Origin of the sequence: Nocardioides sp. GCM10023255 (genome assembly GCF_042653125.1) — a bacterium.
Lineage (GTDB): Bacteria > Actinomycetota > Actinomycetes > Propionibacteriales > Nocardioidaceae > Nocardioides.
In genome coordinates, this window is record NZ_JBHSHU010000003.1 from 317737 (window position 1) to 428178 (window position 110442).

Here is a 110442-nt window from a genome sequence, read left to right on the forward strand (position 1 = left end):
GGTGGACCGCCGAGGTGCCTGCCCCGCCGGGGTGACCTGCGCCCGACTGTCGCCGCCGGGTGCCATGGTGTCCCCCGTGGCACGTGTCTCGCTCTCACGACTCCCCGGTGAGCGAGTCCTGGTCGTCGACGGCGAGGTCGAGCGCGAGGTCGCGACGGCCGACCTGCCGACGTTCGTGCGCGCCCGCGAGGCGGACGAGCAGGGCGGAGCGCGCTGGGTGTGGGACGACACCGCCCGCTGGTACCCACCCCTGCTCGCCGCCGGGGTGCGGGTCGAGCGCTGCCACGACCTGCGCCTGGGCCACCAGCTGCTCCTGCGCGCGCCGGCGGTGGACGTCTCGCTGCTCGCCGGGGAGCAGTCGGAGCACTGGGACACGCTGGGGCCCAGCACCCCGTCGGACCCGACGCTGTTCGCCGTCGACGACGTGAGCGAGCACCTGCGCGCCGACCTCGAGGACGCCCGGCAGCTGTCCGCGGTGGCCGCGTCGCAGGAGCCGGCACGGCTCGGGCTGCTGCTCGCGGCCGAGTCCGCCGGCGCCCTCGTCGCCGCCGAGATGACGTACGCCGGCGTGCCCTGGCGGGTCGACGTCCACGAACGGCTGCTGACCGACCAGCTCGGGCCGCGGCCGCCCCGCGGCGTCCGGCCGGTCAAGCTCGAGGCGCTGGCCGACGAGGTACGCGCCGCGCTCGGTGCGCCGGGCCTCAACCCCGACTCCCGGCCCGAGCTGCTGGCAGCGTTGCGTCGGGCGGGGCTCGAGGTGACCGACACCCGCGCCTGGACCCTGCGCACGCTCGACCACCCGGCCATCGCGCCGCTGCTGCGCTACAAGCAGCTCGCCCACCTGTTCTCCACCAACGGCTGGGCCTGGATCGACCAGTGGGTCAGCGACGGCCGGTTCCGGCCGTCGTACCAGCCCGCCGGCTCGGCGACCGGCCGCTGGTCGTCGAACGGCGGCGGCGCCCTGTCGTTCCCTGCCCAGGTCCGCCCGGCGGCCGTGGCCGACGACGGCTGGGCGCTCGTCGTGGCCGACGTCGCGCAGCTGGAGCCCCGGGTGCTGGCCGGCATGAGCGCCGACCCCGCGCTGGCGAGGTCGGCCCGCGGCACCGACCTCTACCAGGGCATGGTCGACGACGGTGCCGTCGCGAGCCGCAGCGAGGCCAAGCTCGGCCTGCTCGGAGCCATGTACGGCGCCACCAGCGGGCAGAGCGGTCGGATGGTGGCCGACCTGACCCGGCGCTACCCGCGCGCGTTCGGCCTCGTCGAGCACGCCGCCCGCGCCGGCGAGCGCGGTCAGGTGGTGCGCACGTTGCTGGGCCGTGGGTCCCCCAGCCTGGCCGAGGCGTGGGACCACGACCCCGAGAGCCCCCAGCCGAGCCCCGACACCCAGGCGCTGCTCGACCGTCGACGGCGCGCGTACGGCCGGTTCACCCGCAACTTCGTGGTGCAGGGCACCGGCGCCGAGTGGGCGCTCTGCTGGATCGCCGACCTGCGCAACCGGCTGTGGCGGATGCGGGACGCCGGCCCGCTCACGTCCGGGCCGCACCTGGTCTTCTTCCTGCACGACGAGGTCGTCGTGCACACCCCCGCCGAGCTCGCCGACGACGTCGCCGAGCAGGCCCGCGAGGCGGCTGCGAGCGCGGGCGCGCTGCTGTTCCGGGACCTGCCCGTCGACTTCCCGCTGAACGTCTCGGTGGTGCGCTCCTACGCGGACGCCGGCAAGCCGGGTGCGTCAGTCGAACCGTCCGGCGGCCTCCTCGGCTGAGTAGATGTCCTCGGCTGCGTACTGGCTGGGGTCGAGCACCGACAGGCTGTCCAGGACCTCGCCCGCCCAGTCGGTCGGGTCCGCGACGAGCTCCCCGACAGCAGCAGGATCCTTCTCGTAGTGCCCGGCGTTGAGGACCCGGCCGTCCTCGGGCAGGGTCGTGGCCAGGTCCGCCATGGCGTCGCCGTCGTCCAGGTAGACGACCACCCGCACCCGCGCCGGGTGGCCGGGAACGTCGAGGCACACGGTGCGGATCCTCACCCTGTCCCCGCTCAGCGCCTTGAAGGACGAGTCCGTGCCCGACGGCCCGGTCGGCTTGCACAGTGTCTGCGGGGTGGCCGACACGTCCTTGTCGGCGGCGGTGAGGGCATCGGCGTCGAACTGCGAGACGATCAGCCACTTCCCGTCGAGGTACCCGGACGACGTGACCCCGCCCTCGGGCGCCGTGGTCGTGAACCCGGGATAGGTCGTCAGGTCCGTCACCCACGGCTCCGGCGTGTACAGGGTGTGGCCCGCGGCGGCGCGGGTGACGTAGTCGATGTCCTCCTGGATCCGGTCGAGCTGCTCCCGGTCGGGGGCCTGCGCAGCGTGGACGTAGAGCACGGCACCGACCCCGGCGGCCACCACCACGGACGCGAGCGACAGCGTCGCGGCCCTCCGCCGTCGGGTGCTGCTGCGCCTGCGGACGGTGGGCTCGCCCCCGTGCCCGGGGGCTTCCCCGGGGAGGGATTCGTGGAGCTGCGACACTGAGGGTCCTTCGCGCGGTGCACGAACGCGCATGGGAGGTGGGTTGGCGGTCTGGGGTGTGTATCGTCCCCGGGCCGCCCGTCCTTGAGGGGTGGCTGCATCGACGGGCCGACCTCAGCCGGCCGTGGCTCGTCGCAGTGCGAGGACGGCGATGTCGTCCTCGGCGTCCTCGGACCGGAGTGTCCTCACGGCGTGGGTGACGAGGTCGGCAACGGGAAGGTGCGTCGACTCGGCGACGGTGTCGGCGAGCCGGCGCATCCCGGTGTCGATGTCTTCGGTGCGGCGTTCGATGAGGCCGTCGGTGAAGCACGTCAACGTCGACCCCGGGGGCATGGTGAAGGTGGTGGATGGGTAGTCAGTGACTCCGGTGCCCAGAGGCGGCCCGGTGGCGACATCGACGTACTGGGTGCTGTCAGCGGTGAGGAGCAGGGGCGGGAAGTGCCCGGCGTTGGCGACGGTCACTTCGCCGGTACGCCAGTTGCCGATGCCGACGATGGCGGTGGCGATGTGGCCGTCTGCGGAGCTGTCGAACTGGCGTGAGCACTCGCCCAGGGCGGTGGCGGCGGTGTCGCCCCTGAGCAGGTAGGCCCGCAGCGTGAAGCGGGCCGCTGCCATCACCGCGACTGCGTCGACACCTCTCCCGGAGACATCTCCGACGATGAACGCGAAGTGGCTCTGGTCGAGGTCGATGAGGCCGTACCAGTCACCGCCGATGTCGACTCCGCGGGTGCCCGCGATGTAGTCGACCGCGACCTCGAGCTGGGGGATGTCGGGGAGCGCCGGCGGCAGGAGGGCGCGTTGGAGACGCTCGGAGAGCTCTCGCTGCTGGCCGTACAGCGCCTCGACCTGGTCGTAGAGACCGGAGACTGTCGCTGCGTCGTTCTCGGCCCTCTGGCGGCGTCGGACGAGCTGTTGGGCGGTGAAGGCGGCAACCACGGTGAGGAGCGTCCCGCCGATCAGGAGCAGGACCGGGAGGCGCTGGCTCAGCGAGGAACCGAGGCCGTGCCGCGGTGAGGTGACCACGGTGAGGACGTTGTCGCCGAAGGGCACGACAGTGGTGGCGGTCCGGCCCTCCAACGGCAGGGTCGATGGGGCGACGTTGGTCGTCGTCATCGCCGCGAGCCTGGTCTGCGGGCCGAGGTAGATCGCGTAGTGCAGGTCAGCGAACGCGGGGTTGCTGTCGACCGGCGAGCGACGGTTGACGGGGATGGCGCGTTCGGCGTGGACGACGTACGCGGAGTCGGGGTCGGCCAGTGCGTAGGCGATGCGTCGTCGGGTGCCGACGTTCACCGCTTTCACGGTGGAGGTCGGCTCGTGAAAGGCGGCGCGCAGGTAGGCCTGCGCGGTCGCATCATCGGGCCCGGCCGCGGCAGGTGAGCCGACGGAGGCGATCTGGACCAGTCGACCAGCCCGTCGCTGCCAGATGGAGGCGGACACGAACACCTTGTCGGGTCCGACCGAGGCAGCCATCGCCTTCTCGAATGCCTTCGGATCCGCGGCCCCGGCAACCGACTGCACCGTCAGTGCCGTCCTCAGCGGGGCCTGGATCCCGTCGATGGTGCCCGAGAGCACCGCACCGACCTGTCTGGTCTGCATCTCCAGGAGCCGCTGCTCGGTGTTGCGGTCCACCCGGAACGCCGCCCAGGCAGACGAACAGGTCAACACCATCCCGACGGCACCGATGAGTGCGGGGACCCGCCACGGACGGCGTTCCCGTGCGTGCTCGTCGTCCGCACCTCCGACGTCCGCCGCACGGCGCTCAGCCATCACGCGCCTGGAGAGCCGAGGAGATGACTGCATCCCGGGCCGCAGTGAGGTCACGGAGCCCGGCCTGATCGGTGTCGACCAGGCGAGGCACCACCAAGGTGCGCACCACGCGGGTGGGCTCCGGCTGCTCGAGCACGTGCCCCTCCTCGGCCTCATCTAGGTCAGGACCTCAGCATCTCCGCGCCGTGGCGCAGCACAGACTAGCGATGCGCAGCCGCGCTCACTCGGTGTTCGTCGAATGACGACAATCGCCTCCGCGCCGGGCATCGCGCCCATCCGCTGCGGTGGCGCGGAGGGTCGGTTCTGTCAGCCGACGAGTCCAGGCGCGAGAGCGACCGCCGTGGGGACCGAGTGGTCATCTGAGTTGGGGACTGAGCGCGCGGTTGCCGGCCGCGGCTTCCCTCGCTCGTCGACGATGTCGGCGACGTCGACGACGGCGTCACCAGAGGGCCGAAGGCGTGGCTGGCGGAGGTGGACGGGTGACGAAGAGCCTCGAGCACGGACGATCACTGCTGGCGGATGCGGGGGTAGGGCGCCTGGTGGCATCCGACGCCGACGTGGGCGTTGCCCGCGAGCGGCGCAGGCAGATCGCGCTCCGCCGACTCGCGCTCGTCCTGACCCTGCTGATGGCGTGGCTGTGGTGGCGCCTGCTCCGTGGCGACCCGATGGACATCCGCTCGTGGCGGCTCCCGACGTTCGACCCGTTCCTGGTCATGGCCTCGTTGCTCCTGCTCACGATGGTGGGCGTCCTGCTGGGCGCGACGATCGGTGCAGGCCGCTCGCCCCACATCATGTTCAGGCCGGAACAGATCGAGGTCACCCTTGACGACGTCAAGGGGGTCGACGCCGTCAAGGAGGACGTCGTCCGCTCCCTCAACCTGTTCCTCGCCTATCGCGCCTTCACCGAGGAGATGGGAGGAACGCCGCGGCGAGGACTGCTCTTCGAAGGGCTGCCAGGAACCGGGAAGACACACATGGCCAAGGCGATGGCCCGCGAGGCCGGCGTCCCGTTCCTCTTCGTGTCCGCGACCTCGTTCCAGTCGATGTACTACGGCGCTACAGCACGCAAGATCCGCTCCTACTTCCGCGCGCTGCGCAAGGCCGCCCGACGCGACGGCGGTGCCATCGGCTTCATCGAGGAGATCGACGCCATCGCGATGACCCGTGGAGGCATGGCCGCCGTGCCCGCTCCGAGTCACGCCAGTCCTCGGCTGCCGTTCGGCTCGTCCCTCCTCGGACACACCTCATGCGGCTGGAACGCGCCGTCCACAGCGCTCACCGTCAACCGGACCGCAGCGACCAACCGTTCGACCATCAGCGAGGGCACCGGCGGCGTGGTCAACGAGCTCCTCGTCCAGATGCAGTCGTTCGACGAGCCGAGCGGTCCCCAGCGGATCCACGCCTGGCTGGCCGAGCAGCTCAACGCGCTGCTGCCGGCCCACCGACAGCTGCCCCGGCCCCTGCCCACGCCGACGAACGTGCTGGTCATCGCGGCGACGAACCGGGCCGACAACCTCGACCCGGCACTGCTCCGTCCGGGCCGCTTCGACCGCCGGCTGACCTTCGACCCACCCGGGCGGGTGGCCCGCCGCGAGCTCGTCGACCACTTCCTGGCCCGCAAGGCACACGTACCCGAGCTGGACGACGACGACGTCCGGGAACACCTGGCCGCCCTGACCCAGGCCTACACCCCCGTCATGATCGAGCACCTGTTCGACGAGGCTCTGGTCAACGCGCTGCGGCGCGGGGCCCGCGCGATGACCATCCGGGACATCGAACGCGCCCGGCTGACCGAGGAGATCGGTCTCGGCCAGCCGGTGCAGTACACCGACCAGGAGCGGACCCTGATCGCCACCCACGAGGCCGGGCACGCCACCACGGCCTGGCTGGTCGCACCCGAGCGACGCCTGGAGGTCCTCACCATCATCAAGCGCCGTGACGCGCTGGGGCTGCTGGCGCACGGCGACCGGGACGAGGTCTTCACCCGGTCACGGACCGAGATGCTCAACCTGATCCGGATCGCACTGGGTGGCATGGTCGCCGAAGAGCTGTTCGTGTCTGACGTCTCGACCGGTCCCGGCGGCGACCTGGTCACCGCCACCACGGTGGCGGCACAGATGGTCGGGGTGTGCGGCATGGAGGACAGCCTGGTCTCCTTCCAGGCGGTCCAGGGCGCGGCCCTGTCGGACACCAACATCGTCGGGCGGGTCCTCGGTGACCCCCAGGGTCGGGCGGCCGTGGAACGTCTGCTGCACGAGCAGAAGCAGCATGTTCACGACCTGCTGACCGAGAACAGGCACCTGGTCGCGGCCCTGCGGGATGCGCTGGTGAGCCGCCACGAGCTGATCGGCGCCGAGATCACCACCGTGCTCGAGGCCGCAGCCGCCCGACCTGAGCACCTGAGTGATCGCCCCTGAGTGCTCGGGGTCCCTGAACCACCAGGCCGGCAACCACGCGAAGCAGGCTCACGGCCGGACCGCCAGGCCGCACCCCGGGTCCCGGCACACCATCGAGACCACCCCACCCACCGGCCGCTGCTCCTGCGGGCCGCCTGAGCTGGGCACCACTCAGCCGGGCCACGCCGCGCCGTCGGGCCAGGCGCAGATGCACACCCGGTTGCCGGCGCGGTCGCTGAGGATCCAGTGCCCCGGGGCACCGGACTCGTCCACGACCCGTCCACCCGCGGCGAGCGCCGCCTGCACGCGCTCGTCGACGTGGTCCCGGGAGACGGACACGTCGACGTGCATCGCGTGCCGCAAGGCCTTGGTCTCGTCCAGGTCCTGCAGCCAGACCGTGGACCCGTGACCGAGCGGGTCGACGGCGTTGTCCTCGGCCAGCGGCGCGTACCCGAGGGCGGCGCGCCAGAAGCCGACGTCCACGTCGTCCGGCCTGGCCGCCACCGCGAGCGAGACCTCCTGGGCACTCGCGCGGTCCGCGACGGCACCATGACCTCGCGCGACCGCAGAGACGTCGCGGGCCAGGTCGACGTGCCGCTGCTCCAGCCGGAAGACGCCGCGGGTCAGCCGCACGGTGAGGCGATCCTGCGCGATCGTCATCAGAGCCCCCGAGCCCTCGAGGCCCGGGACCCGCGCGACCGCCGCCGCGAGCCGTGCCGCGTCGCCGAACGACGGGACGCGGAAGACCACCGTCGCGCCGCCGTGCAGCACGACCCAGTCGTCGAGGCCTTCCGCGGCGAGGAACGCCCGCCATCCCTGCTCGCTCATCTCCGCCTCCCCTGCAGGCCACCAAGGTAGCCCCGACGACCGTCGGGCCCGGGCTCAGCGCTCGGTGGCAGCCCGCGTGCAGGTGAGGAAGCAGGCACCGCCGGGCAGGACGGTGTGGTCGGCGAGGCCCCCTCCGCCGACGAGCCAGATCCCCGACCCCTGCTGGGACCTGAGGTCCCGCACGGCGTCCACCGGGTCGCCGCTGACGAGCTCGACCGAAGGGTCGGGGCTGCTGGTCAGCGTCGTCGGGCAGACCAGGTGACGCAGGTGCGGGTAGGCGTTGGTGATGCCGGCCGCCAGCCCCAGCTCGTAGGAACGGCGCCCCTCGATGACGGTGTCGAAGCGGGTGCCCGCGGCGGTGACGCCGAGCGCGTCGCGCGCCATGAACGGCAGGGTCTCGGGCAGCTCCGCGACCAGGTGGCCGACGTAGTCCTCCGTGATCGGCCAGAACCCTCCCGGCGCGGTCGGGCAGGATCGGCGACCCCGCTTTCGGCAGAGGAGAGGTGGACCCTGGCGACCCTGCTCACGCATCGGCCAGCCGATCGACGACGACACCCGCCGTGTCCCGCGCGGAGCGACCGACCCCGATCAGGGTCGCCGAGGCCGGGCCGGTCCAGTCGCCGTACCCCACGAGGAACAGGCGCGGCTCGTCCACGGCCTGGGTGCCGGCGGGCCCACCGACCGCGACGCGGCCACCGTCGTGGCGGAGCCGGAGCGGGGCGAGGTGGCGCAGCGCCGGCCGGAAGCCCGTGCACCAGATGACCACGTCGGCCGGGCACTCCCTGCCGTCGGGCCAGGCCACACCGGTGCGGGTGAGCCGCGAGAACATCGGCACCGCCTCGAGCACGCCACGCTCCCGGGCGTCGCGCACGGAGGCGACCATGACGATGTCGCCCAGCCCGCCGACGCCCGGGTGCTCGCGGCCCTCGCGCAGCGCCTGGATGCGCGCCGTGGCGGCCGCGAACAGGGCGCGGCCGTCGACGTCGTCGGGCAGGAACCGCGGTGGCCGCTGGGCGACCCAGAGCGTCTCGGCGACGGTCGAGACCTCCGCCAGGACCTGCGCCGCCGAGTTGCCGCCGCCGACGACCACGACCCGCTGCCCGGCGAGGTCCTCCGGCCGGCGGTAGTCCGCCACGTGCAGCTGGCGACCCGCGAAGACGTCCATGCCCGGGTAGACCGGCCAGAACGGCTGCTCCCACGTGCCGGTCGCCGAGACCACCGCCCGGGCGGACACCGCCAGACCGCCGGCGTCGACGAGGAGCCGCCCCTCGGGGTCGTCGTCCGCGCGCACGACCCGCGCCACCCGGTGCGGGCGCAGCACCGACAGCCCGTACCGCTCCTCGTAGCGGGTGAGGTAGTCGACGACGTGGGCGCGCGGCGGGAAGCCGCGCTCGGCGTCGTCCCAGGCCGGCATCATCCAGCCCGGCAGCGAGGAGTACGACGACGGCGAGAAGAGCCGGAGACCCTCCCACATGCGGGACCAGGCGCCCCCGGGCTGCGCGGCGGCGTCGATGACGACGAAGTCCTGCCCGGGGACCAGGCCGGCCCGGCGCAGGTGGAAGGCGGTCGCGAGGCCGGCCTGTCCGCCGCCGACGACGGCGACCTCCACATCGGTCATGGACCCCATCATGTCCGGCCCCCTGGCGTCCTCAGAGTCGGGTAGGCCCTGCCCGGACCTCTGGCATCCGGAGTCCGGGAGTCGTAGATTTCGGGACAACCAGAGCACGGAAGCCGACCACTCAGCAACGACTGCCTCGTCGGCCCGGCGGACCCGAACGGGGAGGGTTCCCGCCCACCGGACCACCCGACAGCCGCGCGCACAGGATGCGACGAGCCGATGACGGGAACGACCGGACGCACGCCACGCCGGCGGCGGCGCGTGAGCGTGCGCGGGGTCGTGCAGGGAGTGGGGTTCCGGCCGCACGTCTACGCGCTCGCCCGCTCCCTCGACCTGGCCGGCGCGGTGTGGAACACCGCGGACGGGGTGGTCGTCGAGGTCGAGGGGGCCGGCCCGGACGTGAGCGCCTTCTGCGAGCGGGTGGCGCGGGAGGCGCCCCCGTTGGCGCTGGTCACCGGGGTCGAGGTCGACGAGCTGCCGCCGCTCGGCGGCACGTCCTTCACGATCAGGGACTCCGAGACCACCGCAGGGCGCACCTTCGTCTCCCCCGACGTCACCATCTGCGACGACTGCCTCGACGACCTGCTCGATGCCGGGAACCGCCGCCACCGGCACCCCTTCGTGACGTGCACCAGCTGCGGGCCACGCTTCACCATCACCACCGGGCTCCCCTACGACCGCCCCACCACGACGATGGCCGGCTTCCCGCTCTGCACGGCCTGCGCGAGGGAGTACGCCGACCCGGCCGACCGTCGCTTCCACGCCCAGACGGTGTGCTGCCCCGACTGCGGACCCCGACTCTTCCTCACCCGTCCCGGGAGGGGCACGACGTACGACGAGGCAGCGCTGGCGGAGGCCCGACGTCTCATCGCCGACGGAGCCGTGGTCGCCGTCAAGGGCGTCGGCGGCTACCACCTGGTGTGCGACGCCACCAGCGAGCAGGCCACCTCCACCCTCCGCAAGCGCAAGCAGCGTGGCGACAAGGCGTTCGCGCTCCTGGTGCGCACCCTCGAGGACGCCGAGCGGCTGGTCCACCTCGACGACGCGGAGCGCGCCCTGCTCGCCAGCCGGGCGCGACCCGTCGTGCTCGCCGGCCGCCGCTCCGGCGCGCCGGTGGCCGATGCCGTCGCCCCCGGCAGCGCCGACCTCGGGGTGATGCTGCCGGCCACGCCCCTGCACCACCTGCTGCTGGGCCTGCCCGGGGACCCGGGCGGGCCGGTGGCGCTGGTGATGACCAGCGGCAACCTGTCCGGCGAGCCCATCGTGACCGGCGACGAGGAGGCCCGGACCCGGCTGGCGGCCGTCGCGGACGCCTGGCTCGGCCACGACCGCCCGATCCACGTGCCGTGCGACGACTCCGTCAGCCGCGTCGTCGACGGCGAGGAGTCACCGGTCCGGCGCTCGCGCGGGCACGCCCCGCTCCCCCTCGACCTGCCCTTCGACGCGCCGGCCACGCTGGCCGTGGGCGGTGACCTGAAGAACACCTTTTGCCTCGCCGAGGGCCGGCTCGCCTGGCTCTCGGGCCACGTCGGCGACATGGACGACATCTCCACCCTCGACTCCTTCGACCGGGCGGTCAGCCACCTCGGCACGATCACCGGGGTGGTTCCGGTCGCGCTGGCGGTCGACCGGCACCCGGCGTACCGGTCGCGGCAGTGGGCGGCGAGGCACGCCGACGGCCGGCCGGTGCTCGAGGTGCAGCACCACCACGCGCACGTCGCCTCGACGATGGCGGAGCACGGTGTCCCCCCGGGTGTGCGGGTGCTCGGCGTCGCCTTCGACGGCACCGGGTACGGCGACGACGGTGCGGCGTGGGGCGGCGAGTTCCTGGTGGCCGACTACACATCGTCCGCACGCGCCGCCCACCTCTCCTACGTGCCCCTCCCCGGCGGCGACGCCGGTGTCCGCAACCCGTGCCGGATGGCCCTGTCCCACCTGCGCAGCGCCGGCCTCGACTGGGACGACCGGCTCCCCTCCGTCCGGGTCTGCGGCGACGACGAGCTCGCGCTCCTGGACCGGCAGCTGACCACGGGCCTGCGGTGCGTGCCGACCTCGAGCATGGGGAGGCTCTTCGACGCCGTCGCCTCGATCGCCGGCATCCGGCACCGGGTCGGGTACGACGCCCAGGCCGCGATGGAGCTCGAGGCGGTCGCGCGGGGGGCGAGCGGTTCCCCCGGCTACCAGTTCGGGCTGGTCGGGACCGGCCCCGACGGGCACCGGATCGACGCCGCCCCCGTCGTCACCGCCGCCGCGGCCGACGTGCTCGCCAGGGTCCCGGCCAGCGTGGTCGCCGCCCGGTTCCAGCAGGGCGTGGTCGACCTGGTGGTCGCCGTGCTCACCCGGCTGCGTGACGAGACCGGGCTGACCCGGGCGACGCTCAGCGGCGGGGTCTTCCTCAACGCCACCCTCACCGGGGGGTGCGCCCGCGCGCTCGCGACGGAGGGCTTCGAGGTGCTGCGGCACCGACGTGTCCCGGCCAGCGACGCGGGCCTCGCGCTGGGGCAGGTCGCGGTGCTCGCGCACCGCGGACGACCGTCCGACCCATCCATGTCGAGCAAGGGGCGGCGAGGAGAGCCGCCGGAGGAGGAGACGCCATGTGCCTAGCGGTGCCGGGCCAGGTCCTGGAGATCACCGAGCGCGACGGCACGAGGATCGCGCAGGTCGACTTCGGCGGGGTCACCAAGGAGGTCTGCCTGGAGTACGTGCCGGACCTCCAGGTGGGCGAGTACACGATCGTGCACGTCGGGTTCGCGCTGCAGCGGCTCGACGAGCAGTCGGCGCTGGAGACGTTGGAGGTCTTCCGGCAGATGGGCGAGCTGGACGCGGAGTTCGGGGACCACTGGGGGCGAGCGGCCGAGCAGGCAGGACTGCCCCGTCCGGACCTCGACAGGGGCGGCGAAGGAGGGCTGTCGTGAAGTACCTCGACGAGTTCCAGGACCCGGCGCTGGCCGGCCGGCTGCTGGACGACATCCGGGCGACCGTCACGCGGCCCTGGGCCATGATGGAGGTCTGCGGAGGCCAGACCCACTCGATCATCCGGCACGGGCTGGACCAGCTGCTGCCCGACGGCATCGAGCTCATCCACGGGCCGGGCTGCCCGGTCTGCGTCACCCCCTTGGAGGTGATCGACAAGGCGCTGGAGATCGCGGCCCGGCCCGACGTCATCTTCTGCTCGTTCGGCGACATGCTGCGGGTCCCCGGCAGCGACCGGGACCTGTTCCGGGTCAAGAGCGCCGGTGGCGACGTCCGCGTCGTCTACTCCCCGCTCGACGCCCTGCACATCGCCCGCGAGAACCCCGACCGACAGGTCGTCTTCTTCGGCATCGGCTTCGAGACGACCGCGCCGCCGAACGCGATGACGGTCTACCAGGCGAAGAAGCTGGGGATCGGGAACTTCAGCCTCCTGGTCAGCCACGTCCGCGTGCCACCGGCGATCGAGGCGATCATGACCTCACCCGTGTGCCGGGTGCAGGCCTTCCTCGCCGCCGGCCACGTGTGCACGGTCATGGGGACCGGCGAGTACCCCCCGCTCGCCGAGCGGTTCGGCGTACCCATCGTCGTGACGGGGTTCGAACCCCTCGACATCCTCGAGGGGATCCGGCGCACCGTGCACCAGCTCGAGGAGGGGCGGCACGAGGTGGAGAACGCCTACCCCCGCGTCGTGGCCTCCGAGGGGAACCCGGTCGCGATCCGGATGCTCGAGGACGTCTTCGAGGTCGTCGACCGTTCCTGGCGCGGCATCGGGATGATCCCGCAGAGCGGCTGGCGGCTGTCGGAGCGCTACCGCGAGTACGACGCCGAGGAGCGCTTCCGGGTGGGCGACATCCACACGCAGGAGTCGTCGGTGTGCCGCAGCGGCGAGGTGCTGCAGGGGTTGATCAAGCCCCACGAGTGCTCGGCGTTCGGCACGCTGTGCACGCCGCGCAACCCGCTGGGAGCCACGATGGTGTCCAGCGAGGGCGCCTGCGCGGCGTACTACCTCTACCGGCGGCTGCAGGTGCCGGGGGGCACCGGAACCGGTGCGGACCCGCGGGAGGTGAGCTCCGTTGGCTGAGCTGACCATCGAGGGCTGGACCTGCCCGCTGCCGCTGCGCGACAGCCCGACCATCGTGATGGGCCACGGAGGCGGGGGGGCGATGTCCGGGGAGCTGGTCGAGCACGTCTTCCTGCCGAGCTTCGCCGACGCCTCGCTCCAGCAGCTCGGCGACTCCGCGGTGCTCGAGGTGCTCGGCGGCCGGATCGCGTTCTCGACCGACTCGTTCGTGGTGCGCCCGCTCTTCTTCCCCGGGGGCTGCATCGGCGACCTGGCCGTCAACGGCACCGTCAACGACCTCGCCATGAGCGGCGCGCAGGCGCTCTTCGTGTCGGCGGCGTTCATCCTCGAGGAGGGCACGGACGTCAGCCGGGTGGGCGCGGTCGCCCAGCGGATGGGCGCGGCCGCCGCCCGTGCAGGTGTCCGCGTGGTCACCGGCGACACCAAGGTGGTCGAGTCCGGCCACGGCGACGGGATCTACATCAACACCGCCGGGATCGGTGTCGTCCCCGAGGGTGTCGACATCCGCCCCGACCGGGCCCGGCCGGGCGACGTCGTGATCGTCAGCGGCGACATCGGTGTCCACGGCATCGCGATCATGAGCGTCCGCGAGGGGATCGAGTTCGGGACCGAGGTGTGCAGCGACAGCCAGCCGCTCGGCGACCTGGTCGCGACGATGCTGGCGGTCACCACGGACCTGCACGTGCTCCGCGACCCGACCCGTGGCGGGGTGGCCACCTCGCTCAACGAGATCGCCCGCTCGTCGGGGGTCGGCATCTCTCTCGACGAGCGCAGCCTGCCCGTGCCCGAGGTGGTCGCCAACGCCTGCGCCTTCCTGGGGCTGGACCCGCTGCAGGTGGCCAACGAGGGGAAGCTGCTCGCCTTCGTGCCGCAGGACCGGGCCGAGGAGGTGCTGGCGGCGATGCGCGCCCACCCGGCGGGCGCCGGTGCCGCGGTCATCGGCGAGTGCGTCGAGAGCCACCCGGGCATGGTCTCGGCACGGACGGGCTTCGGGGCCGAGCGGGTCGTGGACCTGCCGATCGGCGAGCAGCTGCCACGGATCTGCTGAGATGAAGTTCCTGGTCCTGTGGCAGCTCGAGCAGACCCTGCTCTCGGACGCGATGGTGCGCTCCATCGCGCGGATGCCGGAGTACGGCGCGCAGCTCGAGCAGCAGGGGAAGGTCCTGATGCGCTACCACGTCGTCGGCGCGCACGGCGGCGCCTGGATCTACGACGTCGACTCGCACGAGGAGTTCGAGCGGCTGCTGGCGGTGGCGCCGGTGTTCAACTTCGCGAGGTACACCGTGCATCCGCTCGCCGACATGGGCGGTGGTGGCGATGACGACTGAGCTGGGCCGCAGGCTCACCTCCTACGACGAGCTGGGTGCCCACCGGCACCTGGTGGTCAGCGAGCGGCTGCGGCTGCGTCGGCGGGAGCTGGGCCTGACGCAGAAGGAGGTGGTCAGCAGGCTGCGCCGGATCGGGGTCGTCACGACCAACAAGGCGCTGTCCAGCCTCGAGCACGGCGCCGGTCTCGACGTCGGCAAGCTCCCGGAGATCGCGCGCGCCCTCGAGTGCTCGCTGACCTACCTGGTGGGCCTGACCGCCGACCCGACCAGCTGGGAGCCGGACTTCGAGCACTGGCCCGGGCGGCGCCGGGGCGCTCCAGCTCCGACCGCGCCGTCACCCACCCGGGCCGCTCCCGCACAGCCGGCACCGAACGGCCTGCCGCCGATCCTGGGCCCCCTCGCCTGACGTCGTCACCCGTCGGGCTGGCCCTACATCCGCCGGATGTCGAGGTAGCGCTTGATGTCGGGCATCGACACGACGACGGCCGCGGCCGCACCACCCAGGACCAGCAGCCAGAACAGCTTCTTCACGACTTCCTCCTCATCTCCGCCTCGAGCACCCGGCAGACGAGGTCCGCCGCGGGCTCCACGGCGTTCCGCACCTCGTCGGTGAGGCCGATGCCCTCCTCCAGCGACCCCGGCTGGCAGCCCACGACGACGATCCGGTCCACCGATCCGCCCAGGGTGGGCACCAGCGTCATCACCCCGCCCGGCGACAGGTCGTGCGGGTCCAGCATCACCTCGGGCGGCGGGTCCGCCCCGGTCCCGCGGGGCGGGAGGTCGGGCTCGATGACGTAGAGGGTCCCGGACGGGCCGTCCTGGTGCGCCACGGTGTCGACGAGGACCAGCACGTCGTACCCGGTCAGCAGCTCGTAGACCAGGTGCACCGAGCGGATCCCGAAGTCCTCGACGCGGACCTCGTCGAGCGGCTCGCCGCCGGGCAGGACCCGGCTCCTCAGGGCGGCCGCGACCTCAGTCCCGAAGCCGTCGTCACCGAGGAAGATGTTGCCGACACAGGCGACCAGCACGCGCGTCATCGGACCTCCAGCGGCTCGACCTCGTCGGGAGCGAAGTAGAGGAACCTCCCGTGCGCCAGCTTCAGGTCGGCTCCCGGGTCGTCGTCGACGGTGACCGCGAGGTGCTGCTTGCCGTCGACGTCGTGGAGCACCGCGGCGACCGTGGCCGAGCGACCGGCCAGGAACAGGTCGTGCACGTCGGCACCCCGCGCGCCCGGCCGCAGCAGCACGCGGCTGCCGCGGCGTACGTCGACCGAGCCGATCCGGACCGCGCCGGTCCCGGGGTCGACCGAGCGGTCCGCCCCCGGGTCCCACCAGGGCACCAGCTCGTCCGGGGACGGCGTGGCGGACCCGGTCATGGCGTCCACGTAGCGCACCGTCCCGTGCAGCCGCTCCCACAGCTCGGGCGGCATGTCGTCGACCTCGCGCAGCAGCGCCGCGACCCGCGGGTCGGTGCCACGCACCTCGCGCCTCTCGGCCTCCGACAGCGTCATGGTGCGCAGGCTCAGCAGCTCGTCGATCTCGAGGGCGTCGAAGAACGAGCTCTCGCTCTGCGGCGCCAGCTCCGGGTGGTCGTAGAGGATGATGGGCGAGCTCAGCACGACGCGCCCCTGGCCCGGCGGGCCGGCGAGCACCGGGAAGACGCCCTCGTTGACGCAGGCCCCCACGAAGCCCGACGCCCACTCCGGCGGGTCGAGCAGGGAGACGAACGACGCGTCCGCGGTCTCGAGCAGCAGGTGGCAGGCGACCAGCGCGCGACGCAGCCACGCCGGCCGCCGGGACTCGGCGACCCTCGGTGGACCGGTGGCGTTGGTGACCCGGGCGGTCACGAGGGTCACGGGGTACGGCGAGGACGGACGCTCGGCCGTCACCTCGACCCGGACGCGCAGCGGCTCGCGGACCCGCACCAGGCGTCCCACTCCTGCGGGGAGCTCCTCGGTGGTGGTGCCGCCGGGCACGTCGAGCGTCGTGGTGAGGCCGTCGGGCAGGGGCACCTCGAGCGTCGCCTCCGTCTCCCGTGCCTCGTCCCAGGGCACGTACGCCACGTCTCCCGCCTCGAGCCGTTCGACCCGCTCGCCGTCCGGTCCCTCGACGTACCGCCGCTGGACCTGCAGGAACCGGACCGTCAGCCGCAGCGTCGGGTCCCGCCCGTCGAGCACGACACCGGTGCAGCAGGTGGCACGCTCCGAGGGGTCGGCGGCCACGGCGTCCGCGGGCATCAGCACGCCCCACTGCCACCGCACCTGGTTCTTCGACGAGGACGCCCGGTAGGGGTAGAGCACGTACCCCTCGAACAGCACGGCGTCGGCCACCGCCCGTGCGGACTCGAGAGCCGACCCGGGGGCGGTCACGTCCGGTCCTCGTCGAGCAGCCGGCCGAGCACGTCGTCCCAGCCGAGCAGGCCGTGTCGGCCCCGGTACGCCGAGAGCCGGTCGTGCGTGTCCCGCGAGACGCGCAGCCAGGCCTGGTCGGGGAAGTGGGCGTCCATCGCCTCGCGCCAGACCGCGACCGGCAGTCGTGCCGTCGTCTCCTTGTGCCACGGCACCGGTTCGACGGCGATCGACCCGGGCCGCCCGGTGAAGACCTGGCCGCTGAAGAGCAGCAGCAAGGGGGCCGCGCCCTCGTCGAGCCCGGCGAGCAGCTTGTGGGCCGCGACGTCGACGTCGTAGCTGACCGGCAGGGCGAGGTCAAACGCGCACTCACCGGTGAACCCGGGCAGGACGTGGGAGAGGAAGGCCAGCTGCAGCGGCTGCATGGTGGCTCCCCAGCGGGGCCGTTCGCCGAACAGGTCGACGACGCGGGCCGCCTCGCGGTCGTTGTAGTGCCGGCGCAGCGGCTCGATGCGGACCTGGCAGCGCAGCGCGAGCGCGTGCACCCGCACGCCGGACCGCTCCTCGGCACGCATCCGGAGCACCACCGTGGGGCCGGCGGCGAAGCGGTCCGCGACGACGTCCGTGCAGGTGAAGTCGACGTCGGCCACCGGCCTCGGTGCGCTCTCCGGCGCGGTGCCCGGGCCCGGGCCGGTCACGGGGTGCCGTCCCTGTGCACCGGGACGCTGCGCCGGTCGAGCACCGAGAAGTACGCGTCGATCTCCCGCCAGACCTCCGGGCCGCCCCCGAGGCCGGTCCAGGAGCGCCGCACGATGCCGACCAGCTCGTAGCAGAGGTCGATGGGCGCGAGGTGGCAGCTGAACCCGCCGTCGTGCCGGCGCAGCAGGACCGCCTCGACGTCGGGCTGCACCGACCCGAGCACCGGGTTCTCGGCCACCACGTCGGTCCACGCCGCCAGGTCGAGCAGCGACTCGGTGGCGCCGGCCGGCCCCGGGTAGAAGGCGAGGACCTGCTCGGCGTCGGTCTGCTCGAAGAAGAACGCGACGTCCACCGGGATCCGCAGCGCGTCCCACCGACCCTCGTCCAGGGCGAGATCGCTCACCCGGCGCACCTGCTCGCCGACGCCGCGGTAGCGACCGCCGCCGGCACCGTCGGGGGCGAAGAGGAGGTAGCAGGGCCGGCACACGCACAGCAACCGGTGCTGGGCCACGTCGGCGACGTGCCCGTGCCGCTCCCCGATGCCGACGGTGCAGAGCTCGCACACCTCCTCCGGCGCCGGAGGGGCGGGCTTCGGGGCGCTGATCCGCCGCAGGGCACCGAGCCCGCTCACCGCTGGACCATCCCTGCCGGTGCCTGCGCCGGGAGCGACAGCTTCCACGCACCGCGCTCGGGGAGCAACGGCAGCGGCGTGAGGTGCTCGACGCCCGGCGCACCGGCGGCCCGACCGGCGAGCCGGGCGTCGTACGCGTGGCCGGCCGGGCAGGACAGCCGGTCGCCCTCGAGCGAGCCGCCGGACAGCGGAGCCGAGCAAGCCGGGCAGCGGTCGAGGTAGGCGACCAGGGTGCCGTCGAGGTTGGCGACGACCACGTCCTGCCCGGCGACGTCGTGCGCGGCCATGGTGCGCGGGGGGACGTCGAGGTCGAGGTGCTGCCACCCTTCCCCACGATCGGTGGCCTCGGGACCGGCGGGCCGGAACGGCTGGATCTGGAGCAGGGCCGGCCCGTCCTCGACCATGCCCTCCGCCTCCACGGCGACCACGTCGGGCGCGGCCAGCAGGATGGCGTCCTCGATCGCGCTCCTGACGGTCAGGGTGGACGACGGGCACCCGTCGCAGCTGCCCTCGAGCCGCAGGTGCACGACGCCCTGCTCGTCCACACCCGACAGCGACACGCCACCTGCGTGCGATCCCAGGTAGGGCCGGACCCGCTCGAGCGCCGCCTGGACCCGGGTGTCCACGTCGTCGGGGTGCAGGTCGTGCAGGACCAGCAGGTTGCCCACGACCTCGTCGCCGGCCAGGTCGCGCACGGCGGTCTCCGGCATGGACCCCACGATGCGGCGGAGCCCCTCGCCGTAGAGCGCCATCACGCACTGCACCAGCTCCTCCGCGCGCCCGGTCACCGCTGGGGGCGCCCCCTGCCCGAGCTCGTCCAGCAGCTCGTCGATGCGCTCGCTGACCTCACGGACCGACAGTGGCTCCACGGTGGTCTCCTTCTGCACGGCGGTGGGCTTCCCCGGTGGCTGCGGTGAGCGCGTCGAGCCAGCCGTACCAGTCCTCGACGCCCTCCCCCGTCCGGACCGACAGCGGCAGGACGACGACGTCCCTCGTGAGGGCGCGGGCCTGCTCGCGCAGCCGGCGCAGGTCGAAGTCGACGTGCGGCAGGAGGTCGGTCTTGTTGACCACGACGAGGTCGGCGGCCGCGAACATCGTGGGGTACTTCAGCGGCTTGTCGTCGCCCTCGGTGACCGAGATGACGACCACCCGGGCGTGCTCGCCGACGTCGAAGAGCGCCGGGCAGACGAGGTTCCCGACGTTCTCGACGAAGAGCAGCGAGCCGGGGTCCGGGTCGAGCGCGTGCAGGGCGCGGTCGACCATGGCGGCATCGAGGTGGCAGCCCGAGCCGGTGTTGACCTGGATCGCCCGGGCCCCGGCGCGGATGATGCGGTCGGCGTCGAAGGCCGTCTCCTGGTCGCCCTCGACCACGTGGATCCGGCCGCCGCGCTCGGCGATGGTGCGCTCCAGCAGCGAGGTCTTGCCCGAGCCCGGCGAGCTCATCAGGTTGACGGCCGTGATCCCCCGCGCCGCGAGGAAGGCCCGGACGTGCCCTGCGAGGTGGTCGTTCTTCGCCAGCAGCCGCTCCTCGAGGACGAGCTGCTCGTGCTCCGGGTGCTCGTGGTGGTGGTCGTGCCGCTCGGGGAGGGAGAGCCGCGCCTCGTCGGCGCCACAGCCACAGGTCAGGCACATGGCGCCTCCCGGACCAGCTCCACGTGCGAGAGGTCCAGCTCGTCCCCGACCGTCCGCTCCACCACCAGGGTGGCGCCCTCGAGAGGTCCGCCGGCGGCGACGACCTCGAAGCAGAACTCCATCGCCTCGGGCACCACCCCGGACAGCTCCCCCACCCGCAGGTGGACCGCGGCGACCGTGCGGCCGACCGTGCGGTCCACGACCAGGTCGACGAGGCTCTGGGTGAGGGCGAGCTCGTGCACGTGCGGCCTCAGTACGGCTTGACCGGCATCGTGGGCGTGTGCAGCTGCTGGACCACGCGTCCGCCACCGGTGTACATGTGCACGCCGCACGGCAGGCACGGGTCGAAGCTGCGCACCGCGCGCATGATGTCGATGCCCTTGAAGGTGTCGGGCGGGTTCTCCTCGAAGATCGGCGTGTTCTGCACGGCGTCCTCGTAGGGCCCGGGGGTGCCGTAGGTGTCCCGGACGCTGCCGTTCCACGGCGTGGGCGGGTAGGGGTGGTAGTTGGCGATCTTGCCGTCGCGGATCACCATGTGGTGGCTGAGCACGCCGCGGACCGCCTCGGTGAAGCCCACCGACACGGCGGTGTCGGGCACCTCGAACGACGTCCAGGTGTCGGTGCGGCCGGCGCGGATCTCGGCCAGGGCCATGTCGGTGAAGTGCAGCGCGAGCGCGGCGGCGTACGCCTGGAAGTAGGTGCGCGCCCGGTTGCGCTCGATCGCGTTGCTCCACCTCGGCACCTTCCACTCGAAGGTGACCTCGGGCTTGAGCGCGGTGCGCGGCAGGTTGATGACCACGCTGTTCCCGGTGGCCTTCACGTAGCCGCAGTCGACCAGCCCGCTCAGCGCCGTGGACCACAGCCGGGCGAGCGGACCGCCGCCGGTGTCGAGCGCGAGGTGGTCGGTGCCGTCGAACCAGCGCGGCGACATGGTCCACGAGTACTGGTTGTCGAAGTCGCGCTTGGCCGGCTTGGGGATCGTGTGCTGGTTCCACGGGTGCCGCACGTCGACGGGGTTGCCGAGCGGGTCGTTGTCGACGAAGACCTCGCGCCCGCTCTTCACCCAGTCCTCGTAGTAGGAGCTGCCGAGCAGGATGCGGATGCCGAGGTTGATGTCGACGAGGTCGTTGGTGACCAGTCGGCCGTCCACCACCACCCCGGGCGTCACGAACATCTTCTTCCCCCAGTCCGACATGGTCTGGTAGCGGAAGTCGCAGTACGCCGGGTCGTTGAGGCTGCCCCAGCACCCCAGCAGGATCCGCCTCTCCCCCACGTGCTCGTAGCCGGGCAGCGCCTCGTAGAAGAAGTCGAAGAGGTCGTCGTGCAGGGGCACGACCTTCTTCATGAACTCGACGTAACGCATCAGCCGGGTCAGGTAGTCGGTGAAGAGCTGGATGGTCGCCGTCGTGCCCACGCCGCCCGGGTAGAGCGTCGAGGGGTGCACGTGCCGACCCTCCATCAGGCAGAACATCTCGCGGGTGTAGCGGCTGACGTGCAGCGCCTCGCGGTAGAACTCGCCCTCGAGGGGGTTGAGGGCGCGCATGATGTCGCCGATGGTGCGGTAGCCGTGGATGTCGGCGTGCGGGGCCTCGGTCGTGTCAGCCCGCTCCAGCACGCCGGGGTTGGTCTCCTTGACCATCCGCTCGCAGTAGTCCACCCCGACCAGGTTCTCCTGGAAGATGTTGTGGTCGAACATGTACTCCGCGGCCTCGCCGAGGTTGATGATCCACTCCCCCAGGGGCGGCGGCGCGATGCCGTAGGCCATGTTCTGGTTGTAGACCGAGCAGGTCGCGTGGTTGTCGCCGCAGATGCCACAGATCCGGCTGGTGATGAAGTGGGCATCACGCGGGTCCTTGCCCTGCATGAAGAGGCTGTAGCCGCGGAAGATCGACGAGGTGCTGTGGCACTCGCGGACCTCCTTCTGCTTGAAGTCGATCGAGGCGTAGATCCCCAGGCTGCCCACGATGCGGGTCACGGGGTCCCACGACATCTCGACGACGTCGGTGTCCTGCGAGCTGGTCCGGCGGGGCTCGGTCATGGTCATCGCGGTGCACTCCTCACCAGGTCTTCTGGAAGCCGGTCTTGAGCTCGCGGCCCTTGGTGCGCCAGCGCGGCTCCTTGTCGAGGGTCGCCTTGGTCAGGCCACGCAGCCGCTTGACCGCGATCCCGTAGACGGCGCTGCCCTTGGAGGAGAGCTTGGCGCCGGGTGGCTCGTCCATGAACGGCATGAACTTGTCGGGGAAGCCGGGCATGGTGCAGCCGATGCAGATGCCGCCGACGTTGGGGCAGCCGCCGACCCCGTTGATCCAGCCGCGCTTGGGGACGTTGCACTTGACCACCGGTCCCCAGCAGCCGAGCTTGACGATGCACTTCTCCGAGCCGTACTCGGTGGCGAAGTCGCCCTGCTCGTAGTAGCCGGCCCGGTCGCAGCCCTCGTGGACGGTCGCCCCGAAGAGCCACCGCGGCCGCAGGGCCTCGTCCAGCGGGATCATCGGGGCCTGGCCCGCGACCTGGTAGAGCAGGTAGGTGATCGTCTCGGAGAGGTTGTCCGGGTGGATCGGGCAGCCCGGCACGCAGACGATCGGCAGGCCTGCCTTGGACTTCCAGTCCCAGCCGAGGTAGTCGGGCACTCCCATGGCACCGGTCGGGTTGCCGGACATCGCGTGGATGCCGCCGTACGTCGCGCAGGTGCCGACCGCGATCACGGCCGTGGCCTTCGGAGCCAGTCGGTCGAGCCACTCGGACGTGGTCATCGGCTGCCCGGTCATCGGGTTGTTGCCGAACCCGCACCAGTACCCCTCGTCCTTGATCGCCTCGTTCGGGATCGACCCCTCGACGACCAGGACGAAAGGCTCGAGCTCGCCGCGGTCGGCCCGGTGCCACCACTCGATGAAGTTGTCCGCCCCCTGCTCGGGCCCGCACTCGAAGTCGATCAGCGGCCAGTGCACCGCGATCTTCGGCAGGCCCGGCAGCGCGCCGAGCACGATCTCCTCGATGCTCGGCTGGGTGGCCGCGGTGAGGGCGACCGAGTCGCCGTCACAGCTGAGGCCCCCGTTCATCCAGAGGATGTGCACGACACCCTCGTCCGCCTGCGTGTCGGGCTCTGCGACGCTCGTCATCTGCCCACCGCCTTCGCGCGTGTCCCCGGATCTGCGGCCTTGTGGCCCCACCGTTCATCCTGCGCGCACCGGGTCCCGCGGGTCAGCCGCTGTGAGTGCCTCGGTTTCGACGCAATCCGGGAGTCTGCGATCCGGCGACCTCGCGACCCCGTCGGGGGGCGCCGGGCGCGGCTCGTCAGTCCACGTGCCCCAGCTGGGTGCTGAGCGCCCAGACCACGAGCACGTCGAGGGCGATGAGGGTGATGGCCCAGAACGGGTAGTGCGGGATGAACGCGAAGTTCGTCAGCATCGAGAGGCCGGCCACCAGCATCCCGGAGACGAGGGCCCACGACTTGCGCATCAGGATCCCGACGGCGACCAGGATGCCGATGGCGCCGAGGACGAGGTGCACCCACCCCCACGCCGTCATGTCGAACTGGTACAGGTAGTCGCTGCCCTGGGAGTAGAGGTCGTCGTTGGCGACCGCGGACGCGCCCTGGATCATCCCGAAGCCGCCCGCGACCAGCAGCATCACGCCGGCGAACGTGCCGACCACGTCCGCCCAGGCGCCCCTGGTCGAGTACTCGTACGCGTCGTCCGTGCCCATGCCGACCTCCTCGACGCCCGCCCTCGCGGCGGGGCACCAGCAGTCCCACACTCCGCGACGGAGCGCGGCCCCGTCATCACCCGCCGGGGGTGAGCGAGGCCGCGCCGATGAGCGTCTCCGGGGTCAGCCCTCGCCGCGCACGTGCTTCTCGATGACGGCGATGATCTCCGGGCGCAGCCGCGCGGCGGGGATCACCGCGTCGACCGAGCCGACCTCGACCGCGCGGTGGATGTTGTGGATCCCGTCGAACTCCGCGGCCACCTCGCTGATCTTCTCCGCGCGGGTCGCGGCGCGCAGCTCGGCCTGCTCGACGACCAGCGCGCTGCGCTCGGCGCCGGTGGCCTCGCTGATCCGGGCCTGGAGCTCGACCATGGCCGGGCTCGCGGCGGTGCGCTTCTCGACCTCGCCGGTGAAGACGACCGCCGCCGCGGGCGCGCCGCCGATGACCGAGGCGTAGGAGCCCTCGAGCGCCAGCACCGTCATGTTCGGGTTGAGTGCCTTGGAGAACACGACGAACGCGCCGCCGTGGTAGCGCGAGATCACGCAGAACACGATCGGGCCGCGGAAGTTGACGATGGCCCGGCCGATCTCGGCGCCGTACTCCAGCTGCAGGTTGCGCATGGAGTCAGGCGACCCGTCGAAGCCCGAGAGGTTCGCCAGCACGACGAGCGGCCGGTTGCCGCTCGCGGCGTTGATCGCACGCGCCGCCTTCTTCGACGACCGCGGGAACAGGGTGCCGGCGGTGTAGGTGTCGGGTCCGTCGGTGGGCGGGAAGCCGCGCCGACGCACCGGCCGCGACTCGATGCCGAGCAGGCAGACCGGGTAGCCGCCGAGGTGGGCGTCCTGGACCACGGCCGTGTCGGCATCGGCCATGCCGGCCCAGCGCTCGAGCGTCGGGTGGTCCTGGTCGGCGACGGCCCGCATCACCGTGCGGATGTCGAACGCCTTCTTCCGGTCCGGGTTGGTGACCGAGGAGAAGATCTCGCCGACCGTCCGGAAGTCGCTGCCCTCGGCGTCGTGCGGGTACGACGAGATGTCGCGCTCGGTGTCGTCGGTGGTGGGCGCGCGCCGCGGGGACGTCTCGCCGGGCACGACGTACGTGTGCTCGTAGTGCGACATCAGCACGTCGAACGCACCCGCCAGGTTCGGCGCCCAGTACTGCGCCTGGCCGTTGGGGCCCATCACCCGGTCGTAGCCGCCGATGCCGAAGTTGTCCTCGGCGGAGACACCGCCGGAGAAGTCCAGCGACTGCTTGCCGGTGAGCACCATCGCGCTGTCCGGCGTCATCACCAGGATGCCCTTGGTGTGCATGAGCATCGTGGCCTCGGCGTTCCAGTACGGCTGCGCGCCGACGTTGATGCCGGCCACCACGACGTTGATCTCGCCGCCGGCCTGGGTGAACTCCACGATCCGGCGCAGGGCCGCCGCGACCCAGTCCATGTTCTCGGTGCCGGAGTCCATCGAGATGCGGGCGCCGGCCGAGAGCGCGAACCACTCCACCGGGACCTGCATCCGCTCGGCGAGGTCGAGCGCGGCGATCACCCGCAGGCACTCCGGCTCGGAGACCGAGCCGAGCGACTTGGTCGGGTCGCCGCAGAGCACCACGCGGGTGACGCCCTCGGGGTGCAGGGGCGTGGGCGTGGTGACGACCGCGACCAGGATCCCGGCCTTGTTGAGGCCACGGGGACGGTCGACCGGGACCAGCGCGCCGGTGTCGTCGAGGTCGTGCTCGACCGAGCTGCCGCCCGGGCCGCTGAGCACGGCCTCCAGCTCGTAGGGGTAGACCAGGCCGCGTCGGCGGGCCCGCAGCACCTTGGCGGCGTAGTCGTCGAGCGGGCGCAGCAGCTCGGTGGGCGGCTCCTCGATCGAGGAGACGACCCCGGCGCCGGGCTGGGCACCGAAGCGCACGACCACCGGGACCGGCGGGCCGTCCGGGGTGGCGACGCGCCCCTGGGCGAGCACCTCCTCGATGCCGGCGCCGTCGGTGAGCGGGCGGATCTTGTTGCCGAGCGCCTTGAGGCCGCTCTCGTCGATGTCGACGACCGGCCAGACGTGGACCCACACGTGGTTCATGTCGAGCTTGGCGCCGGCCGTGCCGCGAGCCACCCGCGCCCGGCGGATGGCCTCGAGGCAGTTCTCCACCGCGCGCTCGGCGTGCGGGAGGCCGGTGACCACGCCGTTCTCGTCACGGACCACGGCGAGCTGGCGCACCTGGGCCAGCGCCACCAGCCGCCGGTCCGCGGGGTTCTCGCGGGCGACGCACTCGTAGAGCAGCACGTCCTCGGGCGCCTCGATGCGGGTCACGTGGAAGTTGCGGAGCCGCCACAGGTTCAGCCGGCGGCCCACCATCGGGTGCACCCCGCGGATCAGGTCGTCCTCGGCGACGGAGCCGTCCTCGGTGGGCCGGAACGCGTAGTAGCCGACCGGCCGGCTCCCGCCCGCGCACACGGCTACGGAGACGCGGCGTACGTCGCGGGCGAAGGGCAGCGCCTCGACCAGCGGCCGCAGCTGCTCGCTCGCCGCGTCGGCCGACTCCGGCGCGTCGGGCCAGTGCAGGTAGAGGTCGACGACGGCCTCGTCACCGGTACGCCGCTCCGCGAGGTGGGTCGCGACCGCAGTGGCCAGGCCACCGGCGGCGTCGCCCAGCTCGGCGATCGTGCCCACCGTCGAGACGACGCGGGTCGGACGGTCGTCGAGCGTGTAGTCGGCGACCACGAAGGGCCGGCCGTTCTCGATCGTGCGCAGGTCGTGCAGGTCGAAGTCGCGGTAGTGCCGGCGCACCAGCACCTCGAGCATCGGCTCCCGGGCTGGGACGCCGCCCTCGAGCCGCTCGGCCAGGAAGCGGACGATCTGCTCGGGGATGGCCGCGAGCGCCTCGATCCGGTCCGCGCGGTCGGTGAGGCCGCCGTCGGCCACCAGCGCGGCGAGCTCGTCGCGCACGCCGGCGAGCACGTCGGCCCGCTCGGCGTCCACCGACGGCTGGTCGAACCAGCGGAACCGGACGCTGCGAGCGAGGTCGCCGACCACCGGGAAGCGCAGCTGGGTCGCGCGGCCGAGGCGCTCGAGCAGCAGCCGGGCGCGCGGGGCCTCGTCACCGGAGGGCGGCGGCTCCTCGATCCAGCGACCGAGCACCGCGGACGCCAGCGCCACCTCGGGGGCGGACCGCTGCTGGGCCAGGAAGATGCGGAACACCGCCTCCTCGAGCGCGGGCGTCCGCTCGAGGTCCTCCACCCCGTAGTGCCGCAGCACCCGCAGCAGCCGGTCGCGGAACTCGTCGGGCAGGCCGCCGCGCTCCACGTCGAGGCTCTGCAGGAACGTGTGGAAGTGCTCGCGCGAGCTGTGCACGCGCAGCTCGGTGTGGCGCTCCTCGTCGAGCGGCCGGTTGCGGCTCAGCTCCGCGAGGTCGGCGAAGGTGCCGAGCAGCTCCATCTCGTCGGCGACCACCGCGACGCCCTGGGCGCGCAGCTCCTCACGGGCGGCGAGGTAGTCGCGCAGCACGCCGTCCTGGTCCTGCGGCGGCAGGTCGTAGCCGAGCAGCACGGCGCTCAGCCCCTCGAGCGCACGCGCCGCACGCACCTGCGCCGACTGGCCGTCCTCGGGGCCGGGCAGGTCCAGCGCCGGCCCGTCCTGGGCGACCACGGCCTCTTCGGCGCCGTCCCCGACCGGCTCGAGCTTGACCAGCGCGGCACCCGTCTCGACCTGGCTGCCGGTGATGACCAGCAGCTCCTTGACCCGGGCGGCGAACGGCGCGTGCAGCACCGTCTCCATCTTCATCGACTCCAGCACGAGGACCGGGGCACCGGCCTCGACCTCCTCGCCGACCGCGGCGGGCGTGGCGACCACCAGGGCGGGCGCCGGCGAGCGCAGCACACCACCCTCGTCGCGGCTCACCCGGTGGGCGACACCGTCGACCTCGACCAGGGTGCTGGGACCGTGGGTGGCCGTGACGACGTGGTGGCGACGACCGCCGACCACGAGCCGGCGGTGGAACCGGTCGATCCGCTCCAGCTCGACGTCGACGGTCTGCGCGCTGGTGCCCGCGGCGACCGTGACGCGGTAGCGCGACGGACCGGTGTTGACCGTGGAGACCTGGTACGTCGTGCCGCGCAGCTTGAGCTCGACGGGCCGGCCGGCCTGGTGCTGGGCCTGGGGGCGGCCGCCGTGGGCGGTCTCCAGCAGCCGGGCGACCTCGAGCTCGAGGCCGTCGACGTACGCCTCGATCGCGGCCGCGACCACGGCGACCCCGGCGTGCTCCTGGGCGACCAGCCGGCCCTCGCCGCGGACCCGGTCGATCCAGCTGGTGTCGGCCCAGCCGCCGGTGCCGTCGACCACCTCGGGCTGGGCGAGCAGGTCGAGCACGAAGCTCTTGTTGCAGGCACCGCCCTCGATCACGACGGTGGTCTCGGTCATGGCCCGACGCAGCCGGGCGAGCGCCTCGTCGCGGGTGCGGCCGTAGGCGATGATCTTGGCGATCATCGAGTCGAAGTCGGGCGGGATCGTGTCGCCCTCGGCGACCCCCGTGTCGACCCGGACGCCCGGGCCCGACGGCAGGTCGAGGCGGACGATGCGGCCGGGGGCCGGCGCGAAGTCGCGGTCCGGGTCCTCGGCGTTGAGCCGCGCCTCCACGGCATGCCCCGCCTCGCCCGGCTTCTCGGCGTACAGGTCGGTGAGCCGGCCGCCGGCCGCGACGTGGATCTGCGCCTTGACCAGGTCGACGTCGGTGGTGGCCTCGGTGATCGAGTGCTCGACCTGCAGGCGGGTGTTGACCTCGAGGAACGCGAAGGTCCGCTCCCCCGGGTGGTAGAGGAACTCGACGGTGCCGGCGCCGACGTACCCGACCGCGACGGCGAGCCGCTCGGCGGCGGCCTTGAGCTCGTCGGCCTGCTCGCTGCTCAGCAGCGGAGATGACGACTCCTCGATGACCTTCTGGTTGCGGCGCTGGATCGAGCAGTCACGCACCCCGATCGCCCACGCCGTGCCGTGGCCGTCGGCGATCAGCTGCACCTCGACGTGACGGGCGCCGGTCACCAGCCGCTCCAGGAAGACGGTGCCGTTGCCGAAGGCGCGCAGCGCCTCGTCGCTGGTGCGCTGGTAGGCGTCCTCGAGGTCGGCGGCCGAGGCCACCATCCGGATGCCGCGGCCGCCACCGCCGGCGGTCGCCTTCAGCATCAGCGGGTAGCCGATCTCCTTGGCTGCGGCCAGCGCCCCCTCGAGCGTCTCGACCGCTCCGCGGCTCCAGGGCGCCACCGGCACCCCGACCTCCTCGGCGATCAGCTTGGAGCCGATCTTGTCACCGAGCTTGCGCATCGCCTCTGCACTCGGGCCGATGAAGGTGATCCCGAGCCGGTCGCACAGGTCGACGAACGCCGGGTCCTCGGCCACGAAGCCCCAGCCGGGCCAGACCGCGTCCGCACCCGACTCCACCAGCGCCCGCTCGAGCACGGCGAGGTCGATGTACGGCCGGGCAGATGCCGGCCCGAGGTCGTGGGTGAGGTCGGCCTCGCGCGCGAACATCGCGCCGCTCTCGCCCTCGGTGTGCAGCGCCACCGTCTGGATCGGGCCGTCGCCGGACGCGTTGATCTCCCTCACTGCGTGGATCAGCCGCATGGCGGCCTCGCCACGGTTCACGATCGCAATGCGAGAGAACGACATGCACACCTCCGGTCGGACCGACGGGACCGCCTGCGTGTCCCACACGCAACCTGTCACGACTCGAGGGTTACGAGCCAGTCACATCGCTGGCGGGTCGCGTCGGTCCGGCTACCGGACACCCCCAGCGCCCGGGCCACGGGCGCTCTCAGCCGTCGGCCAGCTCCCCCACGGCGTCGGCCAGCTGCCCGAGCCCCCAGACCAGGTCCTCCTCGTCGATGGTGAGCGGCGGGGAGATCCGCATCGTCGAGCCGTGGGTGTCCTTGGCCAGCACGCCGCGCCGGGCCAGCGCCTCGCAGAGGTCGCGGCCGGTGCCGAGCGAGGGGTCGAGGTCGACACCCGCCCACAGGCCGTGCACGCGCACGGCGAGCAGCCCGCGGCCCACCAGCGGGGCGAGGCCGTCACGCAGCACGGGCTCGAGGGCGGCGGCCCGGCGCTGCGGCTCCCCGCTCTCGAGCAGCCGCAGCACCGCGCGGCCGACAGCGGTCGCGAGCGGGTTGCCGCCGAAGGTGCTGCCGTGGCTCCCGGGCGTGAACACCCCCATCACGTCGCGGTCCGCAGCCACCGCGGACAGCGGCACGATGCCGCCGCCGAGCGCCTTGCCGAGGACGTAGACGTCCGGCACGACGGACTCGTGGTCGCAGGCGAAGGTGCGACCGGTGCGCCCGAGCCCGGACTGGATCTCGTCGGCCACCATCAGCACGTCGTTGGCCACGCACAGACGGCGTACGTCGGTGAGGTAGCCGCGGGGCGGCACGACCACGCCCGCCTCGCCCTGGACCGGCTCGACGAGCACGGCGGCCGTGGTGTCGTCGATCGCGGCGGCGAGCGCGTCGGCGTCGCCGTACGGCACCGCGCGGAAGCCGGGCGTGTAGGGGCCGTAGTGCGCCCGGGCCACGTGGTCGTCGGAGAAGCTGACGATGCTGATGGTGCGTCCGTGGAAGTTGCCGTGCATGACGATGACGGTCGCCGTCCCGTCCGGGATCCCCTTCACCTCGTGCCCCCAGCGCCGCGCCAGCTTGAGGGCGGTCTCGACGCCCTCGGCCCCGGAGTTCATCGGCAGCACCACGTCCTTGCCGGTCAGCGCGGACAGCTCGTCGCAGAAGGGACCGAGCTGGTCGTGGTGGAAGGCCCTGCTGGTGAGGGTGAGCCGGTCGAGCTGCGCGCGGGCGGCCGCGACGAGCTCGGGGTTCCGGTGCCCGAAGTTGAGCGCGGAGTAGGCCGCGAGGAAGTCGAGGTAGCGGTTGCCCTCGTCGTCGGTGAGCCAGGCGCCCTCGCCATGGGTCACCATCACCGGCAACGGGTGGTAGTTGTGCGCGCCGTGCACGTCCTCGAGCTGGATCGGGGTGGCATTCAACGGGTCGGCCCCTTCCGTGCGTCGCGGCGCGTCCGGGTCGTCGGACCCCGCGTCGCCGACTCTACGAGGGATGGCCGGGTCGGACTCCGGACACCGGGCCGGACGGCTGCGGGATACCCCAAATCGCTGATGCCCGGCCCCCGGTGCCTGCGCGTACAACGGTGTACGTGCTTCCCTGCCGGTGGAGGGGTGATGGGACGAGTGCTGGGGGGCATCGTGGGATCGGCGGCAGCGCTGGTGCTGCTGCTGGCTCAGCCCTGCGCGGCTTCGGTCGTCGGCGACTGGCAGATGGACGAGCCACCCGGCGCGACCGCGATGGTCGACTCCTCGGGGCACGGCCTCACCGGCGACGTCGGCAGCCTGGTGCAGACGGGGATCCCCACCCCCACCGGGCTCGGCTACCGGTTCAGCGGCGAAAGCACCGAACGCGACCCGGAACGGCTCGTCGTGGTGCCCGACGACCCCCTGCTCGACCCCCACTCGCGGGCGTACTCCGTCACGCTGAGGTTCAAGACGCACCTGGGCTCGCGCAACCTGGTCCAGAAGGGCCAGTCCGGTGAGCCGGGCGGGTACTGGAAGGTGGAGCTGCACCGGGGATGGCCCACCTGCCTCTTCCGGGACGAGACCGGGCTGACCAGGGCCGTCGGGTTGGTGAACGGGCCCAAGTCGTGGCGCGCCGACGACCGACGGTGGCACACGGTCCGCTGCGAGCGACGGCCGAGGAGCGTGCGGATCAAGCTCGACGCCGGCACACCTCACGCGGTCACCAAGAAGGTCCACGGGCGCCTCGGCCGGATCGCCAACCAGCGACCGCTCATGATCGGCGGCAAGCTCGACTGCTCCGGAGAGGCCGTCGGGTGCGACTACCTCACCGGGAAGATGGACTGGTTGCGGATCCGGAAGCGGTGAGGCTTCGGCTCGGCCCGGGCTCGGGCTCGGGCTCGGGCTCGGCTACAGCTTCGGCCTCGGTTCAGGTCGGCTCCTGTCGAGGCTTGCTGCCGGCTCTCGGGCTGCTTCGGGTTGCGGTCCTGGCTGGCTACAGGGAAGGTCGGCTGGGGTTGGGGTCGGCTCCCGGGCCTCGGCTGGCTTGGGGTGCGGTTTGGTCCCCAACCGCATCACTTTCCGCAATTTCGATGCGGTCTCTGACCAAACGACGCGGTCCCGTCCAGCCCCGGCGCCGGCCGAGTCACCCGAGGTACAGCTTGCGCAACGGCTCCTCGACCGCCCACGTGGTCGCATCACCGGCCACCAGCCGGACGAGCACACCCGGGCGCAGGTCCAGTCGGGAGCCGTCGGCGAAGGTGACGGTGCCGGACCCGGCCAGCACCAGGAAGACCTCGTCGTCCTCGATGTCGGTGTCGGTGCCGGTCGCCATGTCCCACAGGCCGACCTCGGACTCCCCCAGCACCGTGAGCGGTGTGGTCACCGTCGTGGGTCGCTCCCCCGGCGCCGACACGCCGGCCGACAGCACCCCGGAGAGCACGTCCTGGTGCACCAGCCTCTCCTCGGCGGTGCTCACGAGTCGAACCCCAGCCCGAGCCGGTCGAGCACCCGCAGCCAGAGGTTGCGGCGGCCGGTGGCGTCCTCGCGGGCCAGCGACCAGCGGGTGAGCTGGATCCCCAACCAGGCCAGGGGTTCGGGCGGGAACGGCAGCGGGCGCGTGCGCACCATCCGGAGCCGGGTCCGCCCGGTGTCGGCCCCGGCGAGCAGGTCCAGCATCACGTCGGCGCCGAAGCGGGAGGCACCGACGCCCAGCCCGGTGAAGCCGGTCGCGTAGGCGATCCGCCGGCCGCGCGTGACGCCGAAGAACGCACAGAAGCGTGTGCAGGTGTCGATGGCCCCTGCCCAGCGGTGGGTGAAACGGACACCGGTGAGCTGGGGGAAGGTCTCGACGAAGTGCCGGGCCAGTGTCTCGAAGCTCGCGGTCCGGTCCTCGTGGGCGGCGTCGACCGAGCGCCCGTAGTGGTAGATCGCGTCGTAGCCGCCCCAGAGGATCCGGTCGTCCGGCGTCAGGCGGTAGTAGTGGAACTGGTTGCCGCTGTCGGAGATGCCGACCCGGTCCGTCCAGCCGATCTTCTCGAGCTGCGCGGCCGTCAGCGGCTCGGTGGCGAGCACGTAGTCGTAGACCGGAACGATCGAGAGCCGCAGCCGGCGCAGCAGGGGCTTGAACACGTTGGTGGCCAGCACGACCTGCTGCGCGCGCACCTGCGCGTGCGGGGTGGCCACGACCACCCGGCCGCGTTCGGTACGGACGTCCTCGACGGGGGTCTGCTCGGCGATCCGCACGCCCAGCTCCTCGGCGACGCGGGCCAGCCCCCAGGCCAGCCGGGCCGGGTCGAGGGTGGCGCAGTCGTCGCGGGAGACACGGCCGGCGAGGTACGTCGGGGAGTCGACGACGCGGCGCACCTCCTCGGCACCGAGGAAACCCGGCACGTCGGGCTCGAGCGCCGCGACCTCGTGCGGCCGGGTGGCGACCGCGAGGGTGCCGGAGCGGTCGAACCCGCAGTCGATGGCGTACCGCTCGAGGGTGGCCGCGATCTCGTCGAGGTTCTGCAGGCCGAGGCGCTCGAGCTCGTCGTACTCCTCGGGCCAGCGCTGCCGTCCGTTGGCCTCGCCGTGGGTGAGGCTGGCCTCGCAGAAGCCGCCGTTGCGGCCGGTGGCGTGCTCGGCGATCCGGTCGGCCTCGAGCAGCAGCACCCCGCGAGAGGGATCGCGCTCCTTGGCGCGCACCGCCGCCCAGAGCCCGGTGAAGCCACCGCCGACGACGACCAGCGGGACCGTGAGGCCCTCGTCGGCCGCGGTCAGGGCGGGCCGCGGCGCGGGCCGCTCCGGGGAGTCCAGCCAGAGCGGGCGGAGCACGGACGACGCGAGCATCGCCCGCGCGCCGCCCGGATCAGCCATCCGAGCGCGCGCGGGTCAGCGCGCGGTCGAGCATGTCCAGCCCGCTGCGGGCCTCCTCCGCGGAGATGGTGAGCGGCGGGACCACGTGGATGCGGTTGAAGTTGGCGAAGGGCAGCAGCCCCTCCTCGCGGCACGCCTTCAGGACCGCGGCCATCTGCGGGCTGCTGCCGCCGTACGGCGCGAGCGGCTCGCGGGTCGCCCGGTCGGACACCAGCTCCAGGGCCCAGAAGACGCCGGTGCCCCGCACCTCGCCGATCCAGTCGTGCCGGCCGGCGAGCTCGTGCAGGCAGGGCCCGAAGACCTCCTCGCCGAGGGCGGCGGCGTGCTCGACGACCCGCTCCTCCTCCATCACCTCGATGGTGGCGACCGCCGCCGCGCAGGCGAGCGGATGGCCGGAGTAGGTGAGGCCGCCGGGGTACGGGCGGTGCGCGAAGGTCTGGTGGATCGGCTCGCTGATCGCGACCCCGCCGAGCGGGACGTAGCCGGAGTTCACGCCCTTGGCGAAGGTCAGCAGGTCGGGGACGACCTGGTCGTGCTCGACGGCGAACCACCGGCCGGACCGGCCGAAGCCCGACATCACCTCGTCGGCGATGAGCATGATCCCGTGCCGGTCGCAGATCTCCCGGACCCCGCGCAGGTAGCCCGGCGGCGGCACCATGATGCCGGCCGTGCCCGGGATCGACTCCAGCACGATCGCGGCGATCGTGCTCGGCCCCTCGAGGGCGACGACCTGCTCGAGGTGGGCCAGCGCGCGCTCGCACTCCTCCGCCTCGGTGGTGGCCGAGAACGCGCTGCGGTAGAGGAACGGCCCGAAGAAGTGCACCGTCCCGGTCGAGGCGGTGTCGTTGGCCCACCGTCGCGGGTCACCGGTCACGTTGATGGCCAGCTGGGTGCCGCCGTGGTAGCTGCGGTAGCGCGAGAGCACCTTCTGCCGGCCGGTGTGCAGCCGCGCCATCCGGATCGCGTGCTCGTTGGCGTCGGCTCCCCCGTTGGTGAAGAAGATCCGGTCGAGGCCCTCCGGCGTGTGCGAAGCGATCAGCCGGGCCGCCTCCGAGCGAGCGCTGTTGACCGTGGACGGCGCGATGGTGCACAGCGTCGCCGCCTGCTCCTGGATCGCCCGCACGACCCGCGGGTGCTGGTGGCCGAGGTTGGTGAAGACCAGCTGCGAGGTGAAGTCCAGCAGCCGGTTGCAGTCGCCGTCCCAGAGCCAGGAGCCCTCGGCCTTGGTGACGACCATCGGGTCGAGTTCGGCCTGGGCGGACCAGGAGTGGAAGACGTGGCGGCGGTCGAGCTCGTAGGCGCGGGTCACGTCGTCGTGGGCGGTCTGCGTGTCAGTCATTCTGCGGGAACCCCAGCTCGAGGCCACCCTCGGGACGGGCAGCCGGGTTGATCCAGCGCGAGGTCACGACCTTGCCGCGCGTGAAGAAGTGGACGCCCTCGGTGCCGTGCGCGTGGGTGTCCCCGAAGAGCGAGCGCTTCCAGCCGCCGAAGGAGTAGTAGGCGACCGGCACCGGGATCGGCACGTTGACGCCGATCATGCCGACCTCGACCTCGTTCTCGAAGCGCCGGGCGGCCCCGCCGTCGTTGGTGAAGATCGCCGTGCCGTTGCCGTACTGGTTGCTGTTGACCAGCGCGACGGCGTCGTCGTACGACGCCACCCGGACCACGGAGAGGACCGGGCCGAAGATCTCCTCGGTGTAGATCTCCATGTCGGGGGTGACGTGGTCGAAGAGCGTCGGGCCGAGCCAGAAGCCGTCCTGCTCGCCACGGGCCTCGACCTCGCGGCCGTCGACGACGAGCTTGGCGCCGGCCTTCTGGCCGGACTCCACGAAGCCCGCGACGCGGTCGCGGTGCGCGCGGCTGACGAGCGGGCCCATGTCGGACTCCCCCCCGTCGCCGGCAGCCCCCTGGCGACCGTCGCCGATCACGAGGGTGCGGGTGCGGTCGGCGATCCGGGCGACGAGCTCGTCGGCGACGGGCTCCACCGCCACCAGCACGCTGATCGCCATGCAGCGCTCACCGGCGCTGCCGTAGCCGGCGTTGACGGCCGCGTCGGCGGCCAGGTCGAGGTCGGCGTCCGGCAGGACCACCATGTGGTTCTTCGCACCGCCGAGGGCCTGCACGCGCTTGCCGTGCCTGCTGGCCTGCTCGTAGACGTACTCCGCGATCGGCGTGGAGCCGACGAAGCTGATCGCCGCCACGTCGGGGCTCTGCAGCAGCGCGTCGACCGCGACCTTGTCACCCTGCAGGACGTTGAAGACGCCGTCCGGGAGGCCGGCCTCCTTCCACAGCGCCGCGAGCCACAGGGCCGCCGACGGGTCCTTCTCGCTGGGCTTGAGAACGACGGTGTTACCGGCTGCGATCGCGACGGGGAAGAACCACATCGGCACCATCGCGGGGAAGTTGAACGGGCTGATGATGCCCACGACACCCAGGGGCTGGCGGGTCGAGTGGACGTCGACACCGGTGGAGGCGCCGGCCGAGTGGCCGCCCTTGAGCAGGTGCGAGATGCCGCACGCGAACTCGACGACCTCCTGGCCGCGGGCGATCTCGCCGAGGGCGTCGGAGTGGACCTTGCCGTGCTCCGCGGTGATGATCGCGGCCAGCTCCTCCTTGCGGGAGTTCAACAGCTCGCGGAACGCGAACATCACCTGGGTACGCCGCGCCAGCGACGTCTCGCGCCAGCTGCGGGCGGCCGTGGCCGCGGTCGCGATGACGTGCCGGGCGTCCTCCTCGTCGGCCAGCGCGACCCGGCCGGTGACCCGTCCGGTCGCAGGGTTGGTGACGTCGGCGGCGCGCTCCGAGGCGCCGGCGAACGGGGCGCCGTCGGCCCAGTGCCCGATGGGGGTCACGGTCGTGCTCGTCATGGGTCCTCCTCCTCGATCGTGCGTCCATCCTTGCTCACCGCCCGGTCCGCCCGGGCCGACAGAATGTACGATCCCAGCAGAGTTCCCGACGATCTGTCGGGCAGACCTTCGGAGCCGCCCGATGCCCGACGTGACCGTCCGCGACGTGCTGGCCATGCCGGTCATCCGGGGCGCCGGACCGACCGTGCTGGCCGGCGAGGACGAGCTGGACCGGCGCGTGCGCTGGGTGCACGCCACCGAGCTCGCCGACATCGCGCCGCTGCTCCGTGAGGGCGACCTCGTGCTGACCACCGGCATCGCGCTGCCCGAGAGCGAGCGTGGGCTCACGGCGTTCGCGGAGAGCCTCGCCGAGGTGGGCGCCGCGGGCCTGATGGTGGAGCTGGGCCGGCGCTGGCAGCACGACCTCCCGGAGGCGCTGGTCGGCGCCTGCCGGCACTCCTCCCTGCCGCTGGTGGTGCTGGCGCGGGTCTCCCGGTTCGCCTCGATCACCCAGGCCGTGGGCGAGCGGGTCGTGGACGAGCAGCTCGCCGAGCTGCGGGACGCCGAGCGGGTGCACGAGACGTTCACCGCGCTGAGCCTCGCCGAGGCGGATCCCACCGAGATCCTGGCCGCGGTGCAGCGGCTGGCCGGCGCGGCCGTCGTCCTCGAGAGCGAGCAGCACCAGGTCCTCGACTACCTCGCCGGTCCCGACGACGTGGCCGGGTTCCTCGACGACTGGCAGGCCCGGTCCAGGCGGGTCCCGCTGCCGGGCCGGACCGTGTGGGACGAGCAGCAGGGCTGGCTGGTCACCCGCCTCGGGCCGCGGGAGCGCGGGTGGGGCCGACTGGTGCTCCAGGCCCCGACCCCGCCGTCGCAGCGCCAGGTCGCGGTCGTCGAGCGGGGCGCCGCCGCCCTGGCCCTGCACCGGCTGCACGACCGCGACCGCGACAACCTGGTCCGACGGACCCACCACGAGCTGCTGCTCGGCCTCCAGTCCGACCCCACCGCCGCGGACGTCGTACGCCGCTGCGAGCTCGCGGGCTTCCCCACGGCCGGGCGCAGCTACGTCGGGCTGACGATCCGCCCCCGACCGACGATGGACGGCAGCGGGGCCGCCAGCCGCCGCACGTCGGGCGGGGAGGTCCTCGCGGCCGTGGTGCGCGCCGCGCACGAGCTCGGGACCCCGGCGCTGATCAGCGAGATGGACCACGACGTGCGCGTCCTCCTCGCGCTCCGGCCCTCCGCCTCGGACACGAGGACGGTCGAGAGGCTGGCGGCCGACCTGGCACGGCGGCACGCGGTCGTCGTCGCCGCAGGCCGCGGCACGCCCTCGCTGCGCACGGTCGACCGCGAGCTGCGCGAGTCGCGCCAGGTCGCCGACGCGGTCCGTCCCGACGGCGCCGACCGACTGGTGCACCGGCTGGAGGACGTGCACCTGCGGGGGCTGCTCGCCCTCCTCGGCGACGACGACCGGCTCCGCCTGTTCGTGGCCCGCGAGCTCGACCCGCTGCGCCGGCACGACGAGGAGCACGGCACCGCCCTGCTGGAGGCGCTGCGGGCCCTCGTCCAGCACCCGGCCAGCAAGTCCGACGCGGCCGCGAGCCTGCACCTGTCCCGGCCGGCGTTCTACGCCCGGCTGGCCAGGATCGAGTCCCTGCTCGGCGCCCGCCTCGACGACCCGGAGATCCGGGTGTCCCTGCACGCCGCGCTCCTCGCCGACGAGCTGGCCGACCGGGCCTGACCCCTCCCGGGCCCCCGGCACATCTCCCCCTCGGCAGACGATCCGTGCGACGCCGGGTCCCGATAGCGTTCCGGCACGGTGGTCGGACAGGGTGGACCGGATGAGCGACGGCACGCAGGCACTCTCGGACCAGCGCTGGCGCCGGATGCCGATCGCCGCCTGGCTGCCGCGCTACCGGACCGCCTGGCTGCGCGGGGACCTGGTGGCCGGGGCAGTCGTGGCGGCCCTGGCCGTGCCGCAGGCGCTCGGCTACGCCTCGATCGCCGGCGCTCCCGTCGAGGTGGGCCTCTACGCGGTCCCGGTGGCGCTCGTGGCCTACGCGGTCTTCGGCTCGTCCCGCCAGCTCGTCGTGGGGCCGGTGTCGACCGTGTCCGTCCTCTCCGGTTCGTTCCTCGCCAGCTTCGGGGTGGCCGGCACGGCACAGGCGGCGTCCTACACGGCGGCCCTGGCCCTGGGATCCGGTCTGGTGCTCGTGGCGGCCGGCTTCCTCCGGATCGGGTGGATGGCCGAGTTCCTGTCCAAGCCGATCGTCACCGGGTTCGTCCTCGGCCTGACCATCCTGGTCATCCTCAACGAGGTGCCACACCTCCTCGGGGTCCCGACGCCCGTCGGCCAGGTGGTCGAGCGGGTCGGCGCCCTCGGGTCGAGCCTCGGCCACGGCGACGCCGACCTGACGACCGTCGCCGTGTCGACGGTGTCGCTGGTGGTCCTCTTCGGTGGTTCGCTGGTGGCGCCGAAGCTGCCCTGGGGCCTGCTGGTCCTGCTCGCCGGTCTGGCCACCTCGCAGGCCCTGGACCTGCAGGCGCGCGGCGTCGAGGTGGTCGGCCACGTCCCCCGGGGGCTGCCGACACCGGGCGTGCCGACGGTCGAAGCCGGCGACCTGGTCAGCCTCGTCACGGCGGGCGCGGCGCTGGCTCTCGTGGGCCTCGCGGAGGGCCTGAGCGCTGCCAGGCTCTTCGCCGGCCGCGGGGACTACCGCATCGACGCCGACCAGGAGCTGGTCGCCTCCGGCGCGGCCAACGTCGCGTGCGGGCTCTTCGGCGGACTCGGGGTCGCCGGGAGCCTGTCCAAGACGGCGACGGCCAGCGACGCCCGCGGACGCACGCAGGTGACCGGGCTGGCCGCGGCCGCGTTGTCCGTCGTCGTGATCGTCGCCATCGCGCCGGCCCTGTCGGTGCTCCCCCGGGCGGTGCTGAGCGCGATCGTCGTCAACGCGGTGTGGAAGCTGTTGGACCTTCCGGCCCTGGGCCGTTACGCACGGGTGCGCCGCAACGACATCGTCGCCGCTTCCGTGGCCGCCGTGGGCGTGGTGGTCCTCGGCCCGTTGAACGGGCTGCTGCTGGCCGTCGCCGTCTCGGTGCTGGGCCTGGTCTTCCGGTCCAGCCGCGTCGACGTCGAGGTGATGGGCAAGGTTCCCGATGAGAAGGCCGCCTGGGGAAGCGTGCGTGACCACGCCGAGCGACCGACGTATCCAGGGGTGGTGGTCCTCCGCATCGACGTGCCGATCTTCTGGGTCACCGCGGCTCCCGTCCACGACCGCGTGCTCGCCCTGGTGGCATCCGCACCGGACATCCGCGCCCTCGTGCTCGACCTGGAGGCCACCAACCAGATGGACACGACCAGCGCCGACGCGCTGGCCGATCTGTTGGCGGCCCTGCGCAAGCGGGACGTCGACCTCTACCTCGTGCGCGTGATGTGGCCGGTCCGCAAGGCGCTCCGGCGCTCGGGGCTGCTCGCTGACCTCGGCGACGACCACCTGTGGCACAGCATCTCCCAGGGGGTGCGGGAGGCGCGCCGGGCGCACGGCCTGCTCGACCTGTCGGCGCGCGGAGCGGGCCTCGACGAGGGTCCGCTCGACGTCGACCACGAGGAGCACATCGTGGCCCACCACCCCGGTCCCGCTCCCCCGGAGGTCTCGTCCTGAGCGGGGCCCTGGGGCGGTGAGGACCCGGTTGCCGTCCAACTTCGCTGCTCGCCCGATGCGTCCTTAGGGGTAGAGGATGAAGTGACCGGCCTGAGGAGCGGCCATGGCGACACGGAGCGAGCAGCACGTCTCGGCCTTCGCGGACCTCGTCGAGGCCCGGTCGACGTCGCTGCTGCGCCTGGCGTACGCCGTGGTCGGCGACCACCAGCTGGCCCAGGACCTGCTGCAGGAGGCGCTCGTGAAGGTCTACGTGGCGTGGCCGCGGCTGCGGGACTCGGCGGCGGCCGAGGCGTACGTGCGCCGCACGATCGTGACGACGGCGATCTCGTGGCGGCGCCGGCGGTCCTTCCACGAGCCTCCCGTCGCCGTGGTCCCCGACCGTGACGACGGCGACGAGACCGACCGGCTCACCACCCACGGCGTGCTCTGGGAGCAGGTGCGCGAGCTGCCGTCGCGGCAACGCGCCGCGCTGGTGCTGCGCTACTACGAGGACCTGTCCGAGGCGGAGACCGCCGAGCTGATGGGCTGCTCGGTGGGCACGGTGAAGAGCCAGGTCGCCACCGCGCTGCTCAAGCTTCGCGACCGCGTCGGTCCCGGCTCCGGCGTGCTGTTCCCCGAGGACGAGGCGGTGACCCGATGACCACCACCCTGCGTGAGGCGCTGGCACGGCGGATCGACGAGATCGGCCCGGCCGTCCTGGACGTCGACGCGCTGGTCGGCCTCGGCGAGCGGCGGCTGCGCCGGCGCAGGATCACCGCGGTCCTGGCCGCCGGCGCTGCCGTCGTGGTCGCGATCGCACTCGCGGTCGGCCTCGCCCTGACCGGCCCGACCACGCGGGACCAGGGACCGGTGGACCGACCTGCCCCCGACACCGACCACCGCCGGACCGACGACCCCGCACCCCTGGGGCAGCCCCGTGAGGTCGTGTACCGCGACGTCGGGCGGCGGAGCGGCACCGTCCACGTCGGCGGCCACGCCCTCGAGACCGGCAGGCAGTTCGAGCACATCGACGTGACCGACGACGGCCTGGTGTACACGACGACGGACGGTCGGCTGTGGTTCAGCGACGGTGGCCCACCGGTGCAGGTGGCCGCGCAGCTCTGCGGCCGGAGCTGGGACGTCGACCCGAACAGCCACTACCAGGGCCTCGCCGAGGAGGGCATGGTCATGTCGGGCAACACCGGCTCCCTGGTCGCGTGGTTCGAGTGCTCCCCGGGCGCGGTGGGCACCCTCGTCGGGCTCGACACGGACACCGGCCGGGAGGTCGTCCGCGACCAGATCCCCGCCTGCGCCGTGCACCGCCGCCCCGCCTGCAGCCTGACCGCGGTCGTGGGTGAACACGTCTACGTCACCGTGGCCGTCGAGCGACGCCCCGGCCGCTGGCACGAGCGCCTGGTCGTGGTCGACGCGGCGAGCGGCCGCCACGACGCAGCGACGCCGGCGGCGTACGCCGCGGACCTCAGGAGCCAGCCACGAGGCCTGGTGGTCGGCGGCTCCTGGCGCACCGGGACCGCGACGGACGGGATCGGCCAGCAGCTCGGCCTGGTGGGAAGGCGGCTGGTCCCCGTGACGGGCGAGGGCGGGACACCGACGCGTGCGTTCGACACCGTCACCGGACGGCCCGTCTGGTTCCGGCTGCCCGCCGGCTACCACCCCGAGCCCTCCGACGAGTGCCGGTGGGGTTCGTGCTTCACGACCTTCGAGTGGCTCGACGACGACGCCGTCGCCCTCTTCGGGGCGTCCTCGCGGCCCGAGGGCGACGTCCTCACCTGTCGGCTCTCCGACCGGAGCTGTCGCCTCGCCGCGCAGGCTCCGCCTGCCGCCAGCTGGCGCAGCCTGCCCGACCTCCCGCTCCCGGGGTGACGACTCACCTCGCGTGCTCGGCGGGCGGGTGGTCGGGCCACGCGACGGCGTACGCCGGGTCCCGGCCCTCGAGGACCCGGGCGTGCCGCAGCAGCTCGCGCACGATGCCGGCGTTGCCCATCGCCCAGCCGTGCCGCGGTGCCAGCTCCGGCGGGTCGGCGCGGTGCTCGTGGTTGGACCAGCGCGCGCCGTCGGCGTCGACCGTCGCCCGGGCCTCCAGGTCGACCACCAGGAGGTCGGCGAGGTCACGCCCGTCGCCCCGCTCCACCGCGCGGTCGAGCGCGAGGGCGAGGACGCCGGCCGTGCCGCAGCAGCGCCCGTTGTTGTCCCAGAAGCCCGGACGCAGCCGCTGCGGCAGACCGGACCCGAGGACGGTGTGCCAGCAACGGTCCTCCAGCGTCGACCAGCGGTCGTCGCGGGTCAGCCGGCGCAGCAGCCGGAAAACCTGGGCGTCACCGGCCGGACCGTGGCACCAGCCGAAGCTGAACCGCTCGATCCCCTGGTGCTGCTGCTGCGGGTCGGAGTGCGGGACCAGGAACCCCGCCTCCCCCGTCTCGTCGCGCGCCACCACGTCGGCCACACCGGCCAGCGCGAGGTCCATCAGGTCGGCGCGTCCGGTCGCGTCGGCGGTGGCGGCGAGCGCGTACGCGACACCCAGCGTGCCGTGCGAGAGGTGGTGCCGACGGGCGGCCAGCCCGACCCGGTTCTCCCAGGTGACCCCGTGCGGCGTGGCCTCCGCGGTCCGCAGGTACGGCACCACCGCCGTCTCGGCGAGCCCGACGTCACCGAGGCGCAACGCACCGAGCGCGATCCCGGCGTTGCCGCCCATCAGCTCGAACATCGGCCCCCAGCGCTCGCCGTCGAACGAGGCCCGCACCCGGTCGAGCGCCCGGCGGGCCGCCGCCTCGGCGTCCCGCTCCCCCAGCTGCCCGGCCACCGCGTGCAGGGCGACCGCCATCCCGGTGGCACCGAAGTAGAGCGAGGCGTGGTCCCAGTGCTCGACCTGCCTCGCGAGCGTGCGCGCTCCGCGCACCGCGACGTCGCCCCACCGGTCGTCGCCGAAGTGCCGGTGCGCCTCGAGGAAGGCCAGCACGATCCCGGCGCCTCCGGCGTACAGGTCCGGGTCGGCCGCGTCCCGATCCGGCGTGCCGGTCCACGCGGTCCCGTCCCCCTCCGGGCGGCCCGACGCGGCGAGCCACTCGAGCGCTGCGAGCGCCAGTCCCTCGGTCGGCATGGCCACATTGTGGCGGTCGCCCGGCGGAGGCTAGTCCGGAGTGACGACGGCGAAGTCTGGGTCGGGGGCCTCCAGCACCGAGAAGAGGCGGGTGAGCACCGAGGGGTCACCCGTCAGCTCGACTCCGGCGGCACCCAGCGTCGCCGCGTCGACGGCGCCCGAGGCGAGGACGCCCAGCGCCGCACCCGGCAGCCGCAGCGTCGCGTCGGCGGCGCCGGGCTGCCGCGCGGCGCTGTGGGTGAGGACGCCGTTCGCCAGCCGCAGGCGGAACCGCTGCCCGCTGTCGGTCAGGACGACGTCGATCGTGAGCCGCTCGTCCCAGGCGCGCGGTCCGTCGACCCTGATCGCCAGGGCGTCGAAGAGCATCTGCGGGGTGAGCGCCGCGAGCAGGTCCGCCGAGCTCGCCTGCGCCGGGGTGCCGAACCCGCCCTCGCGCAGCTCGGTCGCGCCGGACAGGTAGACGCAGCGCCAGGTGCCGTTCTCCGCGCCGTAGCCGAGCTGCTCGTAGGTGTCGGCCAGCAGCTCCCGCGCGGCGGCGTGGTCGGGCTCGGCGAACACGACGTGGTCGAGCACCTCGGCGACCCAGCGCAGGTCGCCGGCGTCGTACGACGCCCGCGCCTTCGCCACGACCGCGTCGGCGCCGCCCATGAACTCGACGTACCTCCGGGCCGCCTCCACGGGCGGGTGCTGCCACAGGTGCGCCGGGTTGCCGTCGTACCAGCCCAGGTAGCGCTGGTAGATCGCCTTCACGTTGTGGCTGACCGATCCGTAGTAGCCGTGCGTGTGCCAGGCGGCTTCCAGGGCCGGCGGCAGCTGCATCCGCTCGGCGATCTCGGCGCCGACCAGTCCCTGGTTCAGCATCCGCAGGGTCTGGTCGTGCAGGTAGGCGTAGAGGTCGCGCTGCAGCGAGATGAACTCGATGATCCGGTCGCTCCCCCAGGTCGGCCAGTGGTGGGAGGCGAACGCCACCTCCGCCTCGCTGCCGAACAGGTCGATCACCTCGGTCAGGTAGCCCGCCCAGGCGTGCGGGTCGCGGACCAGCGCCCCGCGCAGCGTCAGCAGGTTGTGCAGGGTGTGCGTGGCGTTCTCGGCGAGGCACAGCGCCCTGCGGTCGGGGAACCAGAAGTGCATCTCCGCCGGGGCCTCGGTGCCGGGTGCCATCTGGAACACGATGCGCACCCCGTCGACGACCTCCTCCTGCCCGGTGGTGGTGATCTCGAGGGTCGGCGCGATCAGGGTGACCGAGCCCGTCGAGGTGGTCTGTCCCAGGCCGGCGCCGATCTGGCCGGCGGGGCCGCGCTGCAGGGCCGCGCCATACATGTAGCCGGCACGACGTGCCATCGCGGTGCCGGCGTAGACGTTCTCGGACACGGCGTGCTCGACCAACCCGGCCGGCGCCACCACGACCACCCGCCCGGCATCGACGTCCTCCTGGCTGGTGACGCCCTTGACGCCGCCGAAGTGGTCGACGTGGGAGTGGGTGTAGATCACGCCGGTGACCGGCCGCTCGCCCCGGTGCTCGCGGTAGAGCGCCAGCGCCGCCGCGGCGGTCTCGGTCGAGATGAGCGGGTCGATCACGACCACCCCCTGCTCCCCCTCGACGAAGGTGACGTTCGACAGGTCGAGCCCCCTCACCTGGTAGATGCCCTCGGTGACCTCGAACAGGCCCTGCATCGCCACCAGGCCGGACTGGCGCCACAGGCTCGGGTTCGCGGTCGTGGGTGCCGGGCCGCCCAGGAAGGCGTAGGAGTCGTTGTCCCACACCACCCGCCCGTCCGCGGCGCGGACGACGCCCGGCTCGAGCCGGGCCACGAACCCGCGCGCGGCGTCCTCGAGGTCGCGGGTGTCGGCGAACGGCAACGAGCGGCTGAGCGCGTCGTGCTGCGCGACGATCTGCGGGACGGGCGCTCCGGGGGCGGTCGGCATGCGCGTGAGTCTGGCGTCGGCGTGGGGCCGCCACATCCTCCTGAGCGGGTGAGCCACCCCGCGACCGCCACCCGCCGTCCGTCGCGCGCGGCGCCGCGGACCGTTACGGTGAGGCAGGAGTCAGGCGTTCACCGGAGGTCGTGATGCGGGTGCTCTTTGCCGACTCGGTCGGCGGTACGACGGTCGACGAGCTCGAGGCGCGCGGCCACACCTGCGTCGTCGAGCCCGGCCTCCAGGCGGCCGAGCTGGCGGACCGGGTCGGGGGCTTCGACGTGCTCGTGGTGCGCAGCACCAAGGTGCCGGGCGAGGTCTTCGAGACCGCCGACCGGCTGGCGCTGGTGATCCGCGCCGGCGCCGGGACGAACACCATCGACACCGAGGCGGCCGCGGCCCGCGGGGTGCTGGTCGCCAACCTGCCGGGGCGCAACGCCGCGGCGGTCGCCGAGCTCACGATGGGCCTGCTGCTCGCCATCGACCGGCGGATCGTGGACGCCGCCGCCGACCTGCGCGCCGGTCGCTGGGACAAGAAGACCTACAGCGCGGCCCGGGGGCTGCTCGGCTCGACGATGGGGATCATCGGGCTCGGCTCGATCGGTCTCGAGGTGGCCCAGCGGGCCACGGCGTTCGGCATCGACCTCCGGGCGCTCGCGCGGCCCGGCCGCAGCGCGGAGGTCGAGACCCGCGCGGCCGACCTGCGCATCGGGCTGGCCGACTCGCTCGAGGAGCTGCTGCCCACCTGCGACGTGGTGACCCTGCACCTGCCGTCGAACGCCGACACCGCCGGGCTGGTCGACGAGGCGTTCCTGTCCCGGATGAAGCGCGGGGCGATCCTGCTCAACACCTCGCGGGGCGACCTCGTCGACGAGGGCGCGCTGCTGCGGGCCCTCGACGAGCACGACCTCCGCGCCGGCCTGGACGTGTACGCCGACGAGCCGGGCGCCGGGCGGGCCGAGTGGAGCTCCCCCCTGGCCAGGCACCCGCGCGTGGTCGGGACGCACCACATCGGCGCCTCGACGCAGCAGGCCCAGGACGCCGTCGCCGCGGGCGTGGTCGAGCTCGTCGACGCGTTCGTGCAGGGCGAGGCCCGCAACTGCGTCAACCTGACCCCGAGCCGGATCGGCTCGGCGACTCTCACGGTGCGCCATCTCGACCGGGTCGGGGTGCTCGCCCACGTGCTCGACCGGCTCAGCCGGGCCCGGCTCAACGTCGAGCACATGGAGAACCGGGTGTTCCGCGGCGGCGGGGCGGCGGTGGCGACAATCGACGTGGCCGGCCCGGTCTCCGAGGACCTGCTCGCGGACCTCGACGCCCTCCCCGAGGTGCTCGGGGTCTCCGCGACCAGCATCGACGCTGCGGACTGACGGCTCACCTCCCGTCGAGCCCCTCGAGCCCGTCGAGCCCGGCGAGTAGGCGGGGCAGGTCGGCGATCGAGTCGATGACGGCGTCGGGCTCCACGTCGCCCTCGAGGTCGGCCGGCGAGAACTTGCCGGTGCGCACGAGCACGCCGGCGAGCCCGGCCCGCTGCGGACCCTCGACGTCGGTGCGCACGTCGTCACCGACCATCACCACCTGTGCCGGGTCGAGACCGAGGGCGTCGACCGCGGTCGCGTAGAACGCCGGGTCCGGCTTGCCGAGGACGACGGCGGCGCGGCCGCAGGCGTGCTCCAGGGCGCGCACGAACGGGCCCGCGTCCAGGCGGAGCCCGTCCTCGGCGCGCCAGTAGCGGGTCATCCCGAGCGCGACGAGGGGCACCCCGGCGTCGCCCGCGAGCAGCCGGAAGGCCCGGTTGAGCGTCGCGAAGTCCCAGCCCTCGCCGAGATCGCCGACGACCACCGCCCCCGCGCCCTCCTCGACGCCGTCCGGGAGCGGCTCCAGCCCGGCGAGCTCGGCAGCGGTGGCGGGCGGCACGAACAGCGCCGGGCGGCGCACGTCGTGGTGGCGCAGCCACGCCTCCGCGGCGACGGCCGGGGTGAGGACCTGGTCGGCCGTCGCCGGGATCCCCATCCCGGTCAGCTGGTCCACGATGGCCTGCCGCGGCCGGGACGTGGTGTTGGTCAGGAAGCGGTACGCGACACCCGCCCGGCCCAGCCGGGCGACGGCCTCGGCGGCGCCCGGCACCGGCTGGTCGCCCACGTAGACGAGGCCGTCGAGATCCAGCAGGACACCGGTCACGTCTCCATCATGCGTCCGGACCGCCCGGGGCTGACAACGGTGGCGATCGGGCGCACCATGGAGGTGGAGCGGCGGGTGCCGGCACCACGTCGGCGCGGGAGGACCGTTCCGGAGGTGGCCATGGGCACCTCGCTGCAGGAGTGGCCCGCACTCGTCATCACCAGCGGCCCGCAGGCCGGGCGCAGCTTCACGATCGGTCCCGGCCGGGTCACGCTCGGTCGTGCCACGGACGCCGGGATCGTCCTCGACGACGTCTCGGTCAGCCGGCACCACGCGGCGCTCTGCCGCACCGGCGCCGCCGTCACCCTCGAGGACCTCGGCTCGACCAACGGGACCCGGGTGAACGGTGCGCGGCTGACCCGGGCCGCGGACCTGCGGCCCGGGGACCTGATCCGCCTGGGGGAGGTCGACCTGCAGTTCGGCGTCATCGGCATGCCCGCGCAGCACGGGGGCGAGGGGCCTGCGACGTCGTACGACTTCGGCGACGTGGCCGGGCCGGTGAACGCCGGCAGCGGGGCCATGAACGTGGGGAGCGGGACGCAGTACGTCGCGGGCGGCGACATCCACCACGGCGACACCTACGACGTCGAGGTCACCAACGACTACGACTCCTCCGACGAGATCTTCCAGGGCACCGGGCCGGGACGGGTGCTCGCGGTGCTGGGGACGATCGTCGCCCTGGCCGGGTTCGGCATCTGGATGACGCTGATCTTCTCCGGGTTCGGCGTCGACGACCCGACCGACACCACGCCGTTCGACCGGACCTTCGCCGGCATCCCGCTGCTGGCCATCGGGTTCGCCCTGTTCGCGGGTGGCGGCGTCCTGGCCGGCATCGGCACGGGGATGTCGAAGGCGGCCCGGAAGCGGGAGAAGCAGAGGACCCAGAGGAGACAGCCATGAGCGACACCTTCCGGTTCGGCAACGTGTCGGGCCCGGTCAACGCAGGTTCGGGGAACATGAACGTCGGCAGCGGCAGCCAGCAGGTGGCCGGGCGCGACGTGGCCGTCGGCAGCCGGATCGGGGCGGACCCCGACATGGCCGCCGAGATCGAGGCGCTCCGGGCAGCCGTCGCGGAGCTGCGGCTCACCGCCGGCGAGCGCGAGGCGGCCGAGGTCGAGCTCGGTGCGCTGGCCGAGGCCGGCGACAAGCAGGAGGCGGCGGGGCACCTCGAGTCGTTCGTGAAGGGGCTGGACCGGGCGGGCGCCCTCGCGACGGCGGGCTCGTCGTTCCTCGAGTCGCTCACCCGGCTCGCCACGTGGATCGGCCCGCTGGCGGCAGGTGCACTCGCCCTCCTCTGAGCCGCCGGGCAGGGCCGGGAGTCCCTCCCGCCGAGGGCGCGGGCACGCGACAATCGTTCCGGGGCAGGTCGACCCGCCCCGGAAGGAGCGACCCATGCCGGTGGCCTGCCGCTGCACCGAGACCCACCACCGGCACCGGGTCGTGCTGACCGGCGGCCCGGGCGCCGGCAAGACGGCGCTGCTCGAGCTGATCCGGCAGTCGCTCTGCCCCCACGTGCACCCGCTGGCCGAGTCGGCGGGCATCGTCTTCGGAGGCGGGTTCCCGCGCGCGGACGAGCCGGAGTGGCGGCGGGCGGCGCAGCGCGCCATCTTCCACGTCCAGCGCGAGCTGGAGGTCATCGGCGACACCCACAACGCCGCCCTGGTGCTGTGCGACCGCGGCACCGTGGACGGGCTGGCCTACTGGCCGGGCAGCCCCGATGAGTTCTGGTCCTCGGTCGACACCTCGCAGGCAGACGAGCTGGCGAGGTACGGCGCCGTGATCCACCTGCGCACGCCTCCTGCCGGGCACGGCTACAACCACGCCAACCCGCTGCGCACCGAGACCGCCCGGGCCGCGGCCCGGATCGACGAGCGGCTGCTCGAGGCGTGGGCGGACCACCCGCGACGGATCGTGATCCCCTCCGAGAGCAGCTTCCTGACCAAGGCGACCCACGCCCTCGAGGCGCTGCGGGGCGAGCTGCCCTCCTGCTGCGCCAGCAGCGGCATCCCGCTCCCCACCACGGCGTGAGGTCGCACCCTCACCGCGTCGTCGTGGGCAGCGCCGCCACGACCGCGCGTACCGCGTCGTCGACCCGGTCCCGGACCTGTGGCGACATCGGGCTCCCCACGTCCACGGCGCCGGCCTCCACCCCGACCAGCGTGAGCCGCTCCGGCAGCCGCCCCAGGGCCCGGGCCAGCTCGACCGCGTCGACCACCCCGAGCCCGTGCGAGCTCGAGACCCGGGAGCGCCCGGCCACGGGGGCGGACCCGACCCGGACGACGTGCAGCTCGCCCGGCTCCCCACCCGGGCTCCGCGCTGCGTCCACGACCACCACGTCCTCGTGACCACCGAGGAGCTCGACCAGGGCGAGCGGCTCGTCGTGCACGACCACCTCGACACCGGCCAGCCGGAGCCCTGCCACCCGGTCGGCCACCAGGGGCCCGACCCCGTCGTCGCCGCACGACGCGTTGCCGATGCCGACGACCAGTGGGCTCACCGTCCCTCCAGGGTCAGGTCGAGGAAGTGCGTGGCGCACGAGATGCACGGGTCGTAGTTGCGGATCGCCTGCTCGCACTGCCGGGTCAGCTCCTCGGTGTCGAGGTGGAGCCGGTCCTGCACGAAGCCACGCAGGTCGGCCTCGATGCTCACCTGGTTCTGCGACGTGGGCGGCACGATCTGCGCGTCGAGCACCGTGCCGTCGCCGGCCAGCTCGTAGCGGTGGTAGAGCGTGCCGCGGGGTGCCTCCGTCGCGCCGTGGCCCACCCCGGCACGCGCCGGCACCGGGACCGAGGGGTCGCCACGCACCCCGTCGGCCCAGCCGTCGATGATCCGCAGCGCCTCCTCGCACGCCACCACGATCTCCACTGCCCGCACCACGATCGACCGGAACGGGTTGCGGCAGGTCGGCCCGAGGCCCGCCTCGTCGGCCGCCCGGCGGGCCACCGGTGGGAGGCGGTCGTGGTTGAGGGAGTAGCGCGCCAGCGGCCCGACGACGTACGGACCGCTGCCGCGCAGGTGCGCGTGCAGGGCGTTGGAGTGCGGCACGTGCTCCTCGCTCACCCAGTCGCCGAACTCGCTGACGGCGAACGCGTGCCCGCTGCTGGTGACGAAGGATCCGCCCTCGATCGGGTAGTCGTGGTCGGTGCGCAGGGAGACGTACTCGTGGTCCTGCTCGAAGTCCGGGAAGTCGAAGCCGGCCGCCATCGTGACCGTCGCGAGCGCGTCCTCGAGCGCTGCCTCGAGCCGGGCGCGCAGGCCCAGGAGCTCGGCGCGGGCGGGGAACCGGTAGAAGCCGCCGACCCGCACGTTGACCGGGTGCACGGCGCGGCCGCCGACCAGCGTCATCAGCGCGTTGCCGGCCTTCTTCAGCCGCAGGCCGCGCTCGACGACGTCGCGGTGGTCGGCGGCCATCTCGATGGCGCCCGGGTAGCCCAGGAAGTCCGGGGCGTGCAGCAGGTAGACGTGCAGCGTGTGGCTCTCGATCCACTCGCCGCAGTAGAGCAGCCGCCGCATCAGCGCGACGTCCTCGGTGACGGCGACACCGCAGGCGTCCTCGATCGCCAGGCACGCGCTCATCTCGTAGGCGACCGGGCAGATGCCGCAGATCCGCGACGTGATGTCCGGCGGCTCGGTGTGCCCCCGCCCGCGCAGCATCGCCTCGAAGAACCGCGGCGGCTCGTAGATCCGGAGCTGGACGTCGGTGACCCGGCCCTGGTGCACGACCACGTGCATGGCGCCCTCGCCCTCGACGCGCGCCAGCGTCTCCGCGGTGATCTCGCCGTCCTCGTTCATCCCCTTGTGCGTCACGGTGCCGCTCCTTCCTCGGTCCCCGCGTCGCCGTGCCGTTGGCTCTCCTCGGCGAAGGCGGGCGCGGCGGCGTTGAAGGTGCGGAAGACCCGGTGCAGGTCCCGGCCGGGCATCCCGAGCTCCACCAGCCGCGCGCTGAGGGAGCCGGTGTTGGTGGTGTCCGCCGGACCGAAGCAGCCGTAGCAGCCGCGGTCGTACGACGGGCACAGGGCGCCGCACCCGGCATGCGTGACCGGCCCCAGGCACGGGGTCCCGTGGGCGACCGTGACGCACACGTTGCCCCGGCGCTTGCACTCGACGCAGACGCTCTCCGCGGTGACCCGCGGCCGGCGGTGCTGGAGGAACGCGGTCACCACCTCGAGCAGCTGGCTGCGGTCGATCGGGCAGCCGCGCAGCTCGAGGTCGACGGGGACGTGGGCGGCGATCGGGGTGGAGGTGGCCAGGGTCTCGACGTACTCCGGCCGGGCGTAGACCGCAGCGCGGAACTCCGCCACGTCGGCGAAGTTGCGCAGCGCCTGGATGCCGCCGGCGGTGGCGCACGCCCCGATGGTCACGAGCGTCCGTGAGGCCCGCCGCACCTGCTGGATCCGCTCCGCGTCACCGGGCGTGGTGACCGACCCCTCCACCAGGGAGAGGTCGTAGGGCCCCTCGACCACCGCGCGCGTCGCCTCGGGGAAGTAGGCGACCTCGACCGCACCGGCCAGGTCGAGCAGCTCGTCCTCGCAGTTGAGCACGGTGAGCTGGCAGCCGTCGCAGCTGGCGAACTTCCAGACCGCCAGCGTCGGGCGGGGCGTGGCCATCACAGCTCCCGCACCGTGAGGTGGGGCAGGACGCGGTCGAGGGAGAGCACCGGACCGTCCACGCAGAGCAGGTGCTCGCGCAGCTGGCAGTGGCCGCACAGGCCCACGCCGCAGCGCATGTTGCGCTCCAGGGAGAGCCGGACCCGGTCGGCGGGCACGCCGCGCGCGACGAGGTCCGCGGCGACGTACCGCATCATCACCTCCGGGCCGCACACCAGCGCCAGCGTCCGGGCAGCGTCGAAGGAGGCGGCTCGGACCAGCTCGGTGACCAGGCCGACGCGCCCGGTCCAGGAGGTCGCCGCCCGGTCGACGATCACCGCCACGTCGACGTCGACCGCGGCCCCCCACGCCTCGAGGTCCCCGGGGAACAGCACGTCCTCCTCGGTCCGCGCGCCGAGGAGGATGCGGATCCTGCCGAACCGGTGGCGACCGGCGAGCGCCGCCAGCACCGCCGGCCGCAACGGCGCCAGCCCGATGCCGCCGGCGACGACCACCAGGTCGCCGCCGGCGCCGTCCGCCACGCCCCAGCCCCGGCCGAAGGGGCCGCGCACGCCCAGGACGTCGCCCTCGCGCGCCTCGCAGAGCGCCCGCGTGACCCCGCCGACGTCGCGGATCGTGTGCACCAGCCGTTCCGGCCGGCCCGGGTCGCCGCTGATCGAGATCGGCACCTCCCCCGAGCCGAAGGTCTGCAGCATCGTGAACTGGCCGGCGGCGAAGGGCAGGCCCGGCCCCTCGGGCGACTCGAGCTCGAGCGTCACCGTGTCCCTGGTGTCGCGCCGGGTCGCGGCGACGCGGAACGGCCGCGGGAGCAGGGCCTCCGACGCGGGGGCGACGGCGGCCTCAACCGGCACGGCCGGCCCCGTAGAGGTCGAGCAGCCGCACCCGAGCCGACTGGAGCCGGTGGTACATCACGCCGGCGACCCGCTGCATCAGCGCGTAGCCGACGGCCGGGTCCTCCTCGCACTTCGCGCGCAGGCACGCGGCGTCCATCGCCACCGCGGAGACCTCCTGCACCGCCCGGGCGTCGAAGAACCACCGGTACGGCGGCACCAGCCACGACCAGCCGACCACGCCACCCTCGTCGACGGTGTCGACCACGCGCTCGCGCTGCCCGGGCGCGTGGACGTCGAGCGCCACCCGGCCGCGGCGTACGACGAACAGGCGGTCGGCCGGCTCGCCCTCGTGGAACAGGTAGTCCCCGGCGCGGTAGTGGACGTTGGTGGCGCACCCGACCAGCAGGGTCAGCGTGTCGTCGTCGAGCCCCTCGAAGAAGGGGTGCTCGGACAGGAGGTCCTGGATCGATCGCACGTCAGCCGCTCCCGCCGGGATCGGTGGTCTGGGGGTCGGCGCGGATCGCGGCCACCTCCTCGGTGATGTCGATGCCGACCGGGCACCAGGTCAGGCAGCGGCCGCAGCCGACGCAGCCGGAGGTGCCGAACTGGTCGATCCACGAGGCGAGCTTGTGGGTCATCCACTGCCGGTAGCGCGACCTCGGGCTGGTGCGGACGCTGCCGCCGTGGAGGTAGGAGAAGTCGGAGGTGAAGCAGGAGTCCCAGATCCGCCAGTGCTCGGTGGTGTCGCCCGCCAACGAGGTGTGCTCCTCGACCGAGGTGCAGAAGCAGGTGGGGCAGACCATCGTGCAGTTGCCGCACGACAGGCACCGGGCGGCCACGTCGTCCCACCGCGGGTGCTCGGCGTTGTCGTACAGCAGCGTCTTGATGTCGGTGGTGTCCATCGTCCGGCCCATCCGCTGCACCGCCTGCTCGACGACCTGGTCGGCGGCCCGCACCTCGGCCTCGTCGGCGGCCCGCGACCGGAGCCGGGCCAGGACGGCGGCGCCGCGGTCGGTGCCGGCGCGGGCGAGGAACGTGTGCTGGTCCCCCAGCAGCTCGGTCAGGGAGAGGTCGAAGCCCGCGTCGGCGCGCGGCCCGGTGCCCATGGAGACGCAGAAGCAGGTCCCGCTGGGGTCACCGCACGCGACCGTGACCAGGAAGGCGCCCGCGCGGCGTGACTCGTAGCGGGGGTCGGCGTGGTCGCGCTCGCGCAGCACCCGGTCGTGGACGGCGATCGCGTGCAGGTCGCAGGCCCGGACGCCGAGGATGGCGTACGGCGGCTCACCGAGCCGCCCGGGTCCGTCGCCGGGCGCGATGGAGAATCCGTCCGCGGTGCGGCTGCCCGACCACATCAGCTCGCGGGCGGGGAAGAGCACCGACTTCCAGCTGACCGCGTCCGCGGCGTACCCGAAGAGCGCGTCGTCGTCGCGCGCCCGCAGCCGGTAGCGGCCGGGCTCCTGGGCGTCGCCCCAGCCGCGGGGCAGGTCGTCGAGGGACGCGACCCGCCCGGGGACCACCGCTCCGTCACGGACGGTGGGCCCGAGGACCGTCCAGCCCTCCTCGCCCAGCAGGTCGACGAGGCCCTGGAGGGCGCCCAGGTCGAGGGTGACGGCGGGCTCCGTGTCGACCATGCTCCGCTCCCCTCTCGCGCCTCCTCGCCAGTCTCGGGACGCGCCGGGGCGCTGACAAGGGACCTCCGGCCGTGCGTCAGCGGAAGCGGCTCGCCGACAACGTCTCCACGACGACGTCGGCGAGCCACTGGCGGGCCGGTCCCGGCCCGCGGCGGGTGTACGCCGCCACCTCGATCGGCTCCACCTCCCACGGGAGCTCGGCCGCGGTGACCGCGTGCCGTGCGGCGTAGATCTCGGCGATGTGGCGCGGCACGATCGCGACCAGGGAGGTCGCGGCCACGACGTAGGGGACGGCCGCGAAGTTGCGCAGCTCCAGCTCGACCCGGCCCTGCAGCCCGAGCCGCTCGAGCAGCCGGACCGGCCCCTGGTGGCCGGTGGTTCCGCGGACGCTCACGTAGCGCTCGGCGGCGAACTCGCGCGCGCTCACCAGCTCGCCGCGCAGCCGGGGGTGGTGGGCGGCGGCCAGCGCGACGTAGTCGACGGACATGAAGGGGCGACGGACCAGCAGCTCCTCCGGCAACCGGGCGCTGCTGACCACGAGGTCGAGCTGGCCGCGCGTGAGCAGCGCGGGCGCCTCGTCGACCACGAGGGGTCGCACACTGAGCCGGGCCCTCGGCGCCAGCTCGGCGATCCTCCCCAGCAGCAGCGGGAGGAAGGAGAGCTCGCCGAACTCCGAGAGCATCATCGAGAACTCCCGCGCGCTCTCCGCCGGCTCGAACCGCTCGGTGGGGTCGGCAGCCCGGTCTATCGTGTCCAGCGCCGAGCGGAACGGCTCGTAGAGCCCCGTCGCGGCCGCGGTGGGCTCCAGCCCGTGCGAGGTGCGCACGAACAGCTCCTCGGCGAACCGCCGGCGCAGCTTGCCGAGCTGGTAGCTGACCGAGGGCTGCGCCACGTGCATCAGCTCGGCGGTCGCGGTCACCGACCGCGTCTCGTAGAGGTGCACGAACGTGCGCACCTGCACCAGGTCGATGGGTCGGTTCACGGTCGACCACCCTGCTCGCTGCTCACGCTGCCCATAGAAGACGTCTATGACGCCCGCTGGCAAGTTCTATTGGCGTGATGGCCCCCGCGCTTCCTAGGTTGCTCGTGACGGCCGTCACCCCGACCCGTCCCCCCAATTCCTCAGGAGCCGCCCCGTGCCGAGCACCGTCCGAGACATCACGCACCGCCTGCTCCAGCGGGCGGGCGTCGAGGTGCTGTTCGGCAACCCCGGCTCCAACGAGCTGCCGTTCCTGGCCGGGCTGCCCGAGGACATCACCTACGTCCTCGGGCTGCACGAGGGCGTGGTGGTGGGCATGGCCGACGGCTACGCCCAGGCCTCGGCACGACTCGGCGTCGTGAACCTGCACGCCGCGTCGGGCACCGGCAACGCGATGGGCGCGCTGACCAACGCGGCGGTCTCCCGCACTCCCCTGCTGGTCATCGCGGGCCAGCAGGTGCGCGACACGGTGGGGCAGGAGGTGATGCTCGCCAGCGCCGACGCGGGGGCGTTGACCCGGCCGCTCACCGGCTTCAGCGCGGAGCCGCTGAGCGCGGGCGACGTCCCGCGCACGGTGGCCCAGGCGATGCACGAGGCCGGGCCGGCCCGCGGCGGGCCGTCGTACGTCTCGGTGCCGTACGACGACTGGGGCCGCACCGCACCCGAGGGAGCCGCGCTGCTGCTCGAGCGCTCGGTGCGCGACGCCACCCACGTCGCGCCCGAGGTGGTCGACGAGATCGCCGACCGCCTGCGGCGCGCCACGCGCCCGCTGCTGGTCCTCGGCCCCGACCTCGACGGCCGGGTCCCGATGGACCGGCTGGTCGCCCTGGCCGAGCGCCTCGACGCCCGCGTCCACGTCGCGCCGTCGCCGCACCGCTTGCCGTTCCCCAACCGGCACCGGCTGTTCGGGGGCGTGCTCCCAGCCGGGGTGCGCTCGGTGAGCCGGGCGTTCGCAGGCCACGACCTGGTGCTGGTCGTCGGCGCGCCAGTCTTCCGCTACCACCAGCACGAGCCCGGCGACCTGCTGCCCGAGGGCACGGCGCTCGTGCAGGTCACCGACGACGTCGGGGCCGCGACCCGCGCGCCCATGGGCGAGGCGGTGCTGGCCGACCCGGCGGCGCTGGTCTCCGGCCTGGTCCGGCGGCTCGGCACGGGTGCCCCGACGACCGGGGCGGCCGCGGACCGCTGGACGGCCTGCCCGGAGCCGGCGCGGGCCGAGGACGGGCTGCACCCCGCCGAGGTCTTCGCCACCCTGCGCGAGACCCAGCCCGCGGACACCGCCTACGTCGTGGAGTCGACGTCCACGAACGCCGACTTCTGGGCGCAGATGGACCTGCGCCACCCCGGCAGCTACTACTTCCCCGCCTCCGGCGGCCTCGGCTTCGGCCTGCCCGCCGCGATCGGCGTGGCCCTGGCGCAGCCCGGCCGGCGCGTGGTCGCCGTGGTCGGTGACGGGTCGGCCAACTACGGGATCACCGCACTGTGGACCGCCGCGCAGCTGGGGGTCCCGGTGACGTTCGTGATCCTGCGCAACGGCAGCTACGGCGCGCTGCGCTGGTTCGCCGACCTGCTCGGCACCCCCGACGTCCCCGGCCTCGACGTGCCGGGCATCGAGTTCGTACCCCTCGCCGAGGGGTACGGAGTCCCTGCGGTCCACGTCAAGGACCGGGACGCCCTCGCCCACGAGCTGAGCCGCGTCCCGGACGGTCCGCGGCTGATCCAGGTGGACACCGCCGTCACCACGCCGGAGCCACCCCGAGAAGGAGTCACCCGATGACAGCGAACACCAGCGCCCCGACGTACGGGGCCACCGCGCACGGCTGGACGCGCGCCCTGTGCTGGGCGACCGTGACGCTCGAAGGCTTCGACATCGTGGCCCTGAGTGCGTCGCTGCCGACCATCCTCGACACCGGTCACGCCGGTATCGGGAAGGCCGAGGCCACGTTCATCACCACGATCTCGCTGGTGGGCATCCTGGTCGGGGCAGTGCTGGTCGGGCCGATCTCGGACCGGGTCGGTCGCAAGGTCTCGCTGATGGGGTCGATCGCGCTGTTCTCCGTGCTCACCCTCGCGGTGCCGTGGGCTCCCGACGCCACGGCGTTCGCGGCCCTGCGGTTCTTCGCGGGCATCGGTCTGGGTGCCTGCATGCCGGCCGCACTGACGATGATGAGCGAGACCGTCCGCCCCTCCCAGCGGGCCCGGGGCACGACCCTGGCGATGACCGGCTACCACACGGGCGCGATGCTCACCGCGCTCGTGGGCCTGGCCGTGATGCCCGACTGGGAGTGGCTCTTCGGCATCGGCGGCGTCGTCGGCCTCGCCGTGCTGCCCGTCATGTGGGCCAAGCTCCCCGAGACCAGCGAGCGGGTGCTGGCCCGGCGCTCCGGCGAGCGGCAGGCCGAGCGCGTCCCGCTGTCCGCCGTGCTCCGGCAGCCCTTCCTGGTGGCCAGCGTCGCGACGTGGGTGGCCTCGTTCATGGGCCTGCTGCTCGTCTACGGCCTGATCTCCTGGCTGCCCACGATCATGAGCGAGGCGGGCTACAAGCTGTCCACGTCGCTGGTGATGCTGTTCCTGCTCAACCTCGGCGGGGTGGCCGGGCTGGTGCTGGCCGGGTTCGTCGGTGACGCCCGCGGCATCCGCCCGAGCGCGATCGGCTGGTTCCTCGCGGCGGCCGTGTTCCTGGGACTGCTGAGCGTGAAGATGCCGACCCTGCTGCTCGACGTGGCGGTCTTCGTCACCGGTGTCTTCGTGTTCAGCGCCCAGGTGCTCGTCTACGCGTGGATCACGCGGAGCTACCCCGCGGACGTCCGCGGCACTGCGCTCGGTCTCTCCTCCGGGATCGGTCGCGTGGGCTCGATCGTCGGCCCGACCATCACCGGAGCCCTGGTGACGGCCGGCATCGCCTACCCGTGGGGCTTCTACTTCTTCTCCGCCGTGGCACTGCTGGCGGTGGCGGCGATGGTCGCGGTCCCCCGCGGCCTCGAGCGCTCCGAGGCCCAGCACGAGGCCGCACCGTCCCGCAGCCGCAACGCCGAGGAGGCCCTCTCATGACCACGACCAGCACCGAGCCCTGGACCGACCGCATCTTCTCCGGCGGCTTCGTCACCGGAGCCGGCTCACCGACCGTCGTGGTCGAGAAGGCGACCGGAGCACCGCTCGGCTCGGTGGGGTCCGCCACGGCCGCGGACCTCGACGCCGCGCTGGCGACCGCACGCACGGCGCAGCGGGCCTGGGCCGAGGCGCCGTACCAGCAGCGCGCCGAGGTGCTGCTGCGCGCGGCCGCCCTGCTCGAGGCCGAGCCCGACCGGCTGCTGCCCTGGCTGGTCCGCGAGGCAGGGTCGGCTCCCGGCAAGGCCGGCTTCGAGCTGGGACTGGTCGTCTCCGAGCTGCGCGAGTCGGCCGCGGCCGCCTCCGCGCCGTACGGCCACGTGCTCCGGTCCGGCAGGCCCCGGCTGTCGTTGGCGCGCTACGTGCCGGTGGGCGTGGTCGGCGTGATCTCGCCGTTCAACTTCCCGGGCATCCTGTCGATGCGCTCGGTCGCCCCGGCGCTGGCGCTCGGCAACGCGGTTGTGCTCAAGCCGGACCCGCGCACGACCGTCTCGGGCGGGATGGCGCTGGCCCGGCTGCTCGCGGACGCAGGGCTGCCGGACGGGCTGCTGCACGTGCTGCCCGGCGGTCGCGAGCTCGGCGAGCAGCTGGTCGCGCACCCGGACCTGCCGTGCCTCTCCTTCACCGGCTCCACCGCGGCCGGCCGTGCGATCGCGGCGGTGGCCGCGCCGATGTTCAAGAAGCTGCACCTCGAGCTCGGCGGCAACAACGCCCTGCTGGTGCTCCCGGACGCCGACCTCGAGGCCGCGGCGTCGGCCGGAGCGTGGGGGTCGTTCCTGCACCAGGGCCAGATCTGCATGACCACCGGCCGCCACCTGGTCCCGCGCGGGATGGCCGACGAGTACGCCGCCATGCTGGCCGCCAAGGCCGACGCGCTCCCGGTCGGCGACCCGTGGGCCGGCGAGGTCGCGCTCGGGCCGCTGATCGACGACGTACAGCGCGACCGGGTGCACGACCTGGTCACCGGCGCGGTCGCCGAGGGCGCCCGCCTGGCCGCCGGCGGGACGTACGACGGGCTGCTCTACCGGCCGACGGTGCTGGCCGACGTCTCCTCCGGCCAGCGGGTGGCGCGCGAGGAGATCTTCGGCCCGGTCGCGCCGGTCATCGCCTACGACTCGGTCGAGGAGGCGGTCGCGCTCGTCAACGACGACCCGTACGGCCTCTCGGTGGGCGTGCTGACCGGCGACGCGATGGCGGCGTACGAGCTCAGCAGCCGGCTCGAGGTCGGCATGGTGCACGTGAACGACCAGACGGTCGACGACGAGGCGGTGATCCCGTTCGGCGGGATCAAGGCGTCGGGCTCGGGCGGCCACTTCGGCGGGGCGACGGCCAACCTGGAGACCTTCGGGCACCTGCAGTGGGTGACCATGCAGTCGGAGATCGAGCGCTACCCGTTCTGAGCGCCGGTCAGCGCGCGCGGCTCTCCTCGACGGTGAGCTCTGCCGCGGGGTCGGCCTCCAGCCGCTCGTCGGGGATGGGCTGGCCGCTGCGGACCGAGCGACCGTAGGTGCCCTCCTCGATGCGGCGCTCGGCCCGGTCGAGCGCCTCGAGCCGCGCCTGCAGGGACGCCGTCACGGCGTTCTCCACGCCCTCGGCAGCGAGCGGCTCGGCCACGTCGGCGTTGTCGCCGACCTCGCGCTCGGCCGCGCGGTCCTGCCGACCGGCCGAGAGGCTCTCCGCCAGGAGGCTCTGCACCCTCTCGCGCTCGGCCCGGACGAGGGTTCTCGCGCGTTCTTCATCCATGGTCTCTCCCGTGCTCGCCGGCACCCGAGGTCTCTCCCACGTCCGAGTATGCGCCTCAGGGGGCCGCGCGGCCCTGTCAGAGACCGCTGAAGAGGTCGGCGTCGTCGTACACCGGGGCGGCGGGCCGCTCCTCGGGGTGGCTGGTCACCGCGCCGGCGAAGCCGGGTCCGGGCTCCGGCGCGACGCGTCCCTTCCACGACGCGGCCGCGCCGTTGGCCAGCCGGTCCGCCGCCTCGTTGAGCGGGTGCCCGGAGTGCCCCTTGACCCACGCGAACCGGACCTCGCGGCCGGCCATCGCCTCGTCGAGCGCCTGCATGATCTCGACGTTGAGGACGGGCTTGCCGTCGCCCTTCTTCCACCCGCGACGCTTCCAGCCGGCCATCCACTTGGTGACCGAGTTGATGACGTAGGTGCTGTCGCAGTAGACCAGCAGGTCCTCGGCGAGGTGGGCGGTCTGCTGCAACAGGTCGAGGACCGCGGTCAGCTCGGCCTTGTTGTTGGTCCCGTGCGCCCAGCCGCCGGCCGCCCAGCAGGAGTCGTCGACGTACCACGCCCAGCCCGCCGGTCCGGGGTTGCCGAGTGCTGAACCGTCCGCTGCCGCAATGATCGTCACGCCGCGAATCCTGCCACCAGGAGGTCGCCGAGCGGACGCCGCCACGGGTCAGGGACTGAGCAGCGCGAGCCTGCGGAACGCGTCGGCGAAGCCGTCGACGACCTGGTGGTGGTCGGGCACCAGCCCGACGTCGGCGGCGATGCCGACGAACACCTTGCCGTCGTAGCTGAAGATCGTGACGCTCATGACCTGGTCGGCGGTGAGCGGGGCCCAGCCCATCATCCCCTCGACCTTCCGCCCGGCGACGTACAACGGCACCTGGGGCCCGGGAACGTTGGTCAGCACGCCCACCGCGCGGTTGGCGAGCAGGTCGATCGTGACCCGGTACAACCGCTTGCTCATCCGCGAGATGGCCGCCTGCACCCCGAAGTCCACCACCGCCTCGTGGCCGTTCTTGATCCGGTCCATCCGGTGCCGCACCACCTGGAGGGTGCGCACCGGGTCGTCGATGTGGGTCGGGAGCTCGAGCTGCACGAGCGCGAAGGCGTTGCCGAGCACCACGGGCAGGTCGGGGTCGAACGGCTTGAGGTTGACCGGCACGTCCCAGGTGACGCTGTGGCAGACCGCGTCGTGCGCCTGCAGGTAGGCCCGCAGCGACTCGGCCACGCAGGTCACCAGCACGTCGTTGACGGTGGCGTCGTGGGCGTGTGCCACGGCTTTGACGTCCTCGAGGGGCAACGGCGGCGACCACGCGACCGCCTTGTGGTCGCCGACCTTGCCGGTCCAGCGAGTGGTGTCGTTGCGGGTGCCGAGGACGAGCTTGCGGACGGTGTCGACGTCGCCGGGAACGGCGGACAGGAAGGACGGCACACCGAGCACGCCCTGCCCGCCGGAGCTCACCACCGACCGGGCCCGGGACGCCGCCGAGCCGACCAGCGACTGCGACAGCGTGAGGGCGCTGCTGGCGGCGCCGACGGGGTTCGTCACCGTGCTCCGGGCCAGCCGCAGCGACGTGCCGACCGTGCTCGAGGCGAGCGACCGCGCCTGGGTGGGCAGCGCGACGCGACCGTCCACCGGGTCCGCGTCGACCCTCGCCGCCGACCTCCGCGACGCCGCGTGCCGACGCACCGTGCGGACGGGCACGACCGCACCGTCCGGGCTGACGTCGAAGATGCTCAGGGCCAGCTGGACCATCCGGATCCCGTCGGCGATCGCGTGGTGCCCCCGGAACAGCACGGCGCTGCCACCCTGGTAGCCGTCCACGAGGACGGCGCGCCACAGCGGCTCGCTGCGGTCCAGCGGCACGGTGCGCTGCGAGGCGATGAGGTCGGCCAGCTCGGCGTCCCCCCCGGGCGCGGGGAGCTCCACCTGCTCGTAGCGGGCCTCGAAGTCGGCGTCCGGTCGGTCCTCCCACCACCAGGCACCGTCCTCGCCGCGGACCACAACGCTGCGGAAGACCGGGAAGCGGTCCCAGAGCCGGTGCCTGAGGGCGGCGCGGTAGCGGTCCCAGTCGACGGGCGTCGCCGTCCAGAACAGGCTGTCGACCACCATCAGGTTGCCCGGCTTGTCCATCTCCAGCCAGAGGGCGTCCTGCACGCCCAACCGCTGCCGCTCACCCATGCTCAGCCCGCCCAGTCGCTCGATGTCCGCCCCCCGGTACGACGGCCATCGTCGACCGGCGGCCGGTGCCCCGACAGGGGCGAACGTCACGCGGCGGGCGTCGTCAGTCCGCCGCGAGCTCGTCGAGCGCCTTCGTGACCCGGCGGTGGGCCTCCCAGATCTCGTCGGGCAGGCCCGCGAACTGCTCGAGGTGCTCCTCGCGGTTGGCCATCTCCTGGCGCCAGCGCGGGACGTCGATGGTCAGCACCCGCTCGAGGTCCTCGGGGGTGATGTCGACGCCACGGAGGTCGAGCTCCTCCTCGGTGGGGACGATCCCGACCGGCGTCTGGCGGCCGGTGACCTCGCCGTTCCTCAGCTGCAGCAGCCACAGCAGCGGGCGGAGGTTCTCGCGGTAGCCCGGCCACAGGAAGTGCCCGTCCTCGGGGTCACGCTGGAACCAGTTGACGTGGGCGAAGATCGGCTGGTCCACGGCCGCGCCCACGACCTTCAGGTAGTGGGCGGCGTAGGGCCCCTCGGCGTACGCCATGAACGGGCGGTTGGACATGGGGTCGTACCGCAGCTGCCCGTCAACGCCCTCGGCGGCGAAGGTCGCCTCGGCCCCGAGGGTGAGGCCGTCGTACACGCCCTCGGCGAGATCGTGGATCGCCCGGACCAGCGGTTCCCGGTCGCGGGTGCGGCCGCCGAAGATGATCGCGTCGATCGGCACCCCCGCCGCCGCGTCGTAGTCGGCCGCGATGTTGGGGACGTTGTCCAGCGTCGTGGTGAACCGGCTGTTGGGGTGCGCCCACGGCTCGGTGCTGCCCGGCTCCCGCTCTGCGATCGGGTCACCCTTCCAGTCCAGCCAGCCGGCGAGCTCGGTCGGCGGCTCGGGGGTGCGCCCCTCCCACCAGACCTCCTGGGTGAGCTCGTTGTAGGCGACGTTGGTGAAGATCACGCCCGTCCCCTCCCCGACCGAGGCCAGGGCGGTCGGGTTGGTCCGCTCGTTGGTGTCCTTGGCGACGCCGAAGACGCCGTACTCCGGGTTCATCCCGTAGAGCCGGCCGTCCTCCTCGTTCACCCACAGCCAGGCGATGTCGTCGCCGTAGAACGAGACGTGGTAGCGGTCGCCCAGCGCGTCGGGCGGCAGCATCATCGCGAGGTTGGTCTTGCCGGAGGCACTCGGGAAGCCGCCGCAGATGTGGAAGTCCTTGCCGGTCTGCTTGTCGTGGATGCCGATCAGCATGTACTGCTCGGCGAGGAACAGGCGCGACGCCCAGCCGTCGTACGCCGCCTGCCGCAGGCCGTGCGCGATCTTGCCGAGCAGCGCGTTGCCGCCGTACGACGAGCCGAAGTGCAGGATGGTGCGCTCGTCGGCGACGGTCACGAAGTAGCGCTGGTCCTCGGGGGTGCCGTGGCCGAGGTTCTCGAGGTCGCCGGTCACGTGCACGGCGCGGACGAAGCTGTTCGGGTCCTCGAGGTCCTCGACGTGCTCCACGCCCACCCGCGACATCCGGATCATGTGCAGCACCACGGTGCGGGTGTCGGTCAGCTGCACGCCGGTGGCCCAGGGGGCGAGCGCGTTGCCGGGCGGCGCCATCAGGTAGGGGATGACGTACATCGTCCTCCCGGCCGAGGCGCCCCGCATCCGGTCCTCGAGCAGGGGCTTCATCTCCTCGGCGGGCCGCCAGTTGTTGTAGACGCCCTTGTCGCCGGGGTTGCTGGTGGCCACGACGGTGCGCTCCTCGGAGCGCGCGGTGTCCTTGGCGTAGCTGCGCGAGTAGTAGCGCCCCTCCCCCGCGGGCAGCAGCTCGCCGGCCTCGAGCGCCTCGCGGACCAGGCGCGCGTCGTCGGCCGCGCTCACGACCTCGATGCGCGCGGCGCCGGTCAGCTCCGCCCAGTACTCCACGTACTCGCGCACCCGCGGGTTGGTCAGCCCCGCCTCGTCCAGCACCGCGGCCACGTCCACCATCGTTCGCTCTTCTCTGTCGAGGGTCCGTCTGCTGCGAGGCTACCCGACTTGAAGACTTTTGCAACTGATGGATCAGCCGTGCAAGACTGGCGGAGCCCGGTCGCACCGGGCACGACGAGGGGGCACGACGAGCGCGGATGGTGGTGACCCGGTGAGCGTTCCGCTCTACCAAGCGAAGGCCGAGTTCTTCAAGACCCTCGGACACCCCGCCCGGATCCGCATCCTCGAGCTGCTGTCCGAGCGCGACCACGCCGTGCACGAGCTGCTCGAGGAGATCGCGATCGAGCCGAGCAACCTCTCCCAGCAGCTCGCCGTCCTCCGCCGCACGTCGCTCGTGGTCTCGCACCGCAACGGCGGCGAGGTCGTCTACTCGGTGAGCGTGCCGGAGGTGCGCGACCTGCTGCTGGCGGCGCGCAACATCCTCTCCCGGGTCATCGCGACCCGGGGCGAGCTCGAGGCGGAGCTGGCGCCCGAGCCGCGCGGGCACCCGACCTGAGAAACGTGCCCGGTCGGTACGCCTAGGTCGCGACGAGCCCGTGCGGATGCTGGGGCGAGCGGCCCTGGAAGGTCAGGATCGCGGGGTTCTGGACGACCCCATCGTGGATCTCGATGGCCCGGCGGATGGTGGGGTCCGCGTCCCAGGCCGCGCTTCCTCCCAGCACGGTCGGCAGGAACGGCAGCAGTGCCTCGCTGTTCTCCCAGGTCGCGGAGTTCCACAGGTACGACGGGCTGTGGTCGACGCCGTAGTGCATCACGTTGTCCCCCACCACGAACGTGGGGTCGGCGAACGACGTCGGCCGGGCCCAGCTGAACCCCATGCCCTCGTCGCAGGACACGTCGATGACCAGGCTGCCCGGCTCCAGGGCCGGGAGGTCGTCCTCGGTCATGAACACGAGCGGCCGGTCGGTGTCCTGGAGCACGCAGTTGACGATGATGTCGTGCTCCGCCAGGAACCCCGCGAGGGGGACCCTGCCGGTCTCCGTGACCGCGTGGCTCACCCCCGCGCTCGTCGGGTCGCTGTCGAAGTGGACGATCCTTGCCGAGTGGATCGGCGCCGCCACCGCCGCGGTCTCACGGTGGGTGAGCACGTCCACGTCGTGGACGCCCAGGGCCGCGAGCGCCGTCACCGCACCCCGCGCGGTGGCGCCGAACCCGATCACCACGGCGCGCAGCCGGCGCCCGTAGTCACCCGTGGATCCCGCGAGCTGCATGGCGTGCAGCACCGAGCAGTAGCCGGCGAGCTCGTTGTTCTTGTGGAACACGTGCAGGCCGAACGAGCCGTCCGGGTTCCAGTGGTTCATCGCCTCGAACGCGATCAGCGTGAGCCGCTTGTCGATGGCGAGCTGGGTCAGCGCCTCGTCCTGGACGCAGTGCGGCCACCCCCAGAGCACCTGCCCGACCCGCAGCGCAGCGACGTCGGAGAGCAGCGGCTTGGGCTGCAGGATGACGTCACACTCCTCGAGCAGCTCCTCGCGCCTCCTGAAGCCTGCGACCCAGCCGGCCAGCTCGACGTCGGACACGCCGAACTGCTCGCCGTAGCCCCGCTCGAGGTGGATGCTCCCCCGCAGGTCGTCCGGGATCCGGCCGAAGTGGTGGGGATGGATCGCCAGCCGGCGTTCGTGCTCCTTGAGCGACCGTGCCATGACGCCGAGGGTCAGCTGGCTCATGTGGCTCCCTCCGCCCGGGCCTCGTCACGTCAGCGTACGCCGGCGCGTCCGCGTCCGCGTCCACGGAAAAAGGGAGGTTTCGGCTCCGGCGTGCCGGGTAAGAGCGTCGCGGGAGAAGACGGGGGCACATGAGTTGGAGGGACTCTTTGTCAACGTTTCGTCCGTCGGTGCACGGCACCGACCACCGCACGCATCCCGGTGAGCACGACGGGTCCGGTGACGGACCACGCGCCTGTGTCGAGGGGCGGTCCGGTCGACGCGGATAGCCAGCCCCATGGATTCAGCTGCCCTGCAGAACAGCTGGGACAAGGTGACGAGGCACGGGCACGACGTTGCCCTGTACTTCTACTCGCACCTCTTCGTGTCCCACCCCGAGGTCCGCTCGATGTTCCCGCTCTCGATGTCGGGTCAGCGGGACAAGTTCGTCAGCGTGCTCGGTCGCGTCGTCAGCCACGTCGACCAGCTCGAGGACGACGCGTCTTTCCTCGAGCACCTCGGCCGTGACCACCGCAAGTACGAGGTCGTCACCGAGCACTACAACGCGGTCGGAGCGTCCCTGTTCGCCACCCTGAGGCACTTCCTCGGGGACGACTGGGACGAGGGCCTGGCCGCGGACTGGGCCGCGGCCTACCAGGTGATCGCCCGGATCATGGTCGAGGCGGCGGACACGTCCTCCGAGACCAGCCCGGACTGGTGGGACGCCGACGTGGTCTCGGTCGAGCGGAAGATGATGGACCTCTCGCTGATCCGCGTCCAGCCCCGGCACGAGCTGCCCTTCCTCCCCGGCCAGTCGCTGTCGATGGAGATCCCGCAGCGCCCGCGCACGTGGCGCTACTTCAGCCCGGCCAACGCGCCGCGCGAGGACGGCTCGATCGACCTGCACGTCCAGAAGGTCGACGGCGGCCAGGTGAGCTCGACCCTGGTCCGGTCGCTCAGGGTCGGCGACACCGTGAAGCTCGGCGCGCCGGTGGGCGACCGGCTCACCCGCAGGGCCGGCGACCCCACCGACCTGCTCATGGTCGCCGGCGGCACCGGGCTCGCGCCCCTGCGCGCGGTGCTCGAGCAGATCGACCGCGAGTGGCAGCGGTCCGGGACCGCTCCGCGGGTGCAGCTGCTGCACGGCGTACGGATGCCCTGGCACCTGTACGAACGCGCGCTGCTGCGGGACCTGGCGGACAAGCGCCCCTGGTTCGACTACACCGAGGTCGTCTCCGACGACAGGTCCTACCCCGGGACCCGCGGCAAGGTCGGCACCGTCGCCGCCCGGCAGCACCTGGCCGGCCGCACTGCCATGGTCTGCGGTGGCCCGCAGATGGTCGCGCACACCCTGGAACAGCTGACGGCGGCCGGGATGGCCCCCGAGAGCATCAAGTACGAGCACTTCTACTACGCGGCCGCGAGCGAGCACGACGCCGCGGCCACCCTGAGCACGTCGGGAGACAAGCAGTGACCAGCAACGCCGCCCAGAGCCCCACGCACCACCGGTCGTCGGAGGCGATCCGCAACGAGTCCTTCCCCCGGCGGCTGCGGGGACTGGACGAGGAGAAGGTCTACGCCTACCTCGACCGGGTGGCCGACCAGGTGCAGGCCGCCGACGACGAGCTCCGGGAGGTCAGCGCGGAGAACCAGCGCCTCCGGGCCGACCTGCAGCGGGCACGGGCCGAGCTGGCCGAGCGCGACGAGGCGGGTGACCGCGTCAACGACCAGGTCGTCGAGCTGTTCAGCCAGGCCCAGCTGGTGGCCGAGGAGATGGTGGAGGACGTCAGCCGCGACGCGCGCGAGCGGCTGGAGCAGGCCCGCGAGCGGGAGCGCCAGATCCTCCAGGAGGCCATGGAGACCGCCGAGCGCACCCGCCGGGACGCGGAGGCCCTGATCCGGTGGACGCTCCCCGGCGCCGTCCAGGACACCGGCTCCTCCTCCGTCGAGGTCGACAGGGTCCGCTCCTTCGCCCACGCCGCGGAGGCGCAGATGCAGTCGATCGTGGACTCGCTCGCCTCCGAGGTGGAGCGGCTCGGGGACGCCCCCGCCGACGACCTTCCCGCCGGGGGGTTCGGCTCCCCCGGGCGGCACCGGAACCTCGACGCCGCCCGCGAGGAAGAGGACTCGGCCTGAGGGGCGTCGGCCCTCACCGGCCGTCGATCAGCACGCACCGGGCCGACACGACGCTGCACCGCACCATCCGCTCGGCGCCGTCGCCGCTGTCCCGGACGACCGGGGAGACCAGGTGCTGCTCGTCCTCCCACGCGTACGCCATGACGTGGAAGCCCCAGCCGTCGGGGGCGTCGAGCGTCACGCGCTGCGCGCCGTCCACGGACTGCGCCTCGAGGGTGGCGACCGAGGTGACCTCACCACCCATCAGCCCGACCTGGGTGCCGGCGAGCCAGGTGCCCCCCGGGCTGCCCACGATCGCGTCGAGGACCGGCGCCGGCCCGGTCCTGGTGAGCTCGCCGGAGTCCGAGACCTCCGCCAGGTACGGCTCGCCGTTCTCGCCGTCGGTCACGACCAGGCCGGCCGGGGTGTTGGCCACGACCACCTGCCCGGGCGCCGTCGCGGTCAGGTCGACGGTGCTGTTGTCGACCAGCGGCAGCCACAGCACGGCGGTCCGGGTCCCCTGCGCGATGACGCGGCCGTCGTCGGTGACCGCCCGCACCGTCACGGTGCTGCCGTCCTGGTTGCTCCCGGGGTCGACGGGGACACCGCCGAGCCCCTCCCCGCTGAAGCCGGTGTCGAACCCGGTCAGCGTGCCCGTGCCGTCCTCGTCGACGACCTCGCCGACGTAGGTCCCGTCGGGCGAGAGCGCCGGGGGCACCTCGAGCCGGGTCTCGATGGCCATCGGCTCGGCGCCGCTGCCCCACCACCAGGTGTTGTCCGCACGGAGGGCAAGCCAGCCGGAGCCGCCTGCCTGCAGGGACCACCAGGTGCCGGGCACCTGCTCGCCGTCGACGTACAGCTCCTGGTCCAGGAGGTACGGCACGGTCGGCGCCGTCCTCGGGATCGGGTCGGCCGAGTCGGTGCGGCCCGGCGACGGGGGCTGGGGTGCCGGCTGGACGTCCCGGCCGCCGCGGGTGGTGGCCACCAGGGTGACCACGCCCGCGAGGACCAGCACGACCGCCGCAGCCACCAGCAGCGGCTGCCAGCTCCGCGGGGCGCGCGGCGGCTCCTCCGGCAACGACGGCAGTGCGGGGACCTGCAGCCCGTCGGCCACCTGCCGCAGCTCGCGGCCCAGGGTCTCCTCGACGTCGACGAACATGTCAGCTCTCCTCTCCGGTCGTGCCGTCCGAGCCGATCGCGGCTCGTAGTGACTTGAGTGCGTGGTGCGCGGTGGACTTCACGTTGCCGCGCGAGCAGCCGAGGGCGTCCGCGATCTCCTGCTCGCTGAGGTCCTCGTAGTAGCGGAGCACGATGACCGCTCGCTGGCGTGGTGGCAGCGACCTCACGTGCGGCCACAGGACCATCCGGTCCTCGGGCCCGCCGGCGGGTGCGTGCAGCTCCTCGGGCGGCGCGGTGAGCAGCTCGAGCCGACGTCCCCGCGGCCGCCGGAAGGACAGGTAGGTGTTGGTGAGCATCCGGCGCAGGTACGCCGTCGGCGAGTCCGAGGCCTGCACGCGCGACCAGGAGCGGTAGGCCTTCATCAGCGTCTGCTGCGCGATGTCCTCGGCGTCGGCGTGGTTGCCGGCCAGCAGGTAGGCGTAGCGGTACAGCGACGGCCAGGCCGACGCGGCGTACTCCTCGAACGTGGGCGCCACCGAGCTGGTCACGGTGTTCATCATCTGGCACCTCCCCCTTCTGCCCTTCTGACTCCGCGGGACGGCGGGAGGTTGCGTCGGCAGACGGACCGGTCCGCGGCCCGGCATCGCCACTGTCGTGCTCACCTGTACCGGCCCACGCAACCGCCTGTTGACCGTAGACTCACGCGTCCCGCGACCAGCGGCCAACCACGAGGAGAACCAGGTGTCGCACGTGCCTCGGCAGCCATCCGGACTCCGATCCAGAGCCTGGCGGCGAGCCGCGCTCTGGACCATGAGCGGCGTGCTGCTGGCGGGCACCGGCGCTCTCCATCCGGGGAGCTCCTCCGCCGCGGCGTCCGTGACGGTCCCCAGGACGACGGCGGTCGGAAACCTGAAGGTCACCGCCGAGCGGGTGGTCGCCGGATCAACGCGAGACCTCACCTTCACCTACACCGCCCCTCGCTCCCGCGCTGTCACCGGCAGCATGCGGGTCACGTTCCCCCACCCCTGGACCGTGCCGCAGACGCGCAAGCCACGGCAGCCGGGCTACGTCGAGGTCGTGCGCCGGGGCTGCCGATCCGCGGCCATCACCGCCCGGACCCGGCAGGTGAGCTCGTGGCGACTGCAGCTCGACGTCACCTGCCCGGCCGGGAAGTCGTTCACGATCGTCTACTCCGATGCCACGGCCCCCACCACCGCCGGCACCGCCGCGTTCGATGCCCGCGCGAAGCTCGAACAGTGGTCGCAGTACCGCCCCTTGGCGAAGCGGACCACGCTGACCGTGCACCCGGCTGCTGCCTCCCGGCTGGACTTCACCGGCCAACCAGGCAACAGCCTGGCCGGAACAACGCTCGCCCCAGCACCCACCGTCACCCTGCGGGACAAGTACGGCAACACGGCCGACAGCAGCGCGACGGTCACCCTCACGGCGACGGGAGTCCCCGCCGGGACAGCTGGAGGGACGACCAGCGTGGAGGCCCGCAAGGGTGTCGCCACCTTCGACGACGTCCACCTCGACCATGCCAGCAGCGGCTACCGCCTCCGGGCCAGCAGCGGAAGCATCCCGGCGGTCGAATCCCGCCGCTTCACCGTGGACGCCACCTGGACGATGTCCGGTCAGACCATCCAGGCACGCCAGCAGCGCCCAGGCCTGGTGAAGCTGCCCGACGGTCGGGTCCTGCTGGCTGGCGGCTACGACGGCACCTCACCCTGGGAACAGGTCGCGACCACGGCTGAGATCTACGACCCCGCCACCCGCACGTGGACATCGACCACACCTATGAACGCCGCCCATCACATGTCCTCGGCCTACGTGCTGCCCGACGGACGGGTGCTGCTGACCGGCGGCGACCAGGGCGACCCGGAGCTGTACGACCCAGAGAGCGGCGTCTGGACACCGACGTCCGCCCCGTCACGTTTCGGATCCCTGTCGACCCAGCTGACCGACGGGCGCATCCTGAGCATCCCGTCCGCCGCGTACGACGCCGACCGGATCGCCGAGGTCTACGATCCGGCGACCGGCGTGTGGAGCCCCGCCGGAGGACTCCACGCCAACCATGTCGACGGAGGCATCGTCACGCTCGGCGACGGTCGCGTCCTCGTCGTCGGTGGCGGCAACGGCAACGGCGCCTACACCGCCGTCGCCGAGGTGTGGGACCCCGCCACCGATGAGTGGACCGTGATCGGTCCGATGCACGGCGCGCGCAGCCAGTTAGCGATCGCCCTCCTCGGTGACGGACGGGTCTTCGTCGCCGACGGGGACATCACCTCGACGGACCGGAAGCCGGAGATCTGGGACCCGGCCACCGGGGCGTGGTCGGAGGTCAGCGGGTACTCGCACATGCGGACCGGATCGGTGGCGACGACCCTGGCCGACGGCCGTGTCCTCGTCGCCGCTGGTCAGCACGGGCCAGTGAAGTACCCCCTCGCCGACGAGAAGGCCCCCATGACCGCGGTCTACGACCCTGCCACCGACACATGGTCGAGCACTGAGGGACACACCGACTATCCGGTCGGTGTGGGGTTCCAGGCGGTCACGCTCGACGACGGCCACGTCCTGCACGTCGGGGGATCGTACGGGTCGCGGCTCACCCTGCTCTACGGCGACGCGGACTGAGCCGGGAGCAGACGACTAGCTCCGCGCGCTCGCGTAGCCGAGGACCGCGGCCAGGCCCAGGGCGCTGCGCGGCTCGTACGGCGCGCGCCAGAGCCCGCCGTGCACCGCGGCGTACGCCTCGTCCTGCCAGGGGTGGTCGTGGGACGGCGTGCCCTGCACGAGGTCGTGCACGAGGAGTGCGGCCATCAGGGTGTTCGACGTGGCCGGCTCGAAGATCTCGACGCCGAAGCGGTGTGCCCCGGCGAACGCCGCCGCCAGGGCGCGGTTCTTGACCACCGAGTGCGTGCGCGTCGACGGCGCGACGTGGAACGACACCTGCCGCCCGTCCCGACGGGCCGCGGCGGCCCGCCAGCGCTGGATCCGCTTGGCCAGCGCGTAGCTCGGGCCCTGCACCGGCACCAGGCTGTCGCCGATGCCCGGGTCTGCGTCCGGCGGGTAGGCGCGGTGCAGCAGGCGGCCGCGGGTCGCCCAGCGCAGGGGGCGACCGAGGGTCCGGGCGGTCGCGGAGCGGCCACGGTAGCTGCGGGTCGCCTGCTCGACGGCGTCCCGCGGCACAGCGAACACGTCCGTCGGCGTGGCGAGGAAAGCCAGCGCGGTGTCCGGCCGCGCCCGGTCCACCCGGCTCGCCAGCGCGTCGGCGGCCACCGAGACCCGCACGTGCGTGCCCCCGTCGGCGTACAGGTAGTTGCCGAGGACCAGCCGCCCGTCGAGGCCCGTCAGCCAGTCCGCCGTCTCCGGCACCTCGTCGAGCAGGTCGAGCCCGGCCGCCTCACCGGCCCGGTCCGGAGTGGCGGCGTCGGCGCGCACCGGCACCAGCAGGCGACCCGCGGAGGAACGCGCCGTGCGGAGCACGCGGTCCCACATGGCCGCGCGCGGCAGGTCCACCGCCGCGACGGTCGCTCCCCAGCCGAGCAGGGGCCGCAGCGGACCCATCTCCGACCCGGCCCCGAGCACCGCCACGGTCTGCCCGTCGAGCCGGAGCCAGCCGGGGTTCCCGGCGACCTCGGCCACCGCCTCGGCCGCCGAGGGCTCCATCACGCCGCGCCGCCTCCAGTCCGCCAGCTGCTCGCGCAGCTCGGCCCCGCGCAGCGACCGCCCGCGGTAGGGCACCACCAGCTCGTCGGCCGGCGTCCCCTCCCCCGCGACCTCGACCGTCTCGAGGGCGCGGGCCGCGGCTGCGTCGGCCAGGCTGCTCAGCGGCGCCTCCCGGTCGTCCTCGCCGACCACCACCATCCGCCGGTGCACGGAGGCCAGCCCGGCGTCCGCGATCGCCAGCCAGGCCCCGGGATCGGCCAGGCCGGCCTCGACCAGGCGACGGAAGTGCAGGGGGTAGCGGCTGCGCCAGGACGTCTCGTGCTCGACCGCTCGCGCGCCCACGGGGTCGACCGCGCGCAGCGCGTCGGCCACGACCCCCCGGCCGACCGCGGTCGTGCTCCGGCGGCCGTCCGGCTGGGCGGGGAAGGCGACTCCGTGCGTCATGCGACCCATCATCGGGCACCGGGGGCGGGTCGCGACGCTCGAGTACGCCGAGCCCTTGCCGACGCCGCCCGCCGACCACGGGTATGGCACGTACCGCAGGAACGTGCGGGATCTCCGTTAGTGCGCTTCCGCATCGGGCACGGGGCGAGAGTCGGCGGCAGCCGAGCAGCCGACAGGAGAGGGAGAACATCATGAAGCAATCACGCATTTCTCGGGGCGGGTTGGTCACCCTGCTGGCAGGTCTGCTCACGATGGCGATGGTCGCGGTCGGACCGGTGGGCCAGGCGGGCGCGGAGGCCGCGCGTACCAGCAGCAGCACGCTGGCAAAGCCGGTGCTGAGCTCGGACTACGGCAAGGCCGTCTCGCGCGTGGAAGGCACCTTCGGCAAGCACGGAACGGTGACCGGCACCTTCACGCCGAAGCGGTTCAAGGTCGGGAAGTCCGGCAACCTCCGGGCGGTCGGCAAGCTGCGGGCCACCATGACCCGCGGCAGCGGGCACGTGGTCGGGACGACGACCAAGACGGTCAGCCTCAGGGTGAAGAAGGCGGAGGGCCAGTCCCTTCGCACCGCTGCCGCGGGCAGCTGTGACGTCCTGAACCTGGTGCTCGGCCCGCTGGACCTCGACCTGCTGGGGCTCCAGGTGCACCTGGACAAGGTGGTCCTGAAGATCGTCGCGGCCTCGGGCGCCGGCAACCTGCTCGGCAACCTCCTGTGCGCGGTCGCGGGGCTGCTGGACCAGAACGGCCTGCTGACGCAGGTCTCGCAGATCCTCAACTCGATCCTCGCGATCCTGAGGCTGTGAGCGGGCTCCCGACCCGGGTCTGACCTGCTGCACCACGGCCCCTCCGCCCGATCGGGTGGAGGGGCCGTCGCGCACACCCCCCGGTTCACGGCGGCCGCCGCGGTGGCCACGCGGCTGCGGCGGCCCGGTCCGCGTCAGCAGGGGGGTGCGGAGGTCACCCGTCTCATCCGGGGCGCGTCGATGGACTGCGCGTTGGGGCGGTCCAGGTCGTAGTACCGGACCCAGTCCATCTGCATCCGCGAGGTGTTCATCAGTCGTCCGGCCCGACCCAGGATCTCGAACTCCGGGCGGAACGTCGCTCCGGCGAGGGCCGCGGTGCGCCGTTCGGTGCGCACCACCGTGGTGTCGACGAACCACGAGATGTGGTCCGGCGTGACCTCGACCGCGTAGGTGTGCCACGCCCGCGAGCGCAGGTCCAGCGGTCGGGAGTACCGGAACGCCTGGTCCGGAGCGGTCGTCACCCGCCCGCGGGCCCGGTCGTCGCCGGGCCGGTACCTCGCCAGCACGATCCGGTTCGCGTCGCAGTCGATGCCATCGGTCGGGACGAGCTCCCACACGAAGGCGAACGGGGTGTCGCCGGTGGACTCCTCGACCGCGCGGACCCGGGCCTCCCAACGGCCGTACCTGGCGGACTGGTCGGTCGCCGCCACCGTCACCCGTTCGGTGGCCGAGGTGGCGTGGATCGTCAGCATCCCCTCCCGCTGCTCGACCAGGTCCGGTTCCTCCGTCGCCCAGTCACCCTCCACCTCGCTGGTGGTGCGGTCCTCGAACTCACGGCGCCACTCCTCGACGCCCCAGCGGAAGACCTTCGCCGCGTTCGTGGGGTGCTGGCAGTACCCGATGCACCCGTCGGCGAAGCCCGGGGCGGCTCCTGTCGTCGCCGCGGTGGCCGTCCCGGCCGCCGCCGTGGTGGGCGGGGACGCGACGGCACCGGCCAGGACGGCGCCCGCGAGGAGGACGGCGCCCCGGACGAGCTTCAGGCGTCGGTCCAGCTTGTGCGTCATGTCCATAGTGTCGGTCGCGGGGACCCATGACTTGTGGGTCCGGGCGCGTCAGGTCACGAGGCCGCGGCCAGCGCCGCCCTCGCGGCCTCGAGGTCACGCCGCTCGTGCGGTGGTGCCGGACGAGCCGAGTGCTCGCGCACCCGGGTTGCCTCCTCCAGCAGCGCGGCGGCGTCGGCGAGGTCTCCCCGGGCCAGCGCCAGTCGGCACAGACCCTCGAGCGCGGTGCCGACCAGGGCGGGTTCGCCGGCTGCCCGGCCGGTCGCCAGCACCTCCTCGTAGCGGCTCTGCGCCGAGGACGTGTCCCGCGCCGCCTCGTCGCAGCGGGCCACGCCGGCCAGGGCCAGTCCCTGGGGCACCGGGGTGCCGAGCGCCCCGAAGCCGAGGTGCGCCTCGGTGAGCTCGCCGCGTGCCTCGTCCCAGTCCTCCCGGACCAGGGCGAGCAGGCCGTACCCGTACCCGGCGAGCACCGCCCCGGCGCCGTCCCCGATGTGCTCGGACGCCGCGCGGGCGCGATCGAGGAGCCGACGCGATGACTCGACGTGCCCGAGGTGGAGCTGGGTCACGGCGAGGTCGGCCAGGGCCCACTGCACGGTGTTGTACAGCCCGGCGCCGGTCGCGACGTCGATCGCCTCCTCGAGCACCCGAGCGGACTCCTCGTAGCGACCGAACTGACGCAACCCCCAGCCGAGGTGGTACAGGACCGCCGACAGGCCCCAGGGATCGTCGAGCTCCCGGAAGGCCGCCGCCGTCGTCCGGCCCGTCGGTACGGCGGTCTGCTGGTCGCCGGCCTTGAGCGCCGTCTCCATCCGGACGAAGCCGATCACCGCCTCGCCCCAGCGGTCCTCGTCGCGCACGAACTGCTCGCGCGCGCGGCGCAGCAGCGCGTCGCAGCGCTCCGCGTCGGCCCCGGTGACCCCCTCCACCGCCACCAGCACCCGGGACAGAGCCGCACGCCACTCGTCCCCGAGCCGTTCGAAGACGGCCAGGCTCTGCTCCGCCGCCTGCGCGCAGCGCGGACTGGGGTGCACCAGGCAGGCGCGGGGGCGCTCGACCAGGGAGAGCGCCTGCAGGGCCCGCGCCCTCGGTGCCGGGGTACCGGAACCCGACGCCAGCAGGCGGCCGAGCACGTCGCGACCTTCCAGGTGCCGTCCGAGGTGCCAGAAGAGGCCGAGCGACCCCGCCATCGTCAGGGCGGAGTCGAGGTCCCCGTCGGGTCCCCCGAGCCAGGCCAGCGCGGTGCGGATGTTGGGCTGCTCCTCACGGAGACGTCGCAACGCCTCGCGCTGCCCGTGGCCGCGGAGCTCCAGCTCCGCCTCCGCGCTGAGGGACCGGAAGTGGTCGGCGTGCCGGGCGCTCAGCGTCGCCGCCTCCCCGGCGTCGGCAAGCCGTTCGAGGGCGTACTGGCGCAGGGTCTCCAGCATCCGGTAGCGCGTGTGCCGGCCGCGCTCGACCACCACCATCGAGCGCTCCACCAACCGCCCGACGACGTCGAGCACCTCCCCCTGAGCACGTCCCTCGTCGCCGACCACCGCCTCGGCGGCGGTGAGCGTCCAGCCGCCCTGGAAGACGGCGAGCCGGTTGAAGACCCGGCGCTCGTCGTCGTCCAGCAGCGCATAGCTCCAGTCGACGGTCGCGCGCAACGTCTGTTGCCGGGCCTCGGCGGTGCGGGCACCGGTCGTGAGGAGGGCGAACCGTTGCTCGAGGCGCTCCGAGATCTCCACCGGAGACAGCGAGGTGACCCGGGCGGCGGCGAGCTCGAGCGCCAGGGGCATGCCGTCCAGCGCCCGGCCGATCCGGCCGACGGCCACCAGGTCGTCGTGGTCCAGCACGGCGCCCGGCCGGGCCGCGCGCATGCGCTCGACGAACAGCTGCGACGCCGGGAACTCCAGGACGCGCGGCGCCGGCGTACCTTCCGGGGGCGCGTCCAGCGGGCCCACGGTCACCTGCACCTCGTCGGGGACGGCCAGCGCCTCGCGGCTCGTGGCGAGCACGGTCACCTCCGGACAACGGCCCAGCACCTCGTCGACGAGGGAGGCCGCCGCGTCGATGACGTGCTCGCAGTTGTCGACCAGCAGCAGGACCTGCCGCCGAGCGAGGTAGGCGACCAACCGCTCCCGGACGTCCCGGTCCCCGGCCGCACCGTCGAGTGGTACGCCGAGCGCCTCGGACACGACCAACGGGACCTGGCCCGGGTCCTCGACCGATGCCAGGCGAGCGACGAAGGCCCCGTCGGCGAAGGACGGCGCGACGCGGACCGCCGTCGCGAGGGCCAGCGAGGTCTTCCCGGCGCCTCCCGGCCCGATCAGGGACAACAGCCGGACACCACCGACGAGCCCGGTCAGGGAGTCGAGCTGCGCGTCCCGGCCGATCAGGGGTCGCACCACGCGGGGCAGGTTGGTGGGTGCAATGCGCCCATCGTCAGCACGGCGCCGGTGCCCCGGCACGGCCAGCGGCGCGGGCGGCGTCAGGTCCGGCTGCGCTCCGAGGGACGGGTCCTGGCGGAGCACGCGTTCGTGCAGCGAGCGGAGGGACACCGACGGCTCGAGTCCCAACGACTCGTCGAGGACCTCACGCGTCCGGGAGTACACCTCGAGGGCGTCCGCCTGCCGACCGGAGCGGTAGAGCGCGACCATCAGCAGACCGACCAGCGACTCGAGCGTGGGGTCCTGCGCGACCTGCGGCTCGAGGTCCCCGACGACCTCGTGGTGGCGACCGAGGGAGAGCGCGATCCTGGCCCGCTCGGTCAGCGCGGCCAGCCGCAGCTCGGTGAGCCGCGTCGCCTCCACCGTCGCCCACGGGTCGGTGGCGAAGTCCGCGAGGGGCTCGCCACGCCACAACGCGAGGGCCTCGTCGTACGCCGCCAGGTGCTCGGGGCCGTGCGCATCGCCCGCCGCCGCGGCCAGCGACCGGGCCCGGCGGATCCGGTCGGCGAACTCGACGGCGTCCACGCTGGCCGGGTCGACGTCGGCGCGGTAGCCCACGCCCTCCCGGGTGACCGCGTCCGGGACGCCGATCGAGGCGAGGCCCCGCCGCAGCTTGGACACCCGGATCTGGAGGGCGTTCATCGGGTCGACGGGCAACGACGACTCCGACCAGAGCCGGTCGACGAGCACCGTCGCGGGGATCGTGCGACCGGGTGCCAGGAGCAGCTGGACGAGCAGCGCACGCTCCGCCGCGCCGGGCAGCGCGACGGGCTCCGCCCCGACGACGATCTCCATGGGTCCGAGCAGCCGGAAACGCACGTCCATCCGGACCCTCCCCTCCTCACCCCCGCCGCCGTTCATCGTGCCCGAGCGGGCGGGGGCGGGCAACGACCGGCACAGGCACGGCGGACGGCAGCGAGGGTGAGCACGACCGCGGCGACGGTCACCGGCCAGCCGAGGAGGAGCTTGCTGAGCGCCAGCAGCTCCGTCCGGCCCTGTGCGTACAGGACCCCCTGTGCCACGGTTCGCAGCGCGAAGACACCGGACCACCCGAGGGTGGCGATGGTGAAGACCCTTCGCAGCCGCGCGCTCCGCCGCCATTCCGGGCCGAGCCGGAACAGAGCCGCATGCAGGTGGCCGACCAGTGGCCGCCCCAGGAGGGCGGACCGGCGAACACGACTCCGTAGGCAGCGTCGACGTAGATCCCGGGGAGGAAGAAGTCGCGGGCCTGACCCGTGCACGCCGCGACGAGCACGGCCACCCCGAGGCCGACCAGGCCCCGCAGCGCGCCGGCCAGCGGCTCGCCCCTGGCAATGCGGACGGCCGTGGCCCCCAACCCGGCCGCCGCGGCCGCGACGACGGCGGCACGCAAGGCGGCAGGCGCGCCCACCACGAGACCGGCAGCGGCATGGGCCGCCACGAACACCACGGTTGGCAGTGCGCCGTCGACGATGTTGCGCCGACCGCCCAGGGCCGAGAGCAGGGCCGGCAGCCCGGCATCGGGACGGGTGTGCACGGGGTCGGTCATGGGATCTCCGGAGTGAGGCAGGACGTCGGCCACCGGCCAGCGTCCACGAACGCCGGCCGGTGGCCGCTGGGATGTCGCCTACGCGGCGACCGCGGTGGACTCCTCGTCGGACGCGGGGGCCTGCGCCGCGGGGGTCCTCAACCACGCGGCCGCGAGCACCGCGCCCACGGCGGCGATCGCCGCGGCGCCGAGGAGGCCGGCCGAGAAGCCGTCGGTGAGGGCCCCGAGGTCGCCCGCGCGCTCCGCGCCGAACGCCGCGGCGAGCGCCGTCATCGCGGCCAGCCCGAGCGCGGAGCCGACCTGGTAGCTGGTGTTCACGATGCCGGCGGCCAGGCCGCCCTCCTCGGGAGCCGCGGAGGACAGCGCGAGACCCAGCGACGGGATGAACGCCATCGCCATCCCGGCCGCCGTCACCAGCGTCGCCGGGAGCACGTCGACGGTGAAGCTCCCGTCCGGGCGGACGAAGGACAGCCAGACCAGACCCGCGGCGAGCGTGCTGAGGCCGGTCACCGTCATCGCCTTGGGTCCGAACCGGCCGATGAGCCTCGGCGCGGCCGCGACCATCCCGATCATGATGGTCACGGTCAGTGGGAGCAGCGCCGCCCCACTGGCGAAGGCCCCGAGCCCGAGGACCTGCTGCAGGTAGAGGTTGAGGAAGAAGAACATCGGGATCCAGGCCGCACCCAGCAGGAACTGGGCGGAGTTCGCCGCGGCCAGGTTCGGGGCCCGGAAGATGCCCAGCCGCACGAGCGGCTGCCGCAGCCGGGCCTGGAGGACGACGAAGACGGCCAGCAGGACCAGCCCGCCAGCGCCCACCAGGAGGGTCGACGCCGAGGCCCAGCCCTCCTCCGGAGCGCGGACGATGGCGAACACCAGCATCGCCAGGCCCGCCGTGACGGTGGTCGCCCCGGCAAGGTCGAGCGAGCCGCGTCGGGTCATGCCCTCGGGCATCACCCGCGGCGTCAGGGCCAGCACCGCGACCGCGAGGGGGAGGTTGATGAAGAACACCCAGGGCCAGCTGGCGTACTCCGTGAGCACGCCCCCGAGGAAGACGCCGGCGGTCCCGCCTGCGGGCGCGGCCGCGCCGTACAGCGCCAGCGCCTTGGTCAGCTCCTTCGGCGAGGCACCGAAGACGGTGAAGAGCAGGGTGAGGGCCGCGGGCGCGATCAGGGCCGCCCCTGCACCCTGGACGGCGCGTCCGGCGAGCTCGACGGGCACGTTCTCCGCGAGGCCGGCGGCCAGCGACCCGATCGCGAGCGTCAGCCACCCGAGGGAGAAGACCCGACGCGCACCGAAGAGGTCGGCCAGCCGTCCTCCCAGGAGCAGGAGTCCGCCGAACGCGACGACGTAGGCGTTGAAGACCCAGCTCAGCCCCTCGGGGGTGAACCCGAGGTCCGACTGCATCTGCGGCAGGGCGACGCCGATGATCGAGGTGTCCATGATGACCATGAACTGGGCCGCGGCGATGAGCCCGAGCGCCAGCCAGCGCCGGTTGCTGGGGCTCCCCGTGGCAGGTGGGGTGGCAGACATGGTGTGCCTTTCTCTCGTGGTGGTCAGCCGACGACGGCTGTGGGAGGAGAGCCTCACGGCCGGGGCTGTCCTCGCGCTGTCCCCGCTCTGTCGCCCGCGCCGGGAGGTCACTGCCCGTGCTCGACGACCGGCCGGTCGAGCACCCGCGCGACGTACGTCGTCCCCCTGAACGCGGCGAGCACGTCCACCACCGTCATCGTCCCGCTGAGGCGGACCTGGGACAGGCCGGCGTCGGCCATCACCGTCTGGACGCCCGGGACGTCCCGCAGCCGCCGCGTGACCTCACGGACGCAACGCCGGCAGGACATGCCGCCGACGAACAACCTCATGTGTCGCATGTGTGCCGCCCTTCTGGCGCGAGTGCTCCCTGGTTGCGACAGCGTGCGGGAACCGGCTGTCCGACCGCTGTCCGGCCGGGCCGGCCGCGCCCTGTCGAGCACCCGACGTCAGGGACAAGGGCGGGACAGGCGGCCGCAAGCGACGCGGTCGAGGGTCGAGACATCGAACGGCTCGGGACGAACCCTCAACCACCCAGACACGAAGGACGTGGACGACATGGCGGCATCGCGGATCATCGAGCAGGAGTCGGGCACCTGGACCGGGCGCATCCACCCCCACAACGGCTACTACGCAGGTGACTTCTGGGGTCCCCGGCAGGACGATCGTGACCACGACCAGCAGCAGGGCTCGTGGCACTGAGCACCCGCCCCGCCCGACCGACAGGAGCACCCCGATGAACGACCCAGCCGAGCAGCGCCGCGTCCTGCAGATGCGCCTGGTGGTGGAGGCCCCGGACTACGACGAGGCGGTCGCGTTCTACCGCGACCTGCTGGGCGCGGGCGAGGAGCTGCAGGTGTACGGGGACGACGGCGAGAAGGTCACGATCCTCGACGTCGGCCGGGCGACGCTGGAGCTGTCCAGCCCCGCCCAGGTCGAGATGATCGACCGGGTCGAGGTCGGACGCCGCGTGAGTCCACGCCTGCGCGTGGCCTTCGAGGTAGCCGACGCGGAGGCGGTCACGGGGGAGCTGGTCGGCGGCGGCGCCGAGCTCGTCGCCCCTCCGACGCGGACGCCGTGGGACTCGCTCAACGCCAGGCTGGAGGGCCCGGCGGGGCTTCAGCTCACGATCTTCCAGGAGCTCGGGTGAGGAGCCGGGCCCGCAGCCGGTGCAGCCGGGGCATCAGCCCGTAGATCACGATCGGGACCGCCACGGTCGCGAGGACGAAGGTGCGCAGCACCGGGCCGGCGTCGGCGAGCCAGGGGCCGATCGTCAGGTTGAGGACGGTCAGGGTCGGGAACACGGCGATCCAGATCATCAGCGCCAGCTGGTGCTTCGTGGGCGGGGGGACGGGGTGAGCGGCCTGGGTCTCGGGCATGACAGGACTCCTGGAGGTGGGGCGGACGGGACGGGAGTTCGAGGAGGTGGGGAGCGTGGTGCGCGTCAGAGCGACAGCCCCCGACGGAAGCCGTCGACGGCGATCGCCGCGTCCTCCTCGACGAGGTCGTTGTTGACGGCGATGGCCGCGGCGGATCCCTCGCCGGCGGCGGTGATGACCTGGGCACGGGGGTTGACTGCGTTGCCGGCGGCCCACACGCCCGCGACGCTGGTGCGCCCGGTGCTGTCGGCTACGACCCAGCCTTGGGCGTCGACGGCGCAGCCCATCGCGGTCAGCAGGGCGTCGTTGGGCACGAAACGGGGTCGCACGAACACCGCTGCCCGGGGCACGACCTGGCCGGACTCGAGCTCGACCCCGGTGAGCCGGTCGTCCTCGACGACCAGGCGGGCGACGGGGCCGTCGACGACACCGATGGCGCGGGCGACGAGCCCCTCCCGCTCCTCGGCGGTCACGGGCAGGCCGTTGGTGAAGAGGACGACGTCGTGGGTCCACTGCCGGACGAGGTGGGCGTGGGCGAGGGACTCGGGTGCTCCGCCCAGCACGCCGAGCGGCTGGTCACGGACCTCGTAGCCGTGGCAGTAGGGGCAGTGGAGCAGGTCGCGCCCCCAGCGCTCACGGACGCCGGGAACGTCGGGCAGGTCGTCGCGCAGTCCCGTGGTGACCAGGACGCGGCGGGTGCGCAACGACAGGCCGTCGTCGAGGGCGACGTCGAACCGCCGGAGACCCTCTCTTGCTGACGAGGCGCAGGCGGTGACGCTCGCGACCGTGCCGGTGACCAGGTGGCCGCCGTAGCCCCGCACCTCCTCCCGGCCGGCTGCGAGCAGCTCGGAGGGCGGGAGGCCGTCGGAGCCGAGGAAGCCCTGCATGTGTGCGGCGGGGGCGTTGCGCGGCTGACCGGCGTCGACCACGGCGACCCGGCGCCGGGCGCGGGTCAGGACCAGGGCGGCGGACAGGCCGGCGGCGCCACCGCCGATGACCACGACGTCGTACTCGTTCATGCCGACCAGCCTCCTCGCCACCGGACCCGGCGACAACGTCTGTTGCCGTTTCCGGGAATCCCGCGGTGCAATGGCCCGGTGACGGAACAGGCGAGCCGACCCACGGCCGACCGGGCAGCGGACGGCGCGAGCGCGATCGCCGAGGCGCTGGACCTGGTCGGCCCACGGCTGCGGCGGGTGCGCGAGCAGCGAGGACTGACCCTGACGGAGGCGGCCGAGCGGACCGGCATCTCGAAGAGCACCCTCTCGCGGCTGGAGAACGGGCAGCGGCGACCCAGCCTGGAGCTGCTGTTGCCGCTGGCGCAGGTCTACCGGGTGCCGATCGACGACCTGGTCGGAGCCCCGGAGGTCGGCGACCCGCGGATCCGGCTCAAGCCACGCCGGGTCAACGGCCGCACGGTGCTGCCGCTGACCCGACCCGGCGGCGTGCAGGCGTGGAAGATCGTCATCCCGGCGTCACAGACGACGCCGAGCCCGCGCACGCACGACGGCTCCGAGTGGCTCTACGTCCTGGCGGGGAGGGTGCGGCTGGTCCTGGGCGAGCAGGACCTGGTCCTGGGCGTGGGTGAGGCGGCCGAGTTCGACACCCAGGTGCCGCACTGGTTCGGCAGCACCGGCCAGGGCCCCGCCGAGGTGCTGAGCATCTTCGGACGCCCCGGCGAGCGGATGCAGGTGCGGGCGCAGCCCCCGCACGGCTGAACGCGCCGGCGGCCCCCGGCACGGGTGCCGGGGGCCGCTGCGGCCGGTGCTCAGCGACCGACCAGTCCTTCGGTCCGGGACGCGACCGGCACCGCCTCGTACGACGGGTCGCGGCCCTCGATGCTCAGGTGCGGCAGGGCGCGGTCCAGCCATGCGGGGAGCCACCAGTTGGCCTTGCCCAGCAGCGCCATGGTCGCGGGCACCAGCACCATCCGGACGACGGTGGCGTCGATCAGGATCGCGGTGGCCAGCCCCAGCCCCAGCATCTTCAGGGACGGCACCGGGCTCGCGACGAAGCTGAGGAAGACCACGACCATGATCAGCGCCGCCGACGTGATCACGCGCCCCGTCCCGGCCAGCCCCCGGGCGACCGACTCGGCGTTGTCGCCGGTGCGGGCGAACTCCTCGCGGATCCTGGACAGCAGGAACACCTCGTAGTCCATGGAGAGCCCGAACAGGATCGGGAACATGATCACGATGATCAGCGAGGTGATCGGGGTCGGACCCTCGAGCCCGATCAGGCTGCTCCCCCAGCCCCACTGGAAGACGGCGACCAGGACGCCGTACGCGCCACCGATGGACAGCAGGTTCATGACGGCCGCCTTCAGCGGGACCACCACCGACCGGAACACCAGCATCAGGAGCAGGAACGACACGGCGATCACGGTGCCCACGAACAGCGGCAGGGTGCTGCGGAGCTGGTTGTTCAGGTCGTCGGTGACCGCGGTGATCCCGGTGACGTAGACGTTGCCGGGGATCCGGTCGCGGACCTCGTCGATGGTCGCCGAGGTCTCGGGGTCGGCCGGGCCGGTGGTCGGGACGGCACTGAAGACCGCGGTGTCACCGTCCGCGGACAGGTGCGGCTGACCGACGGAGACGATGCCGGGGGTCGCGGCGACGTCGCTGGTGAGCGAGGACAGCTCGCCGGCGTCGACCCCGGAGGCGGACAGGTCCACGACGACCGTCAGCGGTCCGTTGAAGCCGGTGCCGAAGCCCTCGGCGAGCAGGTCGTAGGCCTGCCGGTGGGTCGTCGACCTCGGGGCGTCGCCCGCGGCCGGGAAGGCGGTCTGGATCCACAGGGACGGGGTCGCGACCGCGACCAGCACGACGACCGCGCCCAGCAGGTAGGGCCACGGGCGGCCCGAGACGCGGTGGGCGAAGCGCCACCAGGCGCTGTCCTCGGTGCGCCGAGCGGCCGCCGCCGGGCGGTGGCGACGCACCAGCCGGCCGCTGTCGATCCGGTCCCCGAGGAGCCCGAGCAGTGCCGGCAGCAGGGTGACGGCCGCGGCGACCGCGAACAGCACCATCAGCGCGGTCGACAGCCCGATCGAGGTCAGGATGCCGAGCCCGGTGATGGCCAGAGCGGCGGTCGCGACGACGACGGTGCCGCCCGCGAAGACCACGGCCGCACCCGACGAGCCCATCGCACCGGCCAGGGCCAGGTCGTTGTCCTGCCCTGCGGCACGGTTCTCCCGGTAGCGGGCCACGACGAAGAGGGCGTAGTCGATGCCGACCCCCAGGCCGACTAGGCCGGCGACGGGGACGGCGGACACCGACACGTCCATCGAGCCGGCCAGCAGGGTGATGCCGCCGATGCCGGCACCCACCGCCACGATCGAGAGGCCGATCGGGACGAGGGCGGAGACGAGCGTGCCGAAGACGACGAGCAGCACCAGGAGCGCGACCAGCAGCCCGATGCCCACGTGGCCCGAGCTGTCGTCCTCGGAGTTGAGGAAGACGGCGTCGCCACCCAGCTCGACGCGGACCCCGTCGACGTGCGACCCGGACACGGCCTCGGAGAGGACGGTGAACGCCGGCTTGCCCATCTCGCGCTCGGGCACGTCGAGCGTGAGCTCGGCGTACGCGATCCGGCCGTCCTCCGAGACCGTGCCGGCGGCGAACGGGTCGGCCACCGACGCGACGTGCTCGAGCCTGCCGACGTCGGTCAGCAGCTCCTCGACGTCGGCGCGGTGACCGGCGAGGGTCCCGCCGTCCTCGGCCGCGAGGACGACCAGCGCCTTGCCCTTCGCCGCCTCGGGGAAGTTCTTGTCGAGCAGCTGCATGGCGCGGTCGCTCTGGCTGCCGGGAGTGGCGAAGTCGTCGGCGAACGTGCCGCCGCCACCGGCGGCGACGAAGCCGACGGCCACCAGGATGAGGACCCAGCTCGCGATCGTGCGCCACGGGCGCCTCGCGCTGGCCGTTGCGATGCCACGGGTGAACCTGTCCATGATCGTGCCTTTCGGGAGTACGGGGGCGCTGCTCATGGACGGAAGTTAGGAACCGATGTGGTGAGCGGGTATCACCACACGTGGTGAATCAGGTGGTGATCCTGCTGCCGCTCCTCCGGACGGACTAGCGTGTCGCCCGTGGCCCAGCCCCCGGGCCACTGTTGACGCGCCACAGGAGTCGGGGATGCCCACCCCTCTGCTCGAGACCAAGCTGTTCCTCCCCCGGCCTCGGCCAGGCCTCGTGCCCCGCCCCCGGCTGCTCGGCCGGCTGCAGCAGGGCCTCGCCTCGAGGCTCATGCTCGTCTCCGCCCCGGCCGGCTTCGGCAAGACGACCCTGCTCGTCGACTGGGTGGCGAGCGTCCCCGCGGTCGCCGGCCGCGAGACCTCCGCCGCGTGGCTGTCGCTGGACCCGGGCGACAACGACCCCGCGACGTTCTGGACCTACGTGATCGCCGCGCTGCGCACCGTCGAGCCGGACGTCGGGGCGGACGCCCTGGGCCTGCTGGAGGGACCGCGACCCCCGGCGGCGCGGCACGTGCTCACCGCGCTGCTCAACGACCTCGGCACCGCGGGGGCGGACGTGGTGCTGGTGCTCGACGACTACCACGTGATCGACTCCGCCGAGGTGCATGAGGGTGTGCAGTTCCTGCTCGAGCACCTCCCTCACCGCCTGCACCTGGTCATCGCCAGCCGCACCGACCCGGCCCTGCCGCTGCCCCGGCTGCGGGCCCGTGGCGACCTGGTCGAGGTCCGCGCCGCCGACCTGCGGTTCACCCCGGACGAGGCGGCCACCTACCTCAACGACGCGATGGGCCTGCGGCTGACGTCGTACGACGTGGACGCGCTGGAGGAGCGCACCGAGGGCTGGATCGCGGCCCTGCAGCTCGCCGCGCTCTCGATGGCCGGGCGTGACGACGTCGCCTCCTTCATCGCCGGGTTCGCGGGCGACGACCGCTACGTCGTCGACTACCTCGTCGAGGAGGTCCTGCAGCGGCTCCCGGAGGAGGTCCGCTCGTTCCTGCTGCAGACCTCCGTCCTCGACCGGATGACCGGCTCCCTGTGCGACGCGGTCACCGGACGCGACGGCGGCCGGGGCGTGCTGGAGGCGCTCGACCGCGACAACCTGTTCCTGGTCCCGCTCGACGACCGCCGTCGGTGGTACCGCTACCACCACCTGTTCGCCGACGTCCTGCGCGCGCGGCTCCTCGACGAGCACCCCGAGCGTGTCGACGCCCTGCACCGGCTGGCCGGTGACTGGTTCGAGCGGCACGGGGACCGCACCGAGGCGATCCGGCACGCGATGGCCGGCCACGACTTCGAGGGCGCCGCCACCCTGGTCGAGCTGGAGATTCCCGCGATGCGCAGGGACCGCCGCGAGGCGACCATGCGCGGCTGGCTCGAGGCGCTGCCCGACGACGTGCTCCGCGCCCGGCCGGTGCTGTGCAACAGCCTGGGCGGGGCGCGGATGTCGACCGGCTCCTTCGAGGGCGTCGAGGAGCTGCTGGACGACGCCGAGCGGTGGCTCACCGAGGACGAAGCGGGGACGCTGCCGGGCGCGGTCGTCGTGGACCGGGACGAGCTGCGCCGCCTCCCGGCCGCGATCGCCGTGCACCGGGCCGGGCTCGCCCTCGCGCGGGGAGACGTGGACGGCACCGTCGGGCACGCGCGGCGCGCCCTCGAGGCCGCGCTGGAGGACGACCACCTGGCCCGGGGTGCCGCCTCGGCACTGATCGGGCTGGCGGCCTGGTCGACCGGCGACCTGGCCGTGGCCCACGACTCCTACGCCGTCTCCCTCGGCGAGCTCGAGGCGGCCGGCCACGTCTCCGACGTGCTCGGCTGCACCATCGCGCTCGCCGACATCCAGCTCGCCCGGGGACGCCTGCGCGCCGCGCTGCGCACCTACCAGCAGGGGCTGGAGCTCGCCTCCCCCACCGAGGGCCGGGTCCTGCGCGGGACCGCGGACATGCACGTCGGACTGGCCGCCCTCCACCGCGAGCTCGGGGACCTGGCCGCCGCCCGGCGTGAGCTGACCCGCAGCCGCGAGCTGGGCGAGCAGGCGGCCCTGCCGCAGAACGCCTACCGCTGGCGCGTGGTCATGGCCCAGGTCTGCGAGGCGGAGGGCGACCCGGAGGCCGCCACCGCGCTCCTCGACGAGGCCGAGCGCGTCTACGTCGGGGACTTCTCACCCGAGGTCCGGCCCGTTCCCGCCCTCCGCGCACGCCTCTGGGCGCGTCAGGAACGTGTGGACGACGCGCGCGCCTGGGTCGAGCGCCGGGGCCTGTCCGTGACCGACGACCTCGGCTACCTGCGCGAGCTCGAGCATCTCACCCTCGCCCGGGTGCTGGTCGCCGAGCACACGCCGACGAGCGGCGGCACGGGCCTCGACCAGGCCCTCGACCTGCTCGCCCGGCTGCTGCGAGCCGCGCAGGACGGGGACCGGAACGGCTCGGTCATCGAGATCCGCGTGGTGCAGGCCCTCGCGCACCAGCGGCGCGGCGACCTGGCCAGGGCGACGGCGTCCCTCGAGGCGGCCCTGGCCCTGGCCGGGCCCGAGGGCTACGCCCGGACGTTCCTCGACGAGGGCGAACCGATGGCCGGCCTGCTGGCCGCGGCCGCCGACCGAGGGGTCGCCGCGGCGTACGTCGGCCGGTTGCGCGCAGCGCTGGGGGCAGCGCCCGACGTGGCCCCGGACCGCGCCGCCCCGGCCCCGGGGCTGGTCGAGCCGCTCAGCAGCCGCGAGCGCGAGGTGCTGAGGCTCCTCGGCACCGACCTCAACGGCCCCGAGATCGCGCGGGAGCTCGTGGTCTCGCTCAACACGGTGCGGACCCACACGCGGAACGTCTACCAGAAGCTCGGTGTCAACAACCGCCGGGCCGCGCTCCGCCGGGCCCGCGAGCTCGACCTGCTGTGACGCCCCGGCCTCCGGTCTCACCACCTCGTTCACCACCTGTGGTGACGCCCGCTCACCACATCGGCTCCTAGCGTGCGGAGCATGAGCAGAAACCACGCGACTCCCCCGGACGGCGACTGGTACCGGATCCGGGTCCAGGGCCGCCTCGAGTCCCGCTGGAGCTCGTGGTTCGACGGTCTGGCACTCAGCAGCGACGAGGACGGCACCACCCTGATCCAGGGGCCGGTGGCCGACCAGGCCGCGCTGCACGGGTTGCTGACGAGGATCCGCGACACCGGCCTGCCGCTGGTCTCGGTCACCCGCGGGGCGCGAGGATCGTCCCGATGACCACGACCTTCTTCGAGACCCCGCGGCTGCGCGCCCGTCCGTTCTCCCCCGTGGACGTCGAGGCGTTCGTGGCCTACCGGACGGATCCCGACGTCGCCCGCTACCAGAGCTGGAGCGACTACACGCGCGAGCGCGGCGAGGCCTTCGTCGAGTCCCTGCAGGGAGCCGAGCCGGGCGTGCCCGGCGAGTGGTTCCAGTTCGCCCTCGAGGCCCGGTCGGACGGCGTGCTGGTCGGTGACCTCGCCCTCAAGGTGGACGCGGACGAGCCACGCCAGGCGGAGGTGGGGTTCACGCTCGCGCCGGCCCGACAGGGCAAGGGATACGCCACCGAGGCTCTCGAGGCGTTCCTCGGCTACGCGTTCGAGACGTTCGACCTGCACCGGGTCGTCGCGGTCACCGACGCGCTGAACGCGCCCGCCGCCGCCCTGCTCGAGCGGGTCGGCATGCGCCGCGAGGCACACTTCGTCGAGAACGTCTTCTTCAAGGGCGCGTGGGGCAGTGAGCTGCTCTTCGCGGTCCTCGAGCGGGAGTGGTCCGGCCGCGCCTCGTAGGTGCGTGCGCACATTCTTGTACCCTCCACCCATGTCCGACCTCGACCGCATCAGCGCGTGGGCCGCGCTGCTGCGCACGCACGCGGCCGTCCTGCCGAAGGTCGAGCGAGCGCTGGCGCCCACGGGCCTGCCGCTCACCTGGTACGACGTCCTCCTCGTCATCAACGCCGCCCCCGAGCGACGGCTCCGCATGACCGACCTCGGGCACCAGGCCGTCGTGAGCCGCGAGCGGGTGAGCCGGGTGGTGACGGAGCTGGAGCGCGCGGGACTCGTCGTCCGGGAGGCGAACCCCGACGACAAGCGCTCCTCGTTCGCCGCCATCACTCCCGAGGGGCGCCAGCGCCTGCGGGCCAGCGCCCCCACCTACCTGCGCGCGGTCGACGAGCACTTCCTGTCCAGGTTGACCGACCACGAGATCCGGGTCCTCGCCCAGGCGCTCGGCCGCGTCGTCGAGGCCGAGGAAGCCCCTCCGGCGACGTAGTGCCGCCGGAGGCGGCGACCTCGAATCAACGTGCGGACGCACGCACCTTGTTCGCCGCGTCGCTTTGACATATTGTGTGCGTGCGCACGCATCTATCAATCCGAGGAGAACGATCATGACCGAGACCTTCGCAACCAGCGCCACCCGCACCGTCGGGGGGAACGTCCTCCCCGCCGCCGGCCGGTGGGACATCGACCCCGGCCACACCGACCTCGCCTTCGTGGGCCGTCACTTCATGGTGACCAGGGTTCGCGGCCGCTTCACCGACGTCACGGGCAGCGTCGTGATCGCTCCCGACCTCGCTGACTCGTCCGTGCAGGTCACGATCGCGATGGCCAGCGTCGAGTCGGGGAGCACGGTCCGCGACGACCACCTGCGCTCGGCCGATCTGTTCGACGTCGAGCAGTTCCCGACCGCGACGTTCGTCAGCACGTCGGTGGACTGGCGCGGGAGCGCCGGCGTCGTCACCGGCGACCTGACCATCCACGGTGTGACCCGCGAGGTCCCGCTGCAGGTGAGCTTCGAGGGGCACGTCCGCGACCCGTGGGGTGGCGATCGAGCCGTGTTCTCGGCGCGCACGAGGATCAACCGTGAGGACTTCGGCATCACGTGGAACGTCGCCCTCGAGGCCGGCGGAATGCTGGTGTCGAAGGAGGTCCAGATCGAGATCGACCTGGAGACCGTGCTGCACCGTGGCTGACCGCCCTGCGGCCCCTGCCCTGTTGCCGGGGACCCCGGCCGGCGCGCCGGCCCGGGTCCCCGGGCCGGGCCGGCTCGCCTCAGGCGAGCGTCGGCAGCTTGGCGAGCGCCTCGGCCACCGCGGCCTGGATGTCGGAGTCCTCCCACGCGTGGTCGACGACCCTGCCCGACAGGTAGGCGTCGTAGGCAGGCAGGTCGAGGTGTCCGTGCCCGCACAGCGCGGTCAGGATCACCTTCTCCTCGCCGGTCTCCCGGCAGCGCACGGCCTCCTCGACGGCGGCGGCGAGCGCGTGCGTCGGCTCGGGCGCGGGCACGATGCCCTCGGTCCGCGCGAACAGCACCCCGGCCGAGAAGCACTCGGTCTGCGGCTTGGCCACCGCCTCGATCTCACCGGTCTCGTAGAGGTGGCTGATCAGCGGGCTCATGCCGTGGTAGCGGAGCCCGCCGGCGTGGATCGGGTCCGGCACGAAGTCGTGCCCGAGGGTGTGCATCTTCATCAGGGGCGTCATCCCCGCGGTGTCGCCGAAGTCGTAGGCGTAGGTGCCCTGGGTCAGCGAGGGGCACGCAGCCGGCTCCACGGCCCGCACCGTCGGGTTCATCCGGCCGGCCCACTTCTCGCGCAGGAACGGGAACGCGAGGCCGCCGAAGTTCGACCCGCCGCCGGTGCAACCCACGAGGAGGTCAGCAGTCTCCCCCGCCCGGGCGAGCTGGAGGAGCGCCTCCTCACCGATGATCGTCTGGTGCATCAGCACGTGGTTGAGCACGCTGCCGAGCGCGTAGTTGGACGTCGGGTCCTGCGCGGCGACCTCGACCGCCTCGCTGATCGCGATGCCCAGCGACCCGGTCGAGTCCGGGTGCTCGGCCAGGATCCGGCGGCCGGCCTCGGTGAGGTCCGACGGGCTGGGGTGCACGGTGCCGCCGAAGGTCTCGATCATCATCCGCCGGTAGGGCTTCTGGTCGTACGACGCCCGCACCTGCCAGACCTCGCAGGCGAGGCCGTACTGCGCGCACGCGAACGCCAGCGCCGTGCCCCACTGGCCGGCCCCGGTCTCGGTGGTGAGCCGCCGGACCCCCGCCTTCGCGTTGTAGTACGCCTGCGGCACCGCCGTGTTCGGCTTGTGCGAGCCGGCCGGCGAGACCCCTTCGTACTTGTAGTAGATCCGCGCCGGCGTGCCGAGCGCCTTCTCCAGCCGGTGCGCCCGGTGGAGCGGGCTGGGCCGCCACAGCCGGTAGACGTCGAGCACCTCGTCGGGGATGTCGACGTACTGCTCGGTCGACACCTCCTGCAGGATCAGGTCCATCGGGAACAGGGGCGCGAGGTCGTCGGGCCCGACCGGCTGCCCGGTGCCCGGGTGCAGCACCGGCGGCGGAGGGGTCGGCAGGTCGTGCAGCACGTTGTACCAGCGGGTCGGCATCTCGCTCTCGTCGAGCAAGAACTTGTGCTGCTGCACCTGCGACATGACGCCTCCTGGGGCTTGTGACGACGGGTCCATCACGAGACTAGTGACGTCGCTCCGACCTGCCGTTGCGGTGGCGCCGGCAGGCCGGCCTCACGGGCGCCGGCCCCAGGCGCCGACCAGGGTCGGCGGCACCAGCACGGACCCCGCCGACCGGAGCGCCTCGACGGCCCGCTCGGCCAGCGTGTCGAGGTCGAGCTCGGACTCGGTCGCGAGGCCGTGCGCGACCATCACCGGGGCCAGGGACCGGACCACCCCGCTGAGCATGGCCGGCCCGACGGGGTCGTCGCTCGCGAGGTACTGGCTGATCCCCAGCCCCGCGACGTCCTCGACGCCGGACTGCGCGAGGATGACCTGCAGCCGCGACCCGATGGTCGGGTCGGCGCCGGCGGCCCGGAACGCCGCGATGACGAGCGCGGCCATCCGCTCGGTGAGGGGCTCGCCGGGCTGGGCGCGGAGCCCACCGATGTCGTAGTCGAGCACGACCGCCCGGCCGCCGGGACGTACTGACTGCAGGTGGTGGCGCAGCGCACCGACCGGGTCCGGCAGGTGGAAGAGGATCAGCCGTCCCACCACGGCGTCGAACACCTCGTCGTGGCGCCAGCTCGTCACGTCTCCCTGGACGAAGCGCACGTGGGGCAGGTGCCGGGTCCTGCTCCGCGCGACCTCGAGCATGCGGGGGTCGACGTCGAGGCCCACCACGTGGCCGCTCGGGCCGACGATCTGCGCGACCGCCACCGCCACGTCGCCCGGCCCCGTTCCGAGGTCGAGCACCCGCATGCCGGGAGCGATGCCCGAAGCCTCCAGCAGCAGCCGCGTGGGCTCGCGGAGGAAGCGCGCCTGCACGTCCAGACGCTCGAGCTCGGCGTCGTCGGACCCGAGGGAGTACGTCACCATCGATCTGCTCCTCGTGAGTGTTTCGCCGCGGAGAGAACGCGTTCCCTCCGTGATACCTCGGATGCGGGCCCAGCGGAAGTGCCCCGTGCGCACTGACCTCCGGCCCTGTCGAGCGAACCCGGGCCGGGACGACGCTGGGACCGTGTCCAGGAATCGTCAGCCGGGTGGAGCGGGGGCGCGAGGCCGACCGGCACGACTTCCGCCGCGCTGGTTCGTGGTGGCCTTCTGGCACGGCCACCGTCTCCTGCTGCGGGTCACCCGCGGCCGATGGGGCCTGTGGCGGCCGAAGCCGGGCGGGTGGGGGACGCTGCGGCTCACCACCACGGGCCGTCGCACCGGGAAGAAGCGGGACGTGGTGGTCGGCTACTTCGAGGACGGTCGCGACCTGGTCACGATGGCGATGAACGGGTGGGGTCCGGCCGAGCCCGCGTGGTGGCTGAACCTGCAGGAGCACCCCGACACCGTCGTGCTGACCCGCGACGGCGAACGACACGTGCACGCCCGCCGTGCCCAGGGGGCCGAGCGCGAGCGACTCTGGGCGAGGTGGGCGGAGATCGACGACGACCTCGACGCCTACGCCGCCCGACGACCCACGGAGACGGCCGTGGTGGTCCTCGAGCCGCGCGGCTCCTGACCAGCGCCGGCCAGGCTAGGTCCCGAGCGGACCGCCGACGTTGAAGAGGACGGCCAGCGCGCCCGTGGCCACGACCGCGCCCACGAGCATGCCGACGCCGAACCGGTGCCACTCCGGGACCGCCCACAGCATGCACGCGACGAGGGCAGCGGTGATGCCCACCACCGCGATCCCCAGCAGCAGGTCGTTGACCCAGGCGGTGAAGACGACCGTGCCGACCAGGGCGCCGGCCAGCACGCCGACCCCCGGGCCGGCCGGCCGGCTCCCGACCGTACGCGGAGTCTCCATCACGTCTCGATCATGCCTCGGGCCCGTCCGGCTCCCAGCGGAGCAGGTCCCCCGGTTGGCACTCGAGCGCCTCGCACAGGGCGGCGAGCGTCGTGAACCTGACCGCCTTCGCGCGTCCGTTCTTCAGCACCGCGAGATTGGCCGGCGTGATCCCGACGCGCGCAGCGAGGGTCCCGACCGCCATCTTCCGCCGAGCCAGCATGACGTCGACGTCGACGACGATCGGCATCAGATCACCTCGTCCAGCTCGGACTGCAGCTGCCTGGCCTCGGCATCCAGCGCCACCGCCTGGACCAGCAGCACGCGGAGCACCAGCACCAGCACCGCCACGCCCGCCACGACCAGGGAGGCTCCACAGACGAGTCCGACGAGGCCCGGCGCCACCTGGTCACCCGGCGTCGTCCTGTTGCTGTACGCCGCGAGCACCGCCACCGCGAACGTCAGCACCGAGGCCGTCGCGACGGCCCCGATCACGGTGTCGACGTACCGGAACGCCCCGTGGGAGAACACGGTGCCGCGCCGGACCATCGTGAGCAGCCTCCAGATGCACACGCCGGTGACCTGCAGCGTCGCGACGCCCAGCACCACGATCGCGACGAAGGGCACCCTGATCCCGGGTCTGGCGTCGTCCATGTCCAGCCAGATGAGCGGCACCATCACGCACTGAACGAGCACCGACCCCACCAGGGCGATGGCGATGATGACCTTCAGTGCACGGACTGCGACGACACCCATGAGCGATCCCCCTCGATTCGTGGAACGATAGGAATCTATCGAAGAACGACAGACTTGGCGAGAGGACCAAGGTCCCGGACCCGCACTCCTGTGGGTAGGCTCGCCGCGTGAGCGATGACTGGCGGACCGCCACGGTCGAGCGGCTGCGGTCCCTGATCCTGACGGCCGAGCCCGACATGGTCGAGGAGGCCAAGTGGCGCAAGGCGTCCAATCCTGAGGGCGTCCCGACGTTCTCCTGCGCGGGCCTCGTCTGCACGATCGAGACGTACAAGGACAAGGTGAAGCTCACGTTCGCCAGGGGCGCGTCGCTCGACGACCCGGCCGGTCTCTTCAACGCCAGCCTCGACGCGGGGACGCGCCGGGCCATCGACCTGCACGAGGGCGACGTGCTCGACGAGGACGGCTTCGTCGAGCTGGTCCGGGAGGCCGTGGCCCGCAACCGGGCCTGAGCCGGGCGCGGCGTGGCTCCGCGTCGGTGCAGGGACGCGCTCCCCCTGGCGAAGCCGGCTTCGAGGCGTACCGTCGAGCATGAACACAATCAGCAGATCCTTCATCGTCTCGGTTGCTGCCGTGACTGCCCTGGCGGCCATCCCGGGTGGCGGAGCCGTGGTCGGCTCGGCGGTCGGAGACAGCCCGACGCTGACCAAGCGCCTGGTCGCTCGCTCGACCGGGGAGCACGACGTCGGCCGGACGTTCCTCGGGACCGACAAGGTGCGGTCCCGCTCCACCGGACGGGTCGTCGGCTTCGACTCCTTCACGGGGCGGCTGTTCCCAGCTCAGGAGCGGGCCGTGGTCCAGGTCGCCGTCGCCCTGAAGGGAGGGATCGTCGTGTTCCGCGCCTCGGTGACGGGATCGAGCCTGCGCTTCAACGGCCCGATCCTTCGGGGAACGGGGTCCTACCGCGGCATCGAGGGCACCGTCACCGGGCGCGCCACCGAGGGGCAACGCACCTTCTACACGCTGCACTACCACCTCTGACGGGTGCGTCCCCGTGAGCAGCGTCCTGGTCAGCGGGGCAGCCGGTCGGCCCGCTCGTCGACCAGCGCGGTCGGCGCGGTCAGCCTCCACGCCTCGAAGGTGAGCTCGGACAGCTCGTCGCGCTGCACGCCCTCGAGCCGGACCACGACCCAGCCGAAGGCGCCCGCGGTGAACTGGACCTCGAACGTCTCCGGGCGCTCGGCCACGAGCGCGAGCTGCTCGGCGAGCGTCTGCTTGAGGCCGACGGTGCGCGTCGGCTCCCACAGGTAGCCGAAGGTCTGCCCGCTGGCGGCGATCCGCCAGTAGCGGCCGTTGTCGACCCGGGTGACCTCGGGCAGCTGGTCGGCCAGCTCGAAGAAGTCGAGGATGCCACATCCGGTCACCGGGTCATCCTGACAGCAGCCGCCGACACCCGCAGGTGCCGGCGGCCGCTCCGGACGGGTCAGGCGAGCGTGGCGGCGTCGATGACGAACCGGTAGCGGACGTCGGAGGCGAGCACCCGCTCGTAGGCCTCGTTGACCTTGTCGGCGGAGATGACCTCGACCTCGGCGCCGATGTGGTGCTCGGCGCAGAAGTCCAGCATCTCCTGGGTCAGCGCGATGCCGCCGATCATCGACCCGGCGAAGGACCGGCGGGCGCCGATCAGCGAGAACACGTTGACGCTGAGCGGCTCCGCGGGAGCACCGACGTTGACCAGCGTGCCGTCGACCGCGAGCAGGCCGAGGTACGCGTCGAGGTGGATGCTGGCGCTGACCGTGTTGACGATCAGGTCGAAGCGGCCGGCGAGCTGCTCGAACGTCCCCGGGTCGGAGGTGGCGTGGTAGTGGTCGGCGCCGAGCCGCAGGCCGTCCTCCTGCTTCTTCAGCGACTGCGAGAGCACGGTGACCTCCGCGCCGAGGGCGTGCGCGATCTTGACCGCCAGGTGCCCGAGGCCGCCGAGCCCGACGACCGCGACCTTCTTGCCGGGGCCGGCGCCCCAGTGACGCAGCGGCGCGTAGGTCGTGATGCCGGCGCACAGCAGCGGCGCGGCGGCGGCCGGGTCGATGCCCTCGGGGACGGAGAGGACGTAGTCGGCGTCGACCACCACGTGGGTGGAGTAGCCGCCCTGGGTGGTGGTGCCGTCACGGTCGGTGCCGGCGTACGTCGGGACCATGCCGTCCTGGCAGTACTGCTCGTCGCCGTTGCGGCAGCTGGTGCACTCGCCGCACGAGCTCACCATGCAGCCCACGCCGACGCGGTCGCCGACCTGGTGACGGGTGACGTCGGCGCCGACCTCGGTGACGACGCCGACGATCTCGTGGCCCGGTACGACGGGGAACGGCTGCGGCCCCCAGTCGCCGTTCACGGTGTGGATGTCGGAGTGGCAGACGCCGGCGTACTGGATCTCGATCAGGACGTCGCCGGCGCCGACGTCACGACGCTCGATGGTGGTCGGGGCCAGCGGCTGGCCGGCGGCGGGTGCTGCGTATGCGTTGACGCGCATGCGGAGGTTGCTCCTTCTGGTGGTGCGGTCGGGGTCGGTGGTCAGCCGGGGTCAGCTGACGGGCGGTGCGGCGGCGTACTCCTCGTCGGTGACGGGGGTCAGCCAGTGGACGACGTCGTGCTCGGCGTCGGCCTCGTTGATGGCCACGTGGACCATGAGCCGGTTGGGCGCTGCGCCGTGCCAGTGCTCCTCGTCGGCCTCGAAGAGGACCCGGTCGCCGGGACGGATCACCTCCACGGGTCCGCCGCGGCGCTGGCAGAGGCCGACGCCCTCGGTGACGAACACGGTCTGGCTCAGCGGGTGGCGGTGCCAGTGGGTGCGGGCGCCGGGCATGAAGTGCACGAGGTTCGCGGTCAGGCGGGAGGGCGGCGGGGCGGCGGCGACGGAGTCGATGTAGACGTCGCCGGTGAACCAGTCCTCGGGTCCCTTGGCGGTGTCGATCGAGCTACGCGTGATCTGCATCGGGTTCCTTCTGCTTGTCGGGGGCGGGGGTCTCCGACGGTGCCGCCCAGGACGCGAGCAGCCGGAGTCGTTCTGCGGACGGCGAGCCGGGCTCGGCGGTGTAGACGAGGAGCACGAGCCCCGGCTCGGCGGTGATGGCCAGCTCCTCGTAGGCGAGGACGAGCTCGCCGACCACGGGGTGGTGGAAGCGCTTGGTGCCGGCGCCGTGGGTGCGGACGTCGTGGTCGGCCCACAGCCGCCGGAAGGTCTCGCTGCGGGTGGAGAGCTCGCCGACGAGGTCCTGCAGGCCGCGGTCGTGCGGGTCGCGACCCGCCTCGGCGCGCATGACGCCGACGCACATCTCGGCGAACAGGTCCCAGTCCGGGTAGAAGTCGCGGGACGCCGGGTCGAGGAACTGGAACCGCGCGAGGTTGGGGACCCGGCCCCCGTCCCCGATCACGGGCGAGTAGAACGCGCGGCCCAGCGCGTTGGTGGCGAGCAGGTTCTGGTGGGGGTCACGCACGAAGGCGACACCCTCGGTGATCGCCTCCAGTGCCCACTGCAGGCTCAGCCGGGAGGCGGCCTTGGCCGGCGCGCGACGCCGACGACGGCCCGAGGTCGGGACGCCGTCCGCGGCACGGGCGAGGTCGTAGAGGTGGGCGCGCTCGGCCTCGTCGAGCTGCAGCGCCCGGGCCAGCGCCTCCAGCACCCCGGAGGACGCGCCGGCGATCTGGCCACGCTCGAGCCGGGCGTAGTACTCCACGCTCAGGCCGGCGAGGCCAGCGACCTCGCTGCGCCGCAGTCCGGGCACGCGACGGCTGCCGGTGGTCGGCAGTCCGACCTGGTCCGGGGTGATGCGTGCGCGGCGAGTCGTGAGGAACTCGCGTACTTCCTGGCGGTTGTCCACGGCTTCGAGACTAGGTGGCCCCGAGCCCCGACCGGAGGCCTGAGGGATGCCCTGTCAGTACACCCATCGTCAGTGACTTCCAGCCGCCCGGACCGGTCGGTTCACTCGACGGCACGGGCCGCTGCCCACCTCCCCGACCGTCCCCTCGTCCGAGAGGAGCACCACCATGTCCGTGTCCGTGCGCGTGCCGACCGAGCCGCTGCACCGGCCGGCGCTCGGCATCGTCCTCTGCCTGCTGACGGTCTTCGGACCGATCTCGATGGACCTCTACCTGCCGGTCCTGCCCGCCCTCACGACGGACCTCGGCACGACCACGTCCGGCGCCCAGCTGACGGTGACGGCATGCCTGCTGGGGCTCGCGCTCGGGCAGGTCGTCGCCGGCCCCGTGTCCGACCGGTTCGGACGGCGCCGGCCCCTGCTGGTCGGCGTGGCGGCGTACGTCGTCGCCTCGGTGCTGTGCGCGCTGGCCCCGACGATCGAGACGCTGGTCGCCGCGCGTCTGCTCCAGGGGCTGGCCGGCGCGGTGGGCATCGTGATCGCCCAGGCCGCCGGTCGCGACCTGTTCACCGGTGCCCGTCTGCTGCGCTACTACGGCGGCCTCACCGTGCTGGCCGGCCTCGCCGCCATCGTCGGCCCGGTGGTCGGCGGCCAGCTCGCGAAGGTCACCGACTGGCGCGGGACGTTCGTGTTCCTCGCCGCCCTCGGCGTCGTCATCCTCGCGGCCGGCGCCGCCGTGCTGCGCGAGACGCTGCCACCCCTGCGGCGGCGCACGGGAGGACTCACCGAGAGCATCCACGGCTTCCGCCGGCTCCTCGCCGACCCCGTCTTCCTCGGCGCCACCCTCGTCACCGGCTTCGCCAACGCGGCCGTCTTCGCCTACCTCAGCGGCGCCACGTTCGTGCTGCAGGACGGCTACGGGCTCTCCCCGCAGGGCTACTCCCTCGCGTTCGGGCTGAACTCCCTGGGGTTCATGGTCCTCGGGTACGTCGCCGGCCGGACCTCGGCAGGCCTGTCGGTCCACGGCACCCTGGTCGCCGGGCTCGCGATGGTCGTGGCGGGAGCCGCCGGCGTGCTCGTCACGGGTGTGCTCCAGCTGCCGCTGCCCGCCATCGTGATCTCGCTGCTCGTCATGGTCAGCGGAGTCGCGGTCACGACTCCCCCGTCCACGGCGCTGGCGCTGGAGCACCATGCCGACGTCGCCGGGACCGCCTCGTCCCTCCTCGGCCTCGCCCGCTTCGGGTTCGGCGCCGTGGCCGCTCCCCTGGTGGGCGTCGTCGGCTCAGCGACGGCGGCCTCGCTGGGCGCCGTCGCCCTGGTCGCAGCCGCCTGCGCGGTGGGCGGCTGCACCCTCACCCGACGTCCGGCGCGCGCCCGGGCGTGAACGTCGGTCAAGCGACGTGGCGGCGGCGGTAGTCCCGCGGCGACTCGCCGTGGATCCGCTTGAAGGCGGCGCTGAGCGCGAACGCGTTGGCGTACCCGACCCGCGACGCGATCGTGGCGAGGGTCTGGTCGGTGCCCACGAGCAGGTCGGCGGCCAGCGCCAGTCGCCACCGGGTCAGGTAGGTGAGCGGCGGCTCGCCCACGCGCAGCGCGAAGCGTCGGGCCAGCGCCGCCCGCGACAACCCGACGTGGGCGGCCAGCGACTCGACGGTCCATGGGTGCTCGGGGTGCTCCTCGATCGCGCGCAGCGCGTGCTCGACCAGCGCGTCCTGCCCGGCCGAGGACTCGGCGAGCAGGCTGCGCGCACATCGCACGACCAGCAGGTCGACGAGCCGGTCGAGGACCGCCGCCTGGCCGGGCTGCTCCCCCACGACCTCGGCCGCGAAGAGCTCGATGAACGCCGGGTCCAGGTCGTGGATCACCAGCTCGGTCGGAAGCCGCGACAGCAGCAGGGAGCCGACCGAGGTCTCCTGCTCGTAGGTGCCGATCAGCATGACGGTCGCGTCGGCCGATCGGCTGTTGCCCCAGGTCCGCACCCCCAGTTCCATCTCGTCGGCGAGGAGCCGGCCGTCCGGGTCCACGCAGACCTGGCCCGGGAGGATGCGGATGTCGGCGGCGGTCGTGGCCGAGTCGGCGAACGTGTAGGGAGCCGGACCGCGGACCACGACCACGTCGCCGGCACCGACCTCGGCCGGCCCACGACCACCGGTGAAGGTCGCCCGGCCCCGGGCCATCACCACCACCGTCAGCGGCGCCCGGTCCTCGACGGTCAGCGACCAGGTGCCGTCGAAGACGGCCTTCAGCACGAAGGCCCGCCGGGCCCGCGGCCCGTCGAGCAGGGCACCCACGACGTCCATGGTTCTAGACGGTGGCACATGTTCGCGAGCGTGACAAGCATTCTGATCGTCGCCCTACACGGCCATCGTTGACCCATGACCACTCTCATCACCGGCGGCACCGGCAAGACCGGCAGCCGCGTCGCCAACCACCTGTCCACTCTCGGCCTGCCCGTCCGTCCCGTCACCCGGCACAGCGAGCCCCGGTTCGACTGGCACGACGAGTCGACCTGGGAGGGCGCCCTCGCGGGCTGCACCTCCGCCTACCTCGCCTTCCAGCCCGACCTCGGGCTGCCGGGGGCCCACGCGATCATCGGCGCCTTCGCCCGGCGCGCCGTCGACCTCGGCTGCACCCGCCTCGTCCTCCTGTCCGGGCGTGGCGAGGACGGTGCCCGCCGCGCCGAGAGGGCCCTTGTCGAGGCCGGGGCGAGCTGGACGATCCTGCGCTCGGCGTTCTTCTTCCAGAACGTCAGCGAGTCCTTCTGGGCCGAGGAGATCGCCGCCGGCTCGCTCACGATGGTCGCGAGCGAGGTCGGCGAGCCCTTCGTCGACGCCGACGACGTCGCCGACGTCGCGGTCGCCACGCTGCTGGACCCGCGGCACGTCGGCCGCATCCACGAGCTCACCGGCCCACGGCTGATCACGCTCCCGGAGCTGGTCGAGGAGATCAGCCGCGCCACCGGCCGGCACGTCACCCTGCGACAGCTGTCGGTGCCCGACTACGTCGCCGCCCTCGTCTCCGTCGGCCTCGGCGAGGACGACGCCGTGGGGCTGGCCCACCTGTTCGACGAGGTCCTCGACGGCCGCAACGCGCACCTCGAGTCCGGAGTCGAGGACGTCCTCGGCCGGGGGCCACGGGACTTCTCGACGTTCGCCGCGACCGCGCTCGCCGGGACGGCCAGCCGTGGATAGCGTCCTGCTGACCGGCGGCCGGGCGCTGAACGGCCTCCTGGCCGGCACCTACGTCGCGTTCGTCGTCGCCGTGATGCCGACCCTGCACGGCCTGTCCGACGAGACGTTCGTGCGCGTGATGAACCGCATCAACGTCGTGATCGTCAATCCGGCGTTCCTGACCCTGCTCCTCGGCGCACCCGCCCTCGCCGTGGTCCTGGCCGTCGCGCGGCGCGACCCGGTGACGGTCACCGCGGCGGTGGCCGCCGTGATCGCGATGGTCATCACGTTCGCCGTCAACGTGCCCCTCAACGACGCCCTGGCCGAGGGCGGGTCCCGCGGCGCCTTCGAGGTGCCCTGGGTGCTGTGGCACGACGTCCGTACGGCGGCCGCGGCGACGGCGTTCGTGCTGCTGTGCCTGCCGTCGAGGTGAACCCGTCGGGTCAGTCCCCGGCACTGCTCGAGAGAGCCCAGCCGAAGAAGTCGGTCCGTCCGGGCGTGCCTGCGACCCCCGGCGAGTCCTGTGACCACTGGCGGCTGCCTGCCGAGGTCAGTCCGGAGGGGGAGCCGGCCAGCACGTGGACCGCGCCGGCGCCGAAGTCGCCGCCGACGCTCTCGCCCGGTGAGCCCACGCTGAGATCCGAGCGCCCGTCGGCGTCGAGGTCCCCCGTGCCCAGGGCGCTGCCGAAGCGGTCGGACTCCTCGGCCCGGCCAGGGACACCGGGGCTGTCCTGGGACCACAGCTGGCTGCCGGTGGCGGTCAGTCCGGCTGCGGAGCCGCGCAGCATGTGGACCGTGCCGGCATCGGGGACGAGGGTGCTCGGATCGCCGAGGGACTGGAACGGCACGCCGACCGCGAGGTCGGCGTGCCCGTCCCCGTCGAAGTCCCCGGCTGTCACCGCGGCGCCGAGCTCCTCCCTGGGCTGGCTGATGTCGGCGACCCCTGGACTGTCCTCGGTCCAGAGCTGGTCATCCGCGGCGGTCACCCCGGATGCGGTGCCGTAGAGGACGTTGACCGCGCCGGCCGCCTCGGCGACCACCGCCAAGGTCTCGCCAGCCACGCCCACGGCCAGGTCGTCCCGGCGGTCTCCGTCGAAGTTCGCGACGGTCAGGGCGCCACCGAACCAGTCCTCGGTCTCCGCCGTGCCGGCCACCCCGCGGCTGTCCTGCGTCCACCGCTGGGCGCCGGCGCTGGTCAGCCCGGCTCTCGCGCCGTACACGACGGAGACCACGCCCGCGCCGTCGGCGCCGCGGACGTCCGCCCGGGCCGAACCGATCGCCAGGTCTGCGTGTCGATCGCCGTCCAGGTCACCGGCAGCGAGTGCCCCACCGAAGCCGTCACCCCGTCGTGCCGCGCCCGGCACACCCGGACTGTCCAGGGACCACCGCTGGCTGTGCCCGGAGCTGAGGCCGCGGGGGGACCCGGTCAGCACCTGCACCACCCCACGACTTCCGTTCTCACCCGGCACGCCGACGGCCAGGTCCGTGCGCCGACCGGCGCCGAGGTCGGCCACCGCGAGAGCCGTGCCGAACGCGTCACGGGGCTCGGCCCGACCGGCGACCCCGGCACTGTCCTGCGACCACAGCTGACTGTGGGACGCCGTGAGCCCACGTGGTGAGCCGTACAGCACCTCCACCACCCCCGGCCCGTTGACCGCTGTCCCGGCGTGGCCCTCCCCCGGTACGCCGATCGCGAGGTCGGCGCGGCCGTCGCCGTCGAGGTCGCCGACGGCGAGGGACGCCCCGAACTCGTCACCCCTCTCGGGCCTGCCCGGCACTCCCCGAGAACCCTGGGACCACACCTGGTCGCCCCGGGCCGTCAACCCGGCGGCAGAGCCGTAGAGGACGTGGACCGCGCCACCAGGACGCTCGCCCGGCGCGGCGACGGCCAGGTCGCCGAAGCCGTCGCCGTCGAAGTCCGCCCGCAGCGAGGTCGCGGCAGCGTGCCTCTGGCCCCCGGGTCCGGCCCCGCCGGCCGAAGCCACCACCGGCAGGAGCAGGAGCGCCCCCGCGCCCGCCACGAGAAGAGGGCGCACCCTCACCCTGGCTCGGCTCAGACCTTCGGGCTCTTCACCTCGGCGCCGTGCACGGTGATCGCCCAGATGATGAGCACGTCGACCGCGATCATGATCGCTGACCAGACCGGGTAGGCAGGCAGGAAGGCGACGCTGGTGATCGCACTCACCATCGCCACGATGGTCGCGATGATCCGGGCCCACATCCTCCCGGCGAGCAGGCTCGAGCCGACGAGGATGGCGAGCACGCCCCACACCAGGTGCGCCCAGCCCCACGTGGTGTAGCCGGCGTCGAGGATCAGGCTGCGGCTGCCCACGACGTACACCTCGTCGCGGAAGAGCGCGACCAGGCCCTGGATGGCGTGGAAGAAGCCGACCAGCACGAGCATCAGCCCGGCGAAGTTCACCCACGCCACCCACGCGGACTGCCGCATCGTGTACTGCTGGTGCTCCCACTCGGGCGATCCCGGGGCGGCGAAGTTGCTGACCGTCTGGACGTCGGCCATGCTCCGGGGGTTCAGCTGGTTGCTGCTCATGGTGACTCCTCGATGTCGGGGCTCGTGGGTCACCGTCGAGCATGGTCGTCGCTCCCCCGGGTCGCGTCATCCGAGAGGGATGATTTCAGGCCCTGCCGGAGCTCGCCGTCCGCGCTCGCGCGCGTCACCCCAGTGTGGGGTCAGGATCGCGGGAGGACCGTGAGGACCCGCTCCACGTGGTCACGGAACTCCTGCATGAAGTCGGATAGGAAGGCTGTCGTCGACTCGTCGGTCACCTCGCCGTCGTCGGTGAACAGCCCGGGCCTGAAGGTGATGTAGGCCTCCGGCGCGGTCATCTGACGGGCATTGCAGAAGCTCAGGACCGCACGCAGGCTCTGCTGGCCCACCGCGGTGCCGATCTGGCCGGGCGAGGCCCCGATGACCGCGGCCGGCACGTGGTCGAAGGAGTTCTTCCCCCAAGGGCGTGAGGCCCAGTCGATGGCGTTCTTCAGGGCACCCGGGATCGAGCGGTTGTACTCCGGGGTGACGAACAGGACGGCGTCCGAGCGGGCGATGGCGTCCTTGAGCGCCTGCGGCTCCGCGGGGTAGCTGTCGTCGAAGTCCGGGGAGTACAGCGGCAGGTCGCCGATGGGGAGCTCGGTGAACTCCAGGTCCTTCGGCGCCAGCCGGACCAGGGCCCGACTCAGGACCCGGTTGATCGACGTCGATGACAGGCTCCCGACGAAGTAGCCGACCTTGTAGGTGCTCATGCCGTCCTCCTGGTGATGCGACAGGAGTGGTCCGGGTGGGGCCACTGCGGGAATTCGCCTCCCACGTGCAGGCTGGCACATCCCGGACGCGGCCAACACCCCGGAAGGCGACGTGGACGAGCACACGAGGCCCCGGCCCGGTGGTCCGGACCGGGACCCCGAGTGCTGCGTTCACAGGGACAGCACTCGTCCGATGGCCATCACGCCCAGCGGGTCGTAGGTGTCGATCGCCCGACGCAGCCGCGCCAAGGTCGCGTCGTCGTAGGCGTCGACGTACTCCTCCGGGGTGAAGGTGAAGTTCGGCAGCCGGGGACCGCCCGTCCAGGGGCCGAGGGCCTCCAGGATCGCCGCCGCGTGGGCTTCCACGCCCGGGGTGCCGGCGATGCCGACGGTCAGCAGCGAGTACGCCGCGCCGCGGGCACTGAAGGCGCTCTCGTGCTCGCCCGGACGGGCGGTCGCGCCGCCCATCTGGCGCAGCTCCACCAGCACCTGGGGCGACCCCGCGCCCGGCCCGGTCAGGGCCAGCAGGGCGTCGACGGCGTCCGCGGGGAAGTCGGTGAGGACGGCGGCCGCCTCGTACGCCGGCAGCGGGTCCAGCGGGTCGGTGTGCACCGAGTCGATCGCGGTGTAGGGCTTGAGCGCCACGTCGTCGAGCAGGACGGGTGCCGCCTCGCGGATCGCGGCGAACCGGCGCTCCCCCTCCGCGGCGTCCCCGGTCCAGACGTAGCGCACCGACAGCGTCATCCGGTCGACGAGCTCCGGCGGGACCCCGGGCATGGCCGGGAGCTGGAACAGGGCGACGGAGGTGGTGGCGAGCTCGGGAAGGTCCTCGGACCAGTGCAGCCACCGCTCGATGACGGTCGCCGCGTCGTCGCCGTCGAACCACAGCGAGCCGCCGTAGAACGTGGGCTGGTGGACGAGGTCGAACTCGATGGCGGTGACGATCCCCAGCATGCCCTTGCCGCCGCGCAGGGCGAAGAAGAGCTCCGGGTGCTCGGTGGGGGTCGCCCGGCGCAGGACGCCGTCGCCGGTGACCACCTCGATGGCGCGCACCTTGTCGATCGCGAGGCCGTGGGTGCGGGCCATCGGGCCGAGGCCCCCGCCGGTGGTGTAGCCGACGATCCCCACGTCGGTGATGGACCCGGACAGGGGCGCGAGGCCGTGGGGGGCCGCCGCCTCGACGACGCGGAGCCATTTGACGCCGGCGCCGACCCGGGCCCAGCCCTCGGGGTGGACGACGCACTCGTCGAGTCCCTGGGTGGTGACGAGCAGCTCGGTGACCAGCTCGGCCATCGGGCCGTGCCCGGTCGCCTGCGGGGTGACGCGCAGGCCGTGGCGTCCGGCGAAGCGGACGGCCTCGACGACGTCCTGCGCGGACCGAGCGGCCAGGACCGCCGCGGGACGCACCGGGATCGCGACGTTCCAGGGCGAGACGAGGGCGTCGTACGCCCCGTCGCCGGGGACGGCGACGAGGCCGGTCGTGCGGGCGTCCAGCTCGGCGAAGGGGGCGTGGGACGTGGTGGAAGCGGTGCGCGTGTCGGTGATGATCATGGTTTCCTCCGGGTGGTGTGTGCTGAGGTCCACCACGGTGGGTCCGGGAACTTGAGGCGGGCTTGAGGCCGACTTGGACCCGAGTGGGTCGGCGCAGACGTGCGGCCCCTCGACGGGACCGGCCCGCCGGACCCAAGCCGTCCTCAAGCGCAGGCCAAGTCCCCCGGGCCAGCGTTCGGGTCAGCCCAGCAACACCCGAACCGAGGAGATCCACCATGAACGCACGCACCACGTCCCTCGTCCTGGTCGGCGGCGCCCTGCTCGTCGCGGCCACCGCCGTCCCTGCACAGGCCGCGGCCCAGCCGCGGATCGACCTGCGCGGAGCCGGCGTCGGCTCGTTCGTCGTCGACGACGCCGGGTCCGCCCGGCTCACCGGCCAGGTCACCGGGGCACCGTTCGACGGCGCCTACGACGCCGTGCTGGCTGCGGACGACGGCGGCCTGCCCGACCCCGGCGTCTGCGAGCCGGCGACCGCCACCCTGGACGTGGCGGGTACGAAGCACCGGCACCTGCGCCTGGCCGCCACCGGCGAGGTCTGCGGCGAGTGGGCGGACGCGACGTACGTCGTGACGCACCGCTTCGTCGGCCGCTACGAGGTGACCGAGAGCTCCGTCCGCAGGGTGCGAGGAACCGACGGCTGGATCTCCCTGGTCCTGGCCACCGAGGGCCGAGCGAACGTCGAGGCCATCGACACCTGAGGCCCCGGGCGGCCACGAGGGGCCGTGCCGGGCTGGTTCCACGAACCGTGCACGGCCCCGGACGCCTGTCAGGCGACGATCTCCGCCAGGTGCGGCGGGTCGGCACCGGGACGGCTCACGGTGACGGCGGCGACCTCGGCGGCGGCGGTGCCCATGGACACCAGCTCCTCGGGCCACAGCTGCTGTCTCGCCGTGAGCTCGTCGACGATGTCGAGGAGAAGAGCCTGGTGGAGCAGCGCGCCCATGAACGAGTCCCCGGCGCCGATGGTGTCGACGACGGTGACCGGCGCGGACGGCAGCTCGATGATCGTGTCCCCGCTTGCCAGGACGCAGCCATCGGCTCCGCGCGTGATCGCGACGAGCGTAGGCCCACTGCCGAGCAGGCGCTCGATGACTCGGCCTTCGTCGAGGCCCGGATAGAGCCAGGCGGCATCCTCGTCACTGAGCTTCACGATGTGGGCGAGCGGGAGGAGACGCTCGAAGCGGGTCAGCACGATCCCGTGCCCGGGCAGCAGCGAGGGCCTGATGTTGGGGTCCAGGCTGACGAGCGCTGAGTCCTCCGCGGACTCGAGGTGGCCGTGCACCACCGCTGCTCCAGGCTCGACGAACAGCCCGAGGGAACCGGCGTGGATGGCGCGGACGGGCGGCGTCGGCGTGGTCGGCGGGGCCCAGGTGACGTCGAACTCGTAGCGCGCCGAGGCGTCGTCCCGCATCCGGGCGACGGCGGTCGACGTACGCCGCAGGCAGCGGGTGCGTCCGAGCAACGACACTCCGGACGCGTCGAGGTGGGCCTCGATGCGATCTGCGCGCTCGTCGTCGCCGAGCGCAGTCAGCAGGTTGGTCCTGACGCCGAGGCGGGCGAGGGTGACCGCGACGTTGAGCGGCGACCCCCCGGGCGCTTCGAAGACGGCACCGGTCCGGTCCTCGACGATGTCGACCAGGGACTCGCCGATCACCAGGACTCCGTCGCGCTGCTGAGCGACCATCCGGATCAGCCCTTGACCGCGCCGGCGGTGAGACCCGCGATCACGTGGCGCTGGAACAGCGCGTAGATGACCAGCTGGGGCATCAGCACCAGGGTCGCAGCCGCCATCATGCCGCCGTAGTCCACGGTGTACTGCCCCTGGAACTTCGAGACCGCCAGGGAGACGGTCGCCAGGTCCGGGTCGTTGATGAGGATCGACACGAACGGGAACTCGTTGAAGACGTAGACGATGTTGAAGATCAGGATGGTGGCCAGCACCGGTCGCATCGTCGGCAGCACGACGGACCAGCAGATCCGGAACAGTCCGGCTCCGTCCATGATCGCGGCCTCCTCCAGCTCGGCGGGGAAGTCGCGCAGGAAGCCCGTCAGCAGCAAGGTGTTGAACGGGATGGAGACCGCGATGTACGGGAGGATCAGCGCGGCGTACGTGCCGAAGATCCCGAGCGCGAGGTCGAGCCGGTAGATCGGGAAGAGCAGCACGTAGACCGGCACCGCGAGGCCGGCGAGCAGGTAGAACCGGAGCCAGGACTGCGCCCGACGCCGGCGGAACACCATGCGGGTCAGGGCGTACGACGCCATGAACGACACGACCGCCCCCACCGTCACCGAGACCACGGCGACGATGATCGTGTTCTTGTACATCTGCACCAGCGGCAGCGACGCGATGGCGTTGCGGTAGTTCTCGAACGTCAGCGTGTCCAGCGAGAACGGGTCGGAGAGGATCGTGTCGCTGGGCTGCAGGGACAGCAGCGCGATCCACAGGATCGGGAGCACGATCAGGAAGGTGACGAGGTAGGCCGCGATGCCTGCGGCGAGCAGTCCCTTCCGACGCCGCCGGCGCTGCGTCGGCGGCTGGGTGCGCCGACCGCGAGGGGACTCGACAGGGGGTGTCGACGGGCTCGTCACGCGGGCGTCGGCCGTGGTCGGGGTCATGCGATGCTCCTGCGCCGGGCCACCGCGAGGTAGGCCAGGGAGGTCAGGGCGCCGAGCACGAAGATGACCACCGCGATGGCCATGCCCGAGCCGTAGCGCTGGTTGGTGAAGGTGACGAAGTACATGTAGCTCACGAGGGTCTCCGAACGATGCACGGGACCGCCGCCGGTGAGCATGTAGACGAGCTCGAAGATCTTGAAGACGTTGGTGATCAGCAGCACGGCGACGATCGCGAAGGTCTCCTGCATCATCGGGATTGTGACGTACCGCAGCTGCTGCCAGGTCGAGGCGCCGTCCAGCGCGGACGCCTCCATGACGTCGGTGGGGAGGATCTGCAGCCCCGCGTAGAAGATCGTCATCGCAAAGCCGATGCTGCTCCAGATGAAGACCAGCGACACGGCGTACGGCGTCAGCTTGTCGCCGCCGATCCACTGGACCGGCTCGATCCCGAGCGGCGCGAGGACCCGGTTGAGGAGACCCACGCGCGGATCCAGGATGAAGACCCAGATGAGGCCGACCAGGATCGGCGCGATGATCGCCGGACCGAAGACCAGGGCCCTCAGGCCACCGCCACCCCGGATCTGGCGCCTCAGCAGGAGTGCGAGGCCGAAGGATGCAGGCACCAGCACGACCAGGCTGACGACGAGGATCACCAGGGTGTTGCGCAAGGACTGCCAGAAGAACGGGTCGTCCTGGAGTGCGGTGTAGTTGTCGAGCCCGATGAACTCGGCCGCCCCGAACCCGGCGGAGTTGGTGAAGCTGTAGGCGACCGCGTAGCCGACCGGGTAGACGAAGAACGCGGTGAACAGCACCAGCGCCGGTGCGAGCATGAGGGCGATCTTCCATCGGGAGCTGACCCAGATCATGGTGAAGCCCATTCCCATCTCGATGGATGCCGCGCGAGGCGGCCTGACTGTCGGGTGCGCCCGCCCTTCGGACGGGCGCACCCGGTGGGGGTCACTCGGCGTCGAGCGCCTTCTGGACCAGAGCGACCGCCTCTTCCGGCGAGAGCTGGTCCTGGATCACTCCGTAGATGCTGTCGTACATGGCGCTGGACACGGCAGTGGAGACCAGCAGGTCCGGCTGCGACTGCGGGCTGCTCAGGCTCGGGTCGGTGGCCACGTCGAGCGCCGACTTGAGCACGCTCTGCTCGGTGGCGTCGATCTTCGGCTCGTAGTCGGTGACGGGCGGCTGGCCGTTGTCGACCAGGAGCTGCTGCGCCTCGTCGCTGTAGTAGAACTCGAGGAACTTCTTCACCGCAGCGAGCTTGGCGTCGTTGTCGGCCACCTTGTGGTCGACCACGAGCGGC

At 73.0% G+C, this 110442-nt stretch carries 108 protein-coding genes and 1 pseudogene (2 of these 109 cut by a window edge); 41 read left to right on the forward strand and 68 right to left on the reverse strand.

Annotation, left to right across the window (positions count from 1 at the left end):
- Both ACFO9I_RS05325 and ACFO9I_RS05330 read left to right on the forward strand, forming a co-directional pair.
- On the forward strand, nucleotides 1–35 hold the 3' end of the coding sequence (locus ACFO9I_RS05325) for a hypothetical protein (protein WP_379178541.1). The gene continues 262 nt to the left of window position 1, outside the view; 35 of the gene's 297 nt are visible here — the last part of the coding sequence; its start codon lies off the left edge, out of view; it ends in the stop codon at nucleotides 33–35.
- 41 nt (nucleotides 36–76) lie between these two features.
- A complete protein-coding gene (locus ACFO9I_RS05330; RefSeq protein ID WP_379178543.1) occupies nucleotides 77–1762 on the forward strand; it encodes a bifunctional 3'-5' exonuclease/DNA polymerase in 1686 nt (561 codons plus the stop codon).
- On the opposite strand, the gene ACFO9I_RS05335 is transcribed toward ACFO9I_RS05330, so the two are convergent.
- The 3 genes from ACFO9I_RS05335 to ACFO9I_RS05345 all read right to left on the reverse strand — a co-directional run bounded on the left by ACFO9I_RS05335 (nucleotide 1730) and on the right by ACFO9I_RS05345 (nucleotide 4412).
- Nucleotides 1730–2392 carry a hypothetical protein gene (locus ACFO9I_RS05335; RefSeq protein WP_379178545.1) on the reverse strand — a complete coding sequence of 221 codons (663 nt, stop codon included), beginning with the start codon at nucleotides 2390–2392 and terminating at the stop codon, nucleotides 1730–1732. The genes ACFO9I_RS05330 and ACFO9I_RS05335 overlap by 33 nt on opposite strands.
- A gap of 231 nt (nucleotides 2393–2623) precedes the next feature.
- A complete protein-coding gene (locus tag ACFO9I_RS05340; RefSeq protein ID WP_379178547.1) occupies nucleotides 2624–4171 on the reverse strand; it encodes a PP2C family protein-serine/threonine phosphatase in 1548 nt (515 codons plus the stop codon).
- Between the two features lie 97 nt (nucleotides 4172–4268).
- Nucleotides 4269–4412 (reverse strand): hypothetical protein, encoded by a 144-nt coding sequence (locus tag ACFO9I_RS05345; RefSeq protein WP_379178549.1) that lies wholly within the window; start codon nucleotides 4410–4412, stop codon nucleotides 4269–4271.
- 403 nt (nucleotides 4413–4815) lie between these two features.
- Here ACFO9I_RS05345 and ACFO9I_RS05350 point away from each other — a divergent pair, with 403 nt between their 5' ends.
- Complete coding sequence (locus tag ACFO9I_RS05350) at nucleotides 4816–6693, forward strand: AAA family ATPase (protein WP_379178550.1); 1878 nt, start codon at nucleotides 4816–4818, stop codon at nucleotides 6691–6693.
- 150 nt (nucleotides 6694–6843) lie between these two features.
- Here the strand turns inward: ACFO9I_RS05350 and ACFO9I_RS05355 are convergent, their stop codons facing one another.
- From ACFO9I_RS05355 to ACFO9I_RS05365, 3 genes are read right to left on the reverse strand one after another with little or no spacing between them, the layout of a single operon-like run.
- Entirely contained in the window at nucleotides 6844–7500 is a 657-nt protein-coding gene (locus tag ACFO9I_RS05355) for a VOC family protein (protein WP_379178552.1), read from the reverse strand.
- Between the two features lie 54 nt (nucleotides 7501–7554).
- Nucleotides 7555–8031: a dihydrofolate reductase family protein gene (locus ACFO9I_RS05360; RefSeq protein WP_379178554.1), complete on the reverse strand. Its 477-nt coding sequence runs from the start codon at nucleotides 8029–8031 to the stop codon at nucleotides 7555–7557.
- A complete protein-coding gene (locus ACFO9I_RS05365) occupies nucleotides 8024–9118 on the reverse strand; it encodes an ArsO family NAD(P)H-dependent flavin-containing monooxygenase (RefSeq protein ID WP_379178555.1) in 1095 nt (364 codons plus the stop codon). The genes ACFO9I_RS05360 and ACFO9I_RS05365 overlap by 8 nt, the downstream gene beginning before the upstream one ends.
- 219 nt (nucleotides 9119–9337) lie before the next feature.
- Between ACFO9I_RS05365 and hypF the strand changes: the two genes are divergently transcribed.
- From hypF to ACFO9I_RS05395, 6 genes are read left to right on the forward strand one after another with little or no spacing between them, the layout of a single operon-like run.
- Nucleotides 9338–11722, forward strand: a complete 2385-nt coding sequence (hypF, locus tag ACFO9I_RS05370; protein ID WP_379178557.1) for a carbamoyltransferase HypF — start codon at nucleotides 9338–9340, stop codon at nucleotides 11720–11722.
- A complete protein-coding gene (locus tag ACFO9I_RS05375; protein ID WP_379178559.1) occupies nucleotides 11713–12033 on the forward strand; it encodes a HypC/HybG/HupF family hydrogenase formation chaperone in 321 nt (106 codons plus the stop codon). The genes hypF and ACFO9I_RS05375 overlap by 10 nt, the downstream gene beginning before the upstream one ends.
- Nucleotides 12030–13172, forward strand: coding sequence for a hydrogenase formation protein HypD (hypD, locus tag ACFO9I_RS05380; RefSeq protein WP_379178561.1), 1143 nt, complete (start codon nucleotides 12030–12032; stop codon nucleotides 13170–13172). The genes ACFO9I_RS05375 and hypD overlap by 4 nt, the downstream gene beginning before the upstream one ends.
- On the forward strand, nucleotides 13165–14220 hold the full coding sequence (hypE, locus tag ACFO9I_RS05385; RefSeq protein ID WP_379178563.1) for a hydrogenase expression/formation protein HypE: 1056 nt from the start codon (nucleotides 13165–13167) through the stop codon (nucleotides 14218–14220). The genes hypD and hypE overlap by 8 nt, the downstream gene beginning before the upstream one ends.
- Before the next feature lies 1 nt (nucleotide 14221).
- Entirely contained in the window at nucleotides 14222–14500 is a 279-nt protein-coding gene (locus tag ACFO9I_RS05390; RefSeq protein WP_379178565.1) for a muconolactone Delta-isomerase family protein, read from the forward strand.
- The gene (locus ACFO9I_RS05395) at nucleotides 14490–14906 is read left to right on the forward strand and encodes a hypothetical protein (protein WP_379178567.1); all 417 of its coding nucleotides are present in this window, start codon (nucleotides 14490–14492) and stop codon (nucleotides 14904–14906) included. The genes ACFO9I_RS05390 and ACFO9I_RS05395 overlap by 11 nt, the downstream gene beginning before the upstream one ends.
- A gap of 23 nt (nucleotides 14907–14929) precedes the next feature.
- Here ACFO9I_RS05395 and ACFO9I_RS05400 read toward each other — a convergent pair whose 3' ends face one another.
- From ACFO9I_RS05400 to rocD, 13 genes are all read right to left on the reverse strand, one after another.
- Nucleotides 14930–15031 (reverse strand): DUF6893 family small protein, encoded by a 102-nt coding sequence (locus ACFO9I_RS05400; protein ID WP_379178569.1) that lies wholly within the window; start codon nucleotides 15029–15031, stop codon nucleotides 14930–14932.
- A complete protein-coding gene (locus tag ACFO9I_RS05405; RefSeq protein WP_379178571.1) occupies nucleotides 15028–15537 on the reverse strand; it encodes a hydrogenase maturation protease in 510 nt (169 codons plus the stop codon). The genes ACFO9I_RS05400 and ACFO9I_RS05405 overlap by 4 nt, the downstream gene beginning before the upstream one ends.
- Complete coding sequence (locus tag ACFO9I_RS05410; RefSeq protein WP_379178573.1) at nucleotides 15534–16868, reverse strand: hypothetical protein; 1335 nt, start codon at nucleotides 16866–16868, stop codon at nucleotides 15534–15536. Before ACFO9I_RS05410 ends, ACFO9I_RS05405 begins: the two co-directional genes overlap by 4 nt.
- Nucleotides 16865–17545: a DUF6084 family protein gene (locus tag ACFO9I_RS05415; RefSeq protein ID WP_379178575.1), complete on the reverse strand. Its 681-nt coding sequence runs from the start codon at nucleotides 17543–17545 to the stop codon at nucleotides 16865–16867. Before ACFO9I_RS05415 ends, ACFO9I_RS05410 begins: the two co-directional genes overlap by 4 nt.
- Nucleotides 17542–18177, reverse strand: a complete 636-nt coding sequence (locus ACFO9I_RS05420; RefSeq protein WP_379178577.1) for a DUF5947 family protein — start codon at nucleotides 18175–18177, stop codon at nucleotides 17542–17544. The genes ACFO9I_RS05415 and ACFO9I_RS05420 overlap by 4 nt, the downstream gene beginning before the upstream one ends.
- Complete coding sequence (locus ACFO9I_RS05425) at nucleotides 18174–19046, reverse strand: NifU family protein (protein WP_379178579.1); 873 nt, start codon at nucleotides 19044–19046, stop codon at nucleotides 18174–18176. The genes ACFO9I_RS05420 and ACFO9I_RS05425 overlap by 4 nt, the downstream gene beginning before the upstream one ends.
- Complete coding sequence (gene hypB / locus ACFO9I_RS05430; RefSeq protein WP_379178581.1) at nucleotides 19024–19809, reverse strand: hydrogenase nickel incorporation protein HypB; 786 nt, start codon at nucleotides 19807–19809, stop codon at nucleotides 19024–19026. Before hypB ends, ACFO9I_RS05425 begins: the two co-directional genes overlap by 23 nt.
- On the reverse strand, nucleotides 19800–20051 hold the full coding sequence (locus tag ACFO9I_RS05435; RefSeq protein WP_379178583.1) for a hydrogenase maturation nickel metallochaperone HypA: 252 nt from the start codon (nucleotides 20049–20051) through the stop codon (nucleotides 19800–19802). Before ACFO9I_RS05435 ends, hypB begins: the two co-directional genes overlap by 10 nt.
- 8 nt (nucleotides 20052–20059) lie before the next feature.
- A complete protein-coding gene (locus ACFO9I_RS05440; protein ID WP_379178585.1) occupies nucleotides 20060–21853 on the reverse strand; it encodes a nickel-dependent hydrogenase large subunit in 1794 nt (597 codons plus the stop codon).
- Between the two features lie 13 nt (nucleotides 21854–21866).
- Nucleotides 21867–22928, reverse strand: coding sequence for a hypothetical protein (locus ACFO9I_RS05445; protein ID WP_379178587.1), 1062 nt, complete (start codon nucleotides 22926–22928; stop codon nucleotides 21867–21869).
- 175 nt (nucleotides 22929–23103) lie between these two features.
- Nucleotides 23104–23514 carry a DUF7144 family membrane protein gene (locus tag ACFO9I_RS05450; protein WP_379178589.1) on the reverse strand — a complete coding sequence of 137 codons (411 nt, stop codon included), beginning with the start codon at nucleotides 23512–23514 and terminating at the stop codon, nucleotides 23104–23106.
- 123 nt (nucleotides 23515–23637) lie between these two features.
- Nucleotides 23638–29166: a carboxyl transferase domain-containing protein gene (locus ACFO9I_RS05455; RefSeq protein ID WP_379178591.1), complete on the reverse strand. Its 5529-nt coding sequence runs from the start codon at nucleotides 29164–29166 to the stop codon at nucleotides 23638–23640.
- Nucleotides 29167–29311: 145 nt separating this feature from the next.
- Nucleotides 29312–30520 (reverse strand): ornithine--oxo-acid transaminase, encoded by a 1209-nt coding sequence (rocD, locus tag ACFO9I_RS05460; protein ID WP_379178593.1) that lies wholly within the window; start codon nucleotides 30518–30520, stop codon nucleotides 29312–29314.
- 192 nt (nucleotides 30521–30712) lie between these two features.
- On the opposite strand from rocD, the gene ACFO9I_RS05465 reads away from it, so the two are divergent.
- Complete coding sequence (locus ACFO9I_RS05465; protein WP_379178595.1) at nucleotides 30713–31429, forward strand: LamG domain-containing protein; 717 nt, start codon at nucleotides 30713–30715, stop codon at nucleotides 31427–31429.
- Nucleotides 31430–31706: 277 nt separating this feature from the next.
- Here ACFO9I_RS05465 and ACFO9I_RS05470 read toward each other — a convergent pair whose 3' ends face one another.
- Genes ACFO9I_RS05470 through ACFO9I_RS05485 form a run of 4 tightly spaced genes read right to left on the reverse strand, consistent with a single transcriptional unit; the run spans nucleotide 31707 to nucleotide 36288 of the window.
- On the reverse strand, nucleotides 31707–32039 hold the full coding sequence (locus ACFO9I_RS05470; protein ID WP_379178597.1) for a cupin domain-containing protein: 333 nt from the start codon (nucleotides 32037–32039) through the stop codon (nucleotides 31707–31709).
- Entirely contained in the window at nucleotides 32036–33421 is a 1386-nt protein-coding gene (locus tag ACFO9I_RS05475; RefSeq protein WP_379178599.1) for an NAD(P)/FAD-dependent oxidoreductase, read from the reverse strand. Before ACFO9I_RS05475 ends, ACFO9I_RS05470 begins: the two co-directional genes overlap by 4 nt.
- Nucleotides 33414–34760, reverse strand: coding sequence for an aspartate aminotransferase family protein (locus ACFO9I_RS05480; protein WP_379178600.1), 1347 nt, complete (start codon nucleotides 34758–34760; stop codon nucleotides 33414–33416). Before ACFO9I_RS05480 ends, ACFO9I_RS05475 begins: the two co-directional genes overlap by 8 nt.
- A complete protein-coding gene (locus ACFO9I_RS05485) occupies nucleotides 34753–36288 on the reverse strand; it encodes a CoA-acylating methylmalonate-semialdehyde dehydrogenase (RefSeq protein WP_379178602.1) in 1536 nt (511 codons plus the stop codon). Before ACFO9I_RS05485 ends, ACFO9I_RS05480 begins: the two co-directional genes overlap by 8 nt.
- Before the next feature lie 121 nt (nucleotides 36289–36409).
- Here ACFO9I_RS05485 and ACFO9I_RS05490 point away from each other — a divergent pair, with 121 nt between their 5' ends.
- From ACFO9I_RS05490 to ACFO9I_RS05505, 4 genes are all read left to right on the forward strand, one after another.
- Nucleotides 36410–38008 carry a PucR family transcriptional regulator gene (locus tag ACFO9I_RS05490; RefSeq protein ID WP_379178604.1) on the forward strand — a complete coding sequence of 533 codons (1599 nt, stop codon included), beginning with the start codon at nucleotides 36410–36412 and terminating at the stop codon, nucleotides 38006–38008.
- Between the two features lie 100 nt (nucleotides 38009–38108).
- Nucleotides 38109–39932, forward strand: a complete 1824-nt coding sequence (locus tag ACFO9I_RS05495) for a SulP family inorganic anion transporter (protein WP_379178606.1) — start codon at nucleotides 38109–38111, stop codon at nucleotides 39930–39932.
- Nucleotides 39933–40035: 103 nt separating this feature from the next.
- Nucleotides 40036–40572: a SigE family RNA polymerase sigma factor gene (locus tag ACFO9I_RS05500; protein ID WP_379178608.1), complete on the forward strand. Its 537-nt coding sequence runs from the start codon at nucleotides 40036–40038 to the stop codon at nucleotides 40570–40572.
- Complete coding sequence (locus ACFO9I_RS05505) at nucleotides 40569–41795, forward strand: hypothetical protein (protein WP_379178610.1); 1227 nt, start codon at nucleotides 40569–40571, stop codon at nucleotides 41793–41795. Before ACFO9I_RS05500 ends, ACFO9I_RS05505 begins: the two co-directional genes overlap by 4 nt.
- A 4-nt stretch (nucleotides 41796–41799) precedes the next feature.
- Here the strand turns inward: ACFO9I_RS05505 and ACFO9I_RS05510 are convergent, their stop codons facing one another.
- Together ACFO9I_RS05510 and ACFO9I_RS05515 are read right to left on the reverse strand one after the other, a co-directional pair.
- Nucleotides 41800–43029 carry a lanthionine synthetase LanC family protein gene (locus ACFO9I_RS05510; RefSeq protein ID WP_379178612.1) on the reverse strand — a complete coding sequence of 410 codons (1230 nt, stop codon included), beginning with the start codon at nucleotides 43027–43029 and terminating at the stop codon, nucleotides 41800–41802.
- A gap of 30 nt (nucleotides 43030–43059) precedes the next feature.
- A complete protein-coding gene (locus ACFO9I_RS05515) occupies nucleotides 43060–44955 on the reverse strand; it encodes an alkyl/aryl-sulfatase (protein WP_379178614.1) in 1896 nt (631 codons plus the stop codon).
- A 143-nt stretch (nucleotides 44956–45098) separates the two neighbouring features.
- Between ACFO9I_RS05515 and ACFO9I_RS05520 the strand changes: the two genes are divergently transcribed.
- Complete coding sequence (locus ACFO9I_RS05520; protein WP_379178616.1) at nucleotides 45099–46316, forward strand: NAD(P)-dependent oxidoreductase; 1218 nt, start codon at nucleotides 45099–45101, stop codon at nucleotides 46314–46316.
- 4 nt (nucleotides 46317–46320) lie between these two features.
- Here ACFO9I_RS05520 and ACFO9I_RS05525 read toward each other — a convergent pair whose 3' ends face one another.
- Nucleotides 46321–47127, reverse strand: a complete 807-nt coding sequence (locus tag ACFO9I_RS05525) for a TIGR01458 family HAD-type hydrolase (RefSeq protein ID WP_379178618.1) — start codon at nucleotides 47125–47127, stop codon at nucleotides 46321–46323.
- 120 nt (nucleotides 47128–47247) lie between these two features.
- Here ACFO9I_RS05525 and ACFO9I_RS05530 point away from each other — a divergent pair, with 120 nt between their 5' ends.
- The 3 genes from ACFO9I_RS05530 (at nucleotide 47248) to ACFO9I_RS05540 (ending at nucleotide 49155) form a co-directional block, all read left to right on the forward strand.
- On the forward strand, nucleotides 47248–48027 hold the full coding sequence (locus ACFO9I_RS05530) for an FHA domain-containing protein (RefSeq protein ID WP_379178620.1): 780 nt from the start codon (nucleotides 47248–47250) through the stop codon (nucleotides 48025–48027).
- The gene (locus ACFO9I_RS05535) at nucleotides 48024–48425 is read left to right on the forward strand and encodes a hypothetical protein (RefSeq protein ID WP_379178622.1); all 402 of its coding nucleotides are present in this window, start codon (nucleotides 48024–48026) and stop codon (nucleotides 48423–48425) included. Before ACFO9I_RS05530 ends, ACFO9I_RS05535 begins: the two co-directional genes overlap by 4 nt.
- A 94-nt stretch (nucleotides 48426–48519) precedes the next feature.
- Nucleotides 48520–49155: an ATP-binding protein gene (locus ACFO9I_RS05540; protein ID WP_379178624.1), complete on the forward strand. Its 636-nt coding sequence runs from the start codon at nucleotides 48520–48522 to the stop codon at nucleotides 49153–49155.
- 10 nt (nucleotides 49156–49165) lie between these two features.
- Here the strand turns inward: ACFO9I_RS05540 and ACFO9I_RS05545 are convergent, their stop codons facing one another.
- The 7 genes from ACFO9I_RS05545 to ACFO9I_RS05575 form a co-directional block, all read right to left on the reverse strand.
- Nucleotides 49166–49624 carry a hydrogenase maturation protease gene (locus ACFO9I_RS05545; protein WP_379178626.1) on the reverse strand — a complete coding sequence of 153 codons (459 nt, stop codon included), beginning with the start codon at nucleotides 49622–49624 and terminating at the stop codon, nucleotides 49166–49168.
- The gene (locus ACFO9I_RS05550) at nucleotides 49621–50934 is read right to left on the reverse strand and encodes a Ni/Fe hydrogenase subunit alpha (protein WP_379178628.1); all 1314 of its coding nucleotides are present in this window, start codon (nucleotides 50932–50934) and stop codon (nucleotides 49621–49623) included. Before ACFO9I_RS05550 ends, ACFO9I_RS05545 begins: the two co-directional genes overlap by 4 nt.
- Nucleotides 50931–51734, reverse strand: a complete 804-nt coding sequence (locus ACFO9I_RS05555; RefSeq protein ID WP_379178630.1) for a hypothetical protein — start codon at nucleotides 51732–51734, stop codon at nucleotides 50931–50933. Before ACFO9I_RS05555 ends, ACFO9I_RS05550 begins: the two co-directional genes overlap by 4 nt.
- The gene (locus tag ACFO9I_RS05560; RefSeq protein WP_379178632.1) at nucleotides 51734–52585 is read right to left on the reverse strand and encodes an FAD/NAD(P)-binding protein; all 852 of its coding nucleotides are present in this window, start codon (nucleotides 52583–52585) and stop codon (nucleotides 51734–51736) included. Before ACFO9I_RS05560 ends, ACFO9I_RS05555 begins: the two co-directional genes overlap by 1 nt.
- The gene (locus ACFO9I_RS05565) at nucleotides 52575–53042 is read right to left on the reverse strand and encodes a cyclic nucleotide-binding domain-containing protein (protein ID WP_379178634.1); all 468 of its coding nucleotides are present in this window, start codon (nucleotides 53040–53042) and stop codon (nucleotides 52575–52577) included. The genes ACFO9I_RS05560 and ACFO9I_RS05565 overlap by 11 nt, the downstream gene beginning before the upstream one ends.
- 1 nt (nucleotide 53043) lies before the next feature.
- Nucleotides 53044–54198, reverse strand: a complete 1155-nt coding sequence (locus ACFO9I_RS05570; RefSeq protein WP_379178636.1) for a 4Fe-4S dicluster domain-containing protein — start codon at nucleotides 54196–54198, stop codon at nucleotides 53044–53046.
- 76 nt (nucleotides 54199–54274) lie between these two features.
- Nucleotides 54275–55180 (reverse strand): LysR family transcriptional regulator, encoded by a 906-nt coding sequence (locus tag ACFO9I_RS05575; RefSeq protein ID WP_379178638.1) that lies wholly within the window; start codon nucleotides 55178–55180, stop codon nucleotides 54275–54277.
- 154 nt (nucleotides 55181–55334) lie between these two features.
- Between ACFO9I_RS05575 and mdlC the strand changes: the two genes are divergently transcribed.
- The 3 genes from mdlC to ACFO9I_RS05590 are packed head-to-tail and all read left to right on the forward strand — an operon-like array spanning nucleotide 55335 to nucleotide 59685.
- A complete protein-coding gene (gene mdlC / locus ACFO9I_RS05580; RefSeq protein ID WP_379178640.1) occupies nucleotides 55335–56954 on the forward strand; it encodes a benzoylformate decarboxylase in 1620 nt (539 codons plus the stop codon).
- A complete protein-coding gene (locus tag ACFO9I_RS05585) occupies nucleotides 56951–58228 on the forward strand; it encodes an MFS transporter (RefSeq protein ID WP_379178642.1) in 1278 nt (425 codons plus the stop codon). The genes mdlC and ACFO9I_RS05585 overlap by 4 nt, the downstream gene beginning before the upstream one ends.
- Complete coding sequence (locus ACFO9I_RS05590) at nucleotides 58225–59685, forward strand: aldehyde dehydrogenase family protein (RefSeq protein WP_379178644.1); 1461 nt, start codon at nucleotides 58225–58227, stop codon at nucleotides 59683–59685. Before ACFO9I_RS05585 ends, ACFO9I_RS05590 begins: the two co-directional genes overlap by 4 nt.
- Nucleotides 59686–59692: 7 nt before the next feature.
- On the opposite strand, the gene ACFO9I_RS05595 is transcribed toward ACFO9I_RS05590, so the two are convergent.
- The 4 genes from ACFO9I_RS05595 to ACFO9I_RS05610 all read right to left on the reverse strand — a co-directional run bounded on the left by ACFO9I_RS05595 (nucleotide 59693) and on the right by ACFO9I_RS05610 (nucleotide 64149).
- Entirely contained in the window at nucleotides 59693–60028 is a 336-nt protein-coding gene (locus ACFO9I_RS05595; protein ID WP_379178646.1) for a TraR/DksA family transcriptional regulator, read from the reverse strand.
- A gap of 76 nt (nucleotides 60029–60104) precedes the next feature.
- Nucleotides 60105–60641 carry an RNase H family protein gene (locus tag ACFO9I_RS05600; RefSeq protein WP_379178648.1) on the reverse strand — a complete coding sequence of 179 codons (537 nt, stop codon included), beginning with the start codon at nucleotides 60639–60641 and terminating at the stop codon, nucleotides 60105–60107.
- Between the two features lie 48 nt (nucleotides 60642–60689).
- Nucleotides 60690–62201, reverse strand: coding sequence for a WS/DGAT domain-containing protein (locus ACFO9I_RS05605; protein ID WP_379178650.1), 1512 nt, complete (start codon nucleotides 62199–62201; stop codon nucleotides 60690–60692).
- Between the two features lie 103 nt (nucleotides 62202–62304).
- Nucleotides 62305–64149 (reverse strand): phosphoenolpyruvate carboxykinase (GTP), encoded by a 1845-nt coding sequence (locus ACFO9I_RS05610; RefSeq protein ID WP_379178652.1) that lies wholly within the window; start codon nucleotides 64147–64149, stop codon nucleotides 62305–62307.
- A gap of 151 nt (nucleotides 64150–64300) precedes the next feature.
- Here ACFO9I_RS05610 and ACFO9I_RS05615 point away from each other — a divergent pair, with 151 nt between their 5' ends.
- Nucleotides 64301–64645 (forward strand): ArsR/SmtB family transcription factor, encoded by a 345-nt coding sequence (locus ACFO9I_RS05615; RefSeq protein ID WP_379178654.1) that lies wholly within the window; start codon nucleotides 64301–64303, stop codon nucleotides 64643–64645.
- Nucleotides 64646–64667: 22 nt separating this feature from the next.
- Here the strand turns inward: ACFO9I_RS05615 and ACFO9I_RS05620 are convergent, their stop codons facing one another.
- The gene (locus tag ACFO9I_RS05620) at nucleotides 64668–65816 is read right to left on the reverse strand and encodes a N(5)-(carboxyethyl)ornithine synthase (RefSeq protein ID WP_379178656.1); all 1149 of its coding nucleotides are present in this window, start codon (nucleotides 65814–65816) and stop codon (nucleotides 64668–64670) included.
- Nucleotides 65817–66090: 274 nt separating this feature from the next.
- Between ACFO9I_RS05620 and ACFO9I_RS05625 the strand changes: the two genes are divergently transcribed.
- Nucleotides 66091–67266, forward strand: a complete 1176-nt coding sequence (locus ACFO9I_RS05625) for an FAD-binding oxidoreductase (protein ID WP_379178658.1) — start codon at nucleotides 66091–66093, stop codon at nucleotides 67264–67266.
- Nucleotides 67263–67928, forward strand: coding sequence for a DivIVA domain-containing protein (locus ACFO9I_RS05630; protein WP_379178660.1), 666 nt, complete (start codon nucleotides 67263–67265; stop codon nucleotides 67926–67928). Before ACFO9I_RS05625 ends, ACFO9I_RS05630 begins: the two co-directional genes overlap by 4 nt.
- A 13-nt stretch (nucleotides 67929–67941) precedes the next feature.
- Here the strand turns inward: ACFO9I_RS05630 and ACFO9I_RS05635 are convergent, their stop codons facing one another.
- Entirely contained in the window at nucleotides 67942–69066 is a 1125-nt protein-coding gene (locus ACFO9I_RS05635; RefSeq protein WP_379178662.1) for a hypothetical protein, read from the reverse strand.
- Nucleotide 69067: 1 nt separating this feature from the next.
- Nucleotides 69068–69583, reverse strand: coding sequence for a SigE family RNA polymerase sigma factor (locus ACFO9I_RS05640; protein WP_379178664.1), 516 nt, complete (start codon nucleotides 69581–69583; stop codon nucleotides 69068–69070).
- Between the two features lie 253 nt (nucleotides 69584–69836).
- Between ACFO9I_RS05640 and ACFO9I_RS05645 the strand changes: the two genes are divergently transcribed.
- Nucleotides 69837–71660 (forward strand): Kelch repeat-containing protein, encoded by a 1824-nt coding sequence (locus ACFO9I_RS05645; RefSeq protein WP_379178666.1) that lies wholly within the window; start codon nucleotides 69837–69839, stop codon nucleotides 71658–71660.
- 15 nt (nucleotides 71661–71675) lie between these two features.
- Here the strand turns inward: ACFO9I_RS05645 and ACFO9I_RS05650 are convergent, their stop codons facing one another.
- Nucleotides 71676–73139 carry a hypothetical protein gene (locus ACFO9I_RS05650; RefSeq protein ID WP_379178668.1) on the reverse strand — a complete coding sequence of 488 codons (1464 nt, stop codon included), beginning with the start codon at nucleotides 73137–73139 and terminating at the stop codon, nucleotides 71676–71678.
- A 191-nt stretch (nucleotides 73140–73330) separates the two neighbouring features.
- Between ACFO9I_RS05650 and ACFO9I_RS05655 the strand changes: the two genes are divergently transcribed.
- On the forward strand, nucleotides 73331–73942 hold the full coding sequence (locus ACFO9I_RS05655; protein WP_379178670.1) for a hypothetical protein: 612 nt from the start codon (nucleotides 73331–73333) through the stop codon (nucleotides 73940–73942).
- A gap of 134 nt (nucleotides 73943–74076) precedes the next feature.
- Here ACFO9I_RS05655 and ACFO9I_RS05660 read toward each other — a convergent pair whose 3' ends face one another.
- The 6 genes and pseudogenes from ACFO9I_RS05660 to ACFO9I_RS05685 all read right to left on the reverse strand — a co-directional run bounded on the left by ACFO9I_RS05660 (nucleotide 74077) and on the right by ACFO9I_RS05685 (nucleotide 80756).
- A complete protein-coding gene (locus ACFO9I_RS05660; protein ID WP_379178672.1) occupies nucleotides 74077–74946 on the reverse strand; it encodes a family 16 glycosylhydrolase in 870 nt (289 codons plus the stop codon).
- Nucleotides 74947–74999: 53 nt separating this feature from the next.
- A complete protein-coding gene (locus tag ACFO9I_RS05665; protein WP_379178674.1) occupies nucleotides 75000–78194 on the reverse strand; it encodes an AfsR/SARP family transcriptional regulator in 3195 nt (1064 codons plus the stop codon).
- Between the two features lie 32 nt (nucleotides 78195–78226).
- Entirely contained in the window at nucleotides 78227–78610 is a 384-nt protein-coding gene (locus ACFO9I_RS05670; protein WP_379179390.1) for a DUF3159 domain-containing protein, read from the reverse strand.
- Nucleotides 78550–78897: pseudogene (locus tag ACFO9I_RS05675) on the reverse strand (DUF3159 domain-containing protein); the annotation flags it as partial. The pseudogene ACFO9I_RS05675 and the gene ACFO9I_RS05670, both read right to left, overlap by 61 nt.
- 78 nt (nucleotides 78898–78975) lie before the next feature.
- A complete protein-coding gene (locus ACFO9I_RS05680) occupies nucleotides 78976–80427 on the reverse strand; it encodes an MFS transporter (protein ID WP_379178676.1) in 1452 nt (483 codons plus the stop codon).
- A 107-nt stretch (nucleotides 80428–80534) separates the two neighbouring features.
- Nucleotides 80535–80756, reverse strand: a complete 222-nt coding sequence (locus ACFO9I_RS05685; RefSeq protein ID WP_379178678.1) for a cation transporter — start codon at nucleotides 80754–80756, stop codon at nucleotides 80535–80537.
- A gap of 226 nt (nucleotides 80757–80982) precedes the next feature.
- Here ACFO9I_RS05685 and ACFO9I_RS05690 point away from each other — a divergent pair, with 226 nt between their 5' ends.
- On the forward strand, nucleotides 80983–81126 hold the full coding sequence (locus ACFO9I_RS05690; RefSeq protein WP_379178679.1) for a hypothetical protein: 144 nt from the start codon (nucleotides 80983–80985) through the stop codon (nucleotides 81124–81126).
- 34 nt (nucleotides 81127–81160) lie between these two features.
- Nucleotides 81161–81574 (forward strand): VOC family protein, encoded by a 414-nt coding sequence (locus ACFO9I_RS05695; protein ID WP_379178681.1) that lies wholly within the window; start codon nucleotides 81161–81163, stop codon nucleotides 81572–81574.
- Here ACFO9I_RS05695 and ACFO9I_RS05700 read toward each other — a convergent pair.
- Both ACFO9I_RS05700 and ACFO9I_RS05705 read right to left on the reverse strand, forming a co-directional pair.
- The gene (locus ACFO9I_RS05700; protein WP_379178683.1) at nucleotides 81549–81803 is read right to left on the reverse strand and encodes a hypothetical protein; all 255 of its coding nucleotides are present in this window, start codon (nucleotides 81801–81803) and stop codon (nucleotides 81549–81551) included. The genes ACFO9I_RS05695 and ACFO9I_RS05700 overlap by 26 nt on opposite strands.
- Before the next feature lie 65 nt (nucleotides 81804–81868).
- On the reverse strand, nucleotides 81869–82822 hold the full coding sequence (locus ACFO9I_RS05705; protein WP_379178684.1) for an NAD(P)/FAD-dependent oxidoreductase: 954 nt from the start codon (nucleotides 82820–82822) through the stop codon (nucleotides 81869–81871).
- A gap of 78 nt (nucleotides 82823–82900) precedes the next feature.
- Here ACFO9I_RS05705 and ACFO9I_RS05710 point away from each other — a divergent pair, with 78 nt between their 5' ends.
- Nucleotides 82901–83521 (forward strand): helix-turn-helix domain-containing protein, encoded by a 621-nt coding sequence (locus ACFO9I_RS05710; RefSeq protein WP_379178686.1) that lies wholly within the window; start codon nucleotides 82901–82903, stop codon nucleotides 83519–83521.
- A 50-nt stretch (nucleotides 83522–83571) separates the two neighbouring features.
- Here the strand turns inward: ACFO9I_RS05710 and ACFO9I_RS05715 are convergent, their stop codons facing one another.
- On the reverse strand, nucleotides 83572–85785 hold the full coding sequence (locus ACFO9I_RS05715) for an MMPL family transporter (protein WP_379178688.1): 2214 nt from the start codon (nucleotides 85783–85785) through the stop codon (nucleotides 83572–83574).
- Nucleotides 85786–85933: 148 nt separating this feature from the next.
- On the opposite strand from ACFO9I_RS05715, the gene ACFO9I_RS05720 reads away from it, so the two are divergent.
- From ACFO9I_RS05720 to ACFO9I_RS05740, 5 genes are all read left to right on the forward strand, one after another.
- The gene (locus tag ACFO9I_RS05720) at nucleotides 85934–88660 is read left to right on the forward strand and encodes a LuxR C-terminal-related transcriptional regulator (RefSeq protein WP_379178690.1); all 2727 of its coding nucleotides are present in this window, start codon (nucleotides 85934–85936) and stop codon (nucleotides 88658–88660) included.
- Between the two features lie 81 nt (nucleotides 88661–88741).
- Nucleotides 88742–88987 carry a hypothetical protein gene (locus ACFO9I_RS05725; RefSeq protein WP_379178692.1) on the forward strand — a complete coding sequence of 82 codons (246 nt, stop codon included), beginning with the start codon at nucleotides 88742–88744 and terminating at the stop codon, nucleotides 88985–88987.
- Nucleotides 88984–89538, forward strand: coding sequence for a GNAT family N-acetyltransferase (locus ACFO9I_RS05730; protein ID WP_379178694.1), 555 nt, complete (start codon nucleotides 88984–88986; stop codon nucleotides 89536–89538). The genes ACFO9I_RS05725 and ACFO9I_RS05730 overlap by 4 nt, the downstream gene beginning before the upstream one ends.
- A gap of 31 nt (nucleotides 89539–89569) precedes the next feature.
- The gene (locus ACFO9I_RS05735; RefSeq protein WP_379178696.1) at nucleotides 89570–90019 is read left to right on the forward strand and encodes a MarR family winged helix-turn-helix transcriptional regulator; all 450 of its coding nucleotides are present in this window, start codon (nucleotides 89570–89572) and stop codon (nucleotides 90017–90019) included.
- A gap of 115 nt (nucleotides 90020–90134) precedes the next feature.
- A complete protein-coding gene (locus ACFO9I_RS05740; protein ID WP_379178698.1) occupies nucleotides 90135–90719 on the forward strand; it encodes a YceI family protein in 585 nt (194 codons plus the stop codon).
- A 79-nt stretch (nucleotides 90720–90798) separates the two neighbouring features.
- On the opposite strand, the gene ACFO9I_RS05745 is transcribed toward ACFO9I_RS05740, so the two are convergent.
- Nucleotides 90799–92178 (reverse strand): TrpB-like pyridoxal phosphate-dependent enzyme, encoded by a 1380-nt coding sequence (locus tag ACFO9I_RS05745; protein WP_379178700.1) that lies wholly within the window; start codon nucleotides 92176–92178, stop codon nucleotides 90799–90801.
- Nucleotides 92179–92268: 90 nt separating this feature from the next.
- Nucleotides 92269–93072, reverse strand: coding sequence for a methyltransferase domain-containing protein (locus ACFO9I_RS05750; protein ID WP_379178702.1), 804 nt, complete (start codon nucleotides 93070–93072; stop codon nucleotides 92269–92271).
- A 142-nt stretch (nucleotides 93073–93214) separates the two neighbouring features.
- On the opposite strand from ACFO9I_RS05750, the gene ACFO9I_RS05755 reads away from it, so the two are divergent.
- Nucleotides 93215–93706: a nitroreductase/quinone reductase family protein gene (locus ACFO9I_RS05755; RefSeq protein ID WP_379178703.1), complete on the forward strand. Its 492-nt coding sequence runs from the start codon at nucleotides 93215–93217 to the stop codon at nucleotides 93704–93706.
- Nucleotides 93707–93721: 15 nt separating this feature from the next.
- On the opposite strand, the gene ACFO9I_RS05760 is transcribed toward ACFO9I_RS05755, so the two are convergent.
- From ACFO9I_RS05760 to ACFO9I_RS05770, 3 genes are read right to left on the reverse strand one after another with little or no spacing between them, the layout of a single operon-like run.
- Nucleotides 93722–93997 carry a hypothetical protein gene (locus tag ACFO9I_RS05760; RefSeq protein WP_379178705.1) on the reverse strand — a complete coding sequence of 92 codons (276 nt, stop codon included), beginning with the start codon at nucleotides 93995–93997 and terminating at the stop codon, nucleotides 93722–93724.
- A gap of 7 nt (nucleotides 93998–94004) precedes the next feature.
- Nucleotides 94005–94223, reverse strand: a complete 219-nt coding sequence (locus tag ACFO9I_RS05765) for a helix-turn-helix domain-containing protein (protein WP_379178707.1) — start codon at nucleotides 94221–94223, stop codon at nucleotides 94005–94007.
- A complete protein-coding gene (locus tag ACFO9I_RS05770) occupies nucleotides 94223–94729 on the reverse strand; it encodes a DUF2975 domain-containing protein (RefSeq protein WP_379178709.1) in 507 nt (168 codons plus the stop codon). The genes ACFO9I_RS05765 and ACFO9I_RS05770 overlap by 1 nt, the downstream gene beginning before the upstream one ends.
- 107 nt (nucleotides 94730–94836) lie before the next feature.
- On the opposite strand from ACFO9I_RS05770, the gene ACFO9I_RS05775 reads away from it, so the two are divergent.
- A complete protein-coding gene (locus tag ACFO9I_RS05775) occupies nucleotides 94837–95178 on the forward strand; it encodes a DUF1801 domain-containing protein (protein ID WP_379178711.1) in 342 nt (113 codons plus the stop codon).
- 79 nt (nucleotides 95179–95257) lie between these two features.
- A complete protein-coding gene (locus ACFO9I_RS05780; RefSeq protein WP_379178712.1) occupies nucleotides 95258–95707 on the forward strand; it encodes a hypothetical protein in 450 nt (149 codons plus the stop codon).
- Nucleotides 95708–95736: 29 nt separating this feature from the next.
- Here ACFO9I_RS05780 and ACFO9I_RS05785 read toward each other — a convergent pair whose 3' ends face one another.
- The 4 genes from ACFO9I_RS05785 to ACFO9I_RS05800 are packed head-to-tail and all read right to left on the reverse strand — an operon-like array spanning nucleotide 95737 to nucleotide 98538.
- Nucleotides 95737–96090 carry an MmcQ/YjbR family DNA-binding protein gene (locus ACFO9I_RS05785; protein WP_379178714.1) on the reverse strand — a complete coding sequence of 118 codons (354 nt, stop codon included), beginning with the start codon at nucleotides 96088–96090 and terminating at the stop codon, nucleotides 95737–95739.
- Nucleotides 96091–96149: 59 nt separating this feature from the next.
- Complete coding sequence (locus tag ACFO9I_RS05790) at nucleotides 96150–97190, reverse strand: NAD(P)-dependent alcohol dehydrogenase (RefSeq protein ID WP_379178716.1); 1041 nt, start codon at nucleotides 97188–97190, stop codon at nucleotides 96150–96152.
- Between the two features lie 51 nt (nucleotides 97191–97241).
- Nucleotides 97242–97652: a cupin domain-containing protein gene (locus tag ACFO9I_RS05795; protein ID WP_379178718.1), complete on the reverse strand. Its 411-nt coding sequence runs from the start codon at nucleotides 97650–97652 to the stop codon at nucleotides 97242–97244.
- Nucleotides 97636–98538, reverse strand: coding sequence for a helix-turn-helix transcriptional regulator (locus ACFO9I_RS05800; protein WP_379178719.1), 903 nt, complete (start codon nucleotides 98536–98538; stop codon nucleotides 97636–97638). Before ACFO9I_RS05800 ends, ACFO9I_RS05795 begins: the two co-directional genes overlap by 17 nt.
- Nucleotides 98539–98704: 166 nt before the next feature.
- Here ACFO9I_RS05800 and ACFO9I_RS05805 point away from each other — a divergent pair, with 166 nt between their 5' ends.
- Nucleotides 98705–99919 (forward strand): multidrug effflux MFS transporter, encoded by a 1215-nt coding sequence (locus tag ACFO9I_RS05805; RefSeq protein WP_379178721.1) that lies wholly within the window; start codon nucleotides 98705–98707, stop codon nucleotides 99917–99919.
- Nucleotides 99920–99926: 7 nt separating this feature from the next.
- Here the strand turns inward: ACFO9I_RS05805 and ACFO9I_RS05810 are convergent, their stop codons facing one another.
- Nucleotides 99927–100835, reverse strand: a complete 909-nt coding sequence (locus tag ACFO9I_RS05810) for an AraC family transcriptional regulator (RefSeq protein ID WP_379178723.1) — start codon at nucleotides 100833–100835, stop codon at nucleotides 99927–99929.
- A 75-nt stretch (nucleotides 100836–100910) separates the two neighbouring features.
- Between ACFO9I_RS05810 and ACFO9I_RS05815 the strand changes: the two genes are divergently transcribed.
- The gene (locus tag ACFO9I_RS05815) at nucleotides 100911–101726 is read left to right on the forward strand and encodes an NmrA family transcriptional regulator (RefSeq protein ID WP_379178725.1); all 816 of its coding nucleotides are present in this window, start codon (nucleotides 100911–100913) and stop codon (nucleotides 101724–101726) included.
- Entirely contained in the window at nucleotides 101719–102138 is a 420-nt protein-coding gene (locus ACFO9I_RS05820) for an anthrone oxygenase family protein (protein ID WP_379178727.1), read from the forward strand. The genes ACFO9I_RS05815 and ACFO9I_RS05820 overlap by 8 nt, the downstream gene beginning before the upstream one ends.
- Before the next feature lie 10 nt (nucleotides 102139–102148).
- On the opposite strand, the gene ACFO9I_RS05825 is transcribed toward ACFO9I_RS05820, so the two are convergent.
- From ACFO9I_RS05825 to ACFO9I_RS05840, 4 genes are all read right to left on the reverse strand, one after another.
- Nucleotides 102149–103741: an FG-GAP and VCBS repeat-containing protein gene (locus ACFO9I_RS05825; protein ID WP_379178729.1), complete on the reverse strand. Its 1593-nt coding sequence runs from the start codon at nucleotides 103739–103741 to the stop codon at nucleotides 102149–102151.
- A gap of 17 nt (nucleotides 103742–103758) precedes the next feature.
- The gene (locus ACFO9I_RS05830; protein WP_379178730.1) at nucleotides 103759–104256 is read right to left on the reverse strand and encodes a DUF7144 family membrane protein; all 498 of its coding nucleotides are present in this window, start codon (nucleotides 104254–104256) and stop codon (nucleotides 103759–103761) included.
- A gap of 140 nt (nucleotides 104257–104396) precedes the next feature.
- Nucleotides 104397–104966: an NADPH-dependent FMN reductase gene (locus tag ACFO9I_RS05835; protein ID WP_379178732.1), complete on the reverse strand. Its 570-nt coding sequence runs from the start codon at nucleotides 104964–104966 to the stop codon at nucleotides 104397–104399.
- Nucleotides 104967–105137: 171 nt separating this feature from the next.
- Nucleotides 105138–106517: an FAD-binding oxidoreductase gene (locus ACFO9I_RS05840; RefSeq protein WP_379178734.1), complete on the reverse strand. Its 1380-nt coding sequence runs from the start codon at nucleotides 106515–106517 to the stop codon at nucleotides 105138–105140.
- Nucleotides 106518–106732: 215 nt separating this feature from the next.
- On the opposite strand from ACFO9I_RS05840, the gene ACFO9I_RS05845 reads away from it, so the two are divergent.
- Nucleotides 106733–107215: a hypothetical protein gene (locus tag ACFO9I_RS05845; RefSeq protein WP_379178736.1), complete on the forward strand. Its 483-nt coding sequence runs from the start codon at nucleotides 106733–106735 to the stop codon at nucleotides 107213–107215.
- A 68-nt stretch (nucleotides 107216–107283) separates the two neighbouring features.
- Here ACFO9I_RS05845 and ACFO9I_RS05850 read toward each other — a convergent pair whose 3' ends face one another.
- The 4 genes from ACFO9I_RS05850 to ACFO9I_RS05865 all read right to left on the reverse strand — a co-directional run.
- The gene (locus ACFO9I_RS05850; RefSeq protein WP_379178738.1) at nucleotides 107284–108201 is read right to left on the reverse strand and encodes a carbohydrate kinase family protein; all 918 of its coding nucleotides are present in this window, start codon (nucleotides 108199–108201) and stop codon (nucleotides 107284–107286) included.
- Nucleotides 108202–108206: 5 nt separating this feature from the next.
- A complete protein-coding gene (locus tag ACFO9I_RS05855) occupies nucleotides 108207–109133 on the reverse strand; it encodes a carbohydrate ABC transporter permease (RefSeq protein WP_379178740.1) in 927 nt (308 codons plus the stop codon).
- Nucleotides 109130–109999: a carbohydrate ABC transporter permease gene (locus tag ACFO9I_RS05860; protein ID WP_379178742.1), complete on the reverse strand. Its 870-nt coding sequence runs from the start codon at nucleotides 109997–109999 to the stop codon at nucleotides 109130–109132. The genes ACFO9I_RS05855 and ACFO9I_RS05860 overlap by 4 nt, the downstream gene beginning before the upstream one ends.
- Before the next feature lie 91 nt (nucleotides 110000–110090).
- Nucleotides 110091–110442: the 3' end of an ABC transporter substrate-binding protein gene (locus ACFO9I_RS05865; protein ID WP_379178744.1), read on the reverse strand. Its footprint extends 908 nt past the window's final position; the window shows 352 of its 1260 coding nt (coding positions 909–1260); its start codon lies beyond the right edge, outside the window; the stop codon is at nucleotides 110091–110093.

What these genes read in the sequence shown, in the direction of transcription:
- ACFO9I_RS05355 (WP_379178552.1), bottom strand. Translation starts at nt 7,500, where the DNA reads ATGAGCGAGCAGGGATGGCGGGCGTTCCTCGCCGCGGAAGGCCTCGAC.
- ACFO9I_RS05360 (WP_379178554.1), bottom strand. Translation starts at nt 8,031, where the DNA reads ATGCGTGAGCAGGGTCGCCAGGGTCCACCTCTCCTCTGCCGAAAGCGG.
- ACFO9I_RS05365 (WP_379178555.1), bottom strand. Translation starts at nt 9,118, where the DNA reads ATGACCGATGTGGAGGTCGCCGTCGTCGGCGGCGGACAGGCCGGCCTC.
- hypF (WP_379178557.1), top strand. Translation starts at nt 9,338, where the DNA reads ATGACGGGAACGACCGGACGCACGCCACGCCGGCGGCGGCGCGTGAGC.
- ACFO9I_RS05375 (WP_379178559.1), top strand. Translation starts at nt 11,713, where the DNA reads ATGTGCCTAGCGGTGCCGGGCCAGGTCCTGGAGATCACCGAGCGCGAC.
- ACFO9I_RS05390 (WP_379178565.1), top strand. Translation starts at nt 14,222, where the DNA reads ATGAAGTTCCTGGTCCTGTGGCAGCTCGAGCAGACCCTGCTCTCGGAC.
- ACFO9I_RS05395 (WP_379178567.1), top strand. Translation starts at nt 14,490, where the DNA reads ATGACGACTGAGCTGGGCCGCAGGCTCACCTCCTACGACGAGCTGGGT.
- ACFO9I_RS05405 (WP_379178571.1), bottom strand. Translation starts at nt 15,537, where the DNA reads ATGACGCGCGTGCTGGTCGCCTGTGTCGGCAACATCTTCCTCGGTGAC.
- hypB (WP_379178581.1), bottom strand. Translation starts at nt 19,809, where the DNA reads ATGTGCCTGACCTGTGGCTGTGGCGCCGACGAGGCGCGGCTCTCCCTC.
- ACFO9I_RS05440 (WP_379178585.1), bottom strand. Translation starts at nt 21,853, where the DNA reads ATGACCATGACCGAGCCCCGCCGGACCAGCTCGCAGGACACCGACGTC.
- ACFO9I_RS05445 (WP_379178587.1), bottom strand. Translation starts at nt 22,928, where the DNA reads ATGACGAGCGTCGCAGAGCCCGACACGCAGGCGGACGAGGGTGTCGTG.
- ACFO9I_RS05450 (WP_379178589.1), bottom strand. Translation starts at nt 23,514, where the DNA reads ATGGGCACGGACGACGCGTACGAGTACTCGACCAGGGGCGCCTGGGCG.
- ACFO9I_RS05455 (WP_379178591.1), bottom strand. Translation starts at nt 29,166, where the DNA reads ATGTCGTTCTCTCGCATTGCGATCGTGAACCGTGGCGAGGCCGCCATG.
- ACFO9I_RS05465 (WP_379178595.1), top strand. Translation starts at nt 30,713, where the DNA reads ATGGGACGAGTGCTGGGGGGCATCGTGGGATCGGCGGCAGCGCTGGTG.
- ACFO9I_RS05475 (WP_379178599.1), bottom strand. Translation starts at nt 33,421, where the DNA reads ATGGCTGATCCGGGCGGCGCGCGGGCGATGCTCGCGTCGTCCGTGCTC.
- ACFO9I_RS05480 (WP_379178600.1), bottom strand. Translation starts at nt 34,760, where the DNA reads ATGACTGACACGCAGACCGCCCACGACGACGTGACCCGCGCCTACGAG.
- ACFO9I_RS05485 (WP_379178602.1), bottom strand. Translation starts at nt 36,288, where the DNA reads ATGACGAGCACGACCGTGACCCCCATCGGGCACTGGGCCGACGGCGCC.
- ACFO9I_RS05490 (WP_379178604.1), top strand. Translation starts at nt 36,410, where the DNA reads ATGCCCGACGTGACCGTCCGCGACGTGCTGGCCATGCCGGTCATCCGG.
- ACFO9I_RS05495 (WP_379178606.1), top strand. Translation starts at nt 38,109, where the DNA reads ATGAGCGACGGCACGCAGGCACTCTCGGACCAGCGCTGGCGCCGGATG.
- ACFO9I_RS05500 (WP_379178608.1), top strand. Translation starts at nt 40,036, where the DNA reads ATGGCGACACGGAGCGAGCAGCACGTCTCGGCCTTCGCGGACCTCGTC.
- ACFO9I_RS05505 (WP_379178610.1), top strand. Translation starts at nt 40,569, where the DNA reads ATGACCACCACCCTGCGTGAGGCGCTGGCACGGCGGATCGACGAGATC.
- ACFO9I_RS05510 (WP_379178612.1), bottom strand. Translation starts at nt 43,029, where the DNA reads ATGCCGACCGAGGGACTGGCGCTCGCAGCGCTCGAGTGGCTCGCCGCG.
- ACFO9I_RS05515 (WP_379178614.1), bottom strand. Translation starts at nt 44,955, where the DNA reads ATGCCGACCGCCCCCGGAGCGCCCGTCCCGCAGATCGTCGCGCAGCAC.
- ACFO9I_RS05520 (WP_379178616.1), top strand. Translation starts at nt 45,099, where the DNA reads ATGCGGGTGCTCTTTGCCGACTCGGTCGGCGGTACGACGGTCGACGAG.
- ACFO9I_RS05530 (WP_379178620.1), top strand. Translation starts at nt 47,248, where the DNA reads ATGGGCACCTCGCTGCAGGAGTGGCCCGCACTCGTCATCACCAGCGGC.
- ACFO9I_RS05535 (WP_379178622.1), top strand. Translation starts at nt 48,024, where the DNA reads ATGAGCGACACCTTCCGGTTCGGCAACGTGTCGGGCCCGGTCAACGCA.
- ACFO9I_RS05540 (WP_379178624.1), top strand. Translation starts at nt 48,520, where the DNA reads ATGCCGGTGGCCTGCCGCTGCACCGAGACCCACCACCGGCACCGGGTC.
- ACFO9I_RS05555 (WP_379178630.1), bottom strand. Translation starts at nt 51,734, where the DNA reads ATGGCCACGCCCCGCCCGACGCTGGCGGTCTGGAAGTTCGCCAGCTGC.
- ACFO9I_RS05570 (WP_379178636.1), bottom strand. Translation starts at nt 54,198, where the DNA reads ATGGTCGACACGGAGCCCGCCGTCACCCTCGACCTGGGCGCCCTCCAG.
- ACFO9I_RS05585 (WP_379178642.1), top strand. Translation starts at nt 56,951, where the DNA reads ATGACAGCGAACACCAGCGCCCCGACGTACGGGGCCACCGCGCACGGC.
- ACFO9I_RS05590 (WP_379178644.1), top strand. Translation starts at nt 58,225, where the DNA reads ATGACCACGACCAGCACCGAGCCCTGGACCGACCGCATCTTCTCCGGC.
- ACFO9I_RS05595 (WP_379178646.1), bottom strand. Translation starts at nt 60,028, where the DNA reads ATGGATGAAGAACGCGCGAGAACCCTCGTCCGGGCCGAGCGCGAGAGG.
- ACFO9I_RS05605 (WP_379178650.1), bottom strand. Translation starts at nt 62,201, where the DNA reads ATGGGTGAGCGGCAGCGGTTGGGCGTGCAGGACGCCCTCTGGCTGGAG.
- ACFO9I_RS05610 (WP_379178652.1), bottom strand. Translation starts at nt 64,149, where the DNA reads ATGGTGGACGTGGCCGCGGTGCTGGACGAGGCGGGGCTGACCAACCCG.
- ACFO9I_RS05620 (WP_379178656.1), bottom strand. Translation starts at nt 65,816, where the DNA reads ATGAGCCAGCTGACCCTCGGCGTCATGGCACGGTCGCTCAAGGAGCAC.
- ACFO9I_RS05625 (WP_379178658.1), top strand. Translation starts at nt 66,091, where the DNA reads ATGGATTCAGCTGCCCTGCAGAACAGCTGGGACAAGGTGACGAGGCAC.
- ACFO9I_RS05635 (WP_379178662.1), bottom strand. Translation starts at nt 69,066, where the DNA reads ATGTTCGTCGACGTCGAGGAGACCCTGGGCCGCGAGCTGCGGCAGGTG.
- ACFO9I_RS05640 (WP_379178664.1), bottom strand. Translation starts at nt 69,583, where the DNA reads ATGAACACCGTGACCAGCTCGGTGGCGCCCACGTTCGAGGAGTACGCC.
- ACFO9I_RS05645 (WP_379178666.1), top strand. Translation starts at nt 69,837, where the DNA reads ATGAGCGGCGTGCTGCTGGCGGGCACCGGCGCTCTCCATCCGGGGAGC.
- ACFO9I_RS05650 (WP_379178668.1), bottom strand. Translation starts at nt 73,139, where the DNA reads ATGACGCACGGAGTCGCCTTCCCCGCCCAGCCGGACGGCCGCCGGAGC.
- ACFO9I_RS05655 (WP_379178670.1), top strand. Translation starts at nt 73,331, where the DNA reads ATGAAGCAATCACGCATTTCTCGGGGCGGGTTGGTCACCCTGCTGGCA.
- ACFO9I_RS05660 (WP_379178672.1), bottom strand. Translation starts at nt 74,946, where the DNA reads ATGACGCACAAGCTGGACCGACGCCTGAAGCTCGTCCGGGGCGCCGTC.
- ACFO9I_RS05665 (WP_379178674.1), bottom strand. Translation starts at nt 78,194, where the DNA reads ATGGACGTGCGTTTCCGGCTGCTCGGACCCATGGAGATCGTCGTCGGG.
- ACFO9I_RS05680 (WP_379178676.1), bottom strand. Translation starts at nt 80,427, where the DNA reads ATGTCTGCCACCCCACCTGCCACGGGGAGCCCCAGCAACCGGCGCTGG.
- ACFO9I_RS05685 (WP_379178678.1), bottom strand. Translation starts at nt 80,756, where the DNA reads ATGAGGTTGTTCGTCGGCGGCATGTCCTGCCGGCGTTGCGTCCGTGAG.
- ACFO9I_RS05690 (WP_379178679.1), top strand. Translation starts at nt 80,983, where the DNA reads ATGGCGGCATCGCGGATCATCGAGCAGGAGTCGGGCACCTGGACCGGG.
- ACFO9I_RS05695 (WP_379178681.1), top strand. Translation starts at nt 81,161, where the DNA reads ATGAACGACCCAGCCGAGCAGCGCCGCGTCCTGCAGATGCGCCTGGTG.
- ACFO9I_RS05700 (WP_379178683.1), bottom strand. Translation starts at nt 81,803, where the DNA reads ATGCCCGAGACCCAGGCCGCTCACCCCGTCCCCCCGCCCACGAAGCAC.
- ACFO9I_RS05705 (WP_379178684.1), bottom strand. Translation starts at nt 82,822, where the DNA reads ATGAACGAGTACGACGTCGTGGTCATCGGCGGTGGCGCCGCCGGCCTG.
- ACFO9I_RS05715 (WP_379178688.1), bottom strand. Translation starts at nt 85,785, where the DNA reads ATGAGCAGCGCCCCCGTACTCCCGAAAGGCACGATCATGGACAGGTTC.
- ACFO9I_RS05720 (WP_379178690.1), top strand. Translation starts at nt 85,934, where the DNA reads ATGCCCACCCCTCTGCTCGAGACCAAGCTGTTCCTCCCCCGGCCTCGG.
- ACFO9I_RS05725 (WP_379178692.1), top strand. Translation starts at nt 88,742, where the DNA reads ATGAGCAGAAACCACGCGACTCCCCCGGACGGCGACTGGTACCGGATC.
- ACFO9I_RS05730 (WP_379178694.1), top strand. Translation starts at nt 88,984, where the DNA reads ATGACCACGACCTTCTTCGAGACCCCGCGGCTGCGCGCCCGTCCGTTC.
- ACFO9I_RS05735 (WP_379178696.1), top strand. Translation starts at nt 89,570, where the DNA reads ATGTCCGACCTCGACCGCATCAGCGCGTGGGCCGCGCTGCTGCGCACG.
- ACFO9I_RS05740 (WP_379178698.1), top strand. Translation starts at nt 90,135, where the DNA reads ATGACCGAGACCTTCGCAACCAGCGCCACCCGCACCGTCGGGGGGAAC.
- ACFO9I_RS05745 (WP_379178700.1), bottom strand. Translation starts at nt 92,178, where the DNA reads ATGTCGCAGGTGCAGCAGCACAAGTTCTTGCTCGACGAGAGCGAGATG.
- ACFO9I_RS05750 (WP_379178702.1), bottom strand. Translation starts at nt 93,072, where the DNA reads ATGGTGACGTACTCCCTCGGGTCCGACGACGCCGAGCTCGAGCGTCTG.
- ACFO9I_RS05765 (WP_379178707.1), bottom strand. Translation starts at nt 94,223, where the DNA reads ATGCCGATCGTCGTCGACGTCGACGTCATGCTGGCTCGGCGGAAGATG.
- ACFO9I_RS05770 (WP_379178709.1), bottom strand. Translation starts at nt 94,729, where the DNA reads ATGGGTGTCGTCGCAGTCCGTGCACTGAAGGTCATCATCGCCATCGCC.
- ACFO9I_RS05780 (WP_379178712.1), top strand. Translation starts at nt 95,258, where the DNA reads ATGAACACAATCAGCAGATCCTTCATCGTCTCGGTTGCTGCCGTGACT.
- ACFO9I_RS05790 (WP_379178716.1), bottom strand. Translation starts at nt 97,190, where the DNA reads ATGCGCGTCAACGCATACGCAGCACCCGCCGCCGGCCAGCCGCTGGCC.
- ACFO9I_RS05795 (WP_379178718.1), bottom strand. Translation starts at nt 97,652, where the DNA reads ATGCAGATCACGCGTAGCTCGATCGACACCGCCAAGGGACCCGAGGAC.
- ACFO9I_RS05805 (WP_379178721.1), top strand. Translation starts at nt 98,705, where the DNA reads ATGTCCGTGTCCGTGCGCGTGCCGACCGAGCCGCTGCACCGGCCGGCG.
- ACFO9I_RS05810 (WP_379178723.1), bottom strand. Translation starts at nt 100,835, where the DNA reads ATGGACGTCGTGGGTGCCCTGCTCGACGGGCCGCGGGCCCGGCGGGCC.
- ACFO9I_RS05815 (WP_379178725.1), top strand. Translation starts at nt 100,911, where the DNA reads ATGACCACTCTCATCACCGGCGGCACCGGCAAGACCGGCAGCCGCGTC.
- ACFO9I_RS05830 (WP_379178730.1), bottom strand. Translation starts at nt 104,256, where the DNA reads ATGAGCAGCAACCAGCTGAACCCCCGGAGCATGGCCGACGTCCAGACG.
- ACFO9I_RS05835 (WP_379178732.1), bottom strand. Translation starts at nt 104,966, where the DNA reads ATGAGCACCTACAAGGTCGGCTACTTCGTCGGGAGCCTGTCATCGACG.
- ACFO9I_RS05840 (WP_379178734.1), bottom strand. Translation starts at nt 106,517, where the DNA reads ATGATCATCACCGACACGCGCACCGCTTCCACCACGTCCCACGCCCCC.
- ACFO9I_RS05845 (WP_379178736.1), top strand. Translation starts at nt 106,733, where the DNA reads ATGAACGCACGCACCACGTCCCTCGTCCTGGTCGGCGGCGCCCTGCTC.
- ACFO9I_RS05850 (WP_379178738.1), bottom strand. Translation starts at nt 108,201, where the DNA reads ATGGTCGCTCAGCAGCGCGACGGAGTCCTGGTGATCGGCGAGTCCCTG.
- ACFO9I_RS05855 (WP_379178740.1), bottom strand. Translation starts at nt 109,133, where the DNA reads ATGACCCCGACCACGGCCGACGCCCGCGTGACGAGCCCGTCGACACCC.
- ACFO9I_RS05860 (WP_379178742.1), bottom strand. Translation starts at nt 109,999, where the DNA reads ATGATCTGGGTCAGCTCCCGATGGAAGATCGCCCTCATGCTCGCACCG.